The organism is Phytoactinopolyspora mesophila, from assembly GCF_010122465.1.
Classification (GTDB): Bacteria; Actinomycetota; Actinomycetes; order Jiangellales; family Jiangellaceae; genus Phytoactinopolyspora; species Phytoactinopolyspora mesophila.
Genome location: NZ_WLZY01000008.1, coordinates 57672 through 173014 on the forward strand (window position 1 = coordinate 57672; position 115343 = coordinate 173014).

The following is a 115343-nucleotide window of genomic DNA, read 5'->3' on the forward strand; positions in this document are numbered from 1 at the left end:
GCTCACATCGCTGCTTCTCGCGTTCCCCGCATCCAACCTCTTCGACGGCAGCCCAGCGCCGTATCTGTTCGCGCTCGGGTGTTTGCTCGCCGTCGTGCCGGGTGGCATCTTCCTTTTCCTCACGCTCACCTACCGGCCCGTCGCGTTCGACCCGCGGACCGGAACCGCCCGGCTGGGCCGCAAGACCGTGCCGCTAGCTACCGTCACCAAGGCGTGGCGTCAGATCAGCAACGCCGGGCACAACACCTCCTACGTCAGCTACCGCTTCGAGTCGACCGACGGCGCGTGGGGGCGCGTCCTCATCGCAGGAAGCCCGCTGCGGGGTCTCGACGCCGAAGGCCTCGCCCGCCTCGAACGGTTCATCGACGCGATCCCGCTCGAAGAACCTCACGACGACGGTCTCAGCCCCGCACAGCGGCAGATCGCCGACTCAGCCGCCCAGTACGGCTCGAAGACACCTGTCGGCCGGGCCGCGATGCTCGCCGAACTCCGCGGTTCGCCGCCATCGGCTCCGACTGCTGCCAGGTTGTCCGTTTCACAGCTCAGACGTCTTGAACGGCAATGGGATCACGACGACGCCGCCGCCGAGCAATTCTTCGCCAGTCGCCCGGCATCACCACGCGGTACCCGGCGGATAGCCGGTCGGCTTGCGGCCGCAGCGGTGTCCCTGGCAGCTCTCGTGATCGCGGTGGCCGCGGTGGGTGAACAGGTCGCCGGCGGAGACCTGCCAGACAACGTGAACCGGGCGGCCGGAATCGGTGTCGGTGCCGCCTTCGCACTCGGCCTGGCATCCGGACTCGTATACTGCATCGCCGCCGACGCCGCGGGGCGCCGCCGCCAGCAGGAGGCGCTCAGCTGGCTGGAGACGCGCGACTCGTTCCAACGCACCCGCGGCCTGCCGCCCCGCCTGCTGGCCGCCTTCACCGGCACACCGCCAGGCGAGCGGACCGTGTCATTTGCCGTCGCCGTCTGTGCTGTCCTCGGCACGGGGTGCCTCATCGCCGGCCCCGTGGTGTGGTCCACCGAACCCGACTGGCCGTTCGCGGTCGGCCTCGCGCTTCTGTGCGCCGGAATCGTTTTCAGCTCGCTGGCGGCGGCACTCATCGTGAGAGCGAACCGGAGCCGGCGTCACCAGCAGTTGCTCGGCGCGCGGCTCGGCGGGCAACGGCTCCTCGCGCACCACGGCGAGCTGGACTCGGCGGGTTGAGCTTGTCACAGCCGCGCTTCGAGAACCACGAACGACGCCGTCTCGGCCGCCCGGCGGAAGGTGGTGAAGCCGGCGCCCTCAACCACCTGCCGCAATGCCGTCACCGGCCTGGGTGGCCGAGTACGTCATCGCTTCCCTGCGTCGGCGTCTGCGACTTCGAACGTCAGCCGGTCGCTCACGCCTGCCTGGGCCGCCGCCCCACGCGCCGCCTCATCCGAGGGCACGTGATGGTCGACGCCGACGAACGTCGAGGCGGGATAAGCCCGCGCCAGCAGGATCAGGGGCGCGCCGTGCCCGCAGCCGATATCGGCCAAGCGTGCATCCCTCTCCAGCTTCGCTGCCAGGCGGGACGGTGAGTACCCGCGGCGAGCACGCGTCTCGATGCTGAATAGAAGGCAGTCCAGTGTCCACCGGAGATCCCTGCTCCGATCAGCTACCGGAGACCGCCGGAAGAGCGCAGCCCAGCGAGCGTCACGTCGACGAGCCGGCTGACCGCCGCCGCGGACGGCAGAGCACCGGCAGCGGAAAGAGCATGCAGACAATAATTCGCGAGCTCGTCCGCCCCGATGTCGTCGCGGACGTCCCCGGTTGCCGCGGCCTCGGCCAGCAGATCCCGGATCATGCCGCTCAGCTCTCGACGCGCTCCGGTGACCTGGCCGTGCTCGTCTCGATGCAGGAACGCCGCCAACTCCGGATTGTGGTGCCGGATGCCGTGTTCGGCGATTCCGCGCGAGATGTGCGCGTAAGCCTCGAGCACAGCTCTCACCCGCTGACCGGCGTCGTTCACCCCGTCTCTGACAGCGGCGAGATGTTCGAGGTGGTTGGTGATCTGCCGCTCGTGCCAGGCGAGCACGATCGTTTCGACATCTGGGAAGTACTTGTACAGCGTGGCGCGTCCGATGCCAGCCCCCTCGGCGATCTGCGACATCGTCACCGACAGCAGGCCTTGTTCGGCCACTAATGCGGCAGTGGTGTCCAAGACGGCGTCCCGGACCTCGCGGCGGTGCGCCTCGATGGTCTCCGTCCACAGCTTTGGCACCGCACTAGCATACATCGCGACGTGACCGATACATTATGTATCTACAGAGACATTGTGTCTCGATAAACAGATGGCCGAGAACCGACTCAGACCGAGGAGCGCAGATGAGCGACCTTCCACCGCGTCCTGACCACGAAGACGAACCCGGCGTGCGCCTCGCCCCACAGGCGGGCACGCCACGCTGGGCATGGATCGTCGGGATCGTCTTCGTCGTCGCAGCGCTGGCGGTAGCTGCCGTCATGGTGTTCGGCGGCGAAGAACACGGACCCCAGCAACACACGCCGGAGGAGAACCAGGAGCAGGACGTGGATCCCGAACACGACGGCGATCACGATCAGATGGACCACTGATGCTCATGCCACCGCGCGTGCGCAGGTTCGTGCTCGCCGCGCACATCACGACCACCGTGGGCTGGCTCGGTGCGGTGGCCGCCTTCATCGCCCTCAGCGTCATCGGCCTCACCAGCCAGGACACCCAAACGGTGCGCGCGGTCTATCTTGTGATGGAACCGGCCGCCTGGTACGTCCTGGTTCCGCTCGCCTTCGCCGCGCTGTTGAGCGGACTCGTCCAGTCGCTCGGCACCAGGTGGGGACTCTTCCGGCACTATTGGGTGTTGTTCAAGCTCCTGATCGTGGTCGTAGCGACCTCATACCTGTTGATGTACACCCAGACGTTCGGCGCTATGGCCGGCCTCGCCGCGAACCCGGAGGCCGAGCTTGGTGTGGTTCGCAACACCTCACCGTTCCTACATGCCGTCCTCGCCCTACTGATACTGCTCACCGCCGTGGCACTCTCGGTCTACAAGCCGCGCGGGCTGACCCCGTACGGCCGGCGCAAGCAGGCCGAGGCGCAAACAGCGACTCGCAGAAGACGACAACCCTCAGGATGACGAACCCGTCGGTCTCGGCCAGTTCGGTATGCGCGGCACGTACCCGGAACCCGTCACCCCTGGGCCGGCGCATCGTCTGGGCTCCCTGCCAGGTCGCGCCGGCAGCCCTCGACCTCAAGCTCCGTCGGCGCCTCCGACCCGGCGCCCAGGCGGTGCGCCGCGGCTGGGTCTAACCCGGACCACTACTTGACAATTACTGTCAAGTAGTTGCTAGAGTCACTGCTCGTGCCGACCGAAATCCCGCCACGGCCGCGTGACGCCACTGGCGCGCACGTCGAGCTCGTGGAAGATCTAATCCAGCAGGTGACCACCCGGCTGCTCGATCCGCTGGCGATCCTGCTCGACGACGACGCCATCACCGGCATCTGTGAGCGCACGCGCATCGATGCCGAGGTGTGGGCCGCTCAGCTCCTCGGCGGCGACGAGCACCGCGCCACCGAGACTGCAACTCGCCTGATCGCTGCCCTGTTCGCGGACGACCAGGTCTTCGACCCACAGCCGCGCTGGTGGGCAACGCCGTTCGGCCGCGCCGTCCTGCACAGCATCGGCCACCCGGCTCGCGAGCATGTGACGTTCGCGGCCGCTGGCGCGATGCTCGGCATCAGCCGGCAAGGAGTCCATGACCTGCTCACTCGCGACAAACTCCAGCGTCACCCGGATGGGGGGGTCACCACAGCGTCGATTCGCGCCCGCTCGATCCAACGGAACCCGCCACACGCGAAACCCGCCCCCGCATCGAGGAGCAGCACATGCCCGAGTCCATGACCGACCGGATCGTCCAGACCGGGAAGATCGGCATCGCCGCACGGGAGTACGGCGGCAGCGGTCACCCAGTGCTGTTGCTGCATGGCGCGGGCGGCAACCTGGCCGCGTGGGACGTCGTCGGCCCTATGCTCAGCGCTCGGCATCGGGCGGTGGCGGTAGATCTGCGCGGCCACGGCCAGTCAGGCGACGGGCCGTGGAACTGGGAGACAGTCCTCTCGGACCTGGAAGCCGTCAGCAACGAACTAGACCTTCGTCGCGCCGTCGTCGTCGGCCATTCGCTCGGGGGTGTGCTGGGAGCGCGCTGGGCGCGCCGGAACCCGGACTGTCCTGCTGTCGTCAGTCTCGATGGTCACCGGTCGCCGGTCCCGGCCCCGCAGAATTACGACGCCGACGCGGCCGGACTCACCCCCGGCGAGCTCAGCCGCCAGGTCGCGCAGCTGTCTGCCATGTTCGACGGCCAAGCCGCGGCGGCCTCGGCACCGCTGAGCGACGACCACGTCGAAGCCATGCTCACCGCGCAACGCTCGATCGCCGTGCAGCATGGGGCAGATCCGGAACTCGCGGCCGCCGCCGCCCGCCGGGGGCTGGTCCTCCGCGACGGCGCGACCTTCGTCCGGCCGGGTCCCGAGACGGCCAACGCGCTACGCGACAGTGTCCAGACCGACAGCCTGCCGGTGTTCGCGGAGCTCACGATGCCGGTCTTGCTGGTGCTCGCCACCAACAGCGTGCCGCAGGTACCAGCCGAGCTGGAACCGCTGATGACCGCCTTCCGCGCGGGCTTGCGCCGCGACGTCGATGTCCTGATTGCGGCGAACCCGTCCATCTCGATCCACGAGATGGACGCGAGCCACGCCATGCTGTCCGAGAAGCCCGCCGATGTCGCCGAGAGCATCACATCCTTCGTTGCCCGGGTCCTAGGAACTCGTTGAGGCCGCCAGTGGGAGCGCCCTAGATGTCCAGCTCGTCAGCGCGGTCGAGCAGCGCGCGGCGTTCGGGCTCGGAGTGGGCAAGCGCGGCGGCCTGCCTGAACAAGGTGGCTGCCCGGCCGGATTCGCCGGCATGGGCGGTGAGATCGGCCTCCGCGGCCACCGCGAGCGGGTGCTCGTCCAGCGCGCCCCCGGCGCGGGCGGCTTGCAGGAGCGCCAGCCCGGCCGCAGGACCGTGCGCGTAACCATGCGCGACTGCACGGTTCAGCTCGATCACCGGTGACGGCTGGATCCGGGCGAGGTCGTCGTACGATCGGGCGATCGTCGCCCAATCGGTGGTATCGGACGACGGCGCCACGGCATGGCAGGCAGCGATCCGGGCCTGCAGCGTGTACGGACCGCCCTCCCGCTGTATCCCGGCGAGGATGTTGAGGCCTTCGGCGATGGCATCGTGGTCCCAGCGGCTGCGGTCCTGCTTGTCGAGCGTCGTCAGATTGCCGCCGGGGTCGCGCCGGGCGTCGCGCCGTGAGTGCTGGAAGAGAAACAGGGCCAGTAATCCGGAGACCTCGGATTGACCCGGCATCAGCCGCTCGAGCAACCTGGCCAGGCGGATTGCCTCGTCGGCGAACGCGGGCTCGCCGTCGGCGTCGTAGCCACGAGTGAACAGCAGGTACAGCACGGCCAGCACGCCGGGCAGGCGCTCGTCGAGCTCTGTGCCCTGGGGGACCCGATACGGGATCCCTGCCTGTGCGATCTTCGCCTTTGCCCTGGTCAGGCGGCGAGTCATGGTCGACTCAGTGACCAGCAGCGCGTGCGCGATGTCAGCGGTCGCCACACCACAGATCGTGCGCAGCGTCAGCGCCACCCGCGCTTCGAGCGTGAGCGCGGGGTGGCAGCAGGTGAAGATGAGCCTCAGGCGGTCGTCCACGACCTCTCCCCTGCCTGGATCGGGACTCGAAGCCACAAAGGTGACCGCGGCCAGCTCCTCCAGCTTGCGACGTTCCACGGACGCGCGCCGCAGCACGTCGACGGCGCGGTTACGGGCCACCGTCATCAACCAGCCACCGGGGTTACCCGGGACACCGTCCGCCGGCCATTTCTCGAGGGCGACGGTAAGTGCATCCTGGGCGCAGTCTTCGGCCAGCGTCCAGTCGCCGGTGACACGAATCAGCGCGGCGACGATCCTTGGGTAGTAATCCGTGCACGCGGCCGCGACAGCCGCAGCCGTCGCGGCCGGGTGCGAATCGGACACTCGATCAACCGTCCAGATCGCCGAACGGGCGCAATTCCAGCCGCCCCTCCCGCGCCATCGGGTGCGCGCGAGCGATCTCGATCGCCTCATCCAGGTCAGCACACTCGAGAACGTCGTAGCCGACGATCACCTCTTTGGTCTCCGTGAACGGCCCGTCGGAGACCAGCAGCTCCCCGTTTCGCACGCGGACTGTCGTGGCCGCCGACGTCGGCGCCAGCGCATCGCCGTCCAGTCGCCGCCCTCGCGCATCGTTGTCCGCGACCCACGCCTCGATGTCCGGCGGATTGGTCTTGTCGGTGTCCGGCTCGGTATCCGTGCACACGAACATCATGTACTTCATCTCTCGCGCTCCCCTGCCTGGTGATGCCACCAGTGTGGCGGCATCGTGTTGTGATGTCACCAAGGTGACGAACGGGGAGCGCGAATCCGGACAACCACGTGCAACCACATCTTCCCGCCCGCTCGGCGGATCAGATCAAGCCCGCCGAGGACCGAACGTCGTATCGAGTTGAGCGTTGAGCGCTCTGACCGCCGCTTCGGCCGGCAGGCCAGTGCTCAGCAGGTGGACCGCCAGCCCCTCGGCCATGGCGAACAACGCGGTGGCGGTGTGCTCCGGGTCGATGCCGGGCGCTGCCGAACCAGCGGACTGGGCCGAGCGAATCTGCTCGGTGATGAACTCGCGTACATCGGCGTTGTTCTCGCCGAGGACTTCTGCGGCAGTGCGCTTGGTCGCGGCGTAGGACGTGAAGGCCAGGGCCACGCGCCCATCGGCTCGCCCGGCCTCGTCGACAGGCAACAGGGTTGTCAACACGGCTCCGACCAACTCACGGGCGGACGGGTCGTCGCCGAGCTTCCTGACCGCTTCGGTCATCCGCTCCTCGAACCGCGCGCTGGCTGACTTCATCGCGAAGTCCATCATCGCTTCCTTCGTCGGGAAGTAGTGCTGAACCATCCCCGACGTCACGCCGGCTTCGGCCGCGACGTGCCGCAGGCTCACCGCTTCCAAGCCTTGGTCCGCCGCCACCCTCATCAGCGCCGCAGCGATCCGCTCGCGCCGCTCCTGATGATCAACCTTTTTCGGCACGTCTCCATGCTTTCACATTGCGACTGCATTGACAACGCCTCGCGCGCCGAATACATTGCAACTGCAATGTAAAGAGAAAGGGCATCACATGACTCAGGAGCAAGCAGCACCGGCCATCGAGGTCACCGATCTGGTCAAGCGATTCGGCGAGACAACGGCCGTCGACGGCATCGATCTGGGCGTCGCCCGCGGCGCTGTCCTGGGGCTGCTCGGCCCCAACGGCGCGGGCAAGACCACAGTGGTGAGAGTCCTCGCCACCCTGTTGCGCCACGATGCCGGCGTGGCCCGTGTCTGCGGGTACGACGTTGCGCGCGACGCCCACCGCGTCCGGCAGCTGATCGGGGTGACAGGTCAGTACGCATCGATCGACGAAGGGCTGACGGGCTTTCAGAACCTCACCATGGTCGGCCGGCTCCTCGGGCTGTCGAGGGCACAGGCGAAGAGCCGAGCGGCTGAGTTGATCGAGAACGCGGGCCTGGATGAGGCCGCCGCAAAGCCCGCGAAGACCTATTCCGGTGGCATGCGCCGCCGACTCGACCTCGCCGCCAGCCTGGTCAACCGGCCCGCTGTCGTCTTCCTCGACGAGCCGACCACCGGACTCGACCCCGCCAGACGAGGCGACACCTGGGACATGGTGCGTGAGCTGGCCACCCACGGCTCAACCGTTCTACTCACCACGCAGTATCTGGAAGAAGCGGACCATCTCGCCGACGAGATCGTGGTCCTCGACTCCGGGAAGGTCGCCGCACGGGGCACCCCCGACACGCTCAAACGACGCCTTGGCCGCCAAACACTCGACGTACGCGTCTCCGACCCTGTCCAGCTCGACGAAGCGGCCACCCGCATCGCACAGATCGTCCGAGCCGATCCGATCGTCGACGTCCAGACCAGTCACCTCAGCGCTGCCGTCACTGACAGCCCCGCGATGCCCGCGATCGTGCGGAGCCTCGACGAGGCAGGCATCGAGATCAGCGAACTGGCACTGCGCCTGCCCAGCCTGGACGACGTCTTCCTGACCCTGACCGGCCACCGCGCCACCACCGACGACGCGACCCCGACCGTGGGCGTGAGCCAAGGAGACGCATCATGACCAGCAGCACACTCATGCCCACCCACCCAGGCGCGACACCACAGAAGCACGCCACCCCGTCACAGGCGCTGACCCAGTGCACAACGCTGTCGTGGCGAGGAATCGTCAAGATCCCCCGTCATCCGATGGGTCTGGCCGACGTGATCATCGGGCCGGCCATCTTTCTCGTCCTGTTCGGCTACGTCTTCGGCGGCGCGATCGCCGGGGACACCGACGGTTACCTCCAGTACGTCTTCCCCGGCATCCTCGGGATGATGACCCTGTTCGCCACCATGGGCGTCGGTGTCGCGCTGAGCAGCGACCTGTCGACAGGCATCTTCGACCGTTTCCGCAGCCTGCCCATCGTCCGCATCGCACCCCTGATCGGAGCGATCGGCAGCGACATCGTCCGCCAGATCATCTCACTCACCGCGCTCGTGGGCTTCGGCCTCCTCCTCGGAGTCCGGTTCAACGCCAGCATCTGGTCAGTCCTCGCCGGCTGCGCTCTCGCGCTGGCTTTCGCCCTCGCCTTGTCCTGGGTATGGGTCCTGCTCGCACTCGCCGTCAAAGACACCCAAGCAGTTCAGGGGCTCGGAGCGATCATCATCCTTCCCCTGGCCTTCGCCAGCAACATCTTCGTTCAGCCCGAGACCATGCCCGACTGGATGCAGACCATCGCGACCTGGAACCCCGTCGGCCATCTCGTCGACGCCGTCCGAGGCCTCATGATGGGCGGACCAGTGGCCCAGCCGGTGATGTACACCGTGATCTGGATGGCCGCCTTCGTCGTGATCTTCACCCCGCTGTCCCTGATCGCCTACAAGCGCCGCGCCTAGAGGCGCATGACGACGTTGCCGACCTTGCGACCGGAGTCGATCCGCGCGTGCGCCTCGGCAACCTCGGAGAGGTCGTAGGCGTGGTCGATGACCACCTTCAGTTCTCCGGCGGCGGCGAGGCTCAGGAGAAACTCGATGTCTTCCACCCGTTCTGTGGCGGTTCCGGCGACAACGTTGCCGCGGGCTCGGACCATCTCCGGCAGGTCGGCCACGACCAGCGCCAGCAGGCCGGACTCGCTGAGCAGCCGCCGTCCTGATCGGATCGACAGGTTCCCGACGGTGTCGAGGACGGCATCGAACCGGTCGTTGCATTGCGCCAGGTCTTCCGTCTCGTAGTCGATGACCCTGGCCACCCCCAGCTCCGCCACCAGTTCGGTGTTGGGCCCGCTCGTGACGCCAGTGACAACCGCGCCGAGGTGCCTCGCCAGTTGCACGGCATTGGTGCCGATGGCGCCGGAGGCCCCGTTGATGAGAACGGCGCTGCCGGATGCCACTTTCAGCTTGTCCCGGAGGAAGAAGAGTGCGGTGGTTCCACCGAACAGCAGGCCGGCGGCTTCCTCGTGGCTCACCTCGTCCGGCTTCCGCACCAGCTTCTTGGCCGGAATCGCCACGTGTTCGGCGTAAGCGCCCATCTTGAGCCCGGTCATGCCGCATACGGCATCGCCGGGCTGGAAGCCAGTGACACCCGGACCGACCGCCTGCACCACACCCGAGAAAGAGCTGCCGAGGACGCGCCTTCGCGGCCGGAAGACGCCGAACATCAGCCGTGCGAACGGCGCGAAGCCACGGGGAAACCGAGCACCGCGGATGCGCGCGTCAGCCGACGTGGCCGCGACCGCACACACCCGCACCAGCACCTGACCGGCGCCCGGCTTCGGCAGTGGGGCATCGACGATACGGAGGACGTCCGGCGGGCCGTACCTGTCGATCACGGCGACCTTCACGACGCCTCCTTACACTCGTAAGTCTTGCCGGTACGATAGCCTTACTGCCGTAAGGATGCAAGCGCCCGTAAGGATCGCCATGACAGAGCGCCCGTCGCTGTCCCGAGAGCTGATCGTCGAAGCGGCGGTCCGCGTTGCCGACCGCGGCGGAATGGCTCAGGTCAGCATGCGCAACGTCGGCAAGGAACTCGGTGTCGAGGCGATGTCGCTCTACCACCACCTCGCCGGGAAAGATGACCTCCTCGACGGCTTGGCGGACTGGATATTCACTCAGATCGAGTTGCCCGATCCCACCCACCCATGGCGCTCAGCCATGAGCGCGCGAGCAGCCTCCGCCCGAAGCGCATTGTCCAAGCATTCTTGGGCGCTGGGTCTGATCGAGTCGCGTCGCTCGCCTGGACCGGCGTTGCTCAGGCACCACGACACCGTGCTCGGCTGCCTGCGGCACAACGGCTTTTCCTTGCGGCTGGCCGCCCATGCCTTTTCTGCCATCGACGCCTACGTGTACGGATTCGTGCTGACCGAGGTGAATCTGCCGTTCGAGGGGACTGACGGGCTCGATGAGCTGGTCGGTGAAATCCACGGGTCGATTCCGGCGGGGGCGTACCCGCATCTGACCGAACTCATGACCGACCACGTGCTGGGCCGCGAATACTCCTACGCCGACGAGTTCGAATTCGGGCTCACGCTCATCCTGGACGGCCTCGAAGAACAACTGGGATGATGCGGCGGGCGCGAGGTCCCGCCCCGGCTGCGTCGCCGGCACGAACGTGAACGTTTTTGTCTGAATATCCGACTGGCCCCCGCGGACTTGCGACGATTGCCGGCAATTTCCACCGCACTTCGAGCTATTGACCATTTCGACTCGCAACCCCGTTCGCACACCCGCAACGACAGGAGTGAGATCAATGGCAGATCTATCTCGTCGTACTTTCGTTCAGGGCATGGTTGGCGCAGGCGTCGTCGGCACCGCTGGCCCTACCGCCCCGGGACTCGCTGTTCCGTCGTCGGCCCAAGAGGGTGAAGTCCCAGAGGTCCGGTTGCGGTGGCTCGAGGAGGGGCCACCTTCGGTCGGCACCGGCAGCACCTGGGGCGTGCCGTGGCCGAAGGGCGCCATGGACGCGGACAAGCAGTTCGCGCTGCGGTCCTCCGACGGCGACGCGGTACCGGCCCAGTCCTGGCCGCTGGCGTATTGGCCGGACGGGTCGGTGAAGTGGACGGCTCACGCACTTGCAGCCGACGCCCCCACCTCGGACGGATACGTGCTGAGTGTGGGTGAGCCGGCCGAACCGGAAAGCGCGGTCACGGTACAAGAGAACCGTGGCCGGGTCGTCGTGGACACCGGCGTGATCAGCTGCAGGATCAACAAGAGCGGTTCCTTCGTGATCCACTCGATCAGTCGGGGGGATCAGGAGATCGCCCGGCACGTCGAGTTGGTCAACCTGCGCCAGCAGAAGATCGACGACGGCGACGAGGCCAAGACCCAGCGGCGCAAACTCGTCAGCAGGGTGAACGACGTCACCGTCGAGCAGTCCGGTCCGGTGCGAGCGGTGGTCCGCGTCGAGGGCGTTCACGCCGGCCAGGGACGTAACTGGCTGCCGTTCACGTTCCGGCTGTACTTCTACGCCGGTGCCGAGCACGTGCGGATGATGCACACGTTCGTCTTCGACAGCGACGGCAACGACGAGTTCATCGCCGGTCTCGGGGTGCGGTTCAAGGTGCCGATGACGGACGAGTTGTACAACCGGCACGTCCGGTTCGTCGGCGAAGGCCACGGCATGCTCACCGAGGCGGTGCAGGGCATCACCGGGCTGCGGCGCGACCCGGGAGAGGAAGTCCGCGCCGCACAGGTTGCCGGCAAGCGCTTACCCGATCCGGCCACTTGGGACCAGCGGGTCACCTCGCGGCTGCACTGGATTCCGGCCTGGGGCGACTACCGGCTGAGCCAGCTGTCATCAGAAGGATTCACGGTGGCGAAACGCACGGAGGGTGGGCACGGCTGGGTCGACGTCGACCAGGGCCGCCGCGCGTCGGGTCTCGGCTACGTCGGCGGTGTCAGCGGTGGCGTGGGATTCGGGCTGCGGGACTTCTGGCAGCGCCACCCCACCCAGTTGGACGTGCGCGACGCGCAGACCGATACTGCCGAGGTCACGGTGTGGATGTGGTCGCCCGACGCCCCGCCGATGGACACCCGCTTCTACCACGACGGCCTCGGCCAGGAAACCTATGAGCAACAACTCGACGCCCTGGAGATCACCTACGAGGACTACGAACCGGGTTTCGGCACGCCCTACGGGATCGCACGGACCAGCGAGCTGATGCTCTGGGCGTTGGATGCCACTCCGGAGGCCGAGCGTCTGGGCGCGATGGCCGACGTCGTTCGCACCCCGCCGCAGATCGTCAACGAGGTCCAGCAACTGATCGACGCGAAGGTGTTCGGTGGGCTGTTCACGCCGGTGGACCGATCCACCCCGACGAAGGCCACGATCGAGGACAGCCTCGACTTTCTGTTCGACTTCTACGTCACCCAGCGAGAGCAGCGCCACTGGTACGGCTTCTGGAACTACGGCGACATCATGCACAGCTTCGACGGCGACCGCGGAGTATGGCGGTACGACGTCGGCGGGTACGCGTGGGACAACTCGGAGCTGTCACCCGATCTCTGGCTGTGGTACTCATATCTGCGCTCCGGGCGTGCCGATATCTTCCGGTTCGCCGAGGCGATGACCAGGCATACCGGCGAGGTCGACGTCTACCACCTCGGCGAGTGGGCCAGGCTGGGCACCCGGCACAACGTGCAGCACTGGGGCGACAGCGCCAAGCAGCTGCGGATCAGCACAGCTGTCTACCGGCGGATCTTCTACTACCTCACCGCCGACGAGCGCACCGGCGACCTGATGCACGAATTGGTCGACGCCGAAGAGACGTTCCTCGCTCTCGACCCGATCCGCAAGATCCGTGAGGAAGAGTACGAGCCCGACCCGAATGCGCTCGCTATCGGCCTGGGAACCGACTGGTCGGCCCTGGCGGCCAACTGGTTCACCGAGTGGGAACGACGTGGGCCGCGCGCCGACGAGGCCGAACGCAAGCTTCTCGGTACGATGCGCAGCATTGCAGCGATGCCGAATGGACTCGTCAACGGTGGCGCCCGCTACAACATGGACACCGGCGAGTTCTTGCCGGCCGAAGCAGGCGTCAGCGTGAGCTCCCTGGGGGCCATGTTCGGCCTGGTAGAGATGTGCGCAGAGCTCATCGACGCCATCGACATGCCCGAGTTCGAGGGTGCCTGGCTCCCGTACTGCCGGTTCTACAACGCCAGCCGCGAAGAACAGGAAGCCGAATTCGGCCAGCGCTTCGGCGGCACCAACCTCCGGCAAGGCCACAGCCGCCTGGACGCTTACGCCTACCACCGGCTAGGCGACACCAAGTACGCCGAGCGGGCGTGGGACTACTTTCTCCAACCGCGCACCAACTGGGAATATCAGCACGACCGCGACTGGTCTGCCGAGCGCGACGAAACCACGCTCAATCCCACCGACTCGGCACCGTGGGTGTCCACGAACACCACTGCACTCTACGGTCTGGCCGCCATCCAGAACCTTGCCCTGGCCGGCGACCGCTTGCCCGACTGACCGGCGTACCCCCACGAGGCCCCCACCACGTCCTCACCAGCGACCCGACAGGACACATCTGGCTCGAGCCTGCAAGCCATGTTTCGATAGAGACATGACCAGCCACGAAGCTCTTCAGTATGTCGTCTCCGCCAGCCGTGACATCGCGGCTGGCGGAGCACGCATCTTCGACCTCATCGCGGATCCTGCACAGCAGCCCCGATGGGACGGCAACGACAACCTGGCCGACGCACCTGGCGGACAGCGGGTTCGTGCCGTCGGTGATGTGTTCACCATGACCCTCACGAGCGGCAGCGTGCGGGAGAATCACGTGGTGGAGTTCAAGGAGGGCCGCGTCATCGCGTGGAAACCATCCGAGCTCGGCCAGCCGCAGCCAGGGCACCTCTGGAGGTGGGAGCTGGAGCCTATCGACTCGTCGCGAACACGCGTGACCCACACCTACGACTGGAGCGGATTGACCGACGAGGGGCGGTTCGCTCGCGCCCGGGCCACCACTCCGGAAATGCTTCAGGAGTCAGTGGACCGGCTGGCCGCGCTGGCCGAACGGGACTGACCTGGGCTCCACCACGCGCCCTGTCCCTCTTCCGGAGAGTCATCCGCCGAACCCCGCCCGTTCCGGGCGCGGCGGTGTTCCACGTCACCGCGGGGTGAGGACACAGAACTCGTGGCCCCCGGGATCGCTCAGGACCTCCCATGACGTGTCCCCCTGGCCGATGTCGGTGCGCTGGGCACCCAAACCGCTGAGGCGGGCCACCTCGCTGTCGAGATCGTCACCCGGATACGGCGCTAGATCGACGTGAATCCTGTCCTTGGCCTGCTTGCCTCCCGGCGCACTGACCAGTTCCAAGACGGTCGCCGCGCGATCGGGATGCCGAAGCCGCGCGTAGCCCGCGCCGCGATGGTCGATCCGCCATCCACTCGCGGCCTGCCAGAACGATGCGTCGGCAACGGGGTCGGTGCTGTCCAGGACCACGGCGGCGATCCGCTCCGCCCCGGCGTAGTCCACACGCGGCTCGAGCACACACAGTTCATTACCCTCCGGGTCGGCCAGCACCGTCCACGGCACGTCTCCCTGACCGATGTCTATGTGGCGGGCGCCGAGATCGAGCAACCGCTCCACCGTCGTCGCCTGCTCCTCCGCCGACGACGACACCAGGTCGAGGTGCACCCGGTTCTTGACGGCCTTGGGCTCGTGAACCGGAACGAACACCAGTGGCACCGTCCCCGCGTCACCCCAGTGCCCAGCCTGATCCTCGATCTCGACCACGACCTCGTCCGGATCGGAGTACGTGACCGGCCACTGCAGCGCCGCAGCCCAGAACGCGGCCAGGGAATCGGGGTCTTGCGCGTCGACGACGACGGAGACGAGACGAGTGCTCACGGGCGCAAGCGTACAGATCTCGCAGGAGGGCGGCCGAGCCGAGACGACGGACAAGCTCCGCTTCCCCAGCCACCGTGAGAACGCTCTATCCCTGCGGGCCACGGGGCACGATCAGCGATAGGCGAAATCCAGGAAAACTGCCGTCACCCAGAACCATCCCGGGATGATGACCGCTCTCTGGAAGAGCCCCACCTTCGGGGAGTCGTTCTCCCAGGCTGTGCCGAAAGTGCCGAACCCGATCATCAGACCGATGGCCATGAAGGCTGAGATGCTCTTCCAGGTCACACCTGGCATGACGAACGCGCCGATAGCTGCCGCTGCGGGCAGCGCGAGGAATACCACCATGCCTGCGTAGTCGTGCAGTTTGTGCCGGCTGGTGTGAGCTGCCGGATCGCCATCCGGAGTGCCTGGAGGGTAACCACGCATCGGGTCCATCGGGAAGACGCCGGAAGCCACGAGGCCGAGGCCGAAGACGGCCAGCATGGGCCCCAGGAGGTAGCTCTGTCCGGCAAAGGTCACCCCCAAAGCGCCGATCGTGATCGCGGCGCCACATACCAGGAAGTTCGACGTCTGAATCCATCCCCGGGGCCCCAAAGCCAATGCGCTCACCGGATGCCGGACAGGTGAATAGCCGGGCCGCGTCCATCCGTCAGCCAGAAACACGAGAACAAAGAGCGTCGAGCCGATTGCGCCCAACCAGTAGATCAACGTGTTCCTCCTACGCGGCCGCCGCTGCGGATCCCAGCGTCCATATCGCCAACCACGGGATAGCACCGGTCATGACGTTCGTCGTTCTTGAACATCACTATTCCATCCCTGCCGGGCCGGCGAGGTGACATGTTCGGTTACCTGACACGTCCGCCGAATGTGTTAAGTTTTTCGCGAATATTTGACGTATCGCATCCTCTGCCCAAGAGAGCGCCGGATGCCCTGGAACCCCGAAGTCATGACCGGCGAAATGGACTACGAACGGCGCCCAAGCCGCGTGCACCCAACCAGCTCCAATGCCCGAGTGGGCACCGGTGGCACACAACGAAAACGCGACCGCTTTCGCGATCGCGTTGCCGAACCCGCCAGGGGTTTGAACTTCCTATCTGGTGGAGCTGAGGGGATTCGAACCCCTGGCCTCCTCCATGCCATGGAGGCGCGCTACCAACTGCGCCACAGCCCCTTGCAACAGCTCGGATAGCTTAACCGACAGCGGGCTTCAGCACATAATCGGCCCACCATCCGCGCTCTGACCAGCTGCTTTACCCTTCCTCGATGTACACCGGCGTGGGGAGGGTGCCGGCGTTGTGCTCCACCAGGATCCAGCCGTCGTCGCCCTCACGCAGCATGGACCACGAGCAGTTCGACAACCCACCGATGTTGGTGAACAGGTTCAACGGCATCCCGATCAGCGCGGCGATGCCCAGCCGCGCGGCACCACCATGCGAGGTCAGCACCGCGAGCCCGTCGTCGGGTAAGCGCTTCGCCGCGTCGGTGACCGCCACGACCATCCGGTCGGCGACCTCCTGGCGGGTCTCGCCGCCGCCCACCCGCAGGAGCGGATCTCCGGCCCGCCACGCCTTGTACTCGTCCGGCCAGCGCTCGGCGATCTGGGCCGCCGTGCACCCCTGCCATTCTCCGGCGTAGGTCTCCCGGAGCCGGACGTCGAACTCGATCTCCGTGCCCACCACGGCGGCCAGGATGGCTGTGGTGTCCCGCGTACGTTTCAGGTCCGAAGAGATGAGCAGCTGCGGCTCCAGCGAGGCAAGCCGCGCGGCCGCCTCACGGGCCTGTTGCCGCCCGACGTCATCGAGGTCCACATCGGTCTGGCCCTGGAAGCGCCCAGCGGCGTTCCATTCGGTCCGGCCGTGGCGCCACAGGACGATCCGCCGGCTCACTCCCCGGCTCCACTGCCCTGCCGTCCGATCCGGACACTCTCCGGCAACGCGATGGTGGGGCAGTCTTTCCAGAGCCGCTCCAGCGCGTAGTACACCCGCTCTTCGGCGTGCTGGACGTGCACGACGATGTCGACGTAGTCGATCAGGACCCAGCGTCCCTCGCTCTCGCCCTCTCGCCGCACGGGTTTGGCCTGGGACTCGCGCAACCGTTCCTCGATCGCGTCCACGATGGCCCGTACCTGGCGGTCGTTCGGGGCGGAACAGACGACGAAAATATCAGTGATGACCAGTTGTTCTGAGACATCGAAGGCAATGATGTCGTCGGCCAGCTTGTCGGCCGCCGCCTCGGCGGCCGCGATAGCGAGGTGTCGAGCACGATCGGTAGCGGGCAAATCGGAACCTTTCAGGGTGGTCCTTTAGTAAGGATGCTAGTCCTCGACGTACAGGTGGCGCTTGTTGATGTACTGGACGATACCGTCCGGCACCAGATACCAGATGGGTTCACCTGCGGCGACGCGCTGACGACATTCGCTCGACGAGATGGCCAGAGCCGGTATTTCAACCAACGTCACCTTACCTTCGGGAAGCCCGACGTCGGTGAGCGCGTGCCCTGGCCTGGTACAACCCACGAAGTGCGCCAGCTCGAACAGCTCTTCGGCGTTACGCCAGGACAAGATCTGCTCGAGCGCGTCGGCGCCGGTGATGAAGTAGAGCTCACAGTCCGGTCCATGAATACGCCAGAGGTCACGCAGGGTGTCCACGGTGTACGTGAGGCCACCACGATCGATGTCCACCCGGCTCACGGAGAACCTCGGATTGGACGCCGTGGCGATCACCGTCATCAGATACCGTTCTTCACCGGCGGTGACCTGCCGGTCCTCCTTCTGCCACGGCTGGCCGGTGGGAACGAAGACGACCTCGTCCAGACCGAACCGGTGCTGCACCTCGCTGGCCGCGACCAAGTGCCCGTGGTGAATCGGATCGAAGGTGCCACCCATGATGCCGATACGCCTGGGGGTTCTCACGAACGCTCACCACCGCGACCGTCGCGCGTGCGGCGCGTGCGTGACGAATCTGCGCACACCGAACGGCGACAGCGGAAAGGGCTCACAGCTTGAGCTCAGGCGTGGGGACGGCCCTTGCCGAAGACCAGGGTGACCGCCAGCAAGGCCAGGAGGATGACGAACGCACCGATCCCCCACCCCTCAGCCGGGAATCCGTCTCCGTTCGCGTGGGCCTCATCCGCCAGCAGTACGACCTTCTCCATGGCCGACACTTTATCTCACCTGCTCCGGCTCGAAATCACGGCGGCGCTCATGAGCGCACGTGGCCGTCGCCGGTGACGACGTACGTAGTGGTGGTCAGCTCGCGTAAGCCCATCGGGCCGCGGGCGTGCAGCTTCTGCGTCGAGATGCCGATCTCGGCGCCGAACCCGAACTGCTCGCCATCGGTGAAGCGGGTCGAGGCGTTGACCATCACGGCGGCAGAGTCAGTGGTGGCGGTGAATCTCTGCGCCGCCGAGAGGTCCTCGGTGACGATCGCCTCCGTGTGGCCGCTCCCCCAGCGGCGGATATGCGCGACGGCGTCATCGAGCGACGCCACGACGCGCGCGGCAAGGTCGAGCGAGAGGTACTCGGCGGACCAGTCTTCGTCGGTCGCCGCGACCACGGCGTCGTCGTATCCGCGTACCCGCTCGTCACCGTGGACGGTGACGCCCGCGTCGCGCAGGGCGGCCAGCGCGCCGGGCAGGAACGTGTCGGCGATGTCGGCGTGCACCAGCAATGTCTCCGCGGCGTTGCAGACGCTCGGCCGGTGTGTCTTCGCGTTGAGGAGGATCTCGAGCGCTTTGCTCAGGTCCGCCGTGGCGTCGACGTAGACATGGCAGTTCCCGACGCCGGTCTCGATGACAGGCACGGTGGATTCTTCGACCACGCTGCGGATCAACCCCGCCCCACCGCGTGGGATCAGGACGTCGACCAGCCCTCGGGCGCGCATCAGGTGCTTGGCCGGCTCATGTCCCTCGCCCGGCACCAGCTGGACGGCGTCCGCCGGCACGTCGGTACCCGCCGTGGCGGCGCGCAGCACCTCCACGATGGCCGAGTTCGAGGCCACCGCGCTGGACGAGCCCCGCAACAGCACCGCGTTCCCGCTCTTCAGCGCCAGGCCCGCGGCGTCGGCTGTGACGTTGGGCCGGGCCTCGTAGATGATGCCGACGACGCCCATCGGAACCCGGCGCTGGCTCACTTGCAGCCCGTTGGGCAACGTGTATCCGCGCTCGATCTCACCCACCGGGTCCGGCAGCTCAGCCACCTGACGCAGCCCGTCGGCCATCGCCGCCACCCGGGTGTCGTCCAGCCGCAGCCGGTCGATGATGGCCTCGCTGGTGCCGTTCTCCCTGGCCCGGGAGACGTCACCGGCGTTGGCGGCGGTGATCTCCGGCGTGCGGGCCACCAGGGCGTCGGCCATCGCCTTGAGGGCGGAGTCCTTCTGGGCACGGGTCAAGACGGCAAGGTCGGCGGCGGCGGCACGAGCGCGCCGGGCCGCGTCGAGGACAGATGCCGCGGTCTCGTCGGTCATGCATCAGAGTCTACGAGGTCGCCGCGCTCCTCTACGCCGCCATACCTGTCCCCACTCCCGGTGATCGTGAGTGGGGGTTGCGTCGTCGTCGCACGAACGCGGCTGCGAAGCTGAGGCGCCAGAGGAGGGCATAGGTGAGCGACGGCCGGCACGACACGACAGGCACCGGGTGGCGACGCGATGCGCCCCGACGGGCCGAACCTGCCCGGGACGACAAGCCCTCCCAGCAGCAGCCAGGGCTGCGACAATCCTGGCTCGCTCTGACCGCGCTGTCCTTCGGGTTCTTCATGCTCCTGCTGGACACCACCATCGTGAACATCGCGATCCCGGCGATTCTCGACAAGCTCCAGACCAGCCTCGAGAACATCATCTGGGTCAACAGCGTCTACCTCCTGACGTTCGCTGTCCCGCTGCTGGTCACGGGCCGTCTGGGCGACAGGTACGGTCCCAAGCGGGTCTTCGTCGCCGGGCTGGTGATCTTCACGGTGTCGTCCCTCGCGTGTGGGATGGCCACCGCTGTCGAGCCCTTGATCATCGGGCGAGCGATCCAGGGGCTCGGCGCGGCGGCGATGATGCCGCAGACCATGGCGTTCGTCTATCACCTCTTTCCGCCCGGGCGCCGGGGCGCGGCCATGGGTGTCTGGGGCGCGACGGCGGGGGTGGCAACCGTCAGCGGACCACTGCTGGGTGGCGTGCTGGTCGACAGCCTCGGCTGGCAGTGGATCTTCTACGTCAACGTGCCGATCGGGGTCGCCGGTCTAGCCATGGTGCTGCGTTTCGTGCCCGACTGGCAGCCCGGCCACAGCCGGCGGTTCGACCTGCCCGGCATCGGACTGTTCACGCTGGGCCTGGCCGCGCTGATCTTCGGCCTCCAGGAAGGCGAGCGCTACGACTGGAGCACCGTCGCCGGTCCGGTGACGGTCTGGTGGCTGATCGGCGGCGGGCTGGCGCTGCTCGCGCTCTTTGTGATCTGGCAGCGCCGCAGTCGCCGCGAACCGCTGCTGGACCTGCAACTGTTCACCTTCCGGAGTTTCTCGCAGTCGATCCTGGCGAACGCCACGCTCGGCTTCGCGCTGATCGGCACCGTCTTGCCACTCATGCTCTACTTGCAGACCGTCCGTGGCTATTCGCCGCTGATGGCCGGGGTGATCTCCGCACCCATGCCGCTGGCTTCTGGCGTGACCTCCGCATTCGTGGGCCGGATAGCCGAACGATTCGACGGACGCAAGCTGGGCGGTGCCGGTTTCCTCGGCTACGCGTGCGGACTGGCGATGCTCGCGTGGACGATCCGCACCGACGTCGAGCCTCTGCTGCTCGCCCCGGCGCTGGTCCTGGCCGGGGTCGGAATGGGCGCGATCTTCGCTCCGCTCGCGACGCTCGGCACGCTGAGTCTGCCGCCGCATCTCGTGGGCGGTGGGTCGGGACTGTTCAACACCCTCCGGCAAGTGGGCGCGGTGATCGGCAGCGCGTCCATCGGCGTTCTCCTGCAAGCCCGTCTGAGCATCGAGCTGACCAGGCAAGCGGAGGTCCAGGCGAGCACCCTGCCTCCGGAGTTTCAGCAGCAATTCGTCGACCGGATCACCGCCGGCGCCCGCCATGTCGGAGAGGTCCCCGTAGACGCCGACGATGCGTTCGACCTCCCGGCCGATACGTCACCAGAGCTGGCAGAGCAGTTCCGCGAGGCGGCCGAAGCAGTGTTTGTGCACGGTTTCACCTCGGCGGCCAGGGCGTCGATCCTGTTGCCGGCCATCGTGTTGCTGCTGGGGGCGCTCGCCTGCCTGTTGATGCCGAATCCCCGCGGCCCGTCCTTGCGTCCTGCGAAGCGAGCGTCCTGAGACTCACCTTGCAGGACGCAACAGCTCAGCCGATCTCCTGCAACCGCGGCAACAACGACGCCGCCTGTTCGGCCTGCGCCTCGGCGCTGCCGCCGTTGGTGATCAGGATGACGTCGTCGACGCCGACGAGGGCGTACTTCTCCACCCGCGGCAATACGTCGTCGGGCTGATCCGACAGCCGGAGCTGCACGGTGCGGCGGATGTCCGCCGGGTCCCGCCCGACGTCGTCGCAATGCCGGTCCAGCACCTCGGACAGCTCGGCCACCTCCGCCGGTGTGCCGCCCGGGGTGTTCCAGGCATCGGCATACTGAGCGACGATCCGCAGCGTGCGTTTGCGTCCGCGGCCACCGATCCAGACCGGCGGATACGGCTGCTGGACCGGCTTGGGCTCGGCGATCGCTTCGGCAAGCTGATAGTGCTGGCCCTCGAACGTGGTCCGCGGCTGGGTCCACAGCGACCGGATCAGCTCGCACGCCTCCTCGAGGCGATCCAGGCGCTCGCCGACGGTGCCGAACTCCAGACCGAGCATCGTGTGCTCGTTCTCCGCCCACGCACCGCCGATGCCGAATTCGAGGCGGCCACCCGAGAGATGATCGACCGTCACCGCCATCTTGGCCAGCACACCCGGATGACGGTAGGTGTTGCCGCTGACCATGCAGCCGATCCGGGTGCGGGTCGTGGCCTGGGCCATCGCTCCCAGCAGCGCCCAGGCGTCGAAGATGTCCAGGGTGGGGTCGTCGCCGAGGGAGGCGAAGTGGTCCATGTTCCAGCAGTGGTCGAACCCGGCCTCGTCGGCGATCCGCCAGACCGCCCGGTACTCGTCGATGCTCGCGTTCTGGCTGAGTTTGAGTCCATATCGCATAGCTCAGTGTCGCAAAGGCGCCCGTGCCGCGCGCGATCAGCTCAGCAAAGCCGACGCGGGTCGAACGGCTCGATGCGCTCCACCGCCACCCGCAGAGCCACGGCGACCTTGTCCACGTCGATATCGCTGTTGGCGACCGCGACGGCAATGCTGAGCATGGCTTCGGTGTCGACATTGCCGACGTCTGTGCCGTTCATTCGAAGGAGGTTGAGAGCGAGGACCGTGGCGGTGCGCTTGTTCGCCTCCATGAAGGGGTGGTTGCGGATCACCGAATGCACCAGGGCGGCGGCCTTACTCCACAGGTCGGGATACGCGTCCTGCCCGAATGCCGAGGCTTGTGGCCGGCCTAGCGCGGAAGCAAGCAGGCCGACGTCCCGCACGGCAAGACCCGTGAATCTCCGATTGATCGCCAACGCTTCGCCGAGCGTGGGAAATCGTGTACCGGTCACAGCTCTGCCATGCGGTCGAACATGTCGCGATAGCGGTCGATGATCCAGTCAGCGCTCTGCATGAACGCTTCGTTGACGTCTGCTTGAGACTGCTCGGGCATGATCTTCGCTATGCGCCGGCCGCGCTTGGTCAGGTGGATCACCCGGCCACTTTCCGCCGCTTCAGCGAGCTCGCCCAGGATTTTTCTCGCCTCGGTCACCGAGATCTCGTCGGGAACCTCGTGCAGCGGCTCAGCAGTCATATCTGAAGTGTACAGAACGTCGCTATTTTATACAGTTCTAATGAGTGGCTTCAGCGCCCGTGCGATGTCGGGAACGTCGTCATAGTCACCGCGCGCCACCGCCATCGTGACGTCGAACGCCTCGTCGTTAGTAGCGATCACCTCAGCGCCGTTGAGCTCGCACAGCACCGCCGCGGCGAGCCATGCCAGTCGCTTGTTGCCGTCCACGAGCGGATGGAATCGAGCGACCGAGTGGAACGTCGCGGCCGCTTTGTCGATCAGGCCGGGGTACATCTCAGTACCGAACATCGACGACGACGGCCGCTCCGCGGCCGAGGCAAGCAGGCTCCTGTCGCGGATCAACGGCGGCGCACCGGTGGCCAGCTCGGCGACCCGGACCAGCTGATCGGCGGTGAAGTATCGGAAGGTGGTCACGCCGTGCCCAGTCTGTTCAGAGCGTCGGTGTACCGCTCGGCGAGGCGGGCGCCGATCTGCTCCACCTCCGCGTCCGTGGCGTGGGTCTCGCGGTGCAGCCAGGCCAGCAGGTCCGGCGGTGCCAGTTCCGCGGTCCGCTCGCGGTAGCGCGCCATCTCGTCGTCGGACAGCATGTCGCGGCCGGAGCCGGACCGGCCGTTCCGGAAGAACGCCGCCTTGCTCTTCATGACCCCGGCGGGGTCCGGGGCCACCCGGTCCGCGTTGGCGCGCATCTGTTCGAACGACGCCGCCCGCACCAGCTCCGGCCAGAGCTCCTCGGGGACGGTGATGTCCAAGGTGGCGGCGAGACGGCGCATCTCGGCGTCGAGGTCGGCCGAGAGATCGTCATAATGCACGAGTACGACGTTGGGCTCATGCCTGCGTGCCCAGGCGTCGGACAGATGCAGCATGACACCCGGCAGTGAATCCAGCTGCTGACGCGGGTCGTCGTCGCTGCCGACCCACTCGAGGACCCACTCCCGGAGCGCGGGCCGCTCACGCCGCGCGGGCGCGGGTTCGTCCGGGCTGATCAGCTCCCGCATCCGCTCGCGGTCGAGGTTCTCGCTGTGGTGATACAGCGAGACGGCCATGTCCAGCGGATGTCTCGCCACCACGATGTAGGTCGCGCGTCCGTCGAGCGGAAGCCCGTCCAGTGGAGTATGGGTCTTGATGAACCGCCGGTGGTCCTGGGCGGCAAGCCGCTCGTAGACCTCGTCGCGAGGAACGACGAGCCAGTCCAGCCATGGCGACAACGCCGGCAACGGCGCCGGCAGCTCTGGTGTCTGCAACACCAGCAACGCGCAGATCATCTGCATCCACGTGGTACCGCTCTTGGACCGGGTGCTGATGACGATGTCACCGTCGCGGAACGAGAAACCCAGCCACCGGGCGCTGTCGTCGTCGTAGGACCGATACCGGATGGGAGCGTCAGGCATCGGGCGATTCTAGTGCCCCGCACGAGTCACGGGCGCAGCCCCGGTGCGGCCGTGAGGAAGACGTCAAGGACGCCGTCACCCATCTTGACGACACCCTCCGGGCGGGTCTTGCCCGGCACCGTCTCGACCTCTCCAGCGGCCTCGATCAGCTCCGCCGCGTCGGCGAACCGTTGGTTTGCCGCGTCCTCATCGCCATCGACCCTGGCTTGCAACCCGTCCAGCGTGGCGAGCAGCGCTGCACTCCAGAGCGCCAGCGATTCCATCCACGGGCCGATGTCCTCGTGGAAGATCGGGTCCGCCACGCCGGCGGCGATCAGCTCCGGGGCGCCAGCCAGCAGTTCGGCGTAGGGGCGAAGCTCGTCGAGCGCCGCCTGGTGTTCGCCGGCGGCCCAGGATGCGTCGAACCGCTCGAGTCGCCGGTCCAGCTCCGGCGCCACCGGCAGCCACGCGTCGCCCCAGAACGTCGGCGCCAAGTGCTGCAGGTCGAAGAAGGCCAGCAGCGCCTGCGTCGTCCGGGTGTCGTCCCCTGACAGGTAGTCCGCGGCCGCCTCCCAGGTGCGGTACGGCTCGTAGCCGACGTCGTTCCAGCTGAAGTCCGCGCCGCCGAACAGGGCAACCTTGCTGGCCGAGGCTTGGTTCATCGGATTCAGCAAGATCCCGGACACCTGTGTGTGCAGGCCCGCCTCGCGCTTGGAGTACGGCCCCATCAGCAGCCGGCCCGTCGTCCACCAGTAGTCGTTGACGGGGTAGTTGTCCCAGATGAAGACCGGCCGCCCCCAGACCTCCGCGGCCTCCGCCGCCTCATCGACACTGATACTCGGCGGCACCACGTCGGTGCCGGTCCACATCACCTCGACGCTCTCGTCCAGCTGTTCGCGGATGATCCGCTTGTAGGGCGTCTCGGCGACGTTGTCGTACTCGGTCGGGACGAACTGCATCGGATGGGTGCCCTCGCGCCCGTCGATGAAATCACGCTTGACCACGTTGAGCAGGTCCACCTGGGCCTGTCCGGCCGCGCCGGGCGACGGCTCGCCGTAGGCGTCCTCGTCACCCGGGCAGTTCCACTCGTCGTAGGTGATGTCGTCTAGTGCGATGGAGAAGCTCCGCGCCCCTAGGTCGTACATGGCCTGCAGCTTGTCGAGCAACGCGTCCAGGTCGCCCGGATCGCTGTAACAGATCGACACACCCGGCGACATCGCGAAGGTGAACCGGACGTGATGGTCGATCGCCTGCTGGACCAGCTCACCCAGCTGAGCCTCGAGGTCTGCCGGGTACGGCTCGCGCCACTGGTCCCGGTGGTAGGGGTCGTCCTTCGGCGCATAGACGTATGTGTTCGCCTTGACGTCGCCGTAGAAGGCCAGCTGATCCAGGCGTTCCTCGTGGCTCCATGGCTGGCCGTAGAAGCCTTCGATGGATCCGCGCAGTTGCATCAGCGGGAAATCGGTGATGGAGACGGCGGCAAGTGCCCGGCCGGCCACCAGCTGGCGTAGCGTTTGAGCCGCATAGTAGATGCCGTCCGGGTCCGCGCCGCCGATCGCGACGACACCGCCGTCCCGCGCGGCTTTCGATGCCAGGGCGTATCCCTCGGCCGGCAGGTCGGCCGGCACCTCGCCGCCGGCGGCGCGCAACGCGTCGTCCACGGCGGGATGGCCGACGGTGCCCGCGATGACGGTCAGCTGTCCTGGCCGCCGCCGGACGTCGTCGATGTCGACGACGTCGACGCGGCCGGCACCGGCCTCCTCCAGAACGGACCCGACCAGTTCCCGTGCCGGGTCGCTGACCTCGGCGGTGACACCGAGCTGGATCCGGCCCCGGACGGTGAGAGCCGGGCCGTTGCCCACCATGTGCTGCGGCGTGGGAACGACGCGCGGCAGTTCCCCTTCGGCCAGGCCACCGGAGGCGGGTGCGGGCGCCGGGGGATCCGCGGATGTGCTCATGGATGTACCTGTGGGCAAGACATCGGAGGACGAGGCCACGCCGCCTCCGCCGATGACCACGGACATACTCGCTACAACGACACTTGTCACCCAGGCGCGAAAGCTGATCATGACGCAGAGTCTATTGATCGGATCTATCTCCGGGAAGTCCCCTCACCTGACCGCCAGCACGAAGCCGATCAAGTACACAACGACGACCTGCGGAAACCCAACCGCGGGAACCCGCGAAGAGATTCTTGACGCTACCGGTGGTGCAGGACGACCAGATCGTCGCGGTGCACAACCTCACGCTCGTACTCCGCACCGAGCTCGCGGGCCAGCTCACGGGTGGAGCGGCCCAGCAGCGCCGGCAGCTCGGCGGCGTCGTAGTTGACGAGCCCTCGGGCAACCACGCGCTCACCTTCGTCCACCATGTCCACCGGGTCGCCCGCCGTGAACGTGCCGTCCACGCTGATAATGCCAGCTGGGAGCAGTGACTTGCGCCGCTCCACCACCGCCCGTACCGCGCCGGGATCGAGATGCAGCCGCCCCGCGGCGTCGGCGACGTGTTCCAGCCACAACAATCGCGTGGACCTCCGCCGGGCCCGGGAATGGAACCAGGTGCCGACATCCTCGCCGCGCAGCGCCTCGGCCGCCTCGCCGGCCGAGGTCAAAACCACCTCGATACCTGAGCCGGTGGCGATCGCCGCCGCCTCGACCTTGGTCTGCATCCCGCCACTGCCCAGCCCTGAGCGCCCGGTACCGCCGATCTTGAACGCGTCGAGTTCGGCCGGATCATTGACCTCCGGAACGCGTGTGGTCTCGGGGCGGCGCGGGTCGCCGTCGTACAGCCCGTCGACATCGGAGAGGAGCACCAGCGCATCAGCGTGCACCAATTGCGCCACCAAAGCGGCCAGGCGGTCGTTGTCGCCGAACCGGATCTCCTGCGTGGCTACGGTGTCGTTCTCGTTCACCACCGGGACCACATCCAGGCTCAGCAACTTGTGCAGCGTCCGGTACGCGTTGCGGTAATGCGAGCGGCGGGTGACGTCGTCGACGGTGAGCAGCACCTGCCCGACCTTCAGGCCGTGCGAGGCGAACGCCGTGCTGTAGTGCGCCACGAGCAGGCCCTGCCCGACGCTGGCCGCGGCCTGCTGACGAGCCAGATCGCGAGGGCGTGTCGGCATGTTCAGCGGGGCGAGCCCGGCTGCGATCGCCCCCGATGAGACCAGGACCACCTCCCGGCCGGCAGCTCGTACCCGGGCCAGCGCGTCGACCAGCGCTACCAGACGAGATCCGTCCAGCCCGCCGCTCGGCGTTGTCAGCGACGACGAGCCGACCTTGACGACGACCCGGCCGGCCTTGGCGATCACCTCGCGCATCGCTACCGCTCCAGCCGGCGATCGGTGCCGCGCGGTCCGAGCCGCTCAGCACCGGCGTGCACCGAGGGCTCCCAATCGAAGACTACGGCGTCCTCGCCGCCGATGACGACCTCGTCGCCGGCCTCGGCGCCGGCCTTGACCAATTCCTCCTCAACGCCCAGGCGGGCCAGCCGGTCGGCCAGATAGCCGACGGCTTCGTCGTTGGTGAAATCGGTCTGCCGGACCCAACGCTCCGGCTTCGCGCCACGCACCCGGTAGAACTCGCCGTCGTGGCTGTGCTCTTTGGTGATGGTGAAACCGTCGTCGTCCACCGGGGTGGGCCGCAACACGATCCTGGTGGGCTCAACCTCCGGGGCGGCCGCACGCGCGGCGCTGACGACGCGGGCCATCTCGAAGGTGAGCTGACGTAGACCGTCCCGCGCGACCGCCGAGACACTGAACGCCGGCCAGCCGCGGGCTTCCACGTCGGCCCGGACGAACTCAGCGAGCTCACGAGCCTCCGGAACGTCGATCTTGTTGAGGATCACCAGCCGCGGCCGGTCGGAGAGCCCGCCATAGCGCTCCAGCTCCGCCTCGATCACGTCGATGTCAGTCATCGGATCACGACCTGGCTCGAGGGTGGCGCAATCCACCACATGGGCCAGCGCGGCGCACCGCTCGACGTGCCGCAGGAACGTGTGCCCAAGGCCACGGCCTTCGCTGGCGCCTTCGATCAGACCGGGCACATCGGCGACGGTGAAGCGCACCTCGCCGGCCTCGACCACGCCGAGATTGGGCACCAGCGTGGTGAACGGATAGTCCGCGATCTTGGGGCGAGCCGAGGAAATGGCCGCGATCAGACTGGACTTTCCCGCGCTGGGGAAGCCGACCAGACCGATGTCGGCGATGCTCTTCAGTTCGAGGACGACGTCGAGCGCTTCGCCGGGCTCCCCCAGCAGCGCGAACCCAGGTGCCTTGCGACGAGTGCTGGCCAGCGCGGCGTTGCCGAGGCCGCCGCGTCCGCCGCGAGCCGCGACGAGCTTGGTTCCGGCACCGACCAGGTCGGCCAGTACCTCGCCGTCACGGGTGGCCACAACTGTGCCGTCAGGCACTTTGAGCAGGATGTCGGCCCCGTCGGCTCCGTTGCGATGGCTGCCTTCACCTGGGGTTCCATTGCCCGCGCGCCGGTGTGGAGAGCGGTGATAGTCGAGCAGCGTGGTGGTGTTGGGATCGACGACCAGAATGACGTCTCCTCCGCGGCCACCGTTGCCGCCGTCGGGTCCACCGAGCGGCTTGAACTTCTCCCGGTGCACGGACGCACAGCCGTGACCACCGTTACCGGCGGTCAGGTGCAGTACTACGCGATCGACGAACGACGGTATCGCCACGTTCCATCCCTCCTTCCACTTCTCCCCGGCCGACCCGTTCGATGATCAGCTGAGTCTTCGGCCCACGTCTTGCAACCAGTACCGGGACCGCATTGTTTCCGTTGACCCGCGTTTCACGCCGTTCCGGCTTCCGCGCGACGGACGGCCGGTGGGTGAAACGACGAAAAAGCGGGCCGGTCGTTGTGACCGGCCCGCTTTCGCCACTATGTGAGGACTCTCGCGTCGAAGCGGGGGGTCACTCCCCCGCCGGGACGATGTTGACAACTTTGCGGCCACGCTTGCGGCCGAATTCGACGGAGCCCGCGGACGTGGCGAACAAAGTGTCGTCCTTGCCGCGTCCGACGTTCTCACCTGGGTGGAAGTGGGTACCACGCTGCCGGACGATGATCTCGCCGGCATTGACCACCTGGCCGCCGAACCGCTTCACGCCGAGCCGCTGTGCATTGGAGTCGCGCCCGTTCTTGCTGGACGAGGCGCCTTTCTTGTGAGCCATCGTGTCCTACTTCGTCTCGATGCCGGTCACTTTGACCTGCGTGTACTTCTGCCGGTGCCCTTGGCGCCGACGGTACCCGGTCTTGTTCTTGTAGCGAAGGATGTGGATCTTCGGACCCTTGACCTCGTCGACCACCTCAGCAGTCACCGAGACCTTCGCGAGCTTCGTGGCGTCGCTGGTCACGGTCTCGCCGTCAACCACGAGAACGGCGGGCAGGGTGACGGTCGAGCCGACCTCGCTGTGGAGCCGGTCGACGTCGATGACGTCACCGACGGAAACCTTCTTCTGGTTGCCGCCGCTACGGACGATCGCGTACACCGCGGACTCACTCTCTACTATCGGGCCTGATGGGCTCGCTCGGCTTGGGCACGCGCACACCGCTTCGAAAAGCGGGCACGCGGGTTCGGGCGCGAGTAGCGCCGACGTCTAAGAATAGGGACTGGAGGCCCTTGGGGTCAACCTGACACCTCCCCGGCGACGCTCGGGCACGTCGATCCCACCACCCCGGCCCGGGCTCCTACCACTCACCACACCGTCGGCACCACCCAGTCGGCGCGAGGTCACGTCGCTGGACAACCCCGCGGCCGGTGGGCTATACATCGGATGACTAGGAAACATCCGATGTATATGTTCGATGGCATGGACGTGGAGGACCTGTAGTGGCTGATGCCGAGCGCAGAATCACCGCCCTGGAGACCTGGGATATCCGGTTCCCCACCTCGCGTGAACTGGACGGTTCCGACGCGATGAATCCGGATCCGGACTACTCGGCAGCCTACGTCGCCCTCAAGACCGATCTCCCCGGAACGGCCGAGGGACACGGATTCGCCTTCACGATCGGCCGTGGCAACGACGTCCAACGAGCCGCGATCGAAGCGCTGCGGCCGTTCGTCGTTGGACTCCCCCTCGAGGACACCCTTGCCGACCTCGGAGGATTCTGGCGGGAGCTGGTCTATGACTCCCAGCTGAGGTGGCTAGGCCCGGAGAAGGGCGTCATGCATATGGCGATCTCCGCGGTGGTGAACGCGATGTGGGATCTCAAGGCGAAGCTGGAGGGCAAGCCCTTGTGGAAGCTGCTCGCTGACCTCACCCCCGAGCAGATCGTCGACTTGGTGGACTTCCGATATTTGACCGACGCGCTCACCCCGGCAGAGGCATTGGAGATCCTCCGCCGGGCCGAGCCGGGCAAGGCCGAGCGCGAATCGCTGCTGGTGGCTGACGGTTATCCCGCTTACACCACGTCACCGGGCTGGCTCGGCTATGACGACGCGAAACTGGTCCGGCTGTGCAAGGAAGCAATGGCCGACGGCTTCCAGCAGATCAAACTGAAGGTCGGTTCGGATCTCGACGAAGACCTGCGACGGCTGCGGCTGGCCCGGGAGACGTGCGGGCCGGACATCCGGATAGCCGTGGACGCCAACCAGCGCTGGGATGTCGATGAAGCGATCACCTGGATCAACGCACTCGCTCCGTATGACCCCTGGTGGATAGAGGAGCCCACGAGTCCGGACGACGTGCTCGGCCATGCCGCGATCGCCCGTGGAGTCGAACCGATCCGGGTCGCCACCGGTGAGCACGTTCAGAACCGGGTTGTCTTCAAGCAGCTCCTGCAAGCCGAGGCGATCTCGTTCCTGCAGATCGACGCCGCGAGGGTCGCCGGGGTCAACGAGAACATCGCGATACTCCTGCTGGCCGCGAAGTTCGGTGTGCCCGTGTGCCCGCACGCCGGCGGCGTCGGCCTTTGTGAGCTGGTCCAGCACCTTTCCATGTTCGATTTTCTCGCCGTGAGCGGATCGCTGGAGCGGCGCAGCATCGAGTACATCGACCACCTGCACGAGCACTTCGTCGATCCGGTGGTGGTCCGGGACGGCCGCTACGTCGCCCCGTCGTCCCCCGGCTTCGGCGCCACGATCAAGCCCGCCTCTCTCGAGAAATACGCTTACCCCGACGGTCCGGTGTGGTCGTCCGCCCCATAAGGGCGCGAGGAAGGAGCAACAATGCAGCAGGTGGCCTTGCACACCCGGCTCAAACCTGGCAAGGAAACCGAGTACGACGAATCACATGCCGTGATCCCCGACGAGCTCGACGCCGCGCTGCGCGAGGCCGGTGTCCACACGTGGCGCATCTGGCGCAGCGGACGGGATCTGTTCCACCTCGTCGAGGTCGACGACTACCAGGCGATGCGGAACGCGCTGCGTGACCACCCGGCGAACATCCAGTGGCAGGCGAGGATGGCCGAGCTGCTGGAGGTCCAGGACAGCTATGCCGGCGACGACCACGGCCTGAGCCTCGTGTGGGAGCTTCCATGATCACCCGCCGGCGAGCGGGGCGGACCGCGGCTGAACTCACGACCCTGTCGCTCGGCGGCGCCCCAATCGGCAATCTCTACCGCGCGGTCGACGACGATGACGCGGCAGCGGCCATCGACGAGGCATGGCGCAGCGGCATTCGCTATTTCGACACCGCGCCCCACTACGGCCTCGGCCTCTCCGAACGCCGCGTCGGCGCGGCCCTTCGGCAGCGGCCGCGAGACCAGTACGTGGTATCCACCAAGGTCGGCCGGCTACTAGAACCCGTCCCGGCAGGCTCCGGCGCGCGCGACGATGAGGGTTTCGACGTCGCGGCGACACACCGGCGGATCTGGGACTTCAGCCGCGACGGCGTCCTCCGGTCCGTCGAGCACAGTCTCGAGCGACTCGGGCTCGACCGGATCGACGTGCTGTTCCTGCACGACCCCGACGACCACTGGCAACAGGCGATCGACGAGGCATGTCCGGCGCTGACCCAGCTTCGGGACGAAGGAGTGGTGACGGCCATCGGCGCCGGCATGAACCAGTCCGAGATGCTGTCCCGCTTCGTGCGCCACGCTGACATGGACCTGATCATGCTGGCCGGGCGGTACACGTTGCTCGAGCAAGGCGCGCTGGATGAGTTCCTGCCACTGTGTGAACAGCGCGGCGTCAGCGTGGTCGCGGCGGCGGTTTTCAACTCCGGGCTACTGGCCAAGCCACACCCCGAGCCGGGAGCGATGTACAACTACGGCGAGGCTCCGGCCACGCTGCTCCGCCGTGCGCAACACATCGGCCGGATCTGCGAACGGCACGGCACCACACTGCCGGCGGCAGCTATGCGGTTCCCGCTGGCGCATCCGGCGGTGGCCACGGTGAACGTGGGCTCCCGCGACGCCGAACAGGTGCGGCGCAACGTTCAGCTGTTCCAGGCGCCGATTCCCTCGCAGCTGTGGTCCGAACTCCAAGACGAGGGTCTGCTGCGGGCCGACGCCCCGGTACCGGGTGCCGAAGACGAACGGACCCCACCCACTCCCGGCCCGGCTGAGAGCTGATCACATGAGCGGAATCACCGACACCCATCACCACCTGTGGGACCCGGCCCGCCGGAACTACCCCTGGATGACCGGCCCGGCCGCTTCACTTCGGCGCCCCTACGGCCTCGACGAGCTGCGCTCCGTGACGTCGCCCGCGGGTGTCGCGCGCACCATTGTGGTCCAAGCCGCCCATGACGAGGACGAGACCGAAGAGCTCCTCGCCACGGCCGCCAGTTCCGAGGGCTTGATCGCGGGTGTGGTCGGATGGGTGGATCTGACGGCGCCCGATCTCGCGGAGCGGCTAGCGCGGCTGCGCTCGCTGCCCGGCGGTGAATTGCTGGCCGGAATTCGCCATCAGGTACACGACGAGACCGACCCCGAGTGGCTGACCAGGCCCGACGTGCTGCGTGGACTGTCGATGCTGGCCACCGCTGGTTTGGTGTACGACCTGCTGATCCGCCCACGGGAGCTGCCGGCCGCCCGGCGGGCGGTGCAAGAGGTGGACACGCTGGCGTTCGTCGTCGATCACGGCGCGAAACCCGCGATCGCCGAGGGTGTGCTGGAACCGTGGTCGGCGGAGATCGGCGAGCTGGCCCGGCTGCCGAACGTGTCATGCAAGGTGTCCGGTCTGGTCACGGAGGCTGACTGGGCGAACTGGACTCTCACCGATCTGCGCCCGTACACCGACCGGCTGGTGGACGTGTTCGGAGCCGACCGGCTCATGTTCGGCTCGGACTGGCCGGTCTGCACACTCGCCGCGTCATACTCGGACGTCCTCCAGGCCACCCGCGAGTGCCTGGCCGAGCTCACCCCGGGCGAATCGGACGCCGTGTTCACCGGCAACGCCGCCCGGATCTACGGTCTCTGACCCGTGATCGTGAGCGGATCCGCGCTATTCACCCCCGTGATCGTGAGCGGTTCACCGTCGCTATAGCAGCGTCATTGCGCTCACGATCACCGCGCGGCGGGGCAGAATTCTGCTCACGATCACGGGGAAGGCGCCGGGGGATAAGGTGCCGCCGGTGCACTAGAGCGCGTGCCGGAGCCAGTGTTCGACGCCGGACACGTGCACCGTCATCCACGACCTGGCCAGCTCCGGCTGCCGGTTGGCCAGCGCGTCGTAGACGGCGCGATGCTCCTCCCAGGTGCGTTGCCAGGCGTCGCCCTCGGTCAGCCCCCGCCATACCCGGGCCCGCTGGGTCGGCGCGGACAGGCTGTCGACCAGCGAGCTCAGGACCAGGTTGCCGGAGGCCTCGGCCACCACCCGGTGGAACTCCAGATCATTGGCGATGAGGTGGTCCACCGGTGGGTTGGCACCGATCTCGTCGAGCAATTTCTGCAGCTTCCGTAGTTCGTCGTCGCTGATCCGGACGGCCGCCATCGCCGCCGCGGCAGGCTCCATGATCCGCCGCACCTCGAAGAACTGCAGCACGGAGTCGTCGCCGTGCAGATCGATGACGAAGTTCATGGCCTCCAGCAGAAGAGACGACTCCAGGCTGGTCACATAGGTGCCGTCGCCCTGCCGGACGTCGAGGATGTTGATCAGCGACAGCGCTCGCACGGCTTCGCGCAGGGAGTTCCTGGCCAGGCCCAGGCGGGCCGCTAGATCGGCTTCCCGAGGCAACCGGTCGCCCGGGCGGAGTTCGCCACTGACGATCATCTCTTTGATCTTGAGAATCGCCTCGTCCGTGACGGCCATCGCGCCTGCCTTCCCCAGAGATCGGACGTATTCTCGGCCTCAGTATGCCACCAGGGTCGTCCGATGACTCTTCCGGAACAAACCTCCGGCCGTGTCGGCCGACGTCGGGCACCTCAGGTGCCGGCCAGGCACTCCACCACCGGTGCGAAACGTTCGATGATCGCATCCGGCACGATGTAATAAGAGAACCCGAACTGCTCCCGCCGGGCACGCATCACCTCCGCGATGCGCTCCACAGGTCCGAGGAACGCCGCCGGCATGTCGAGCACCTGGTCGGCCGGCAACCGCGCCCAGTCCCGGCCGCTCGTGTATCGCGCGACCGCCGCGCGCACATCGTCGTCGATCACCGGTGAGATCACCATCGACAACTCGACGTCACCCATCCGGGGCCCAGCTCCTTCCCGGATCCATTCGATCTTCTGCTTCATCGCCTCCGGCGTACGTTCGGAGAGAGCGTCGGAGATGGCGCCCTCGGGCAGCGCCTTGGGTAACACCCCGACGATGTCGGCTTCCCTTCCGGCCAGCCGCAACATGCGCTTGCTACCCGCACCGACCTGGATAGGTGGATGCGGACGCTGCGACGCGGCCGGGAAGGTGCTCAGCGACCTGATCGAGTAATGCTCGCCATCGAAGGTCACCTTCTCACCGGCCAGGAGACCTTTGAGGATCACGAGCGACTCCTCGAGCCGGTCCACCCTCAAACGGGCCAAGTCGAACGGCATTCCCGCGCTTTCGTACTCGTCGCGCAGCCAGCCTGCCCCCAGGCCCATCTCGAAGCGACCGCCCGAGAGCACGTCGAGAGTCGCGGCCTCTTTGGCGAGCATCACCGGGTGGCGATAGTCGTTGGCCAGTACGACAGTGCCGACGCGCAGAGTGGTGGTGGACCCGGCTACGGCCGCCAGCGCGACCAGGGGGGCCAGCTGATCGCCGAACGGCTCCCGCACGAAGTGATCACGCAGCAGGAACGTACTGTAGCCGAGCCGTTCGGCCTGCCGAGCCGTATGCGCAAGTGATTCAGGCGAGCGAACCTGCTCGCCGAGAACACCGAAGCGGAAGGGGAATGTCGTGGTCATGACGCGACGCTAACGCTGCACGGCATGGCAAAACCGGCGGATTCCGGACGCGGCGTCCTCGCCCGCTCATGATCATGAACACTGCTGGACCTCTGTGGTCAAGTCTTCATGACCATGGGATTGAATGGGGGCATGAAGCATGCCGGCATCCTGGCGCACAGCGCCGAAGGCGCAGCCCTGTGTTTCCGTACGTTCTGCCAGCATGGCTTCGACGAACTCGGTGAACACCAGCATCCCGACGTGACGCTCGATTGCATCGCCATGGCGCGGAGCATGCCGGCCTGGGACTCCGGCGACCACCAGAGCATTCGAACCACCCTCGCGACCTCGGTCAGCCGCCTGGCAGCGGCCGGAGCCGACTTCTTCGCCTGTCCGGACAACACCGCTCATCTGGCCCTCGAAGCATCGGGCCCGGAGCTCGCGCTACCCGGCCTGCATATCTCTCGTGTGGTGGCCGAGCAAGCCGCCCAGCAGGGTTTTACCCGCGTCGGGGTGCTCGGCACGTCGTACACGATGGAGGGACCCATCTACCCCCGGGAACTCGCCGCGTGCGGCATCGAAGCCGAGATCCCCAACCCGGACGAGCGTCGGATGATCAATACGATTATCTTCGACCAGCTGGTCAACGGTGTCTTCACCGACGCCTCGCGGCAGGACTACCTGCGCGTGATCGACCGCCTCCGCGGCGTCGGCTGTGACGCCGTCGCCCTGGTGTGTACCGAGATCCCATTGCTCGTCACCCCAGAGGTGTCCCCGTTGCCCACCCTGGATTCGACCCGGTTGCTCGCACGGGCGGCGTTCGAGGTCGCCGCCGGACGCCGCCCGCTGCCATCGTGGCGTGGCGGTCGAGCCTAGGGACCACAGCGGCATTGGCATAACAGCCGCATCAAGACCTCATAACGGTCCTTACGTCCGACCTATCGCCGACTTCGGCCAACATCGCACAAACCCACCCTTGACGTCGGCGTCTGCCTTGGCGCGGCGAGAATCGCCGACCACCTGCCCCACCTGCGGGCAGACCAGCCAGAGAAGTTGATCGAGGGCAGGGCATTGACATCGGAGTTAACACAGTTACCATCGAATTCATCCGATCTCTCGCCGTAGCTGTATCACCTACTCTTCGGCGCTGTCTCACCTCCGCACCACCTGACATCTGGAGGACCGTGAACCACCGGCTACTCGAACTCGAGGGAATCAGCAAGAGCTTCCCGGGCGTGCAAGCCCTCTCCGATGTCCGTCTAGAACTGGCCGCCGGTGAGGTCCACGCGCTCGTCGGCGAGAACGGCGCCGGCAAGTCCAGCCTGATGAAGGTGCTGACCGGCATCTACCAGAAGGACGCGGGCACGATCCGTCTCGACGGGCAGCCAGTGAACATCGACAATCCCCTCGCCGCTCAGGCCCTCGGCATCAGCATCATCCACCAGGAGCTTTCGCTGATGCCGGACCTCAGTATCGCGGAGAACATCTTCATCACCCGGGAAAAGCGTCGAGGTCTCGGCTTCTTCGTCGACGACCGCGACCTCAACCGGCGCGCCCGTGAGCTGTTCGATCACCTCGGCATCTCTCTCGATCCCCGGACCAAGGCCGGCAACCTCCTGGTCGCCCAACAGCAGGTGGTCGAGATCGCCAAGGCGTTGTCGTTCGACGCCCGCGTGCTGGTCATGGACGAGCCGACGGCAGCACTCACCGAGTCCGAAACCGAGATCTTGTTCCGGTTGATCCGCGACCTGCGCAGCCGCGGAACCGGCATCATCTACATTTCCCACCGGCTGGAAGAGCTCAAGATCATCTCCGACCGGATCACCGTCATGCGCGACGGCGAGTACGTCGACACCGTGCTGACAGAGACCGTGGAACTGCCACAGATCATCTCGATGATGGTCGGACGGCAGATCAAGGGTGAGTCGCGCCCGGTTGACATTCCGGCGCCCGGCCCGACGGTATTGGAAGTCGCTGGTCTTTCGACGAAGCCCTTGCTCCGGGACGTCAGTTTCGAGCTGCGCCAGGGCGAGATCCTCGGCTTCGCCGGGCTGATGGGCGCCGGGCGCACCGAAGTGGCCCGGGCCGTCTGCGGTGCGGACAAGATCGACAGCGGCGACATCTTCTTACACGGCCAGCCAGTCAAGATCAAGAGCCCGGCCGACGCCGCACGGCTGCGAATCGGCTACCTGTCCGAGGACCGCAAGCGATTCGGCCTGATGCTCGACCAAGACGTCAACTTCAACATTTCGATCTCGTCGCTAGGGAATCACGCCAACCCTCTCGGTTTCATCCGTGACGACCAAGCACGTCAGACGTCTCGGTCGTACGTCGAGTCGATGCGGATCAAAACCCCGTCGATCCAGCAACGCACCAAGAACCTCTCCGGAGGCAACCAGCAGAAGGTGGTCATCGCCAAATGGCTGGCCAAGGACTGCGACGTGCTGATCTTCGACGAACCCACCCGTGGCATCGACGTCGGCGCCAAGGAAGAGATCTACGAACTGCTCAACGCGCTGGCCGCACAGGGCAAGTCCATCATCATGATCTCCTCCGAGCTGCCGGAAGTGCTGCGTTTGTCACACCGGATCGTCGTGATGTGTGAAGGGCGCGTTACCGGGATTCTCGACAACGCCGACGCCGACCAGGAAGTCCTCATGGACTACGCCACCCGCTCCGGAGCGCATGGAGGAATCGCTGCATGAACGAGGTCAAGACCGCCGACCAGCCGACGGATGACTCCGCCGTGCCGGCGAGCACCCCCGCCGGCCGCACGGCTCGCGGCATCGTGCGCCAGCAACTGCAGCAGATCCTGGCCTTCGCCAGCCTGATCGTGCTGGTCGCCTTCTTCGCGCTGGCCAACGACAACTTCCTCACCTGGTCCAACGTCACCGGCATTCTGGTGTCGACGGCCGTCATCGGGATCCTCGCGCTCGGGACCACCTACGTCATCATCACCGGCGGCATCGAACTGTCGCTGGGCACCGGGATGACGCTGGCGGCGGTCATGACCGGCGTCTTCCTGGTCAACCTCGGCTGGCCGCTGTACCTGGGCGTGCTGGGCGGCGTGCTGACCGGTGCGCTGATCGGGCTGGTCAACGGCTTCAACATCGCGTTCCTGAAGATCCCTCCGTTCATCGCGACGTTGGCGATGATGATGATCGCCCAGGGACTGGCGTTGGTCATCTCGGGCACGGCACCCATCTACTTCACCGACGTCTCCGGGTTCACCGGCATCTCCCAGGGCTCGGCCATACCCGGCGTCGACATCCCCAACGCGGTCCTGATCCTGTTCTCCGCGACGATCGTGGCCGCCCTGATACTCGGCAAGTCGATTCTCGGCCGTTTCACCTTCGCCATCGGCAGCAACGAGGAAGCCGCCGTGCTCTCCGGCATCAACGTCCGGAAATGGAAGATCATCATCTACACGCTCTCCGGTGCCTTCATGGGAATCGCCGGAGTGGTTCTCGCGGCCCGGCTGAACTCCGCGCAGCCTGCGATCGGCGTCGGTTACGAACTGCAGGCTATCGCCGCCGTCGTCATCGGTGGCACATCGTTGCAAGGCGGCAAGGGCAGCATCGTCGGCACGCTGATCGGAGCACTGATCGTCGGCACCGTCACCAACGGGCTGCGCATCATGTCCATTCCCCAGGAATGGCAGACCGTCATCATCGGCCTGGTCATCCTCCTCGCTGTCTATACCGACATCCTTCGCCGCGGCAAACAGGGATAGCCCTCGCCTCTACTAGTCGCCCCCATCCCCATCAGCTCTTCACACCGATTCGGAGATCATCATGAGAAGACGCATCACCGGCGTAGCCGGGCTCGTCGCCGCCGCTTTCGTCCTCGCCGCGTGCGGCTCGGACGACACTGGCACCACTGACGGCGCCGATGGCGAGGCCCCACCCGGCGACAGCGACCGGACCTACGTCGCCTTGGTGTCCAAGGGTTTCCAGCACCAGTTCTGGCAGTCCGTCCGCGACGGTGCCCAGCAGGCCGCCGACGAGTTCGACGTCGACATCACCTTCGAGGGCCCGGACTCCGAGTCGGAGGTCGCGCAGCAGATCGACATGCTCCAGACCGCAATCGACCGTAGCCCCGACGCGCTCGGGTTCGCCGCCCTGGACAGCCAGGCGGCCGCACCGCTGATGGATCAGGCGGCATCCAGCGACATCCCGGTGATCGCCTTCGACTCCGGAGTGGACAGCGAGGTACCGCTGGCCACCGCCGCCACCGACAACCGGGCGGCGGCCGCGCTGGCGGCCGAGAACATGGTCGAGCTCATCGGCGGGTCCGGGCAGATCGCGATGGTGGTACACGACCAGACGAGCGTCACCGGAACCGAACGCCGCGACGGCTTCGTCGAGTACATCGAGCAGAACGCACCCGACGTCGAGATCGTCGACATCCAGTACGGCGGCGGCGACCACCTCGAATCCACCAACGTGGCCACCGCCATCATCCAGGGCAACCCGGACCTGGACGGCATCTACGGCTCCAACGAAGGTTCGGCCATCGGGGTCGTCAATGCCGTGAAGGAGCTCGGCATCGCCGGTGACCTGGTCATCGTCGGCTTCGACTCCGGTCAGGCGCAGATGGATGCCATCCGCGACGGGGTGATGGCCGGTGCCATCACGCAGAACCCCGTCGGCATCGGATACGAGACGGTGAAGGCCGCCGTCGAGGCGCTGGAAGGCGACGAGCTGCCGGAAACCATCGACACCGGCTTCTTCTGGTACGACGAGTCGAACATCGACGACGACGAGATCCAGGCCGTCCTCTACGAGTGACCCCACCCCGGTGATCGTCAGTACGCTGTGGTCGCGATCTGATGATCGTCAGTGGGTTGTGGTTGCTGCTTAGCAGCCACAACCCACTGACGATCACCGACGTTGGGGTGGGTTTGACAACGTCAGGGGGATGAGCTCGCGGCGCTGTTCGTCCCAGGTCCCCTGAGCCAGGCGCCGCGCGCGGGGCGGTGACGGGGGTGTGAAACCGGCCGCCACCCGCAGGCCAGCGAGGACCTCCTCCGGACGGACCGTCGGCGTTTGGTGTTCGATGACGCAGCGAATGGCCGGCTCGGATGTGTCGTGGCTCTCGTCGGCTTCGGCGAAGAGTACTGCTCCGCGGGCGTCTATCTTGCGGTTGCCCTTCTTGGTGAGACGTTCGACTTCGACGGACTCAGCGCCCAGGAAGGTGGCCAGCGCCGATCGGATCTCGTCGGGTGCCGCACCGGGACAGGCGATTTCCCATAGTGATGCCCGCAGGCGGTCAGCGAGCGAGCCGGGCTCCGCGGGATCGACTTCGCCGACCTCGATGATGTCGAGGCCGGGCGGCAGTGCCTCGTCGAGGGATAGGCGGATCTGATCCGGATCGCGCCGATCCGTGAGAGAGATCTCGAGATACTCCGCCTCGCTTGCGGCGCCGGTGGGTGCGGCGCCGGCAAACGAGATCTTCGGATGTGGCGTGAACCCGTAGGAGAAGGCCATAGGCACCTGGGCGCGGCGCAGGGCACGTTCGAACGCACGCTGGAAGTCACGATGGCTGGTGAACCGGAGACGGCCGCGTTTGGCGAACCGAACACGCATCTTCTGCACCGCGGGTTGCTGGTCGCGCTCCGGCGCCGCCCGATGGGACTGTGGACTCACCTGGCTAGCCTATCCAGGCTGGCCGGCGTGCTCGCTCTGCCGGCTCCGCCCTCCCGAGTTGATCATGGGCGAATACACCTTTGGCGAGGCCGTAAATCAGGTATCTACCCATGATCAACAACGGGAGTGGTAGATCGTTTCCGCTAATGGACCATGACCGGCGCGGCCTCTTCGGCCGATCCGTCGCCATCGGACACACGCGCCGTGCGCTGGTCGGCATTGACGAACGTATAAGCGATGACCGCCGACGCCACCAGGATCGCCACTGCCCACCAGATGGCCGACGTATAACCGTGCACCATGGCCTGAAGCTGGACCTGCTCCACAGACACCGCGCTGCCGACGTTCGTCGCCAGGTAGGTGGTGGTCGCGCTGGCGGCGATCGTGTTCAGCAACGCAATCCCGATGGCCCCACCGACCTGCTGCGAGGTGTTGATCATCGCCGAGGCGATACCGGAGTCGCGCGGCTCGACGCCGTACGTCGCCAGGCTCATGGCCGGCATGAACGTCGTTCCCAAGCCCAGCCCGAGCAGGATCTGTGCCGGCAGGATCAGCCCGACGTACGAACTGCCGGGTTCGAGTTGGGTGAGCATCAGCATGCCCACGGCCGCGATCGCCAGTCCCGGACCCATCAAGTAACGGGCCGGAATCCGGGTCATCAGCCTGGCGCCGACCTGTGTCGACCCGGTGATCATGCCAGCCACCATTGGCAGGAACGCCAGGCCAGTGCGCACCGGGCTGTAGCCTTCGACGATCTGCAGGTAATACGTCAGGAACAGGAACAGGCCGAACATCGAGACGATCGCCAGCCCCAGCGACAAGTAGACACCGCCCCGGTTGCGATCCAGCACCACACGCAACGGAAGCAGCGGGGCCTTGACCCTCCGCTCGACCATGACGAACACCCCGAGCAGCAAGACGGTCGCCACGAACATGCCTATGGTGACCGCGTCGGTCCAGCCGTCGGTCTCAGCTCGGGTGAAGCCGTAGACAAGCGCCACCAGTCCGAGTGTGCCGAGCAACGCACCGGGAATATCGAGCGCAGAGGGATTCCGACTGTCTTTGGGCTCCTTGATCTGCGCGAATCCGCCCAGGAACGCCACAGCGGCGATCGGGATGTTGACGTAGAACACCCAACGCCAGTCCAGGTATTCGGTGAGGAAGCCGCCCAGAATCAGGCCAACCGCGGCTCCTCCACCAGCGATGGCGCCGAAGATACCGAAGGCCTTCGCCCGCTCCCTGCCGTCGGTGAACGTCACCGCAAGCAACGACAACGCGGCGGGCGCCAGCAAAGCACCGAAGACTCCCTGCAGGGCCCGGGAGGCGAACATCATCGCCTCGTTGACGGCCGCGCCGCCGATCGCCGACGCGAGAGCGAAACCGACCAGGCCGGTAAGGAATGTGTTCTTGCGGCCCCAGAGGTCGGCGATCCGGCCCCCCAGGAGCAGCAACCCGCCGAATGCCAGCGCATACGCGGTGATGACCCACTGCCGGTTGGCGTCTGAGATACCGAGGTCGGCCTGGGCCGAGGGCAACGCGATGTTCACGATCGTGGCATCGAGCACCACCATCAACTGGGCGATCGAGATGAAGGCCAGGGCTTTCCAGCGCCTTGAGTCACGCTGTTGCGTGGCCTCCTGGATTGTTTCGGACATGCGAGGTTCACCAATCGACTCGTAGTGAGCAGGAAGAGGCGTGAGAAGGGAAGGAGTGCGGCAGCGCGCAATTCAGTGGCGCGGCGTGAGAAAACTATGAGCGAGGCTGGTTCTCTTTCAGGTGCTACGACGCTCCAGGTCTTCCAGGGTGACTGATTCCCCGGGCAGCGTTGACCGGGCTGGACTGCGTAGGCCGTCGATGAACAGCTGCAGGTGCCTGCGGGCGAACCGCTCGAAGTGTGTGCACTCCGAACCCGGCATCGGCCGGCTCAGCTGGGTGATCGCGACCATGAGATCGCCGATGGTGACATCGGGGCGCAATTGGCCGGCGTCGCGGGCGCGGCTCATCAGGGCCTCGATGGCTTGCAAGAGACGTTCCCGGGCCGCCACCACTGGTGGAGCGTTCCTGTCGAAGTCTTCGCTGGTCAGCGAGCAAACAGAGCCCACGTGCTCGTCAGCTGCGGTGTGGATGAAACCGCTGAGCACGTCGAACGGGTCGGCCGGGTCGGCCAGCGCCGCCTCCGCTGCGTCCGTGATCCGCTCCATCGAGTACAGCACCACTTGACGGAACAGTTCGCGGCGGTCTGCGAAGTGCCGGTAGACGGTGGCGTTCCCGACGCCCGCGCGCTGAGCGATGGTGTCCAGCGGGGCATCCGGGCCGGCCTCGAGGAGCACGTGCCGTGCAGCGGCCATGATCCGTTCCCGGTTACGGGATGCGTCGGCGCGCAGCCGGTGCTGAAGAGCTCCCACTGTGGCGTTCATGCCGCCTCCTCTCGTCGACGCGAGCACCGTAACCGGGGACTGACTCCCCGTATTAGCTCGAACATCGGGTTAAACGGGGAATGAATCCCCGGAAATTCCGCCAACGAATGTGACCTGGGTCATATTTGCTGCCAAGTGTCGGCCGGGCTTCACCAGACGGGTGGCCGCCGGTCCCGCCACGGCCGAGCCGTCTCGAGCTGTGCCGCCAGCGATAACAACGTCTCCTCATCGCCGAGCCGCCCGCCCAGCATGACGCCGATCGGTAGCGTCACGCCGTCGACCACGCTCCAATGCAGCGGCAGGCTCACCGCAGGCCAACCGGTCAGGTTCCACACACTGGTCCAGGGCGTGTAGGCCACTTGAGCGGCGAAATCGGCGACGGGATCGTCGTCGTCGCGCAACGACCCGACCATCGCGGGTGGCCGCGCCAGCGTCGGCGTCACGATCACGTCGTATGCGGCCCAGGTGGCTGCCGCTTCGCGCGTCGCCTGCTGAACATGACCCACCGCCTGGGCGTACTCCACGCCCAGAACCGAGCGTCCCTGCTCACGCAGCCATCGGGTCAACGGCACCAGCAGCTCTTCCGAGCCCGGCGGGACCGGAGCCATCAGGGCCATCACCGACCACAGTGCCTCGAACGACGCCCATCGCTCCGGCGGGAATGGCACGGGAGCCCGCTCCACATGATGGCCGAGCTCGTGCAGGAGCGTGGCGGTCGCCTCGGCAGCTTCGATACACGCCGGATCTACAGTGACGTTCGCGTCGATGACCGGCGTGGTCAGGATCCCCACGCGAAGCCGGCCCGGCTCCCGCTCGCACGCGTCGAGAAAGGTGGTGCGCGGGCCAGGGAGGACGAACAGGTCGCCGGGCCAGTGGTGGGCAAGGATGTCCAGCATCACCGCCGTGTCGCGCACATCCCGGGTGAGCGCGCCGTTCACCGCCAGGCCCGGACCGTCCACCTGGTACGGGCCTGGGCTCACCCGGCCCCGGGACGGTTTCAGCCCGACCAGCCCGCACGCGCTGGCCGGAATACGAATCGAGCCGCCGCCGTCGCTGCCGTGCGCGACGGGGACGATTCCGGCGGCCACCGCCGCCGCGGCTCCCCCGCTGGATCCACCGGCCGATCGCCGCGTATCCCACGGTGTGCGGGCCGGCGCCATGATGTCCGGCTCGGTATAGGCCGGCAGGCCGAACTCAGGCGTGTTCGTCTTGCCGATCATCAGTGTTCCCGCGTCGCGAAGGAGCATGACCACGCCGTCGTCCACGGGCGCCACCTCTTCACCCATTGCCGCGCTGCCCCACCGGATCGGAACGCCGGCCACTGGATTGAGGTCTTTGACGGGACATGGCACGCCGAGCAACGGCGTGTCCACACGCTGGTCCGCCAATGCTTGCTCGGCGGCGACGGCCTGCTGGCGTGCGAACTCGGGGGTGAGTGTGACGAACGCCCCCACCTGCGGACCGAGCCGTTCAGCCCGCTCCAGCGTGACATCCAGAACCTCTGTAGGCGACGTTTGACCAGCGCGGATGGCAGCGGCCAGCTCAAGCGCGGTCAGTTCGTGAATCTCGGGCACGTCCCGACCCTATGCGCTGGCTCCGACACGCTGATTGGAGATCAGCCGAAACGCAGGCTACAGTTGCGTTCGTGGCTGAGGTCCGTTGGTATACGCGCTTTACGCAGGCTCCGGGTGGAGCCGCGGACAGCGCACCCTGACCAACCGCCCCACCCGGAGCCAGCACAGGCAGAGACCTCGGTCTCTGCCTTTCGTCGTTAGAGACGGGCCGGCCCGGGTTTGACTTCGCGGGCCTCCTGTCCCCCGATCAGGATTGGAAACTCCCGCGACATGTCTGAAACCCATCCGCTCCCGCAGCCGTCGCCCACCGGTGATCTCCGCATCACGGGGCTGCAGCCGCTGCTACCGCCCCGTGAACTCCTCGCCGAACTCCCACTCGGCGACCACCATGCCGACCTGGTGCGACGGACCCGGGCCGAGGTCCGCGAGATCATCTCCGGCCAGGACGACCGCCTGCTGGTCGTGGTCGGCCCGTGCTCGGTGCACGACCCCGAGGCAGCCCTCGACTACGCCCGCCGGCTGGCACCCGTGGCCCAGCATCTCGACGACGATCTCCGCATCGTCATGCGGGTGTACTTCGAGAAGCCCCGCACCACTGTGGGCTGGAAGGGGTTGATCAACGATCCCGGGCTGGACGGCACCTTCGACGTTCAGCGCGGCCTGCGACTCGCCCGCACTCTGCTGTTCGACGTGCTCGATGCCGGGCTTCCGGTCGGATGCGAGTTCCTCGAGCCGATCAGCCCGCAATACATCGCCGACACCGTCTCGTGGGGAGCTATCGGGGCCCGCACTCCGGAGAGCCAGGTGCATCGCCAGCTCGCCTCCGGGCTCTCGATGCCGGTCGGATTCAAGAACGCCACCAGCGGCGACGTCCAAGCCGCGATCGACGGCTGCATCACCGCGGCCAGCAGCCACGTCTTCTTCGGCATCGACGACGCCGGGACGGCCGCCGCGGTCTCCACCGCCGGCAACCCGGATTGCCACGTGATCCTGCGTGGCGGGCAAGGCGGCCCCAACTACGGTCCCACCGACGTCCGCGACGCGCTGGCCCTGCTCCACAAGGCGGAACTGCCGGAACGGCTGGTCCTCGACGCGAGCCACGGCAACAGCGGCAAGGACCACCTGCGCCAGGCCGTCGTCACCGCGGAGATCGCCGAGCAGATCGCCACCGGCCAGACCGGCATCGCGGGGATCATGCTCGAGAGCTTCCTCGTGGCCGGTCGCCAGGATCTCGGCTCTGAGCCGTTGACCTACGGCCAGAGCATCACCGACTCGTGTATGGACTGGACCACCACGCAAGGGCTGCTCACAGATCTGGCCGCAGCGGTCCGGACGCGGCGCGCAACCTCAGCCTGACCCGGTATGCCCTGATCGGCCACGGGCCGAGGACTACCATGGTGCTGTCTCGAACTACCGCCCGAGGCCGCCCAACTTTCGCCGGAGGCTGCCACATGTCGATCGACCCCGAGCAGCCGATCCCGTTGTACTTCCAGCTCAAAACGCTGTTGCTGCAGGCGATGATCCGGGGCGACTACGGTCCCGGAGATCGCCTGCCCACCGAGCACGAGCTGTGTGAGCGCTACGGGCTGAGCCGTACGCCGGTCGGCCGGGCGCTGTCCGAACTCGCCGAAGAAGGCGTCATACTGCGGCACCGCCGGCGTGGCACGTTCGTCAATCCGCACTGGGCACCGCGGCGCGGCACCGAGCTGCGCATCGTGGTGCCGGCCGAGGGGCCCTGGGAGGGCCTCATCCACAAAACGGCCCCGGACGATCTGGCCATCAGCGTCGTCGCGGTGCCGCGCTCGGATCTCTACCACACGTTGACGCACGCGGTCGCTGAAGGACAGGCGCCTGACCTCGCCGTGCTGGACTCGGTGTGGATGCCGGAGTTCGCCGCGTCCGGGTTCCTGCATCCACTCGAAGACCTCGACGAGACCTGGATCCGTGCGGAGTTCGAGACCGACTTCCTGCCCCCGCTGATCACCGCCAACCGTTACCAGGGCGGCACATACGCGGTCTCGCTCAGCGCTGACGTGGCCGGGCTGTGGTACCGGCGCAACGAACTGCAGCGGCTGGACCTCGAGCCGCCGGAAACCTGGGCGGATCTGAGCGCCGTGGGACACGCGCTGCTCGGGGACGGCATTACCCATCCGCTGGCGCTGCCAGGAGGCTCCAAGGGAGCGGAGACCACCACGTACTGCCTGCTCGCCTTCCTCGCTTCCAATGGTGTCGAGGTCCTCGGCCCCGGCGCGGTCACGCTGGGCCAGCCCCGTACCGTTCAGGCACTCACGTTCCTCCGCCAGCTCGTAGAGGAGGAGTTGCTCCCGGCCGAGGCCGTCGGCTACGAGTGGAATCGTCCGATCCGGCTGTTGGCACGCGGCCAGGCCGGCATCAGCTTCGGCGGCAGCTACGAGGCCCGGGCGCTGGCCGAGAAGATGGACGTCGAACTGGGTGAGCTCGCCGATCACGTCGGATTCATCCCGATCCCACGCGGCCCCGAGGGTGGCGCACCGGCCAGCCTCGCAGGCACTATGGTGTGCGGCATCTTCCGGCAAGCGGCTCATCCGCTACTCGCCTGGCGGCTGCTCCGCCACCTGACGGCCCCAGAGCCACTGGCCGCTATCGGCACGGCCACCGGCCGGATCCCACCCAGGCGCTCGGCGATCGAACTCATCGACGACGACCCATTGCTGGACACCGCCGTGGGTGTACTCGAGAAGGCCGTCATCCGCCCCCGCACACCTGTCTACCCACGGGTGACGGCACAGCTGCAGAGCATGCTGGAAGCCAGCCTGCTCGGCCAGCTGTCCCCTGCTCAAGCTGCGAGCCGCGCGGCGGAACTCATCTCGGCGATCACCGGGCTGCCCCTGTCCGACACCCTGGTCGACGCGTCGCATTCGGGGTAATCCGCCCCGCCCGGTGGTGCTCAGTGGGTCGTGAGGACGACCTTCCCCCTGACGTGCCCGCGCTCCACCTCTCGGTGTGCGGCTACGGCATCCGTCAACGGGAAAGCAGCGTGAATGTGGACCCGCAGCCGTCCCTGTTCGTAGAGATCGACCAGCTTGCCCAGCCGTTCGGCGGATCTCTGCGTGCCCAGGACGCGGACTTCCATCTGCTCAGCGAGCTCTTGCCCGGCTATGGTCCCGGCGCGGCCCGGATCGGTGACGAGATCCGCCGACGCGCGCATCGCCTCCTCGGTCCCCACAGCATCGAGCGCGGCGTCGACACCCGCCGGGGCGGCCTCGCGCACCCGGGCGACGAGTCCTGGGCCGTACTCCACGGGAACGGCTCCCAGCTCACGCAGGTAGCCGTGGTTACGAGGACTGGCCGTCCCGATCACGCTCGCACCCCACGCCCGAGCGATCTGAACCGCCGCGGTACCCACCCCTCCGGCGGCCGCATGAATGAGCACGGTCTCGCCCGCACTCACATGCAGGGCCTCGAGCGACGTATGGGCCGTCTGGCCGGAGGCGCCGAGCGCACCTGCCTCTTCCCAGGACATTGCCGACGGCTTACGCACCAGGGCCGCAACGCGGGCAACCGCGTGGTCCGCGTGGGCGGCTCCAACTGCCCAGCCGATGACCTCGTCGCCCACCGCGAACTCCGTGACGTCGTCACCGAGTTCTTCGACCACACCGGCGAACTCCGAGCCGCCACCCTGCGGGAACCTTGCCGGAGCCCAGTCGGCGGTGTCCCCTCGGCGGAGCTTCACATCGAACGGCTGAACACCGGCCGCCCGCACCCGGACCCGCACCTGGCCTGGCCCCGGCCGCGCAAGCTCGACGTCGACGATGTCGAGCACCGCTGCTTCACCGTACCTGTCGAACGTCACCGCACGGCTTCGCACCCGTTCGCTCATTGCCGACGCCACCTCCGGCTGCCCCGCCCACCAGCACGCTCGCGACGACGGCGGACGGAGGCGGGCATGTCATCATGATTGGTATGGATCATTCCGAGGCCGACCTCGGACTGTTCGGTCCGGACAGTATCAGCTGGCGGGTCCACCGCGAGCCGGTCCTCTGGGTGGCCGGCGTACGCGCCCTCTACCTTCAAGCGTTGCATCCACGGGCGGTGCAGGGCGTCGTTCAGAACACCGATTACCGGCAGGGCAACTGGGCACGGTTCATGCGCACGGCGGAATACGTCGCCACCGTCGTCTTCGGAACCACACATGACGCTCAACGGGCAGGCGCCCGGGTCCGCAAGCTGCATGACCGGCTGCGCGCTACCGACCCCGCCACCGGCGAGGAGTACCGCATCGACGAACCTGAACTGCTGCGCTGGGTTCACGTATGCGAGGTCGACTCGTTCGTCACCACCGCCCGACGGGCCGGGGTCCGGCTCAGCGATGACGACGTCGACCGCTACTACGGCGAACAGGTGCGGGCGGGCGAGCTGATCGGGCTCGACCCCGCGACGATCCCGGACTCGGCGGAGGCCGTCGCCGAGTACTTCCAGAACATCCGGCCCGAACTCGCGCTGACCCCCGCCGCCCGCGACGTCGCCCGGTTCCTGGCGCTGCCACCGATGCCGCGGAGGTACGGATGGACCGTCGGCCGGCCTGCCTGGCTGATGGTGGCCGGGTCGGCGTTCACGCTACTACCCCGCTGGGCCCGTCGGCTCTACCGGATGCCGGGTGTTCCGGTCACTGATGTCGCCGCGACGGTGAACGTACGCTGGCTTCGGACCCTCGCCCGTCTGCTGCCGGTCGCGGAAGGCCCTATTTACCGCGACGCGATGCGACGAGTCGAGCAGGCAGCGGCTGCGCCGGACGGCCGGCCGAGCCGGTCTCAGTGACGCCACGAGACCGCGTGGCGTCACCGATTCTTGGGGGTATCCTCTTGCTCGGGCTCGTCGATCCACACCAGGTCGGTCGTGCCGCTGTGCCCGTGGACCTGGATGACTTGCTCTGGTGAGTCGTAGACCGTAACCGACGATATGTCGCTGCAGCACCATGCCAATGTGGTGCGCCCCGTTGGATACACCGTGCCGTATGCGACGAGGCCGACCCCGGACACACCGGTGGCATCCTCGTGACGCTGCAATGCGAACCGCCGGGGCAAGCGGTGTGAGGTCATTCGACCCACTCCGACGCGAGTGAGTCGGCGGTCCAGGCTGGGTCATCCATGTGGGTGCCTCCAGGACCGATCTGGACGATGCGGTTCCCATCACGCTCGATTGGCCGCACCAGCCAGCTGTGGTTTTGTGCGTTCCAGGTCAACACGTACTCCGTGTCCCGGCGCAACATGGCCGTCCTTCCCCGTCGTGGCCGGTCTCAGCGGCCACGCACCGATTCCACTGGTCCCATGCATATCCGGTATCACCCGCCGTCGGCTCTCGCCTGGGTGCGATGCCCGGGCGACCCGGCGCAATGGGATTCCGCCGACTCGATCATCTACCTGAACCGTCGCTTCCGCAACGCGTACGAGATGTACGTCACGCGTTTGACCAGGCTAGATGCCGAGAACGGGGTTGCTCAGCCCAAAACTTTGTCCGTTCGGCCTCAGGGCGATCAACCGAACGGACGACAATCCGCACATCGCGCGCCAGTCGGATGATCTTGGACGAAATGGATCACTGCAGAGATGCTGCCGGCAGCTCAGGACTGACCCGCTTGCGTCCTGCAGGGCGAGCGCCCAAGGCCTCGTCTTGCAGGACGCTAGCGCAGAGTCCGGGGCACCGCAGCCACGCTGCCGACCTTGCTGCGACAGCATTGCTGCTTGGTAACAGTTTCGACAATGCGCCCGGATGGTCCCTTGACCGAGAATAATTTTCTCGCTAGTTTCCGGTGAATATTGGTCTACACCATTTTTTCGTGCCCCTTACCGGCCACACAGCTATCCCGGGAGCAGCACCATGAAGGTTACGCGAATCACTGCCACCCTGGCGGCGTTCGCCCTTGCCCTCACCGCATGCGGCGGCGACGACGGCGACGACGCGCCGGGCGCTGACGACAACGGCAACGGCGCCGCCGAAGAAGGCGACGAACCGGAGGTTCAGCGCGGCGGGGCTTACACCACCATCATCACCGGCTTGCACGCCACGGCACCGCCCAACCCCTACAACCCCGACGGGAACTCGTTCGCCGGCTACAACTCGGTGCGGCTGGCGTGGGTCAAGAACCACCCGACCAGCCCCACCGAGTTCTACCCGGGCCTGGCCTCGGAGTGGGAGGTGACCGACGACAACCTCGAGCTCACCGTCACTCTGCACCCGGACGCCACCTGGTCCGACGGCACCCCGGTGACCGCCGACGACGTGGTCGTCTCCTCGAACATCGCCTACACCAGGGGTTCCGGTGCCTTCATTCTCGACCCGGGGGCGGCTGGCGCCGCATCTGACATCGAGGTGATCGACGACAAGACGGTCCAGTTCACTCAAGACCCGGAAAATCCGACCCGGGAGTTCGTCAACGGCATCATGAACATGATCATCGTGCCGGCGCACATCTACGGTGATTTGCTGCCGGACGACTTCGACGAACTACTCCAAGCCGCCCGCGGTGAGGACGACGCCGCCGACGACGCCCGCGAGGCGATCAGTGAGGCCGGCGAGGACGTCGTCTCGTTCGCACCCGAGGAAGACATCTCGGCCGGGCCGTACGTGCTGGAACGGATCAACCCCAGCGAGGCGCTGCTCGTCCGCAACGAACACTTCCACAACGATCACCTCGTCGCTCCTGACCAGGTCATCGCCCGCAACTACGACGGCAACGAGCAGGTCTGGGACTACCTCCAGGCCGGCGAGCTCGACTCGTCGCATTTCGTCGCGGTCCCCGAGGACGTCGTCCAGCAGATCGAGGCGCGCCCGGGCAACGAGGCCAGCAGGACGTACTCGCCGGTCGTGGCCGGCTTGGCGTTCAACCAGACGTACGAGCCGTTCGACGACATCAACGTGCGCCGCGCCCTCGCCTACATCATCGACCGCGAGCAGATGGTCGCCGTCAGCACACCCGACGGCGGGACCGCGGCCACCACGACCTCCGGCATTCACCAGGAAGTGGTCGGTGAGTGGATCGGCGACACCGTCGGTGATCTCGACCCGTACGCCGTCGACCTCGACCGAGCGGCCGAGGAGCTCGAAGCTGCCGGCCTGTCCGAGGAGAACGGCCGGTGGGTGCTCCCCGACGGAGACCCGTTCTCGGTGCCGATCCAGGTGCCCGGTGGCTTCTCCGACTGGATCGCCGCCGGTGAGAACATCGCCACCCAGCTGAACGAATTCGGCATCGACTCCGAGATCCGGACCTCGCCGGACTTCACCGTCTACCAGGAGGAGATGACCAACGGCGAGTACCCGGTCGGGTTCTGGCTGATCGGTCTCGGCCCGTCCCCGTACAACATCTACCAGCGGCTCTACGGCTCGTCGAACGGCTGGGAGGTGCTGGCCGGGCGGCTCAGCTACAACGAGCCGGGTGAAAGCGGCAACTGGAAGGGTGGCCCGGAGACCTACGATGTCGAGGGCCACGGCGAGGTGAACCCTGGTGAGCTGGCGCACGAGCTGCGCACCGCGGACGAGGAGCGCACCCACGAGATCATGACGATCCTGGCGCAGACCACCAACGAGCACCTGCCGGTGATCCAGATGTGGGACTACGTCAACACCCAGTTCTCCAACACCGACCGGTTCATCACCGACCCGCCGGACGACGCCCGCCGCGTCACCGGGGTGACCAGCCTGGCCGGTATCTGGATCCAGCAGGGCTGGGTCACCGCGGTCAACTGATCATTCGACGAAGACGGATACCAGTCACTGTGAAGGGAATGACACGACGGCTCGCGGGCCAATTGGTCCGCGGGCTCGTCATGGTCTGGGTGGTGCTGACGTTCACCTTCGTGATCATCAGCATCATGCCCGGCGACCCCGTCGGCGCCGCATACGAGAACCTCATCCAACAGGGGTACTCTCCCGACCAAGCCGCGGCAGAGACCGCGATGATGCACCGGTTCCAGCCGACCGGCAACATCGCCGAGCAATACCTCGAGTACATGGGCTCGCTGGCGAGGTTCGACCTCGGGCAGTCGATGTACACGCGGGTGGATGTCGGCGACATGCTGCTCGATGCCGCCAAATGGACGGTCATCCCGGTGCTGCTCGGGACCATCCTCAGCTTCGGCCTGGGTGTGTTCATCGGCGTCTACGCCGCCATCAAGCGCTCCAGCAAGCTCGGCGACGCGCTGACGATGTCCGGCTCGCTGCTGCGCGGGATTCCGGACTTCGTGGTCGGACTGATCCTGGCGGCGATCTTCGCCACTCTCTGGCCCGTCCTGCCCCGTTCAGGGGCGGTGGACATCCTCTACGAGCCAGGGTTCAACCTGGACTACATCCTCTCGCTGGGATACCACGCCATCCTCCCCGTGGCCACGTACACGATCTCGGCCTACGGCGGGTTCATCCTCGCGATGAAATCCAGCGTGGTGACTGTACTCGGCGACGATTTCATCCTCGCGGCAGAACTGCGAGGCATGAAACGGTCGATCATCTTCCGCTATATCGCGCGTAACGCGATCCTGCCGCTGTTCACCGTCTTCGCATTGTCGGTCGCCGCGGTGTTCAGCGGGGCCATCTTCATCGAGCGGATCTTCAACTACCCGGGCCTCGGGATGTTGCTGATCAACAGCATCGGCCGGCGGGACATCACCGTCATGGCCGGCGCGTTGCTGCTCATCACCATCGCGGTGATCATCGCCAACATCATCGCCGACATGTTCTACAGCGTGATCGATCCACGTATTCGGAGAGCGGGTGAGCGGGTATGACCTCCCCCGGCATGGTGGACGTCACCACCAAGGGCCCGTCGATGCGCCGCAACTTCTGGCGTGGTGTGTGGCGGGTGATGCTGCGCAAGCCCAGCCGGCTCTTCGGAGTCGCGCTGCTGGGGTTGTTCATCTTCATGGCCACTCTCGGGCCGGTGCTGTACGGGCGACCGCTGCCGCGCGACCCGGACAACTTCTTCGCACCACCGAGTCTCCAGCACCCGTTCGGCACCGACTTCCAGGGCTTCGACGTGCTGGCGCTGGTGGTGATCGGCTCCCGGTATGTGCTCCTGACCGCGCTGATCACGGCGATCGTGACCATCGTGCTCGGCGCCTCGATCGGGTTGTTCGCCGGTTACCGGCGCGGCCGCCTGGACGCGGTGCTGATGCGGATCACCGACATCAACCTCACCATCCCCGGCATTCCGATCCTGCTGGTGCTCTCGACTGTGTGGCAGTTCGCCTCCCCGTGGGAGATGGGGCTTGTCCTGGGCCTGCTCGGCTGGGGCGCCCTGGCCCGGGCGGTACGCTCGCAGACCCTGTCGCTGCGCGAGCGCGGCTTCATCGAGGCGGCGCGTGGCCTCGGGCTGTCCACCCCGCACATCGTCGTACGCGAGCTACTCCCGCCGATCGCGCCCTACATCGCGATGAACCTGCTGATGAGCATGATCCTCGCGGTCTGGGCTCAGGTCGGGTTGTTCTTCCTCGGCGTCATGCCGGTGATCGGGGAGAACTGGGGTGTGATGCTGAACCGGGCGGTCTTCGACTTCGGTGCGATGACCACGGCCTCGAGGTTGCCGTACATGCTGGCGCCCCTACTCGCGTTGCTCCTGCTCACGGTCGCCATCGTGCTGGTCGTGGACGCGATGGACGAGATCTTCAATCCGCGGCTACGGGAGGAATGACCGGTGCCACTCGCCACCCGTCCAACTACTCACGACGCGCCCGGCGCGGCCGGTGCCACCGCTGTGCGTATCCGCGGCCTGACCGTCGTCTACAAGACACCCGCCGGTGAACTGCCGGCGGTGCGCGACATCGATATGGACCTCGCGCCGGGAACCATCACCGGCCTCGTCGGTGAATCCGGATCCGGGAAATCCACCCTCGCGCTTTCCCTGCTCAATGCCGTCCAGCCCCCCGGGCGGATCAGCGCCGGCCAGATAGAGATCGACGGGATCGGCGACGTCGTCAAGCTGCGCGGGGACAAACTCCGGCAGGTGCGCGGCGGCCAGATCGGCTACGTCTTCCAAGCCGCCCAGAACTCGCTCAACCCGCTCAAGACGATCGGCAAGCAACTCCTCGACCTCGGCCGCTCACACGATGTGGACAACCTGCGCGCATTGGTCGCCGAGGCCAAGGAGCTGCTCGGCCGGATGGGGCTCGACGGTGCCCGGGTCCTCGACTCGTACCAGCACGAGCTCTCCGGTGGTATGCGCCAGCGCGTCGGCATCATGTTCGCGCTGGTCTTGAACGCTCATCTCGTGGTCCTCGACGAGCCCACAACTGCCCTTGACGTCATCACTCAGGCGAACATCCTCGAGATCGTCCGCGACATCCATGCCGAACGTAACCTCACCACCTTGGTCATCACCCACGACATCGGCGTGGTCGCCGAGGTAGCCGACCGGCTCGCTGTCATGTACGGCGGCCAGCTGGTCGAGCAGGGCCCGGTCCGCGACGTCCTCGGCGAACCACAGCACCCCTACACCCGTGGCCTCATCCAGGCGATTCCACGGCTCACCGGAGACATCTCCGAGGCTCACGCGCTGCCGGGCCGACCACCGAACCTCTCGACGATCCCCACCGAGGGCTGTGTCTTCCGGGAGCGGTGCCCGCTGCGCATGGACATCTGTGAGACCGTCGAGCCGCCGCTGGTGAGCGGTTCCGGCCGGCTCGTCGCCTGCCACGCTGTTGCGGACACCCCCGCCAAAGGCACGAAGGCGACAACAGGCGTCTCGGGGGGATTGACGTCGTCCAGGGTTCGGTCGGGCATCGGCGAGGAACGAGCCGCGGGCGGGGACGACGTCAATCCCCCGGAGACGCCAACGGAAGAGGAGCAGTCGTGATCAGCGGCCAGGGCATTGTCAAGACGTTCCGGCAGCGCGGAGACGTCCTCGGCAAGCGCGAGGTGAAAGCGCTGCGCGGCGTCGACTTCACCATCCCCCGCGGTGGGGCGATTTCGTTCATCGGCGAGTCCGGTTGCGGAAAGACCACGCTCGGGCGGATCATCGCCGGCCTGGAGACACACGACGACGGCGACATCGTCATCAATGACGTCGCGATGTCGTCGCTGCGCCCGAAGGCGCAGCAACCGTACTTCCGCAAGGTGCAGCTCATCCACCAGGACCCCTATTCAGCGCTCAACCCGACCCGGACCATCCATCAGGCGCTGCACGATCCGCTCAAACTGCGAGCCAAACAGATCGGCGAGTCGAGCTCCTGGATCTACCGGCGGGCCGAAGAGCTCCTGACCCTGGTGGACCTGGATCCGAGCTACGTCCTGCCGCGCTACCCACATCAGCTGTCCGGCGGGATGCGGCAGCGCGTCGTGATCGCCCGGGCTCTGACCGTGGACCCCGAGGTGCTGGTGGCCGACGAGGCGGTGTCCATGATCGACGTCTCGTTGCGGCTCGGGATTCTCGACCTCCTCCGCGACCTCCGGGAACGGCTGGGGGTCAGCCTCCTGTACATCACCCACGACGTCGCCACGGCGCGCTACATCGGCGCCGACGGTGAGATGTACGTGATCTACCGTGGCCAGATCATCGAACGCGGTCCCACCGACACCGTCATCTCCGGGCCGGTTCATCCGTACACCCAGTCGCTTCTGTCGGCGATTCCGGTCCTGTACGGCATGGAGCAGCCCGGACCGGAACAGGTCAAACCGGTCGCCGCCGTGGATACCGACGCCGACGCCGCACTGGGTGCCGACACCGGTTGCCTGTTCGCGAGCCGCTGCCCGTTCCAGACCGAACGGTGTGTCAGCGAGTGGCCGGAACTCGGGTCGGCCGTACCTGAATACCAAGATCCGGATGGCCGGCTCCACGCGTGCTTCCACCCTCTGCCGCGGCAGGTCGCGGCCACCTCTGTGCAAAAGGGATGACCCATGGAAACGTAGGGCAAATGAACAACGTCTCGAGCATGACGCTGGAAGAGAAGATCGCCCAACTATTCGTTCTCCGCGTGCACGGAGCTACGGCGGACACCGCCGAGCCGGAGTCAGTCGAACGCAACCGGGCGGCCTACGGCGTCAGCAATGCCGCCGAGCTCATAGCCACGTACCAGCCCGGCGGCATCATCTACTTTCGAGACAGCGGCAACGTCCACAATCCGGTCCAGATCGCGAAACTGTCGAACGACATCCAGCAGGCGGCGCTCGACCGGCCCAGCAATCAGATTCCGCTGCTGATCGCCACCGACCAGGAAGGCGGCAGGGTGGCCCGAATGTCGCCCCCTGCCACCTGGTTCCCCTCCGCACATACGGTCGCTTCGGCGGGGGCTGATTCCGCCCGTCGCGTCGCGGCCATCATGGGCCGCGAACTGCGCGCCATGGGAATCCGGCAAAACTACGCTCCGGTAGCCGACGTCAACGTCAACCCCGAGAACCCCGTGATCGGGGAGCGCTCCTTCGCATCCGATCCGGACACGGCTGCCGTCCTTGTGCGTAGCCAGGTCCACGGCTTCCAGGACAGCGGCGTGATTCCCACCGTCAAGCATTTCCCCGGCCACGGCGACACATCGGTCGACACCCACACCGGTCAAGCCGTGATCACCCACAGCCGTGAACGGTGGGAGCAGCTCGATCTGCCGCCTTTCAAGGCCGCCCTGGAGGCCGGGGTCGACGTCGTGATGACGGGACATCTGATCTTCCCCGAACTCGACCCCGCCCGCTCCATCGCCACGACGTCGTATCCGATCGTGACCGGGCTTCTCCGGCACGAACTGGGCTTCGACGGCGTCGTCGTCACTGACGGTCTGGGGATGTCCGCCGCCCGGATGGCACACGACATCACCGAGGCGCCACTGCGAGCGCTGCAGGCCGGCGTCGACCAGTTGCTCACTCCGGCCGACGACTCCTTCCCGGTGGCCATCAAGACGATCCGGCGTGCCGTCGAGGACGGCGAACTCAGCGCCGAGCGCATCGATGAGTCCGTCGAACGCATCATGCGACTGAAGCGCAAGGCCGGACTGTTCGACGACCCGATGGTCAGCACGGACCGGGCAGCGCATGTCATCGGCTCCCGCGAACACCAGGAAGCGGCCCGGCGGCTGATCGGCACAGTCACCTGACCAGGCGCTCGCCGCTTCCCTTGATCCGAACCTTAGTTGAGGTCCTAGTGTTGGGGACAACGGACTGGACACAGCAACGAAAGGCCCCGATCATGACTCAGAAGAGCCTGTTTGGCGTCGCACTCGCGCACACCCAGCGGCGGTTCGCCGAAACCATCGAGACCGCTCAGCTTGCCGACGAACTGGGGGCCGACCTGGTGACGTTGGCCGATCACCCGTACGTTCCGAACGAACTCGAAACGTGGACCATGCTCGCCACGCTGGCAGCGCACACCGAGCGGGTCACGTTGGCGTCCAACGTGGTCAGCCTCCAGTTGCGGGCCCCGGCTATGCTCGCCAAGGCTGCGGCCACACTGCAGTTCACCAGCGGAGGACGTTTCGTACTGGGATTGGGCTCCGGTGACTCCGGCGGCAGCGCGACGTTCGGCGGGCCGAGCTGGACGCCCGGGGAATCCGTCCGTGCGCTCGAAGAGGGAGTCGGCCTGATCCGGCGACTCTGGCAGCCCGGCGCCGGCGTCGACCACACCGGCGAATTCTTCACCCTTTCCGGCACGCAGGTCAGCCCGAAGCCGGACCCCCAGGTGCCGATCTGGATCGGCTCGTTCGGCCCGAAAATGCTGGCCGTCACCGGCCGCCACGCCGACGCCTGGCTGCCCACCAACGCCTATCTCAACCTCGACGACGTGCCCGGGATGCAACGCCGGATCGACGACGCAGCGGTGGCCGCCGGCCGCGACCCCGCGCAGATCCGCCGCGTGTTCAACATCTTCGGACAGATCACCAAGGATGGGGAGCCCGAGAACGGGCGACGACTGACCGGCCCGGTCGACTACTTTGTCGAGACCCTGCGCGACTACCGTGACCGTCTCGGCTTCGATTCGTTCGTCTTCTGGCCGAGCGCGGACCGGCCGGAGCAGACCCGCCTATTCCTCGAGGAGGTCCGCCCCGAACTCCGGCCGTAAGGTCACCATCTCTACTCGACGGTGACCGTGACCTCCATGTCCGGCCGGTGACCTGGCACGGCACAGTAGAAGGTGTACTCGCCCGGCTCGAGAGTGACCGTACCGACATCCGACTCGCCTCCGGCCGCGGCGACGACCACGATGTCGTCGAGCTCTTCGATGGCGATGTCGTGGAGCATCTCACCGACGTTCTCGAACTCGATCTCGATGGTCCCTGCCGGCAGAGTCTCGGGGATACCTTCGAAGTACAGGTCACCGGCCTCGACGGTGATGGTCTCGACGATCTCGCCCTCGTCGGGTTCATCGGGATCGTCACCAGGATCCGGATCAGCGTCCTCGTCCGGGTCGGCGTCGTCCGGCTCGTCGACCTGTTCGGCGGGACCGTCGGTCACGGGGTCATCGTCGTCGCCGCCGCATCCGGCCAGGCCGATGGCGGCGACGGCAGTCAAAGCAATCAAGGATCGGCGCATAACAGAACACCCTATGACGACGGCCCCCTGTCGGGTGATCGTGAGCGGATTTTTGCTGCTGTGAGGGTGATCGTCAGCGCATTGTCGTGGTGGACGGCAGCAAAAATCCGCTCACGATCACCCGACCAGGAGGGACAGTTATTCGTCGGGGGGGAGGTCACGCTCGCTCGCCAGGTCGGCGCGCAATGCCGCCGTGGCGCTCAGCACGCGTTCGTGTTCGGCCGTGAAGGGCTGGTATTCGGCCGGAACGTCTCCACGCCCATACAGCGGGCGTACCTCGGCGGCGAGGTCATGTAAGGCCGCGCGGTCGAACCCCTCATGGGCCAGGCGGCTTGCTTCGTTGGCCGCGAACCTGAGGTCCTCGACCCGGCCGCGCCATCCCGGGTTGGTCATCCGGGACTCGACCTCCGCCATCGCACGTGCCAGTGTGCGCAACGCGTCTTCGAGTTCGTCGAGCTGAGCTCGTCGCGCATCGGTATCCAGCGGAATCACCGGCGGCGTGTCCACACCCTCGTCGCGGCTGAACAGTTCCTTGACTCGGTCGATCAATCCCATTGGCTACGGACCTCCTCCTCCGTACCCTAGCCGCCTTCCACACCGACGACGACGCGGCTTCACCGGGCGCCCCGGCCGGCATCGCTCACTGAATTCCCGGTCCTGACATATCGTCCGAACGGCTGACCCTTATCCTGAACGAATAGAGGAGAGACATTTCCCGAATCAACCGCGTCAGGAGCGCCCCATGACAGTGCGCATCGACCACGCGACTACATCCGGGACGTTCAGTCTCGACGGGAGAACACTAGAAGTTGACAACAATGTCTGGGTCATCGGTGACAACACCGAGTGTGTGGTGATCGACGCGGCGCATGACGCCAACGCGATTCTCGGCGTGGTCGGTTCACGCACCGTGACCGCGATCCTGCTCACCCATGGCCATGACGACCACTTGAGTGCCGTTGGCTCCCTCTGGGACGAAACAGGCGCCACCATCCACCTGCACCCCGGCGACCGCACGCTATGGGACCGTGTCTACCCGGACGTCGGTCCGGATGCCGATCTCATCGACGGCCAGGAGATCGTCGTCGCCGGCATCAGGGTCCGCACCATTCACACGCCCGGGCATTCCCGCGGGTCAGTCTGCTTTTATGCTCCGGAGCTCACCGCCGTGTTCTCCGGCGACACACTTCTGCATGATGGTCCAGGCGCCACCGGAGGGTCGTTCAGTGACTTCGGCGCCATCATCGGGTCAATCGAGAGGCGACTTCTGACCTTGCCCCCCGAGACGGCCGTGCACGCCGGGCATGGGGAGACCACCACCATAGGCGCCGCCGCAAGTAACCTGCGGGCCGCGGCCAGCGGCTACCGGCCGATCCAGCCGGCCCGGTAGGCGACGGCAGCGGCCTCGCCGCGGGTCGAAACTCCCAGCTTGGCAAGGATGTTCGAGACGTGCACGCTGGCCGTCTTGGCGCTGATGAACAACGCCTCACCGATTTCGCGGTTGCTGCGCCCGGCCGCGATCAGGTCTAGGACCTCGCGCTCACGCGCCGTCAACCCGGCCGGCCCTCCGGCTGCTTCCCCCGCGGCACTTTCCGGCGTCATTGTGAGCCGCTCACTGCGGGTCAGGTCATCGATCTGCTGTACGACGTGGCCGGCCCCGAGCTGACGAGCCCCGTCGAGGGCATGGCTCAGCGCTTCGACAGCGCCGTGTCGCTCTCCGGAACCAAGCAGGGCCCATCCGAGGCGGTACTGCGCATACGGCACGAGGTAGACCGGGCCTTCGGCCGCGCTGAGCGCTTCGATCGCATGCCTCCACGCGGCTACGTCGGGTCCAGCCAACTCGGCCTCGGTGAGGACCTGCCACACATTGCCTGGCCAGGATGCCGATATCTGCGCAGTTCCCGTGCGTATCCACTGCATGTCCGCAGCCGTCGACTCCGCTGTCACCGCGCCGGTTCGGATCAGAGCAGCCAGTGCACGTGCGGCGGTAAAGAACAGCGGAAGCTCGTGTCCCGGAACCGGCACATGGTTGGCATCTCGAAGCTCGGTGACCACCATGTCCCAAGCCTTGGCGAACTGATGCCGAGCCAGTGCGAGCTCAGCGGTGACCCGGAGGTGGTCCATCTGCAGCTGCGGAAACAGCACCCGCCGCGAAGCACGGTCGTTTGCCTCGGCCAGGACACGCTCGCCGGTGTCGTAGTCGCCACGCCACAGCGCATGCCACGCGTTGAACAGGAGTAGCTGAATGTAGTGCTGTCCGGGCGGGTGGTGGGCAAGGCCCTGGTGGACGAGCTGCTCGGCGCTCTCCCACTCACCGAGTTCGAACAGTGGCTCGACGGCATTGCCCACCAGCATGGACCCGAAGGTGCGCTTGCGGCCGATGGCTTCGGCGCGCTCCTGGCCCTTCTTGGCCGTCTGTACAGCCTCGCGGAAACGGCCCGCGTGGCCCAGAACGTGCGACAAGTTGATGTAGTAACGCAGGAGCGTCATCGGCTCGTCGTCGATCAGTTCGCGGGCCCGCTCGAACTCCGCCAGCGCTTCCTCCGTGCGTCCCTGATCGGCCCAGGCCGTTCCGCGGGTGATGCGGGCGGCGGCGATCAGCTGCCGCACACCGGCCGCGTTCGCTGCCTCTTCGGCTTCGTCGGCGGCCCGCAGCGCCTCATCCAGACGCCATTCCAGCATCAAGATACCGGCCAGCCATCCCAGGACCTCCGCACGTTCCGCCGATGGCGGCTCCGCCGGAATGAGTTCACACGCGCGGACCAGCGTCGCCACGGGGTCGGCGCGGCCGCTTCTGCCTTTCATCTTCCCGAGCTGACTGAGTAAGACACCAACCCGCCTCGGCTCGGCTGCCTCGTCCACGTGGTCCAGCGCAGCCTCCAGCAACGCGATAGCTCGTTCGCGTTCGCCGGCCGCGTATGCCTCTTCCGCGGCTCTGGCCAGCAGGTCTCCGCGCCCGCCTCCCGAGACCTCGGCGGGATCGGCTACCCGGTCCCACAACTCCAGCGCACGTTCGAGCATCACCTGCGCGGTGGCATGTGCATAACTGCCGACAAGCTCCGCCGCCGCGTTCAAGCACCAGCGGAAGGCCCGCTCGACATCGTGCGCGAAATACCAGTGATGGGCGATGGCGGTAGCCGCCTGACCGTCCGAAGCCAAATGCGGCTGTTTCTCCAGCGTCCGCGCGTAGGCGGCGTGAACACGGGCGTTCTCGCCCGGCAGCATGTCGCCGTGCAGGGCCTCGTGCAGCAATGCGTGCCGGAACCGGTAACCGTCTCCGTCGACGACGATCACCCCCATGGACACGGCTTCGCGCAGCGCCGAATCCAGCACCGCGACGTCGTAACCCGCCACGGGCTCGAGTACCGCGTGGTCGACCCGATGCCCACCGAGCGCCATCACCCGCAGGAGCCGCTGTGTCTGCTCGGACAAGGGCGCGATCCGGACCATGAGCAGCTCACGTAACGACTCGGGCAGCGCCACAGGCCCGGCATCATCGGCTGCGTGAGCCAGCTCCTCGACGTAGAAGGGCACTCCTTCGGTGCGCTCGAAGACCCGCTCCGCCTGGTCAGGCGCGATCTCGCGGTCGAGCACCGCTGACAGCTGGGCCGCTACCTCGTCACGGCCCAACCGGGCGAGATCCACCCGGCCGACCCGGCGGATGCGCTCCAGATCGGCCAGCAAGGCCCGGACCGGGTGCCCGCGGCCGAGCTCGTCGTCACGACAGGTCAGCAGCAACATCACCGGAGCGGCGATCAGGCTGCGGATCATGAACCGGAGAAGATCCCGGGTGGGGCCGTCGGCCCACTGCAGGTCCTCGATCACGACGACGAGCGCGTCCTCGGCCGCCACCCGCTCGAGCAACGACGTGACGACCTCGTAGAGCCGGCCTCTTCCCGCTGTGCCGTCTCCCGCATTGTGGCCGAGCTCCGGCAATAGCGCACGCAGCGCCTGCCCGCCCGGCCCCGCGAGTTCGACCAGGCGTTCCGGGCCGAACTCGGGCATCAGCGCACGCAGGATCCCCACGATGGGCGCGAACGCCAGCTCTTCTCCGTCCATGTCGACGGACTGGCCCCGAAGTACCCGCGCGCCGGCGGCCCCCACTTCGAGGGCGAACTCCTCAACCAGGCGCGTTTTGCCGATCCCTGCTTCACCAGCGATCAGCACCGCCGCCGGCTCACCCGCCTGGACACTCTTGAACACCTCACGCAGGTCTTCCAGCTCACGCTCGCGCCCGATCAATGCCGGACTTCCCATGTTCAGGACCACACCCCCATCGTGCCACCCGGCGCCGACAGATAAGCCCACGCGAGCAGCGTGGCTCAGACTCCGATGCCCGGCCTCGAGCACAGGGCGCCCGCGACACCCTCTGAAGCGACGCCCCGCCGAGGCAGGGCAGGCTTCGCGGCTGCATAGCGCCCGCCCCGCCTCCGGATCCGCCACCGGCGCTTGACCAGACGGTGTTCCTCCGCGTCCTTGCGCAGGCTCCTGGACCGGTCTTCGTAGATCGCCCGTGCGGCGTCCTCGTTGTAGATATACATCTGCTGTTCTCCCGCCGACTCTTCTGCTGTTGATATCGAGAGTCGCGGTAAGAACCCCCGGGGCGCATGGGGAGTGCGCCCCATCTTTGGTGTGGGCGCCTACCTTAGACACCCCCAACACCACCTGAGGCCCCGTCTAAGGTCCTTACTACCGAGGGCTACGCCCATCGGTGATCGTGAGCGGTTTCTGGTTGTTCCCGCACCACGAAACCCCAGGTGAGCGTCATCTCCAACAACCAGAAACCGCTCACGATCACCGATTAAGGGGAACGCCGTGTCCACCGACTGGTGGACCCGAGGTTCAGCCTGCCGATGCTGCCGGCAGAACCCCCACCGGCGGCACGCTGGAGGCATGGTTACGACGAATCCGGCCGTGACGGTGCGCGGGCTCAGCAAGGGTTACAGCGGCACCCGTGCCGTCGACGGCATCGATCTGGACATCGAGCAGGGCGAGGTCTTCGCGCTGCTGGGGCCGAACGGTGCGGGCAAGACGACCACCGTCGAGATCCTCGAGGGATACCGAAAGCGCGACGCCGGCGAGGTCACGGTCCTCGGGCAGGATCCCGGGCGCCCGGGCCAGGACTGGCGTTCCCGGATCGGCATCGTGTTGCAGAACACCGGTGGCCACGACGACCTCACGGTGCACGAGGTCGTCCACCACTTCTCCGGCTACTACCCGAATGCCCGGGAGCCCGAGGACGTCATCGCCGCGGTCGGCCTGGACGACAAACACAAGACCCGGGTGCGGCATCTCTCCGGTGGACAGCGACGGCGCCTCGACGTGGCGCTCGGTATCCTCGGCCGGCCCGAACTGCTCTTCCTCGACGAGCCGACCACCGGTTTCGACCCGGAAGCCCGGCGCGAGTTCTGGGGGCTGGTCTCCTCCCTCGCCGACGACGGCACCACAATCCTGTTGACCACCCACTATCTCGACGAGGCCGAGCACCTCGCCGGCCGGGTCGGGATCATCGCCGGCGGACGGATCGTCGCGCTGGACACCCCGGCCGAACTCGGGGGACGGGCAGATGAGCAAGCGACCGTTCGCTGGATGACACCCGACGGCCCGCGTGAAGAAGCCTCAGCTGAACCGACCCAGCTGATCACCGAGCTCAGCAGCCGCTTCGGCGGCGAAGTCCCCGGGCTGACGGTGTCGCGCCCGACGCTGGAAGACGTCTATCTCCGGCTGATCGGCGAATCCGCCGACGCGTCCCGGCCCTCCGAGAACCTGGAGCACGCATGACCACCCAGACATCCACAAGATCCACGGAACGATCCGCGGCCGCCGCGCGGCCGTCCGCGGTCCGGATCGGGCTGTCGCGCACCGTGCTGGAGCTGAAGGTCTTCTTCCGCGAGAGCGCGGCCGTGTTCTTCACGTTCCTGCTGCCCATCGTGCTACTCGGTGTGTTCGCTCTGGTCTTCGGTGGCGACGACCAGCTCTTCGACGAAGAAACCGCCGGGGTCGACTTCGCCACCTACTTCACTCCGGGCATGGCCGCCGCCGGAATCTTCCTGGTGAGCTTCCAGACCCTGGCCGTCGGCATCGCGGCCGAGCGCGACGATCGCACACTCAAACGGCTTCGTGGTACGCCGATGCCGCCGATGGCCTACTTCCTCGGCAAGATCGGCATGGTCCTCGTCACCGCAGCGCTGCAAATGGTGCTACTCCTAGCCGTCGCCGTCATTGCCTTCGGCGCGGAACTGCCGACGGACGCGTCGAAATGGCTGACCTTTGCCTGGGTGTTCCTGCTCGGCACCGCTTCGGGCACGGTCCTGGGTATCGCCTACTCGTCGGTGCCGAAATCCGCCAAGAGCGCCGAGGCGCTCGTCGTCGGTCCGACCCTGCTTCTGCTGTTCATCTCCGGCGTGTTCTTCGTCTTCAGCGATCTCCCGGAGTGGCTGCAGACGATCGCGTCGGTCTTCCCGGTGAAGTGGATGGCTCAGGGTATGCGATCGGCTTTGTTGCCCGACGAGTTCGAAGCTGTGGAAGTATCGGGGTCGTGGGAGCACGGCACGATCATCCTGATCCTGAGCGCGTGGATCGTCTTCGGACTGATCTTCGCAGCGCGGACGTTCCGGTGGAAGCGCCGGGACGACGGGTGAGCGACGACGGCAGCCGCCGCTCCTTCTTCGCGGCGGCTGCCGACATCGCCACTCGAAGCGACAACACCCGGCCGGCCGGCAACGGGCCTGCACCGGGCAGCAGTATGGCCAAACTGGACGACTGGTGGGACCGGATCATCCCCATCTGGCACGTTCTGTATCTCGGCCTGCTGGTGCTCGGCGCTGTGTCGACCCTGTTCGTCGGTGGTGGTGTCGAAACGCGGCTCATCACTGTCGGGCTGTTGGCGGTGATGGGCGCGACCTACGCCGCCTTCGCCCGCAGACTGTTCGAACGCCCGGGTGGACTGCCCGCATTCACGTATCTCACGATCACCTGGCTGTGCTTGTATGCCATCTACATCGTGACCTCGGGCGATACCAGCGTGTTCTTCGTGCTGTTCGCACTGTTCCCCCAGATCTGGGCCTTCTTGAGTCCCCGTGCCGCAACCGTCACCTCTGTCGTGGTGATCCTCGGCCTCGCTCTGACGCAAGTGCATGTCGCCGGCTGGGGCTGGGAGTCGGCCGTGCGCCACGCGCCAGAGGCGATCATGCAGACCGGACTGGTCATGCTGGTGGGAATCCTCATGGTGGGGGTGGCCAACCAGGCCGAGCGGCGCGCCGAGCTGATCGACGAGCTCGAATCGACCCGTTCCGAGCTCGCCGAGACCGAGCGGGTCCGCGGAGTCCTCGCCGAACGTGAGCGGCTCGCCCATGAGATCCACGACACGCTTGCCCAGGGATTCATCAGCATTCTGACCCTCTCGCAGGCGATCGAAGCGTCGCTCGAGCGTGACGCGGGCCAGGTCCGCGATCGCCTGGCGCTGCTGGAACGGACTGCCCGCGAGAACCTGGCCGAGACCCGCGCTCTGGTCGACGCACTGGCTCCGGTCGATCTGCAGGGCAGGTCGCTGGCCCAGGCGCTGACGACGGTGGCCAGGCGGTTCAGCACCGAAACCGGCGTGCGGGCCGACGCCGACGTAGCGCCCGGCATGGTCACGCTGCCGGTCTTCGCCGAGATCGTGTTGCTCCGCACCGCCCAGGAAGCGCTGTCGAACATCCGCAAACATGCCGGCGCGTCTCAGGTACGGATCAGTTTGTCGGTTGTCGACGACGGCCTCGGGATGGCCACGATGACGGTCGCCGACGATGGCGTCGGGTTCGACACCACCCAGGATTCCGGCGGCTTCGGGCTCCGGGGCATGCGAACCCGTGCCCAACAGGCAGGTGGCGGCTTCGAGGTCTCCAGCACACCTGGCGGAGGCACAACGGTCCGCGTGCACGTCCCGATGAACCCCGGCGGCCCCACCCCCCGGTGATCGTCAGTGGGTTATGGCTGTTTTCCGGTGATCGTCAGTGGGTTGTGGTCGTGGTCTAGCAACCACAACCCACTGACGATCACCGGACAAGGGGCGGTGGTGACGCGCTCGGACGGCGGGCGCAGCCGGTAGCGTGGACTTTCGTGACGACGCTAAGGCTGCTCCTGGTCGACGACCATCCGGTGGTGCGCACCGGCCTGGCCGGGATGCTCAGCGCCGAGGAAGACTTCGACCTGGTCGGCGAGGCCGGCGACGGCGAGGAAGCGGTCGCGCTGGTGAGAAAGCTCAAGCCAGATGTCGTCCTGATGGATCTGCGGTTGCCTCGCCTCGACGGCGCGGACGCCACCGCACGCATTCTCGCCGATTTCCCCAGCATCCGGGTGCTGGTTCTCACGACATACGACACCGACTCCGACATCGTCCGCGCGGTCGAGGCCGGCGCCACCGGCTACCTGCTCAAAGACACTCCCCGAGCCCAGCTCGCCGAGGCCATCCGAGCCACCGCCAAGGGAGAGACGGTACTCGCGCCGCCGGTGGCCGCACGCCTGGTCAACCGGATGCGCACACCGGTGGAACCAACGCTCACCCCACGTGAGTCGGAGGTGCTTGCCGCCGTGTCGCGAGGGCTTTCCAACGCGGAGGTGGGGCGCTCCCTGCACATCGGCGAGGCGACCGTGAAGACCCATCTGATCCGGATCTTCGGCAAGCTCGGTGTCGATGACCGAACCGCCGCCGTCACCAAGGCCTACAGCCTCGGCATCCTGCCTCCTCCCACTGGGTGAGCCGATCCGGCGGATGACGCCGCTGCGCAACTCGGCGCACTAGACTAGACATCACTGCCCAGGGGGGAGACATGAACGCTGAAGGCTGGCGCACCATGCGCGCATCGGACGCTGACCGCGATCGGGCCGCGGATCTGGTCAAAGCCGCGCTGGCCGAAGGCCGGATCACCTGGGAAGAACACAGCAGCCGCCTGCAGCATGTGCTGAACTCTCGCACGTACGGCGAACTCGATCACGCGGTACGGGATCTCCCCAGTGGGGTGCTGCCGCATCATCAGGCACCGTTGCCGGCCGCTCCCGGGCATCCGATGCCGCCGGCGTATGCGCCCACACGGTCCACTAACGGCTACGCCCTCGCCTCCGTCATCTGCGGCGGCGCCGGTTTCATGACCGGCATCAGCGCCATCGCCGCCATCATCACCGGCCACATAGCGCTCTCCCAGATCAAGCGCACCGGGGAAGAGGGCCGGGGCATGGCCGTGGCTGGGCTGGTCATGGGTTATGTGGTGACCGTAGGTGGCGCGCTCATGCTGATCCTGATGCTCGGCCTGTTCTTCGCGGTCGGTACCAGCGGCACATGGTGAGGGGTAGCCCGAACAGGTCATGGATGGATGCGTGACCTGGCGGCAGCATAGGCTTCGCGCACCGCCCCGGACGACCCCTTGGGTTCATGTACGGCGTCGACGGTCACCTCCCAGGCGGGCGGCTGATCGCCCCCGTTCAGCGCCCAGGCGGCCTGCCGCGCCGCGCCCAGAGCGACGTACTCCCCGGGTGCGGGAACGACGACAGGCACGCCGAACACCTCCGGTGCGACCGCCCGCACCGCCGCCGACTGCGCGGCGCCTCCCACCAGGAGGATGCGCTCCACCGGCACACCATGCGCGCGAAGCGCGTCGACCCCGGCGCCGAGCCCACACAACATTCCCTCTACCGCGGCCCGGGCGAGGTTCTGCGGTGTCATCGCGTCCCGGGTCATGCCGGTCAGGGTCCCGGTCGCGTCGGGCAGGTCCGGGGTGCGTTCACCATCGAGATACGGCAGCAGCACCAGGCCGCCGGCGCCGGGCTCGGCCTGAAGCGCCAGTCGGTCGAGACCGGCCAGATCGGTGCCGAGCATGGCGGCCGCGGCGGAGAGCACCCGCGCGGCATTGAGAGTAGCCACCAGGGGCAGATGACGGCCCGTGGCGTCGGCGAAGCCGGCCACGATCCCGGACACGTCGACGACCGGTCGCTCCGACGTCGCGAACACCGTCCCGCTGGTGCCGAGCGACACCACGATGTCGCCCGGAGCTAGGCCCAGGCCAAGCGCCGCCCCCATGTTGTCGCCGGTACCGGCCGCTATCGCCGCGCCGGTTCGGGTCGTGCCGACAATCTCCGCCGGGGCGGCGACCCGCGGCACACCGAGCTCACGGCCGAACGCCATCCGGAGGAGATCGGGCCGGTACTCCCCCGTAGCTGCCGACCAGTAACCCGTGCCCGACGCGTCGCCGCGGTCGGTGGTGGGCGGCTGTTCCGCGCCGCCCAGCCGCCAGGTGAGCCAGTCGTGCGGCAGAAGCACCTGTTCGACACGTTCCGCCGACGACGGCTCGCTTCTCGCCAGCCAGCGCAGCTTGGTGACGGTGAAGCTGGCCACGAGGACCAGCCCCACAGCGTCTGCCCAGGCCTGCGGTCCCCCGAGTTCGCCGGTCAGTTCTCGCGCGGCGGCCGCTGACCGGGTGTCGTTCCACAACAGCGCTGGGCGGACCACCTCACCAGCGCCATCGAGGGTGACCATGCCGTGTTGCTGGCCACCGACGGCCACGGCGTCGGCACGGTCCAGCAGACCTTCACCAGCCTGTGCCAGGGCGTCCCACCAGGCACGTGGGTCGGCCTCGGTGCCGTCCGGGTGGTCGGCACGCCCAGCGCCGACGATCGCTCCCGAGTCCACATCGACCAGCACCACCTTGCACGCCTGGGTGGACGAGTCGATTCCCGCTACCAATGCCATGTCCGCTCCTCCTCGATACGGTCCCGCCTACCAACTCACCGGCGTCAGCGAGCGCCCGTCACATGGTCAATCGCCAGCTGGTTCAGCCGGACGACGTTATAGCCCTGGGCTCCGGCCGCGTCGGCGTCGTAGTCCTCGAACGCGGCCTTGTCGGCCAGCAGGTCCGCGTAGCTCTCACCAGGCGCCAGCGTCGGCTCGGCCAGCTCCGGCACGCGGGCCGCCGCCAGCGCCTCCTTCACCTCCGGATCCGCGCGGAACGCCGCGGCGCGCTCCTTGAGGATCAGGTAGGTGCGCATGTTCGCGGCCGCCGATACCCAGACGCCGTCGGCGTTCTCGGTGCGCAGCGGCTTGTAGTCGAAGTGCCGCGGACCGTCGTAGCCGGAGCTGACGGCAGCCGAGCCGCCACCGATCGGTCCGTGTTCCAGGAGATCGACCAGGAAGAACGCGTTCAGCAGATCACCGTGCCCGAAGACCAGGTCCTGGTCGTACTTGACACCGCGCTGTCCGTTCAGATCGATGTGGAACAGCTTCTGGTGCCACATCGCTTGAGCGATGCCGTGGACGAAGTTCAGCCCGGCCATCTGCTCATGACCCACCTCCGGGTTGAGGCCCACCATGTCGGCGTGCTCCAGGCTGGAGATGAAAGCGAGTGCGTGACCAACGGTGGGCAGCAGGATATCGCCACGCGGCTCATTCGGCTTCGGCTCCAGCGCGAACCGCAGCCCGTAGCCCTGGTCGACGACGTACTGGGCCAGGGTGTCGACCGCTTCGCGGAACCGCTCGAGCGCCGCGACAACATCCTTGGCGGCGTCGGATTCCGACCCTTCCCGCCCGCCCCACATCACGAAGGTCGACGCGCCCAGTTCGGCGGCGAGGTCGAGGTTGCGCATGACCTTGCGCAGGGCGAACCGGCGCACCGAGCGGTCGTTGCTGGTGAAGCCGCCGTCCTTGAAGACGGGGTGGCTGAACAGGTTGGTCGTCACCATCGGTACGACAAGACCGGTATCAGCCAGTGCCGCCTTGAACCGGTCGATGTGCCCGGCTCGCTCGGCATCCGGCGACCCGAACGGGAAGAGGTCGTCGTCGTGGAAGGTCACGCCGTAGGCGCCGAGATCGGAGAGCCGGTGGACCGCCTCGACCGCATCCAGCGCGGGCCGGGTGGCGGGCCCGAACGGGTCCTGGGCTGTCCAGCCCACCGTCCAGAGGCCGAAGGAGAAGCGGTCAGCGCGGGTTGGTTCGACAGACACGGTAGTCGTCCTTTCTTTGGGGTGTTGCGTCGTGACTTTCAGGCTTGAAGGTTCAGTGGTGCCGCTGGCCGCTCGGGTCGGCGCCGGCCGGTTCCCGGTGCGGTAGCGTCGGCCCGGGTGGGTTCCTCGATCAAAGGGTTCAGGGCGCTTTCGGCGGCGCCGATCAGTGACGCATCGCTGCCGAGAGCCGCGGGAACCACCCCGGCGCGCGGTGCCGACGTCATCATGGCGCGCGACTCGAGCGCCTGGTTGAGCGCGGGCTGTAAGACGTCGAACGCGCGGCCGTACATGCCGCCGAGCACCACTAGCTCGGGGTTGAAGACGTTGATCAATCCGGCAAGGCCGACACCGAGCCAGGTGCCGACTTGCTCTACGGCCCGCACGGCGCGCGGCTCACCTTCTTGCGCGGCGGTCATCACCTGCGCGACGGGGTCTGCGCCCGGCTCGTCCTCCACCCCTGCCAGCTGCAATAACACCCGCTTTCCGGCTTCGGTCTCCCAGCATCCGCGGCCGCCGCAGCCGCACCTGGCTCCCTGGGGGTTGACGGGTAGGTGTCCGATCTCACCGGCGTACCCAGTAGCACCGGTCAGGAGGCGGCCCCCGACGACGATTCCGCCACCGATGCCGACCTCACCCGACAGATAGACGGCATCGTCGACGCCGTGCGCCGCGCCGCGGGCGTTCTCGGCAAGGATGCCGAGATCTGCCTCGTTGCCGACGGTCACGGGAACCCCATCGGGCACCAGATGACCGACCGTCTCGGATCTGATGAGCTCACCGAGCGGCACGTCACGCCACCCCAGGTTGGGGGCGATGTGGACGAGTCCGTCAGCGCGCCGGACAACACCGACGACCGCCACGCCGACGCCGACGATCGGTGGGGACTCCGGCAACACGTCGGCCGCCAGCTGGTGAATGCCCCCGAGAACCGCCTCGGGCTCACTGTGAACCGGTGAGCGAGCCGCCCTGCGACGTTGATGAATGTGACCGCCGAGCCCGACGGTCGCCACGGCGATCGAGTCCACCGCGATCTCGACCGCCATAACCGCCAGCCGATCCGGGCAAACGCTCACTGTCTGCGACGGGCGCCCGCGGGTGCCGCGCAGATCCGGCCCGCCCTCGGTGACCAGCCCGAGGGTGACCAAGTGCTCGACCAGGACCTTGATGGTGCTGCGGTTCAGCTCCGTACGTGCTGCGAGTTCCGACCTCGACTGCGCACCGCGCACGTGTAGTTGACGTAGCACGACGCTGAGGTTGTGCCGGCGCACAGCCTCGTGCGTGGAGCCGTGCTCGATGCGCACCAGAGATCACCCGCGACAATTTGGATATGCCCGCAACAAATTACGTCGAATCTAGTCCGCCGCCTCAACGAACGTCAAGGGATGCGTCGCCGCGAAGGTGCCGTGGCAGAGTGAAGACATGGAACATTTCGACGTGGCGACGGCCCGGGCGGAGATCGCCCGGCTCCGTCCGCTGATCGACGAGCTGATCACCCGCCGAGCCGACGCGGCGGAACTCGCCGCCGCCCAGGAGCGCGGCGCGCCCACGGCGCTCGGCGGTGTGCCGGAGTTCAAGGCCGCGCAGGCCCGGCTCGACGAGATCGTCACCGAGATACAAGACGCGGGCGTCGAACTGAAGGGGCTAGCACCGCTACTGCTGGACTTTCCCTCGGAGTTCGACGGTGTGCCCGTGCTGCTGTGCTGGCTCGAGGGTGATCCGGACATCAACTGGTACCACCGGCGAGATCTCGGGTTCGCCGGCCGACGAAGGCTGGACTGACGCGGGACCGAAGGTCCGCAACCACCCATGGGCTGGGTCAGGACCAAAGCGGCACACGCACGAAATCCCGGAACCGGTCTGTGGTGACCGATCCCGGGATCCGGGCTCCACCGGGAACTGACCCCGGCGGAAGTGAACCGGGCTCAGACGAGCCAGCGGTTCTTCTTCACGAAGGGCAGCTTCTCCCACCAGCCGCCCAATCCGACGACCCTGCCGGCACCGGCCAGAGCCAGCGCCACGAGGAGCAGAATCTCGATCAGGTAGGTGTCCATGAACGGGTTGTTCGTCAACGGCAGCGCCGCCATGTACATCATGGCCAGCAGTGCCGCGCCGGTCACCGCGGCGACCCGCATCCCGATGCCGAGGATCAGCGCCATGCCGATGCCGAGCAGACCGAGCATGAACAGCCAGTCGGCCCATCCCTGACCTGCCATGTTCGTGAAGAATCCTTCGAACGGACCGTCGACGTTGCTCAGGAAGCCTGTTGTCGGGCTGCCGCCCTCGATCCAGGCGTTCTCAGCCGGTGTCGCATATCCGAGTCCGAAAGTCTTGTCGAGGAACGCCCAGAGGAACGTCCATCCGAGCGCGAACCGGAGCGCCGCCATGACATAGCCGAGTGGGCTGGGGCGACCGCCCGGACGCAGCACGTCGCGCTGAACCGGCACCGCGGCCTCGGTCCCCGTGCGTTCCGCAGCTACTGCTTTAGTTGGACGAAACATCGCCCTACCTCACCTTCTGTGTTTCTCGGCCGGCGTTTCCGGCTCACTTCAAATAAACCCCAGGTGAGAGGGTTCCCGATGCGGTCTTAGGTCGCCGGCCGGTGGGACGATGGTCCTCTTGCCGGCGGGCCGGTCGGCTGCGCCACGACACCTGGCTCCCTCGCCACATCACAGGTGCCTCAGACCGCTGGGACGTGCGTCAGAATGCGGCGGCCCCGGACGATCTCCGGAACGATCCGCAGATAGTGCGCCCTGCTCCCCAGGGCCCAGGGGGTGATCCGCAGGTCTGCCAGCCTGCGCTTCTCGTTCTCGCCGCCGACAGCTTCGGCGCGGCCGATCAGCACCACCGACCACCCGGTCATACCTTGCTCATCGAACTCATCGCATTCAAAGGCGACGACGGCCGACTTTGCCGCCAGGGCAAGCTTGGAACCGATACCGATCCGGATCACCACAGAATCACCGTCGAGGGCGAAGTTCACCGGCTGGATAGCCGGCAGCGCCCCTTCAGTGAAGACGATCCGTCCCACCGGCACCGTCTTCATCAAGGCAAGGCATTCGTCCCGGCCGAGCACCTCGAGACCGGTCGAGCCGAGGTCAATGGATGTGTTCATAGGCCTAGCGTGCGCTTCGACGCCGCTCCGGGAGCAGGGGCAAAGGTCCTCGTCATCCCGGAATCCAGGGCTCAACACTGCATGATCGACCTACCCGAAGGTCCCTAGGTGGAAGGACTCTTGACCGTGACCGCGGCCAGCAAAGCTGCGATAGGAAAGAAGCAGGACCCGCCGCGGGTCCGGCAAGCTCAGGAAAGGATCCATGATGGGACAGATCGTCGTAGGCATCGACGGCTCGCGCGACAGCGAAGCCGCCCTCTTCTGGGCCGCCAAAGAAGCCCGGCTGCGCGGTGACCGGCTGGTCATCCTCTACGCCGTGCACACACCGGTCACGGCGGTGCCATTCGGGGGCGCATCCGTGCTGCCACCGACGGCCGAGCTGAAGACCTACGGTGAGAATCTCCTCGAGGTGGCCACTTCCTTGGTCACCACCGAGGACGCACCGCTGGAAGTCGCCACCGAACTGGTCGTCCAGCCACCGGTGCCGGCTCTGCTCGCGGCATCGCGCACGGCCGATCTCGTCGTCGTCGGAAGCCGTGGACTAGGCGCCGTCGGTGCCGCCTTCCTCGGTTCGGTGAGCACCCGGGTGGCCAGCCGGGCCGCATGCCCCACCATCGTCATCCGCCCCGATGCGGCCGAGTACCGCACCACAGGTCCGATCGTGGTGGGGATCGATGGTCCGCAGAGCGACGCCGCCTTCCGGTTCGCCGTGGAAGAGGCCCAGCGCCGCGGGACCACTGTCGATGCCGTGCACACATACTGGCTACCGGTGGTCGCGATGCCGATCGAGGGCACCAACATCACCGGCACGTCGGAAACCTACGCTCGGCGTACGGCTGAAGAGCACATGGACGAGTTCATGGCCCGGAATCAGCATGTAGTGCCGGCTCAGGTCAAAGTGACCACCCAGGTGCTCCTGAACGATTCGGCTGACGCACTGTCTCAGCTGAGTGAAACCGCCGCGTTGGTGGTTGTCGGGTCCCGCGGACGCGGCGCCTTCCGGGGCATGCTGCTCGGGTCGGTCAGTCAGCGCCTTCTGCACCGGGCGAACGGTCCGGTGGCTGTGGTCCACAACGGAGACGCCGCCGACGAGCCCACCGACGCCGAGCGCGCCCAGCCGTGAAGGGACCGAGTCCCGCCAGGTCCGATACGGGTCCGGATGGCCCGTCGTCCAGCAGCTCGTCCATTGACGAGGCGGCAGCCGGTCCCGCACACGTGAACCGAGGCTCCGGCAACCATCATGTGTTGCCGGAGCACGAGGTCTTCCTCCTGTTCGAGACCGATCGGGAGCACGGGCTCGACGCGGACGAGGCACGACGGCGCCTGCATCAGATAGGCCCCAACGTGCTTCCCAGGCTCAGCCGGCGCGGCCCATTGGTCCGGCTATTGCTTCAGTTCCACCATCCGTTGATCTATGTGCTGCTGGCCGCGGCGGCCGCCACGACAGCGATCGGTGAGCTCGTCGACGCCAGTGTGATCCTGGCGGTGGTCGTCCTCAACGCGGGCATCGGCTACCTCCAGGAATCACGCGCGGAGCGAGCGCTAGATGCCCTGGTCGCCATGGTGCAGACCGAAGCGACTGTGGTGCGCAATGGCAGCAAGGTGCGCATCCCCTCCGAAGAGGTGGTTCCGGGCGACGTGGTGGTGCTCGAAACGGGCGACAAAGTTCCGGCTGATCTGCGGCTGTTCGCGGTGCAGGAACTGCAGATCGACGAGTCGGCACTCACCGGCGAGTCCGTCCCCGTCGCCAAACAGTCGCTGAAGCTGCCGGCCGATACGGTGCTGGGAGACCGCGCCAACATGGCATACTCGACCAGCCTGGTCAGCCGTGGACACGGCCGCGGCGTCGTCGTGGCAACCGGCGCCGACACCGAGATCGGCACGATCCACCGGCTGGTGGGCGAGGCCAAAACCCTCCAGACACCACTGACCCGCAAGATCGGCCGGTTCAGCCGGATTCTGACAGTCGCCATCCTCGTCCTGGCTGCCCTGACGTTCCTGCTCGGCCTGGCCCGCGGCGAGGACGCCGGCTACATGCTCACGGCGGCGGTCGCGCTGGCCGTCGGCGCCATCCCCGAAGGGCTGCCGGCCGTGGTAACGATCACCCTGGCGATCGGGGTCGCCCGGATGGCGAAGCGGCAGGCGATCATCCGAAAGTTGCCGGCGGTCGAGACGCTCGGCAGCACTACGGTGATCGGAACGGATAAGACCGGCACACTGACCAGCAACGAAATGACGGTCACCACCGTCGTGGCCGGCGACGAGACATTCACGATCACCGGCACCGGCTACGCGCCCGAGGGCACCATCCGGCTCGAATCCGCTCACACCAGCGCCGCGCACGCCGATGGTCTTTCACCCGACCGGTTTCCGGCGCTTCGCGAGTGCCTGCTGGCCGGGGTGCTGTGCAACGATTCCCACCTGAGTGAACACGACGGCCGCTGGGGTATCACCGGAGACCCGACGGAAGCGGCGATGATCACGGCGGCCGCGAAGGCCGGGCTGCGCCAGGCGGAGGTCAACGACGAGTACCCGCGGCTGGAGTCACTGCCGTTCGATTCCGACCGCGGCTACATGGTGACCTTGCACCGCAAGCCCGGCGGCGGCACTGTCGCCTATCTCAAAGGGGCAGTCGAGCGGGTGCTGGCCATGGCCAACCAGGAGCTCGACGCCGACGGACAGCCGGCTCCGGTCGATCACGGCGCCGTGCATGCTCACACGGACCGCATGGCCTCGGTCGCCTTACGAGTGCTCGCGGTCGCCCGCGTAGACCTGGCGCCGCCGCCGTCAGTCGACCACACGGGCGTCACAACGCTGACCGAGCTATCCGACGAACTACTCGCCGGAGCAAAAGTCACCGTGCTGGGTTTGCAAGCCATGTACGACCCGCCACGGCAGGACGCCATCGACGCGGTCGGCACCTGCTTGCACGCCGGTATCGAAGTCAAGATGATCACCGGCGACCACGCGGTCACGGCCAGGGCAATCGCCGAGCAGTTCGGCCTCAGCGGGCCAGCGGGGCAAGCCCTGGAGATCATGACCGGACGTGAGCTCAGTGCATGCCCGGTCGACGAACTGCCCGAGGCGATCGAACGCACGACGGTGTTCGCGCGCGTCAGCCCGGAACAAAAACTCCGGCTGGTCGAGAGCATGCAGGCGCGTGGGCACGTGGTCGCGATGACTGGTGATGGGGTCAATGACGCCCCGGCGTTGCGGCGCGCGGACATCGGCGTGGCGATGGGTGTCGGCGGAACCGAGGTAGCGAAGGAAGCTGCCGACATGGTGCTCACCAACGACGACTTCGCCTCCATCGAGGCAGCCGTAGAAGAGGGCCGCGGCGTCTTCGACAATCTGCGCAAATTCATCACGTTCACCCTGCCCACCAGCATGGGCCAGGGGCTCGTCGTCCTGGCCGCGATCCTGTTCGCCACCCAGCTGCCGATTCTGCCGGTCCAGATCCTCTGGGTGAACATGATCACCGCGGTGGCGCTCGGTTTGGTGCTGGCGTTCGAACCGCTCGAGAAAGACATCATGGATCGTGCGCCGATACCGCCTTCACGACCGCTGCTCACCGCTGCGCTCATGGGCAGGATCGGGCTGGTGTCGATCGTGATGCTGATCGGCGCGTTCTGGCTGTTCCATCTGGAACTGGACCGTGGGGCGTCGATCGAGGAAGCCCGGACCGTCGCGGTGAACGTCTTCATGCTGGTTCAGGCCGCCTATCTGCTCAGCTGCCGGTCGCTGGAGCGATCGTTCGTCCACGCCGGGGTGTTCAGCAATCCCTGGGTCGGCGTCGGAATCTCCGCCATGCTGTTGCTGCAGATCGCCTTCACCTACGCGCCCTGGATGAACAGTCTCTTCCACAGCGCGCCGGTCGACGCCGGCAGCTGGCTGCGTGCCCTTGGCGTCGCTGTCGCCGCCTATGGTGTGGTCGGCGCCGAGAAGGCTATTCGCCGCCGGTTGTCATCCCGACCGGGCTACCCCGCGGTCAAAGGCTCCCACGCAGGGCACTAGTCCCCGGAAAAAGGACCTTCGGCCTGGTCGGTACCCTGTCCAAGGCACTACCGTCGTCTATGTGAGCGAACAGATCCCGCAGCCCGAACCAGATCGAGTCATCAAAGTCTTCCTCTTGGACGACCACGAGGTGGTCCGCCGCGGGGTCGCCTCGTTGCTCGAGATCGAGCCGGACATCACCGTGATCGGCGAGGCCGGGACCGCGGACCAGGCCATGGCGCGAATCCCCGCGCTCAAGCCGGACGTGGCGATCCTGGATGTCCGGTTGCCCGACGGTGACGGCGTCACGGTGTGCCGCGAGATACGCTCTCGCCTGCCAGGGCTGGCCTGCCTGATGCTGACCTCCTTCGCCGACGACGACGCCCTGTTCGATGCCGTCATGGCCGGGGCCTCAGGGTATGTGCTCAAGCAGATCCACGGCACCGACCTGGTGGGCGCGGTACGGTCACTGGCCGCGGGGCAGTCATTGCTGGACCCGGAGAGCACGTCCCGAATGCTCCAGCGGTTGCGCGACAAGGCCAGCCGGAAGGACCCGCTGGCGGCGCTGTCCGAGCAGGAGCGCAAGATTCTCGACCTGATCGGCGAGGGCCTGACCAATCGTCAGATCGGCGAGCGGATGTTCCTGGCCGAGAAGACGGTCAAGAACTACGTCTCCAACCTGCTGGCCAAACTCGACATGAATCGACGCACGCAGGCCGCGGCGTTCTCCGCACAGCTCAAAGCCGAGTCGGCACGGAACAATCGAGATTCCTGACACCGATCCGCGATACCAACCACCACAGCCACGCTGCCAGACCTGGTGCGGTGGTCGTGAAGATCGTCGTTCCAGACACAGCCAACCCGGTGGCCGGCGCACCAATCACGGAGCACGCCGACCATCCAGACGGCATGACAAGAACGCACAACACAACCCGGGGCACCTACTGACAACCACGGAAGAACCCCCCCGTAACCCTCCCGAACACCTACACATGTGCCACAAGAGCACCTAAAAGTCGTAGAAATAGGGCGTTAGGCCCTGGTCTCCGCTTGCTCGTTCGCACACAATGGATAAGTGCCCTGAGGTCGTACACCTTCTTAGGACACGTCGATGCTCGGCAGTCCGATTTGCGACGCGGCGAGCGCGGGGGGCCTGAACAACAACGCTCCCCGCCTATCGTCCACTTCGTCGGGGGGCGTGGGGATGACAGAGCGTCTGGCCAACAGGCTGAGCCTGTTCGGTTGCTGGCAGTTGCTACATGGCCGCCATATCGTCGAGGTTCCTGCCCGGAGCCGCCGGCTGATGGCCTTTCTCGCCCTGCGCGGCCGCCGGTCACGCGCCTTCGTCGCAGGTGCGCTCTGGCCCGACGTGGACGAACACCGCGCGCAGGCGAGCCTGCGGGCCGCGCTGTCGTTCCTACACCGGCATGCGCCCGAACTCGTTCTTACGACACCAAGCGAACTGTGGCTGGCCGAGCACGTCTCCGTCGACGTCCACACGTTCCGTCTCAACGCAAACCGGGTGCTGACCAGCCAGACTCTGCCCGATCTCTCGCATCCGTCCAGGTGGTCCATCATCGTCGGCGGCGACCTCCTACCCGGATGGTACGACGACTGGGTCCGCCTCGAACGGGACCGGATCCATCACACCAGGCTCCACGTACTCGAGACACTGGCTTGTCGCCTCGCCGAAGCGGAGTCGTTCGCCCAAGCCCTCGAGTGCGCCCTGACAGCTGTCGAGATCGACCCGCTCCGCGAGAGCGCACGCAGGTCGCTCATCCAGGTTCACCTCGCTGAAGGGAACACCGTAGAGGCCGTCCGCGAGTACCGGCGGTTCAGTTCGATTCTCGACGCGGAACTCGGCATCAAGCCGACCTCACAATTGACGAGCATGCTCGGCACCACGTTGAGTCAGCTGGTGTGACCTCAGGGCTCGTCCAGGACTGACGGCAGCTGCCGCCACACGTTCGCGTCCTCGCCGCCGAGCCTCCAGAAGAACACACCGCCGAGGTTGTACTCGCTCACCAGCTCGAGTTTGGCCCCCACGCTCACCGCGTCCTCGAACCATATCTCGTGCTGGTTGCCATGCGCGCTGTGAAAGGTCAGCCACGGCGACCCATCATCGCTACGCTGGACCGGCGCGTCGTACTCCTCGGAGCGGGCCATCGCGTCGGTGTAGTCGATGGTGATGCCCTGCCCGTTTACCCAGTCATAGCCGAGCAGCACAATGCCAAGGATCACCTTGTCCGGCGGTATCTGGGTCACGGTCCATTCCAGTACGTCGTCGACCCAGTCACGCGGTGCGACCGGACCTGGCGGCGAGCTCTCCCAGGAATAGTCGTAGGTCATCACCCGCACCTGGTCGGCGATTCGCCCGATGGCCTGGTAATCCTGAGCCTCGTTGCGCGCGGCGTACCCCTCGTCCGACGTTTTCGCATGCAACGCGACGGTGAGCACCTTGTCCTCCGCTTGCAGCCGGTTCGCCAGGTCGGTCAGGAAGTCGGTGAAGGCCTCCCGGTCGGCGGCTTCGAGGTGCTCGTAGTCCACATCGATCCCGTCGTATCGCTCGGCCACAGCCAGGCTCACGAGTTCGTCCACATGGGTGCCGCGGCGTGCGGGATCATGGAGCACGGCCTGTACCGCTGCCGCGTCCCACTCCCCGTTTCGCAGGTTGGTGACGGTGGGAATGACGCGTACACCACGGCGGCTGGCCTCCCGCACGGCCTCGGTGTCCACGGTCACATGAGTGTCGTCGGCGAGCACAACCTCGCCCGTGGGTTCAATCGAATACCAGACGGGACTCACCTCGTCCAGCAGGTCAGACTGCTCCCACAGGACGTCGAACGCACGTTCCTGATCCCAGTACGGCACATACCCGATGACCAATGGGTGACCCGGATCAGCAACGGGGGATTCCTCCGGGCTGGACGGGCTCGGGCTCCGCGCGATGCCCACCAGGAGCGCCAGCACGGCCACCACAGTCACGGCGGCTCCCGCCATCAGGACCGCCAGTGCTTTAGAGCGCATCCGCCGATGTCGCGCCATCCGGAAGATCACGGCTGCGGACCAGCCCCGTCGGGTGACGACGGCGGCCCGGCATCAGGCGGCACACCACCGATCACACGACGCGATTGAACATCCGCATCACCGGCAGACGCCACCGGCCGACGTGCCGGGCTCTTCCATTGTCCGCTCGACCGCGTCGACCAGGCTTGCGGCAGCGTCCTCAACACGGCCGACGCGTCGACCGCCTTCAGGACCAGAAAACCCAGGCCGTACAGCAGAAGACTGGGCCGCCGCACCGCGATCGCAGTCACACACGTCAGCAAGTAGTCCGGCAGGAACAGGAACAACAGCAGCGTCGTCCACCCGATGGACGCATCGAACCCTGCGTGTGCTTCAAGCAGCCACGCCCAGGTGACGCCGGCGTTGACGGCGAACGTCGTCAACGCCCATGCCGTCATCACACCGGTCAGCAGGACCAGGGCGATACTCGCGACCAGGACCTCGGCCAGGAAGAGCAGCAGCGCAGCCGAGAACCAGCTACGCCAGTAACCATGCCGGCGCACTGTCTGCCAGAATCCCAAGAACCATCGACTGACTTGCCGGTAGTAGTCCCGGAAGTTGTCCGGGTCCTGCGTCGTCGCGTTGACTCCCGGCCGGAACGCGATCTTCCCCAGACCCTTGCGGTGGATCTCGAAGGTCATATTGAAGTCCTCGATCACGAGGCCCGGCGGGTTCAGGTCCATCCCACGCAGCACCCGCGTCCGATACATGCTGGCGAACCCCGGGACGATCGACGTCACGTTGGTCCAGCGCCAGGTTTGCCCGTACTTGAGCCACTGCATCACGGCATACACACGGGTGCGGTGAGAGACCAGGAAGCGGCCCATGGCCGAGAGTTCTTGGGGCCGCCAGCTGGCCTTCGCATACCCCGCCAGCGCGACCACCCCGGGCTCGTCCAACATGACCAGTCCGCGCTTCAGGTAGTTCTGATCCAGCACTGTGTCCGCGTCGACGATCAGGAGCACCTCGAATCGGCCGGGGAGATCGAAGCGTTCCACCACGGCCTCGATCCCGCCGGCCTTTCCTCTGCCCGGGTTGAGTTCCAACACCTGAACCCCCGCCGCGCGCGCGATCTCGGCCGTCGCGTCGGCGCACCCGTCGGCTACGACGTGGATGTTGCCCGCCGGGACGAGCCGCAACGCGGACTCGATGGATGCCGCGATCACCGGTTCCTCGTTGTGGGCGGGGATCAGCACCGCCACATCGGCAGGTTTCAGTCGACCCTCGTCCTTCTCCGCGGGGTCAGTTCCGGCTTCCGCACCGCCCTCGTGATCGCCCCTCACCGGCCACGTGATCCATCGCTCGGTGCCATACCGCACCAACCCCACCACCGACCACAGGGCTAGATTCACCCCTACGACCAGGAACAGGAAGGGGACTTCCATCAGGTGCCCCTCAGCCGCCGCGCGTCGGCTCAGAGGCCGCGCAGAATGGGGCGCCTGACAGCGAGCGGGGTCGGGCGCCTGGATGGCAAGGCGGAGGAAGGAGTCGCACTGGGTTTGTGCGACGACTGACGATCAACGCCTTCCATTCTCGGACAGCTGGCATGCTCGGGCCTGCTCGCCAGGCGACTCCCATCTTAGGCATGCGAGCCCACCGCGGACAGCACATCGATCTCCTCATGCCGGCGCCGGCCGGCAAGGATCTCAGCCGTTTCGGTCCCACAGGAGAACAGCATGTCGATCGCCGCGAGGTTCGCGATGAACTCGTCGCCGATCTGTTCGTAGACCGGATGTTCGAACATCTGCGCTTCGACTCGCAGGCCGGCACGGTGCATGACCGTCCAGTCGACATAGCGCCGTTCAGTGCCATAGGTGCTCGTCAGATGCGTGGTTCCGCCCACCGCCTGAACAAGCTGGACGAGCCGCTGCGTCGTGTCCCCGCTGTGCGGTAACGTGCTGGCCCGCACGATCCGCACCGGCGTCTCCAGGTATTCACACAGTGCCTTGATGATGTCGAGGTTCAGGTCCGCGAGCTTCTCCTGGTCCCGCCCATAGACCTCCTCGAGAATGGGATAGATTTCGTCGAAGTACGGCATTGAGCCGTACGACAATCGCAGGCGTCGCAGGTGTTGCCGGCGAAACGGCTGCGCGTTCTCGATCCGGACGTCTTGAATGAGCTGTTGGACTCCACGGACATGTCGTACTGGCACCGACAGCCACATCGGACCCGTCGGTGTCTTGATCTTCTGCCGGGCGTGGTATTCACTCTTCGTGTACTGCACGGTGTCGAACGCCACGTACACGTCGCTGGCCAGGATCTTGTCCAGCAGCCGCAGCCAGGGCTGGAAGTTCGGCTGATGCACCGAGACAACCACGTCTTTCATCGCAGTTCACCTCCTCATCGCAACAGCACCGCTAGACCAGTGCCCGGAGCACGGCGAACCCCTCGGCCGCTTCGACACTGACCTCGCGACCACGCAACATCGTGGCCATCTCCAAGCCTTCCGGGCTGCCGTGGTAGATCGGCGGCCGGACCTGAGACGCGTGTAGGCGCATGGCTTGGATCTTGACGTCGAGGAACCGGGAGATGTCGACGAACCAGTTCGGACGGAACCGCTCATGATCGAACGACCAGAACAACGACGTGTTGTCATATGCCAACACGAACGGGACCAGGTGCCGCTCACCCGGGACACCAGGCCGTGTGGCGGTGACACACGCGCGGTACAGGGCCTCGTGATCCTGGTTGTAACTCGGCGCCGGGATCAGGATCATCGTCGGCTCGATCCGGTCGATCGACAGCCGCCCCTTCGACTCCACGAGGCCAACCAGCTGCTTACGTGGGACGACATCAAGAGCGAGATGAGCTTCCGGGTCCGCGAGCAGCACGTCCCAGTCGTCCACTTTCAGCAGCCTCATCACGGCTTCGAACTCGCCCATCCGGGTGCCGCGAGAAACCAGCTTGACCTTGTTACCGGCGTCATCCGCACCGAAATGCCGCAGGTCGGCCGCTGTGGCCAGCACCACGTACACTTCACCGCCGAGTGACTTGATCCGGGCGATAGTTCCGGCGCAGCCGTACGTCTCGTCGTCGGCATGTGGGGTGATGACCAGGACGCGCTGCCGAGCCAGGAAATCGTCACCAAACATCGCTGTCTCCAGCGAAACCGGCCACGACCGGAACCGGCCTATCGCCGTTGACCCGCAGTGCGGCGGTCAGCTGATCCTGGATGACGCTCCTGATGATGTCGTCGAGGTTGCGTTGAGGATCGAAGCCAACGGTGTTTCGCGCGCGACTGATGTCCGGCACCCTGCGCATGGTGTCCTCGAATCCAGCGCCGTAGGCATCTTCGTACCGGATGCGGCGGATGGCGCTCGGTGATCCGGACAACGCGATGACCCGTTCCGCGAGATGCTGGATGGTGACTTCCTCGGGCCGGCCGATGTTGAACGCCTGCCCATAGGTAGCGGGGTCGGCCACCAGCGCGACAAGACCTTCGACCGCATCGCTGACATGACAGAAACTGCGCGTCTGCTGGCCATCGCCGTACACGGTCAGCGGCTCGCCGTTGATCGCCTGGCTGACGAACCTGGGAATCACCATGCCGTAGCGGCCGGTCTGCCGCGGGCCCGCCACATTGAACAGCCGTGCGATCACGGTGGGGACACCAAGCTCGGCCCAGTACAGGAACGCCATCGTCTCGTCGAGCGCCTTTGCCTCCGCGTAGGACCATCGCCGGACTTGTGGTGATCCGACCACCCTGTCCTGTGTCTCGCTCAAGGTGGCGGCCGGGTTTTTCCCGTAGATCTCGCTCGTCGAAGCGATCAGAGTCCTGGTGCGATGCCGGTACGCACATTCGAGGACGATCTCGGTGCCGTGCACGTTGGTCCGGATACCTTCTAGCGCCCGGGCCAGAATGAGTTCCACCCCTACGGCTGCCGCGAGATGGAACACCACGTCCGATCGCGAGACGAGGGCGTCCATCAGGCGCTCATCGAGAATCGACCCCCGGACAAAGGCGAAACCGGGCCGGTCTTCCAGGTGCTCGATGTTGGCACGACTGCCCGTCGACAAGTCGTCCAGGGCAGTGACCTGGTGGCCGTCAGCCAGAAGGCGTTCAGCCAGATGTCCACCCACGAATCCGGCACCGCCGGTAATCAACGCCCGTATTCCACCTGGCCTGCTTGTCTGGCCTTCCGGCCACCAGCTGACGTCTGCTCTCGGACTCGTTTCCATCGCGCTCCCCCTCCGTTCGGATTCCACGGCAGTGCCGCAAGACCCAGTAAGCCAGGCAGGACGCGACTGGGACGTGACCGAAACGTGACGGGCCCGCACCACAAGTGCAGGCGACTAGGGAAGGGAACCGCAGAAGGATGCCGCGCCGGCAGTCAGAGAGCCGGTGCTTGCCAGTGCAGTTTGGTTCCGCCGCTCGGGCCGGGCCCGATGTCGAACGAGCCTCCGAGCCGCTGCGCTCGCTCGGCCAGATTGGCCAGGCCGCTGCGTCGGCCGTCCGCGGACACCCCGACGCCGTTGTCTGTGACGCTCAGCCGGATCTCTCCGTCCGATACGGCGACATCAACGTCCACGCGCGTCGCGTGCGCATGCCGGACGACGTTTGACAATGCCTCCTGGAGCACGGCTATCACGTCGTGGCCGACGTCTTCGGTGACAGATGTGTCCAGCAGACCTTCCATCCGAACGGACGGTGCGAAGCCGAGCTGCTCGGTTGCCGAGGCGACGATCCCGACCACCCGGTCACGCAGCGTGGTCTCAGTGCCACTCTGGGCAGACTGAAGCGCGAAGATCGTTGAGCGGATCTGGCGGATCGTCGCGTCGAGATCATCGACCGTGCGCTGGATCCGTTCCGCGACCTCGGGCCGTTCCACGAGCCGGATGGCCGCCGTGAGGGTCATCGCGCTGGCGAACAGGCGCTGGACCACCACATCGTGAAGATCGCGAGCGATCCTTTCCCGGTCATCGACAAGCCCATGCCGCTCGGCCTCACGACGCGCATCGGCCAGTTCCAGCGCGACGGCCGCCTGATCGGCGAACGAACTCAGCATCCCGACCGTCGAAGCGGGGAACGGCGCTTCGCCGCGCCGTTTGACCAAGACCAGCACGCCGCGCACCCGCTGCCGCGCGCCGAGCGGAACCAGCAGTGCGGGGCCGTTGGGCAGGCGGTCGAGCAACGGAGTGGACTCCACACCCTTGCGCAGTTCCTCGACGGTCCGAGCCTCACCGCTGGACAAGACCGTTCCGATCAGCGTGCCTTCAGCCGAGAACTCCAGGGTCGCGAGATGTTCAGAACCGGCGCCGTTCGCGGCAAGCACCGTCATGATGTCCATCTTTCCGCCGGGTACGGCGACGGCCGCGGTGTGGGCATCGGCCATCTCGCGTGCGTTGCTCGCAACCAGCTGGACAGCAGCCGACGGGTCCGCGCCCGACAACAACGCCTGCGTCACTTCCGCCGACGCGTCCAGCCAGATCTCACGCCGCTTTGTCTCGTCATACAGCCGGGCGTTCTCGATCGCGATGCCAGCGGCGGTGGCCAGAGCCGACACGATGACCTCGTCTTGCTCGTCGAAGTCGCGGCCACCGTGTTTCTCGGTCAAATAGAGGTTACCGAACACGGAATCGCGGACCCGGATGGGTACACCGAGGAAGTTGCGCATCGGCGGGTGCCCTTCGGGGAAACCGTAAGACTCCGGATGATCGGAGATACGGTCGAGCCGCAGCGGTCTTGGCTCTTTGATCAACAGCCCCAGCAAGCCGCGCCCGTGCGGCCATTCGGCGATCTCGGCGATCTCTTCCTCAGTGATACCTACCGGAATGAACTGCGCGAGCTGGCCGTCTTCTCCGATGACGCCCAACGCGCCATACCGGCAGTCGACCAGGTCGGTGGCGGCCTCGACGATTCGCTGCAGAACGGTCTCGAGCTCTAAGTCGCGACCGATCGACACGACGGCCTCGAGCAATGAATGAACTCCGTCTCTGGCCGACACCACGGCCTGCAGGCGCGTCTGCACCTCGGCCAAGAGCTCATCCAGCGGCAGCTTCGGCAGAAAGTGCCCGGCCTGATCCTCCATACAGCTTCGCCCCTTTTCTGCCCTTCGTAAGTCTCTCACCATCGACGATTGTTGTCGACAAGGCACGAAGAGGCGTGGGCAGGTCAAAGCTGGCCGAACAGGGCAGGCTGGTGCAGCCCTGTCACCGTGCGTCGGACGCTCAGCGGTGCACGACCGTCACCGGCGCCCCAGCGCGTCGGATGACCGTGCGAGCCACCGAGCCGAGCAACGCCCCAGTGACCAGACCGTGGCCGCGCCCACCGATGACGAGCCGGTTCACTTCCGGCCCAAAGCTGGCCAGAGCCTCGACGGCGGAACGCTCGTCAACGCTCGTGTCGACCTGAACACCGGGATACATCTCCCGCGATGGGGCCAACGCGTCCATCAGCGCGCGCCGCGCGTCCTCCACCAGGTAGTCCCGGCCATTTCCGGCGGGCCATCCCTGCGGGTAGCCCGCGGGAAGATCCAAGGCCAGTACCGCAAGGACCCCGGTTCCCAGTTCGGCAGCCGTGCTGAACGCATAGGCGACAGCGGGCTGGCACCGGTCGGAGCCGTCGATGCCGACCACTACCGCGCCGTCGGCGGCTGCCGGCGACGACCACGTGGCAGGGACCACCGTGACCGGAGTGTCCGTGCTGGTCGCACAGGCGACTGCCGTCGACGTCGAGAGCAAGCTCGCCACCCGGCCGGTGTGCTCACGTCCGAGCACGAGCATGCCGGCGTCGTCGGCGATCCGGAGCAGAACCCGCGGTGGCGAGCCCTGGGCGGTGTGGGTGGTCATGGCCAGGCCGTCATACTGCTGTGCAGCAAGCCGAGCACGAGCTGCTTCGAAGGCCAACTCGGCTCGTTCATGCCCCACCGGTGTCACCGGGTAATCGATGACGTTGGCCGGGTAGGCGTGGACGAGCTGAAGCGCTCGGCCGAGGCGCATCGCCTCGGTCGCGGCCCATTCCACCGCGACCAGGCACGAGTCGGTTCCGTCGACTCCCACCGCGATCGGCGCGGCCACCGGCGTCCGGAGAATGCCGGACTGCGTCTGCAGGTTCTCAGGGCTGATTGTCATGACTTCAGAACACCACCTTCGAGGTATACCGGCCTAGAGCCCGTCGCCCCGGCTGGACAGGACCAATGGCCCGTCTCCGGCCGGACAAGCTTGTTGAAAGTCGTCGAGCACGTCGCGGACGCCGAACGTCCTGGACAACAAACCGCTTGTCGCTCTTGCCGTCCGTTCCCCGGTAGACGGCGCGAAGCAGCCCGTCAGGAGGTGGAACGGCATCGGCTCCGGCCGCGTCGTAGTACGTGAGGCCGTACCGGGGTACAGCTGACAACAGCAGAGGAACAGGAGAGCGACATGTCGAACAGCATCCGGCACGAGACGATGTGCACCAGTTACGGCCGCACGGTTGAGGTCGGCAGGCTTCGGCTCCCTGGTGTGACTCGTCCCGTGGAACGGATCGTCCTGGACGTGCCGCGAAAGAACCCCGAATACGACAACCTCTGGCTCTCGCTCAGCCCAGATGAAGCTCGAGACCTGGCGAGCCGTCTGGTCCGGCAGGCTGCGGAGGCCGAGACGTCCGACTGAAGGCGCCCAGCGCCTTGCTGCGGCTCAGCGGCTCGTCTCAGGCTGCTTGAGCTGCGCGTCGCGCCCAGGGAAGTAGAGCGCAAGCTTGCCGCTGTCCGCCCATCGGACGATGTAGGGCGGAGTGCCGCTCCTACCCTGTACCTCCACGACCTCGCACTCGCGCTCATCCTGACCGCGCGGCTCGGAGTCGATCACAATCCGGTCACCGATATTCGCGTGCACGGCGTCCACCTTCCTCTGTGTCTTCTGTCCTTCCACGGTCCCTCCTGCGGGCACAAGACAACCAGGGTCGAAGGCCCCGGCGCGCGGGACTTCCGGCACTACGACCGTGACCTGCGAAGCAGAAGAGTGGTAGTAGCCGTCCGCGACCGCGGACTGGAACCGGTTCCTGCGACACACCGAGAGCGTTCGACACGAACAGTTCGAGACGCCGGGTGTCCGCCACGTACGGAGGAAGGGCGATGACACGCCAACACCACGACCAAGAGGCTGACGCGAGGGCATCCGCAGCCAGCGGCACTACAGCAATGCCACGGCCGATCGCGGTTGGCGTCAACGAAACGCCAGGGAGCCAGCTGGCTCTCCGATGGGCTGTCGAAGCAGCTCGCCTGCACCAGCGGCCACTCAAGGTGATCCTGGTCGCCGATCCCGCCCCGGCATCTCACTACTACCCGTACACCCCACCGGGCTCGTCGGAGACGTTCGTCCTCCAAGGCCCGTCACCGGCGCATCGAACCTCAGAGGCCTTCGAGCGCGCCGTGGCCTACGCTGAGGACCGTTTGCCGGCCGACGCCGTCACTGGTGTTCACACGCCCGGGCGCACAACGGCCGTGCTGATCGATGCCAGTCGCAACGCTGGGATGCTGGTTGTGGGCTCCCGCGGGCGTTCGGCGGTCAGCGCGGCGATGCTCGGTTCGGTCAGCGCGACCGTCGCGGCCCGCGCGTCGTGTCCGGTGACCGTTGTTCGCAGCAGTGATCTCGTCCTGGACGGTCACCGCCGGGTCGTGGTCGGCGTCGACGGATCGCAGGACTCCGAAGATGCGCTCGAGATCGCATTCCGCGAGGCTTCGGTTCGCAAGCTGCCGGTCACCGTGGTGCATTGCTGGGCAGACCTGAAAGACGAGCCGCCGGGCAGCGAAGCCATATTCGGCCGCCGCCTACCGGCCGTGGTCCGCAAACTCGCTGAATACCGTGAACAGTGGCCCGACGTCAACGCTACGACTCTCCTGCTGCGGGGCGATCCCGCGATCAGGCTGCTCGAAGAGAGTCTGGGGGCGGAACTGCTGGTTGTCGGTTCTCGGGGACGTGGGCGCATCTCTGGGCCGCTCCTCGGCTCGGTCAGCCAGGATCTGCTTCGACAGGCCCACTGCCCCGTCGTCGTGGCGCATCGGCAGGAACACTGATTCGGCCACGAGCGGATTCCGCGTCCTGGTCGTCCTCACCCGTCGGCCAGGACGTGGAAATTCTCTTCCTCCGAAGCATTGTGCAGCCGGAGGATCGCGTGCAGCTCATATATCGCCCGCCGCAAATCTCGTAGTTCCGCACCGAGATCGCTGCCCGAGGCTACCGGGACGCCTGGACGCATTGCGTCGTCCTCCCGCGCCGGTCCGGCATGCAGACGACGGCTGATCTCGTCGGAGAGCTCGCTGATCCGGCCGGCGAGCTCCGTGATCTCGGTGTGTTGCCGGCTCATCGTCGCTGTCGGATCGCTGCCGCCCAGCGCCCTCGCGACCTCCGGGTACAGCAGCTTCTCGTCGGCTCGCTCATGCGGCAGCAACTCCTCGGTGAGAAAGGCCGACAGCTGCCGGAGCCGTACGCCGAGTTCATCGCCATCCATCCGGTGCAGCTGGTCGGCCAGCTGGGGCAGTGCAGCGATGCCGGGTTCGAGTCGCCGGTGCTCTTCATCAAGACGCCGCACCAGCTCGGCCGCGTCGCCGTCCAGTCGCGGTCCCCGGCGACGGTCCGGCCCGAGGGCCCGGAGCGCGTTGAGGATGGCGACGACGTCGATCACCTCCTGCACCAGGGCACCCACAAGCGGAACCAGCAGGCCAGCCGCCGCGCCGGTCATCGCGACAACGGACAGTCCCATGCCCAGCAGCGCACTCTGCCGGGCGATGAGACGGGTCCGACGAGCGATCGCCACCGATTCGGCCAGGCGTTCCAGCCGGTCGACGGTGATCACGACATCAGCCGCCTCCGACGACGCGGACGCGCCACGGGCGCCAAGGGCGACGCCCACATCCGCCGCCGCGAGCGCCGGGGCATCATTGATTCCGTCACCGACCATGAGCGTCGTCGCCTCAGCGGTCTCTCTCCGCACCACCTCGACCTTTCCAGCCGGGCTTTGCTCGGCGTAGAAGGCGTCGGCGCCGATCTGTGCGGCGACCTGTGCGGCGACGCCGGCGCGGTCGCCGGTGATCATGACTGTGCGGTCGACACCAGCCCGCCGCAGCAACCGCATGGTCCGCGCCGCGTCACGACGAACCCGGTCCCGGAGCAGGATCACACCGGCAAGCTCGCCGTCGACCCCGACGAACACCGTGCTCATACCACCCACGGCTGCCCGCCGGCGAGTAGCGACGGCCCAGGCCGGCGGGTCGGCGGTGACGAGCGACGCCTTGCCGACCGTGACGTCGTGCTCCCCTACTCGCCCGCGCGCCCCGGTTCCAGGCTCCTCGACCACGCCCGAGGGCAGGTCGAGCGAGAACCCGCCAGCGCGTCCGGCCTCGACGATCGCGGCCGCCAGGACATGGGGAGACGCTTGATCGAGCGACGCGGCGAGCCGCAAGACCTCGGCTTCGGCGAACTCTCCCGGCGCGAGCACCTCGGCCACGGTGGGCCGTCCGGCCGTCACAGTGCCGGTCTTGTCGAACAAGAGCACCCGGGCCCGGCCGAGCTGGTCCAGGGCTGCGCCCCCCTTGACCACGACACCACGGCGAGCGCACCGGGACATGCCCGACACAAAAGCGATCGGCACCGCCAGGATCAGCGGACACGGCGTCGCGACGACGAGCACTGCCACGGCGCGGACGGAATCACCGGAGAGCGCCCAGGCAAGCCCGGCCAGCAGCAACGTAAAGGGCAGCAGGAATGCCGCGTATCTGTCGGCCATCCGGACGAAAGGCGCGTTCTCAGCGGCCGCCGACCTGGCCAGCCGGACCAGGCCGGCGTAGGTGCCTTCGCTCGCAGGTGCGGTACAGCGCATGTGCACCGCGGTGCCAGTGCTGATCGTCCCGCTGCGCACCGGGCTGCCCGGCCCGAGTTCCACCGGAAGCGGCTCGCCAGTGATCATCGACTCATCGATCAACGCCGTCCCGTCGTCGATGATCCCGTCCACCGGAACGACTTCGCCGGGCCGGACCAACAGACTGTCTCCCGGCTCGACCTCATCTACGGCGATGGTCTCGATGCCGGTGCCGGTCCGTCGGTGCGCGAAGGACGGCGCTAACGACATCAGCGCCGACAGATCTCGTTCAGCTCGTCGTTCGGCGCGCTCTTCGAGCGCACGCCCACCGCTGAACATCAGCGCGACGACGGCGCCGGCCAGGTATTCGCCCACGGCAAGGGTCCCGATCAGCGCCAGGACCGCGATGGAGTCCGCACCGAACTTGCGGTCGCGTAAGGCGACCGCGACCCACCACGCCGCCGGCAGCAGAACGACGACGACCGTAGCTATCCAGACCGCGTCCGCCACGTCCGGCAGGCCCGCCAGGGCCGCTGCGCCACCACCGCCCAAGCCGGCGGCGGCCATGGTGACCAGCAGTGCGGTTATCGATGGCCGGTGTACTCGGCCGGGCGACGAATCCGGCTTCGCGGCCAGCTCATGTGTCATCGTTCCGATTCCCGCATGGTGATCACCCTTACTTCGAAGTTTTCGTGACCCCGAAAATCGAGGTTGCCACGCCTGCGGGGCAGCGCATCACCGCGGCGCCACCCCGGTCCGCGTCTCAAGAAAACCAGGCTGGGCCCACCGGGCGGTACGGCCGAAGGTCCCGGACCGCGCTGCCCTGCGCCTCTACCTTCGATCAGGCGGATCAGGTGTGATCGAGACAGAGCGGAGGGAAGCCCCATGCACACAACTGATCCCCGCACCCAGTCCACCAGCACCGGCCAGATCGTGGTCATCGGCGTAGGCAACGATCTCCGTCGTGACGACGGCCTCGGGCCTACCGTGATCCGCAGGCTCGGCCGATGCACGCTCCCCCACGTCACTTTGGCCGTCTGCGACGGCGAGCCCAGCCGGCTGCTCGAATTATGGTCCGGAGCGGATCTCGCGATCGTCGTCGACGCGGTCCAGAACGACCCAGCGCGGCCAGGTCACCTGCACGAGATCATCGTGGATCGTCCAGTCGCCGCCAACCAGGCGCGGACCAGCTCGCACGGCCTGGGAGTCGGTGAAGCGGTCGAACTAGCGCTCACGCTCGACAGAATGCCGCGCAGACTGGTGATCCTGGCGGTCGAAGGCGCTGATTTCAGCGTCGGGCAGGGGCTCACCCCGGCCGTGGTGGCCACCCTTGATCGCCTCACCCATCTCATCAATCAGGAAATCAGCTATTGCCAGCGCTGACGGCGCTGTCTCCCAGCGCTTTCCTGTTGCCGGAGGCCCATCCATGGCAGAGGCGAACGTACCGTTGTCCGCCGTGCGACTCCCTCAGTGCTAAGCCCCACGACTCTCCGCGAGCCAGAAGCCTGAAACGATCTTCGGCACGATCCGGATGACTCGATCCATGGGACGGCTCACCCACGGCCGCAGTATCTCCTCATAACGAGCCACCGTCGCTTCGTCCTCGATCGCTTCGGCCATGCCAGTGATCACGACGCTCCAGCCGAGTCGCTTGTCCGGGTCGATATCGTCGGCTTCATACGCGACGACCCCGACCTCTGAAGAACCGGTCACAGCGGAGAGCGCCGACCCCAGATGCGTCCGGATGATCACGGACTCGTCGTCGATCACATGGTTGACCGGCCGGATGGCGGGGAGTGCTTGATCGGTGAAGACCACCCGGCCAAAAGCGACACCAGCCACCATCGCCAGGGCGTCATGCCGGTCCATCGCGATCATCTGGCGGTCACCGCTCATGAATGTTCCTATCTTGATGTACCGACCGTCGACGAAGCCGTCTTATTGTCATTGGTTGTTGTCAATCCGATCTGTCACGACCCACTCGCAACACAAGCTTCGTCGTCGGGCCGGTCCTGCGCCAGAGTCGAAGGTCCCATTCGGATCGATGACCTATTTCGCGTCGGCCGGACGAGGCAACCAGCACAGCCGATGGTCCGGAGTGAACAACCTGCGCACAAGGCCGAGCGTCACGACAACGGTCGTCGTCGCGACGGCACCGAGAATCAGAAACATCACCACGGCCTGGACCAGCACCGCCTGGGTCGGCGGTACCCCGGCGAGGATCAGTCCGGTCATTGCCCCCGGCAAGAACACCAGACCCGTGGCTTTGGTGATCTCGATCTGCGGGGTGAGGGCCGAGCGTAGGGCCGAGCGCGCATAGGGCGTGGCAGCCTCGCGTGCGGGCTGGCCGAGTGCCAGGCGCGCCTCCACTTCGTCGCGCTTATCCCGCAACTCGTCCACCACTCGGCGGGCGACGAGCACCGTAGCCGTCATCGAATTGCCAACCATCATGCCGGCGATCGGCACCAGGGTGCGGCCTTCGAGCGGCAACACCCCGAAGCCGAACAGGACCCCAAGTGTGATCACCGCGGCAGCGGCAAATGCCGCAATGGCCAGCCACATGATTCCCGGTACCTCAGGCGCGCGACGACGCGCGACATCCCCAGCATAGGCGACCATCGCGGCCACCCAGAGCCATGACCAGAGCAGGTTCCGGCCCGGCTCGATCACCAGCGCGAGCGCCGCCCCCACAAGCAGGAGTTGGACGAGCGCTCGCGTCGCCGCCCAGACAACCTGCCGTTCCAGGCCCAGCCGTTGCCACAACGATATCGCGGCGGCCACACCGACCAATGCCAACGAGGTCGCCAGCCCGGCGACACTCACCTCTCCCTCCATGCCTACATCTCCTCGCTGTGTCGCTTGCGCCCGATGGCTTCGCTGGCGGCGCACCGGCCGGCATGAATTCGGATGACGACGTCGGCCACCCGCTCCAGTTGGGCACGGTCGTGGCTGACCCACAGCACCATGAGCCCGTCTCGGGTGAGCTCCAGCACCGTGTGTTCGAAGGAGCGTGCCACGTCTTCATCGAGCGCCGACGTCGATTCATCGAGCATCAGCACCTCGGGCTCGGCGACAAGAGTGCGCGCGACACACACCCGCTGGGCTTCGCCCCCGGACAGCGCGGTGGCGTCACGTTCCAGCCAGGAATTGTCCAACGCCGCACGCTCCAACGCCTGTTCCAGCTGCTGTCGAGTAGCCTCCGGCGCGGCCGTGAGCAAGTTGTCACGCACCGTGCCCGGGAAGGGCGTGGGACGCTGGAACACCATGCCGACACGGCGTCTCAACCGCAACGGATCCAGTGCGCCGACGTCGTCGCCTCGAAACCACACCCGGCCCGACGTCGGAACCTCCAGCCGGTTACACAGCCTCAGCACCGTGCTCTTGCCTGAGCCAGACGGCCCGAACAAACCGGTGATGCCACGGGCCGGCGCTCGGGCAGAGAAACCGTCCAGCGCGCGAACGCCGCGGCGCTCCACCACGACCTCGTCGAAAACGAATCCATCCAGCTCATCTGTCATAGAGGAATGCTCGCGCATTGAAGCCGTCTACGGCCGCGTGTACTCCTCGACGGAGCCATGCCGCCCGGCCGACGTTGATCAGTCGGTGTGAGTGTGTTCGCTTGCCTGACGGCGCACGGACGTCGCCGTGTAGGCGAAAGCCGCCGCCGCGGTCAGCGCGAGGAGGATGAAACCCCAGGTGTATGAGCCGGTGGCGGTGAAGACCACACCCATCACCAGGGGCGGGAAGAAACCGCCCAGGCCACCGGCGGCGCCGACGAACCCGGTCACGGCACCCACGTTCTCCGCGCGAACCATCCTCGCGACCAGTGTGAACACCGCACCGGCGCCAGCTCCCAGCGCAGCAGCCATGCCGAGGAAAGCTACGGTACCGAACGGAATCAGGTCGAGCTCGAAGGCGGCCAGCACAGCGAGGCAGGACACTGCCCCGAAAGCCCACGTCAGCACTGTCACCGGGCTGAGGCGGTCGGACAAGAACCCACCGACCGGCCGCATGATCACCGCGAGCATGACGAAACCGGCGGTCCGGAACGACGCATCGGACTGCGAGAGCTCGAAGGCGTTGCGCAGGTACGTGGGTAGGTACACGCTGAACGCGACGAAGCCGCCGAACGAGACGGCGTACAACAATGCCAGCGGCGCCGTGGCCGGGATCTTCAATGTCGCGGCCGTGCGCGCGAGCAGACCGCCTGACGAGGTCGCGCGGCCGGGCCGGTCGCGCAGCATCAGCCACGCCACGACCGCGTAGACCGCCAGCACGATCGCCATCAGGTCGAAGGGGAATGACTCACCGACATTCTCGGTCAGTGGCACCGTGGTGAACGCGGCAATGGCGGTTCCGCCCATGCCGGCGCCGAAGATCCCGAGGGCCGTCCCCCGGTTCCGCGGCGGATACCACGCGTTGACGAACGGCACACCGATGGCGAACGTGGTTCCGCCGAGCCCGAGGAAGAAGCCACCCACCAGCAGCTCGCCATAGGACTCGGCGACATGTCCGAGGTAGAGCACGGGCAGGATGGTCAGCAGGCTGACCGCCGGGAACATCACGCGTGCGCCCAGCCGGTCGGTGAGCGCCCCCACGGGGATCCGGCCGAGCGAGCCGACGATCACCGGCACGGCGACGACGACGGCCTGCTGGGTGGCGGACAGATCCAGCCGGTCTCGCAGCGACGGGCCGAGCGGCCCCAACAGGGCCCATGCCCAGAACGTCAGCGTGAATCCGGTCGTGGCCAGTGCCAGCATCACGACGTTGCCAGATGGTTCGGCCGTCTTCGAGTGGGCCGAAGCTGCCGGGTCCGTGCTCACGGCGACTCCCTCCGGAATGTGCGAACAGAGTAGGCACACTCGGCGTCCGGGCATGGGCGTTTGCGCGTTCTCGACCGTACGCTGCGACCCAAAGATCCATTAGGGTCTTTCGACCCTGTTGTGACCCGTGGGGCGCTCGGGCATGGTGGGAGTCAACGAGTTTTCCGCGCCTACACGGGGTGGATTCAATGACACAAGGTGCCAACGACGACACCACCGGACTCGATGGCGCGGTCAGCGACTTGCTGCTGCGGACCGGCCGGTATTTCACCCGTAGTGAGGTCGGTGATCACCTCCGCACCGTGCACAAGCGCGGCGGCCGGGGGGGCGACGTCTTCTACCGCGACCGCTGGAGCCATGACAAGGTGGTGCGCTCCACTCACGGGGTGAACTGCACCGGCTCGTGTTCGTGGAAGGTCTACGTCAAGGACGGGATCATCACCTGGGAGAGTCAGGAGACCGACTACCCGAGCGTCGGCCCGGACCGGCCGGAGTACGAACCCCGCGGTTGTCCTCGCGGCGCCGCCTTCTCCTGGTACACGTACTCACCCACCCGGGTGCGCTATCCGTATGCCCGGGGCGTACTGGTGGAGATGTTCCGCGAGGCGAAAGCCCGGCTGGGCGATCCCGTGGACGCGTGGTCGGACATCCAGGCCGATCCGGAACGTCGCCGCCGCTACCAGAAGGCGCGCGGCAAAGGCGGGCTGATCCGGATCAGATGGGAAGAAGCGGTCGAGATGATCGCCGCCGCCCACGTGCACGCGATCAAGACCTACGGCCCGGACCGCGTCGCCGGGTTCTCCCCCATTCCCGCGATGTCGATGGTGTCCCATGCTGCCGGCGCCCGGTTCATCGAGCTCATCGGTGGCGCGATGACGTCGTTCTACGACTGGTACGCCGATTTGCCGGTGGCCTCGCCCCAGGTGTTCGGCGACCAGACCGACGTTCCCGAGTCCGGCGACTGGTGGGACGCCTCGTATCTGGTGATGTGGGGCTCCAACGTGCCGGTGACCCGCACCCCCGACGCGCACTGGATGGCCGAGGCGCGCTACCGGGGCACCAAAGTCATCGCTGTCTCCCCGGACTACGCCGACAACACCAAGTTCGCTGATGAATGGCTGCCGGCCCAGCCGGGCACCGACGGCGCGCTCGGCATGGCGATGGGCCACGTCATCTTGCGTGAGTTCTTCGTCGAGCGCCAGGTCCCAGCATTCAGCGACTACGTCCGTCAGTACACCGACCTGCCGTTCCTGGTCACGCTGACCGAACGCGACGGCGCCTACGTGCCGGGCAAATTCGTCACAGCCGCGGATCTGGCCGCCGACGACGCGCGGGAACCCGGCGAGGGTGATGAGTGGAAGACCGTCGTCCTCGACGAGCACACCGGCACACCCGTGGTGCCGAACGGGTCGATCGGGTTCCGGCACACCGAATCCGGGATCGGGCGCTGGAACCTGGACCTCGACGACGTCCAGCCCCGGCTCACGCTGCACGCCGAACCGGACAGCACCGGTGTCGAGCTGCTGCTCCCCCGGTTCGACGAGCCCACCGGTCCCACGGTGCTGCGCCGCGGCGTCCCTGCCCGCAGGCTGGGCGAGCGGCTGGTCACCACCGTGTTCGATCTGATGCTCGCCCAGTACGGCGTCGCCCGGGATGGCCTTCCTGGCGAGTGGCCCACCGGGTACAACGATCCGACGCATCCGTACACGCCGGCCTGGCAAGAAGAGATCACGTCGGTCAAGGCCGAGACCGCGGCCCGGATCGCCCGTGAGTTCGCCCAGAACGCCGAAGAGTCCGGCGGGCGCTCCATGGTGATCATGGGCGCCGGGATCTGCCAGTGGTTCCACGGTGACACCACCTACCGGTCCATCCTCGCGTTGCTGATGCTGACCGGATGTATGGGTCGCAACGGCGGCGGCTGGGCTCATTACGTCGGGCAGGAGAAATGCCGTCCGTTCACCGGCTGGGCCACGCTCGCCATGGGTCTGGACTGGTCCCGCCCACCGCGGCAGATGATCGGCACCGCCTACTGGTACACCCACACCGATCAGTGGCGCTACGACGGATACCAGGCCAACGCGCTGGCGTCGCCGCTGGCCACCGGCCACTTCGATCAGATGCACACCGCCGACGTCGTCGCTCAGTCCGCCCGGATGGGCTGGATGCCGTCCTACCCGCAGTTCGACCGCAGCCCGCTCGATCTGGTCGACGAGGCCGAGGCGGCCGGCGTCGACCCCAAGGAACACGTCGTCCAGCAGCTGCGCAGCGGCCAGTTGGGATACGCCTGCGAGGATCCGGACGCTCCGGAGAACTGGCCGCGGGTGCTCACGGTTTGGCGGGCCAACCTGCTGGGCTCGTCGTCGAAGGGCAACGAGTACTTCCTCCGGCACCTGCTGGGCACGGACGCGAACCTGCGTGCCTCGCAGACCCCGGAGGATCGCCGCCCGCGCGACGTGACCTGGCGGGCCGAGGCGCCCGAGGGCAAGCTCGACCTGCTGCTGTCGATGGATTTCCGGATGACCAGCACCACGCTGCTCTCCGACGTCGTGCTCCCCGCGGCCACCTGGTACGAGAAACATGACTTGTCCACCACGGACATGCACCCGTACATTCACGCGTTCACCCCGGCCATCGATCCACCCTGGGAGACCCGCAGCGATTTCGACACGTTCTCTGGGATCGCCCGGGCGTTCAGCGCGCTGGCCGCCAAACACCTCGGCGTGCGCAAGGACCTGGTGGCCACCGCGCTCCAGCACGACACCCCCGGCGAGGTCGCCCAGCCCGGCGGCCTGGTGCGGGACTGGCGCCGCGACGACGTCGACCCGGTTCCCGGCCGGTCCATGTGGGGCCTGGCCGTCGTCGAACGTGACTACGCCGCGATCGCGGAAAAGATGGCGACACTCGGCCCGCTGGTGGACAGTCTGGGCACCACGACCAAGGCGGTGACCATCAAACCGGATCGCGAGGTCTCCGAGCTCGCGGCCCTGGGTGGTGTCATGAACGCACCCGGTTCTCCGGCCGACGGACGCCCCGCACTCGACACCGACATCAAGATGGCCTCGGCCATCCTCGCGTTGTCCGGCACCACCAACGGCAGGCTAGCCACCGAAGGTTTCCGCGTTCTGGAGAAGCGGGTGGGCCGTCCGTTGCACCACCTGGCCGAAGGCGCCGAAGAGAAGCGGATCACCTTCCCGGACACCCAGGCCCGGCCGGTTCCGGTCATCACCAGCCCCGAGTGGTCCGGCAGCGAGACCGGCGGGCGCCGGTACGCGCCGTTCACCGTCAACGTCGAAGAGCTCAAACCGTGGCACACCCTCACCGGGCGGATGCACTTCTTCCTCGACCACGACTGGATGAGCGATCTTGGCGAGACACTCCCGGTGTTCCGGCCACCCCTGGACATGACCGCGCTCTTCGACGAGCCGGCTCTGGGCGACGGCAGCGGCACCGGAGTCACCGATCTCACCGTCAGATACCTGACCCCGCATTCGAAGTGGTCGATCCACTCCGAATACCAGGACAACCTGCTCATGCTCAGTCTTTCCCGCGGCGGCCCGACGATGTGGATGAGCCCGGCCGACGCCGCCCGGATCGACGTGAGCGACAACGACTGGGTCGAGGCGGTCAACCGCAACGGCGTGGTGGTGTGCCGGGCCATCGTGTCGCACCGGATGCCGGCCGGGACAGTGTACGTTCACCACGCCCAGGAACGCACCATCGACGTCCCTCTCACCGAGACCACCGGCAAACGCGGCGGCATCCACAACTCGCTGACCCGGCTGCTGGTCAAACCCACCCATCTGATCGGCGGCTACGCGCAACTCTCCTTCGCCTTCAACTACCTCGGGCCCACCGGAAACCAGCGCGACGAGATCACCGTCGTGCGCCGGCGCTCCCAGGAGGTGACCTACTGATGACCGTCGACGATCCGAACCGCACGACCGGTACCGCAGGCTCGGGCGGCCGTCCCGTCGGACGGTGTATGGCGCAGGTAGCGATGGTGATGAACCTCGACAAATGCATCGGCTGCCACACCTGCTCGGTCACCTGCAAGCAGGCGTGGACCAACCGGCCGGGCACCGAGTATGTGTGGTTCAACAATGTCGAAACCCGGCCCGGGCAGGGTTACCCCCGCACCTATCAGGACCAGGAACGCTGGCTCGGCGGCTGGGAACGCACCAAGCGCGGGCGGCTACGGCTCAAGGGCGGCGGCCGGCTGCGCAAGCTGTTCTCCATCTTCTCCAATCCGAAGATGCCGTCGATCCAGGACTACTACGAGCCTTGGACCTACGACTACGAGACGCTGATCAACGCCCCGCTCAGCGACCAGATGCCGGTCGCCCAGCCGCGTAGCCTGATCAGCGGCGATCCGATGAAGATCGAATGGTCCGCCAACTGGGACGACAACCTGGCCGGCGGCCCGGACCTGATCGCCGACGATCCGATCCTGAAGAAGATCTCCGACGAGGTGAAGCTCGAGTTCGAGCAGACCTTCATGTTCTACCTGCCGCGCATCTGCGAGCACTGCATCAACCCGTCCTGCGTCGCGTCCTGCCCGTCGGGAGCGATGTACAAACGCAGCGAGGACGGCATAGTGCTCGTCGACCAGGACCGGTGCCGGGGCTGGCGGATGTGTGTCTCGGGCTGCCCCTACAAGAAGGTCTACTTCAACCACCGCACCGGCAAGGCCGAGAAATGCACCCTGTGTTACCCGCGGATCGAGGTGGGCCTGCCCACGGTCTGCTCGGAGACCTGCGTCGGACGGCTGCGTTACCTCGGGCTGGTCCTGTACGACGCCGACGGGGTACTCGAAGCGGCCTCGGTCGAGGACCCGAAAGACCTGTATGAGGCGCAACTCGACATCATGCTCGATCCGCACGATCCCGCGGTGGTCGAGGCCGCCCGCCGGGACGGCATCGCCGAAGACTGGATCTCCGCCGCCCAGCGCTCTCCGGTGTACAAGCTCGCCAAGGACTACCGGGTAGCGCTGCCTCTGCACCCGGAGTACCGGACCATGCCCATGGTCTGGTACATCCCACCGCTGTCTCCGGTGGTGGACCGGATCCGCGACACCGGACACGACGCCGAAGACGCGGGGAACCTCTTCGGCGCCATCGAGGCGCTCCGTATCCCGATCGAGTACCTCGCCGAACTGTTCACCGCCGGCGACCCCGCACCCGTCGACGCCGTGCTGCGCAAACTGGCCGCGATGCGCTCCTACATGCGCGATGTCAATCTCGGCAGGGACACCCGCCCAGAGATCCCGGCCGGCGTCGGCATGACCGAGGAATCTCTGCACGCGATGTACCGGCTGCTGGCGATCGCCAAGTACGAAGACCGTTACGTGATCCCCGCCGCCCACCAGGAGACCGGCCGCCAGCTCGAGGAAATGAGCTGTTCACTGGACTACGACGGCGGGCCGGGCATGTACGTCACCGGGTCCGGACCGTTCGGCGAGGCGTCCGGGCAGCCCACGCCCGTATCGGTCGAGACTTTTCACGCGTTGCGGGTCCGGCAGACCACGGACACACCGGCCGGGCCGGAGAACAAAGACCAACGGCTCAACCTGCTCAACTGGGACGGCCAGGGCCGCCCAGAGGGCTTGTTCCCGGAAAACGAGGAGCCCCGCGATGGCTGAGCGATCCGCACGTCAGCACTCCGCTGCGGCACGGCAGATCGCGTCGTTGCTGCTCGCCTACCCTGACGAAAGTCTGTCGGCCCGGCTCGACCTCCTGCACAAGGCCGTCGCGGCTCTTCCGGCCCGGCTGAAGGGGCCGCTCACCACCACCCTCGACTACGTCCGCGCCACACCGCTGGGTGACCAGCAACAGAGCTACGTCACCACATTCGACCTGCGGAAGAAGTGTTGCCTCTACCTGAGCTGGTGGGTGCACGGCGACACCCGCAATCGCGGCCACGCACTCGTCGAGTTCAAGGCGGCCTTTCGCGAGGCCGGGGTGCTACCGCCCAGCAACGAACTGCCGGACCACCTGGCCGTTGTCCTCGAATTCACGGCCACCATCGATCCCGCCGGTGGAGAGCGGTTGCTGACCGAGCACCGGCCGGGCCTTGAGCTGCTCCGGCAAGCACTTCACAAAGCCGAGTCCCCCTACGCCGGCGTCCTCGACACGGTGTGCGCCACGCTTCCAGGCCCTGCCGACGACGCGTTCGCAGCCGCCCGAAGGATCGCCGCGACCGGACCGCCGACCGAGATGGTCGGCCTGGAACCATATCGGATGGTCGAGCGATGAACACGCTGATGTGGACGATACTTCCCTACGTCACCCTGGCTGTGCTGATCGGCGGCACGATCTGGCGGTACCGATACGACAAATTCGGCTGGACCACCCGCTCATCGCAACTGTACGAAAGCCGCCTGTTGCGGATCGGCAGCCCACTGTTCCACTTCGGCATCCTGGTGGTGATCATCGGGCACGTCATCGGCCTGGTGATACCGCAACGGTGGACCGACGCCATGGGCATCAGCCACGATACGTACCACATCCAGGCCTTGGTTCTCGGCGCCATCGCGGGCTTCAGCACCCTGGCCGGAATCGCCATCTTGATCTATCGGCGCCGCACGATCGGGCCGGTTTTCATGGCAACCACAAAGAACGACAAAGCCATGTACGTCGTCTTGGTCGCCGCCATCGTCACCGGCCTGGCGACGACCCTGATCGGCGCGGGCATCGTCGTCGAGGAACACAACTATCGCGAGACCGTCTCCGTGTGGTTCCGGTCGCTGTTCACCCTCAGTCCCGACGTCGACGCGATGGCCGCGGCTCCCCCGTCGTTCCAGATCCACACGCTGGTCGGGTTGCTGCTCATTGTCAGCTTTCCGTTCACCCGGCTCGTCCACGCCTTCAGCGCACCCATCGGATACCTGTTCCGGCCCTACATCGTCTACCGCAGCCGGGACACCGGACGGCCGCGTGCCCGCACGGGCTCGTCGCGCCGCTGAACGGTGGGCTCCATCGCTGCGGCGGCGGCCCGGGGACAGTCCCCGCGATCACCGGGCCGTGACCGTCACTGACAACGCGGGCAACTCGACCCACGTATTGCCGGGCGACAGCGCTAGCTCGGTCGCGCTGTCGGTCCGGAACTCGAATGGATCGTTGGCTCCGTCCTTCGTCCATGTACCCGTCACCGAGAAGCCTCCGGTAAAGGCAGTGAACGGGCCAGAGCCGCCGACGAGTTGCAGCACCGGCACCGCCGCACCGTGGCCATCGACCAGTTTGTCGACGACGGACTCGACCTGAATGACCACCACGTTGGTAGCGCTGATCTGCGTACCGCCTGCCATCACGTGCGGCCCCCACGGCTGTGTCCGCGAATAGCGCCCGCTGGCCGCGTCGTATGTCCACCCCACCACCCATGCGCTTCCGTACTGAACCTCGATCGAAGTCCCTGGGCCGGCGGCCTGTTCAGCTGACGTAGGCTCGGCTCCACCCGCGTAGGCGAAATACGGCGCGGGCGGTTCGGCGCGATCGGATGCATCGAGCAGTATGGCGGGCCGGGCGAACACGTGGTCCGGCCTCGGGCGGGCGGGATCGAGGACATACGCCCCGGTTCCGCTCATCCGCGAGGTACCGAGGTTGTCCCAGTCCGCCACGCTGTCGGTGTACTCGACAACCCATCCGGCGCCCATCGTGTTGGCGAAGACCGGGGACAGCGGACCGAGCAAGGCGGCATCCGCCGGGCGGACCGATCGCACAGGTCCCACGCTCTCGGGCAGATCGGAATGGAAGACCACCGCCAGCCGGGTGTACGCCTCGCCAATCGGCTGCGCGAAGACAATGTCCGCGTGGGCTACGCCGACCTGCGGGTGGGCCTGGCGAACGTCGGACACCTTGATCGCGACAGCGGGACGCTCGAGAACTGCGGGGTTGTCGACAGGCAGACCGGTGAGAGGGGCAACCGATCCCGGCACCGCTACCTGCGGATCACCCGGCGAATTAGGGTCATCGGTGCGCAGGGCCAGGCCGATGAGCAATGCGAACGCCGCGAGCGCCGCAGTGGCCGCCGTCGTCGCGGCTAGTGTCCGCTGGCTGCGCTTCATGTCGATGCCTGCTCTCCAACGAGCGGTCTACATCCTCATTGTGCCTCGCCACCGACCTAGATCCGAGAGGCGAAATACCCGATCGCCGGGCTGATTGCACCTCCCGTGTGCTGCACAAAGATGCCAATGGTCCCGACCCTGTGGGCCCCTGGACACTTCAGTTCGACACTCGAACGAGAGCAGACTGGTCTTATGGGACAGACGAGCGTACTCGTCTGTCAACAGCACCCGGACGATCCGGGACTCGATCCGGCCGGGAGGTAGCGATGCGAACAAGAACCACCGTCCTCGCGACGGCCGCAGCCGCACTGCTCATCGGAGGCGCCGCCCTTGCACAGGCTCACCCTGACGGCACACCGGGCCAGGGCCCGATGGACCGCATGCATGATTCGCAAGAGATGCGGGAGATGCACGGCGACATGCCGAACGGAGCACGAGAAGACTGCGACGACCTGCACCAGCAGATGGAGCAACAGATGGATCGCATGTTTGACCGGCACATGGAGGAAACGCACCACCGGAACTGGGACCGATGAATCACAGACCCATGACGGCGCGCGTCGCAGACTGCGTGCGGCGCGCGACGCCACTGGTTCGTTGAGTCTCACGGGAACGGATTTCCTCAGGCACGCGCCGGTACCGCCAGGCGACCGAAGACGACCGTGGCCCCGGCGGCGACCGCGATCAGCCAGGCGCCCGCCAGCAGAAGTCCGCCAACCTGGTCGAACGTGGTGGTGAACGCGCCGTCAAGTAGGACGCGGATCGCGCCGTGCGCGGGCATCCCGATAGCCCATCCCGGAGGGGCGGCATCGAACATCGGATTCTGCGCCAGGCCTCCGTCGATGAACGGGATCATGATCATCACGTAAAGACCTCCGAGCCGGCCGACAAGCGGCCCGATCAACACGCCGATCATCCCGTAGGTCAGCGCCACCAGCACGTTGCCGAGGACGAACGCTCCCCAGTCCCGCGGCGAGAATCCGAACGCCGTAACGGCGAGTGTGACCGCCGTCGTGAGCAGCGCGGCCAAGGTGACGATGCCGAGCCGGGCGGCGAGAACCTCGCGCGCCCGGTACCCGGCCAGAACCAGTCGCCGGTCGCCCTGGGCAGACCCCGTGACGACGAACAGCCCCGCAAGACCCGAGAGAAACGCCACCGTAATCGGCACCATGATTGCGCCATGAATCTCCGACATCGGCAACACCTGGGTGATGCGCAGTCCACCGTCCATCAACTCGATCGGCGTGGGATCATCGGGGGTGACGGCCATGCTGACAGTGATGAAATACACCGGCAGGCCGATCAGTAGCACCCACAGCACCACGTTGCGGCGGTACTCGCGGAAGCCGTAACGCAGCCCCGCACCCAGTCGCGCCGGCGCGCCGGGGCGGCGCTCAACACCTGTACGGGCCGGCCGGGTGGTCGCCACAAGCGCCGCCACCGCGACCGCGATTCCACCGACTGCCCAGGCAAGCGAGATGCCCAAGTCACCCAGCGCACCCGCGTGGCCGGATGCTACATCGGTCACCACTTGGCTCGGAAAGTGCAGTGGTAGCACTCGCAGGCCCAGTGCGTCGACGCCCATGGCCGGGCTGAGGAACACGTTAAAGATCCAGAAGAAGACGATCAGCAGCGAGCCGTTCATCTCCGATCGAACCATTGCACCGGTCGCCATGCCGACAGCGAGAAAGATGAACGCGAAGAGTACCGTCGCACCGATAGCGCGGGGGGCGTCGCCCAGACCGGTGCGTGCGGCCAGCGCCACCAGCGCACCCATGGCCGCGATTGCGGCCAGGATCAGGGCCGACGCAGAACGCGCCAGCACCACCCGCAACGTTCCCGCCCCGCTGGCGGCCAGCCGCCGGTCAGGTTCGCGAGACCCGGATACGTGGAAGAAACCCGCGATTCCAGCCAAGATCGCCGCCGCCCAACCAGCACTGGCCGCCTCGATCCCTCCGCCGTCGGCGCTGCCCCCCAGCGCGGCAGAGAAATCGGCAAGCGCACCGGCGGTCAGGCTGACGAAGACGAGAGGTACCACGACAAGCAGGACCAGGTTGAGCGGCCTGCGGGTGTACTCCTGCAATCCACGCAGAGCGAGCAGGGTAGTCATCGTGGCACCGCCTTACCGTCGCGCAAATCGTAAATCCGGTCGAAACGGTCCTCGTCGGTGATGAAATGGCTGACGATTAGCAGGGCACGGCCGGCGGCCCGCCGCAATGCGGACAGCTCCCAGAACCGCTGGTAGGTGTCCCAGTCAAAGCCGGCGTAGGGTTCATCGAGCAACAGCACCTGTCTATCCGGAAGAAGCGCCAGAGCGAGGTTGACCTTGGCGCGGGTCCCGCCGGACAACTCGTCGACGCGAGACTCCGCCCATTGCCCGAAGCCCAACGCGTCATAGATTTCGTTGCTAGCGCCGGTTATCTCGGCCGGTGTCATCCCGTACCCGCGTCCGAACAAGGCGAAGTGTTCGTCGCAGGTCAACCGGGTGTAGAGGATCGGCTCCTGGGGGCAGTAACCCACCTGACCGGCAAGCCGGATCGCTCCGCTGTCGCGCCGGAGACCGCCGACGATGATCTTCATGAGCGTGCTCTTCCCCGAGCCGTTCTCTCCCACCAGGCCAACCACCTCACCCGGGTAAAGCTCAAGGTCAGCGCCACGCAGTACGTGGCGAGAACGGCGTCGCGGCCACACGCCCCGGCGATAGGTCTTCGTCACGTCCCGGACCTCCAACAGAGCCCCGGCACGCTTGCCACCATCCCAGCGAGCCCCGGGCCGGATCTTTCCGGCGCTGGCAGTGCGGTGCTGCATCATGGCGACCTCCAGTTGAAGGCGTTGCCAGTTCGATACGCCGAGATTACCCCTACCCCCTAGGGGTAAATAGGATCGAACGTCACTGCCCGACCGGGCTAAGGTCCCCTGTCGGCCTCAGCCAAGATCCCAGACGGCCCTTGGGGACCAGACCGGCGATCACCGGTGCACTAGTGGTGCGAGGCAGGTCTTCCGCCTTGGGAGACGAAGGCATCCAGGCAGCCGGCAGAGCAGAACCAGTACGTGGTACCGCCATGCTCGGCGGATATCTCCGCCGACGCGGGATCGATCCGCATGCCGCAGACCGGGTCGGTCACCGCCTCCGGCTCCATGTGCGTCTCGACAGCAATCTGCAACTCCGGGGCGGCCGTGCCTGCCGCCGGAAGCGCGGGCGAGGTGAAACGGCGCAGCCGGTTGGCATTGCTGACCACCGACAAGGATGACAACGCCATCGCCGCGGCGGCGATGATGGGACTGAGCCGGATGCCCACAAACGGGTAAAGCACGCCTGCCGCTATGGGGATACCCAGCGTGTTGTACATAAAAGCGAGCACCAGGTTCTGCCGGATATTGCGCATGGTGGCCCGCGAGAGCCGAACGGCGGTCACCACGCCACCGAGCGATCCGGAGATCAGCGTCACGTCGGAAGCCTCGATCGCGACGTCGGTGCCGGTGCCGATCGCGAACCCGACATCGGCCTGAGCGAGCGCGGGAGCGTCGTTGATACCGTCGCCGACCATGCCGACCCGGCGCCCCTCGCCCTGCAGCCGCGCGATCTCGGCGGCCTTGTGCTCGGGCAGCACTTCCGCAAGCACGCGGGTGATACCTACGTCGCGCGCGATGGCCTCAGCTGTGCGCCGGTTGTCTCCCGTGATCATCACGACGTCAATATCCAGGTGCTGCAACGCCACGACCGCGTCCCGGGAATCCTCCCTGACCGTGTCCGCCACGGCCACGACACCGGCGGGCATGCCATCGATCGCCGCCACGATGGGCGTCCGGCCAGCGCTGGCGAGCCGGTCAGCCGTGCTCTCCAGCGCCGTTATATCCACGCCGAACTCGGCCAGCAATCGAAGACGGCCCACCAGCACGTCATGGCCGTCAACCCGGGCGCTGATCCCTTTTCCCGTCATCGAGTCGAAGTCAGCAGCATCGACGAGCACCAGCCCACGCTCCTGTGCCCCACGCACGATGGCTTCGCCCAGAGGGTGTTCAGACGACCGCTCAGCGGAGGCCACGAGCTTGAGCACATCGTCGCCGGACCACTCGGCATGGGGCACGACGTCGGTGAGGGCAGGGCGCCCGCTGGTGATAGTGCCGGTCTTGTCGAGTACCACCGTGTCGAGCTTGTGCGCAGTCTCCAGCGACTCCGCGTCGCGAATCAGAATGCCCGCTTGAGCCCCTTTGCCCGTACCTACCATGATCGACAATGGCGTCGCCAATCCCAGCGCGCACGGGCAGGCGATGATCAGCACGGCCACCGCTGCAACCAGGGCTAGCGTCATCGCCGGCTGCGGACCGAGGACGAACCACGCTGCAAAGGTGGCAATGGCGACGAACACCACCGCCGGCACGAAATAGCTGGACACCAGGTCTACCAGGCGCTGGATCGGCGCCCGGGACGCCTGCGCACGCTGCACCAGGCGGATGATCTGAGCCAGCATCGTCTCGGCCCCGACCTTGGTTGCTTCGAACGTGAACGCTCCGGTCTGGTTGACCGTCGCACCGACCACCTCATCGCCCGGTCTTTTCTCGACCGGAATGGACTCACCGGTCACCATGGATTCGTCCAGCGTGGAACGGCCGTCGATGATCACGCCGTCGACCGGAATCTTCTCGCCGGGCCGCACCACGACGACGTCGCCGGCGACGACGTCTCCGACCGGCACGTCCACCTCGGCGCCGTCTCGGATCAGCCTGGCCGTGGGCGCCTGCAACCCGATCAGCTTGCGGATCGCCTCACCCGTTCCTGCTTTGGCCCTCGTTTCCAGAAGCCGGCCCAGCAGGATCAGGGTGATGATGACCCCGACCGCCTCGTAATAGACGTCGCGTACATCTGCCGGGAGCCAGCCGGAGGCAACAGTGACCACCAGGCTGTAGCCATACGCCGCGGTGGTGCCCAATGTGATCAGCGTGTTCATCTCTGCCGTACGATGGCGCAGGCTCAGCCATCCAGCTCGATGGATCGGCCATCCCGTATAGAACATCACTGGCGTGATCAACGCGAACTGAGTCCAGCGGTCGAGGAGAATTCCGGGCACCCACATCGCTCCGAACACCTCGTGCGCCATCACCGCGAACGCGACGGGCGCCGTCAGTAGCGCACCGGCCAGCACCCTCCACGACAGATCCTTGATCTCCGCTCGCCGATCGGCCGCCTCAGCATCTTGGTCATTCACGTCGAGAATCGCCGCTTCCGGCTCACTGACACGCACACCCGCGGATTCAGAATCCGGCTGTTCCCCGGCCACGAGCGCCACCCCGTGTTCGGTGTCCTGGCCATCCGCCTCGACGATCAGCTTCCCGCGCACCATGTTCATGCCACACGAGAAGCCGAACTCGCCTGCCACGTCCGGCACGATTTCCACAGTGCTCGTCGCGAACGCCGGTACGGCAGCATTGACACCAAAATCGGGGAACAACACTCGCGAGGTGCACTCGCCACTCTCCCGCCGGTCGAACACCAATCGCAAGGGCACGCCCTGCCGAACGCGAATCACATCAGGCGAATACCCACCTCGGACCGTGACCCTGACCTCTTGAAACCCTGCGCGCGCCGCAGCCACGGACGACGTCCGCGGCCCGAAGAAGAACCAGGCTAGGACCGCGATCGCCACGGTCGCGCCCGCAACCACGACAACATCAATCATTGCCCGCGCCCCCAATCATTCAGGATGAACGCATCCGCCTTGCTCTTCACCATCTGCAGGCTCGCCACCATTGGGTAGAGGAATTGGTCCTGACCGGACCAGAGTCAAGTCAGCAGAACACCACGAGTTCGACTGAACGACGTCCGCTCGCGTCCATCTCATCCGCCGGAAGAAGGTTGTCGGTCACACCCGATAGAATCGAGTATATGTTCGATAACGGTGCTATTAGCGGGCGCGGAGCCCATCCGGTAACGGATGTGCTCGACGCCGCCGACGCCGTGTTCGAACAGGGCTGGAGGTTCCGGCCGACTCTCTGGGGGATGATGAGCTTGCCGACACGCTCGCGCGGGCTCATGGGCTGGCGACGAAACAGGCCGAATTCTTCTTGCGGCTGCTGGCCGAGGCAGATACCCGAGACCTGGGCCGTCGTCTTGGCGCCTCGTCCACCACGGCGTGGGTACGAGACGCGCTCAACGTGCGCCCCGGTACGGCGAAGTCGTCTGTGGATCTCGCCCATCGGCTCAGCCCACCGGTGCCGGCGGAAGACTTCGCAGCCAACCCCGCGGCAGGCGCCAACGCCACCCGGTCGATGCCGGCCACATATGCGGCGCTCATCGCGGGCGAGGTGTCGACCGATCACGCGACGGTGATCTCTAGGACGATGGCCCAGCTGCCGCCGGATGTCGCCGCCGAGGACGCCACCCGGGCGGAGGAAGACCTCGCCGCGTTCGCGAGAGAACATGATCCGGCCACTCTGCAACGCCTGGCCACCCATCTTCTGCACCTTCTGGCCGGGGAGAGCCTGGAAGAGCGTGAAGAACGCGCTCGGCGTAAGCGGCAGCTCCGGCTGGTCGATCTCGGTGACGGCACCGTCCGCATCAGCGGATTGCTGTCGAACGAAGACGCGGCGACGGTGCGCACCGCACTCGATCCGCTCGCCGCACCCCAGCCAGCTGCTGACGGAGAACGCGACCCTCGAACGGCCGAGCAACGTCATGCCGACGCGCTGGTCGAGCTCTGCCGCCGCTTTCTCGCCGGCGGCGACCTGCCCACTCGGCACGGCCATCCCACTCAGCTCCTCCTGCTGGCCAACCTCACCACTCTGCTGCGCCAGCAGGCTGCCGCGGAAGAAGGCGATGGCCACAGCTGCGTTCACACCGGCTGCGGCACCCCAGACAACTCCAGCACAGGCAACGCCCACACCGACGACACCGGAGACAACGCCACTACACACGGCGCCACCGCCGACGACGCCAACCTCAACGGCGCCGGCGACATCAACAACAACGCCTCCTCTGCTGGCGTCAAAGCCAACCTCGGCCGCGGAGATCGCGCGGGCCTACACATCGTCGATGTGAACAGCACGTGCGGTCACAAGCCGCGACGCTGGCTGCAGGACACCTGGGCACGCCGTTTCGGGGTCGCCCCAGCCGAACTCAGCTGGGGCGGACCGGTCTCCACAGAGGCTGCGCGCAGACTGGCGTGCGATGCCGCCGTCACCGCCGTCTTGGTCGATCAGCATGGCATCCCGCTACGTGTCGGGCGTGCCGAACGCGGCGTCACCCCAGGCATCTGGACCGCACTCGTCGCCCGCGACCGCGGATGTGTGTTCCCCGGGTGTACAAGACCTCCAGAATGGTGCCAGGCGCATCATCTCAAGCACTGGGTCGACGGCGGGCCCACCGATCTCGACAACCTGGTCTTGCTCTGCGGATACCACCACCGCGTCATCCACCATGGCGGGTGGGACGTCCGCCTCGGCGCCCACGGCCATCCCGAGTTCCTGCCTCCCCCGTGGGTCGACCCGCGACGGGCACCACGGAGAAACACCAAGCCTCGCCACCACCTACAGCCGCCACCCGACACATAGCCGCGGCGAGAGAGAAGCCCACGGATCAGCTGCCGCGCACCCCTGCCAGCAGGTCTGTGGACTCGAGGAGGCTCCGAAAGGAGGCAGCGAACCGCGCCGCCGGGGCGCCGTCCACTACGTTGTGATCGACGGTGATGGTCAGGTCCACCACCGTTCTGACCTCGATTTTCCCGTCCACGACCCGGGGCCGCTCACTCAACCCGCCAACCATCACGTTCAAGGTCAGCATGGTCGGCGCCCCAATTCCGTGACCACCTCCCCCGGCAAACATGCCGATCGGGCTCACCGCAACCGATCCGCTGCGCTCGTGCATGCGGACCGACCTGCGCATGACACGCATGAAGAGCGGCACGGCACCCGGGATACGCGCCACGATCATGGCGCGTTCGAACATCGCTCCGGCGCTGCTGGATGATCGACCGGCCTGCACGTCGCGGATCTCGGAACTGATGTCCGTCACCTCCCGCACATCCGCGTCACGAACCAGATGGGCCACCGGAACCGGTCCGTCCTCGAGCGCCTCCTCGATCAGCACCGCGACGTCGACGTGGTGAGGCAGCACCAGCCGCCCTCGCCAGTCCCGGTAGGCGTGTACCTCCGGGTGCATAGCCGCCGCGCGGGCCACACAGGCCACGACGTAAGCCGAGAATGACAGCCGCGGCCGCTGCTCACGCAGCATACGCCGCGCCGTGGTCACGTCGGCCTCCACCAGGCCGTGTATCGGCACCATGGTGCGGCCCACCCGCATCGCCGCGGTCAGGAGACGCCGACGTGCCGGGAATGGCCGGAACTCGACCTGTCGGCGTCTGGATGTCATGGCTGCCTCACCACCTGAACGCGCCACACGTGGGCACCGACAACCCTGGGGCTGAAAGTTCTCATGGCAGCAGATCCGCCACTCCAGCACCGTCGAGCACCACGGGCTGATACCCGGCCCGCTTCAGTATCGTCGCGGCAATGGTGGACCGCCGCCCGCTGGCGCAGACCGTCAGTACCTCGCGTTTCGGATCGAGCTCCTCCGGGATGCCTTCGGTGACGAGATCGGGCAGGAATCGCTCGACGGTATTGCCGAGTCTTTCCGCTGCCCACTCGCTGGGCATTCGCACGTCGAGCACTTGCGCTGCCGGGTCGGCAAGCCGTCGCCGGAACTCCGGCAGCTTGACCAGTTCGAATCGGGCAGCAGCATGGCCGGTTAGATCACGGAGCACGCCTCGCACGCTGTCGATGCCGATCTGTGCCAGCTGTGTGACGGCACCGCGAACGTCCTGCGCCGGCTCGGCGATCAAGATGATGGGAGCGTTGTACGGCAGCAGCCAGCCAGTCCAGCTGCCGAAGTCGTCCGCGTATTCGATGCCGGTGGAGCCGAGGACGAACCCGGTAGCGATTGCCTCTCGCGGCCGGATGTCCACCAGTTCCACGTCCTCCGGCTGCCGACCCAGATCAGACCACGTGATGTCGGGGACGACTACCGGCGGCATCGGCGGGATACCGAGGGTGTTCGCCGGACCCAGATGCTTGTAGAAAGCCGGAATGGGTAGCGGCGCGCCGAGCATCTCATCCGCGAAACGCTCAGCGTCACCGATCTCGAGCATCGGATTGGTAGCGACCTCGGCGCCCACGGTGGACGTACTCTCGCCGGCTTCAGCCGTCGTGCAGAACGAACCACCGCCATGGGTGGGATAAAGCTCGACATCGTGCGGGAGTGCGACGAGCCGCCGCAGCGATCCATACTGCAGTCTGCTCAGGGTCCTCGCGCGTTTCACTCCCAGCAGGTCCGCGCGCCCAGCCGAACCCACGAGCAGGCTTCCACCGGAGAACAACGCCACCGCTTCGCCATCCAGCAACACGAGATAGCTCGTGTGCTCAGGCGTGTGCCCAGGGGTGTGGATGGGGCGGACAGTCAAGCCGGCAGCCTTGATGTCCTCCATGTGAAACGCCGGCGTATGGGGGTACGCGGCGGCGGCAGCGGCCGGCAGCACCAGCTCCGCACCGGTGCGCAGGGCTGCCTGCTCCGCGCCCGAGGCGTAGTCGTTGTGCAGATGTGTCTCCAGGACAAGTCGAAGTTCGACGTCACGTTCGCCGACAACGTCGAGGAAGCGTTCGATGTCTCGCTGCGGATCGACGAGCACTCCGCTGCCTTCATGAACCAGCAGGAATGTCTGGTCTCCGAGTCCGGGGGTGCGGAATGGTACGACCTCCATCGCCTGTCCTCTCGATCGGCCGGCTGACACACGGCTGCGGGATACGCACCCGACGTCGCTCTCTGTACCCGAAAGCGGCCTGCACCATCAGCGATGGACACCCGTCGGCCGGTGTTGGTGGGAGCTGTTCCAGCAGGCGCTTCCATCGCATCGATGGTGTGATTCGTGGCCCCCGGAGCCACCTCG

The 115343-nt window shown here is 66.7% G+C and carries 108 protein-coding genes and 1 tRNA gene (1 of these 109 only partly in view); 49 read left to right on the forward strand and 60 right to left on the reverse strand.

Annotated features, from left to right (window positions below; genetic code table 11):
* Positions 1–1207: the 3' portion of a hypothetical protein gene (locus tag F7O44_RS21140; RefSeq protein WP_162452287.1), read on the forward strand. The gene continues 71 nt to the left of window position 1, outside the view; only the last 1207 of its 1278 coding nucleotides appear in the window; the start codon falls outside the window, past its left edge; it ends in the stop codon at positions 1205–1207.
* A gap of 125 nt (positions 1208–1332) precedes the next feature.
* On the opposite strand, the gene F7O44_RS29740 is transcribed toward F7O44_RS21140, so the two are convergent.
* Positions 1333–1521, reverse strand: coding sequence for a methyltransferase domain-containing protein (locus F7O44_RS29740; protein WP_222851567.1), 189 nt, complete (start codon positions 1519–1521; stop codon positions 1333–1335).
* 119 nt (positions 1522–1640) lie between these two features.
* Positions 1641–2246 carry a TetR family transcriptional regulator gene (locus F7O44_RS21150; RefSeq protein WP_162452289.1) on the reverse strand — a complete coding sequence of 202 codons (606 nt, stop codon included), beginning with the start codon at positions 2244–2246 and terminating at the stop codon, positions 1641–1643.
* 104 nt (positions 2247–2350) lie between these two features.
* Here F7O44_RS21150 and F7O44_RS21155 point away from each other — a divergent pair, with 104 nt between their 5' ends.
* From F7O44_RS21155 to F7O44_RS21170, 4 genes are all read left to right on the forward strand, one after another.
* On the forward strand, positions 2351–2596 hold the full coding sequence (locus F7O44_RS21155; protein WP_162452290.1) for a hypothetical protein: 246 nt from the start codon (positions 2351–2353) through the stop codon (positions 2594–2596).
* Positions 2596–3135, forward strand: a complete 540-nt coding sequence (locus tag F7O44_RS21160; RefSeq protein WP_222851568.1) for a hypothetical protein — start codon at positions 2596–2598, stop codon at positions 3133–3135. Before F7O44_RS21155 ends, F7O44_RS21160 begins: the two co-directional genes overlap by 1 nt.
* A gap of 225 nt (positions 3136–3360) precedes the next feature.
* Positions 3361–3900 (forward strand): hypothetical protein, encoded by a 540-nt coding sequence (locus F7O44_RS21165; RefSeq protein WP_222851569.1) that lies wholly within the window; start codon positions 3361–3363, stop codon positions 3898–3900.
* The gene (locus F7O44_RS21170) at positions 3885–4829 is read left to right on the forward strand and encodes an alpha/beta fold hydrolase (protein ID WP_162452291.1); all 945 of its coding nucleotides are present in this window, start codon (positions 3885–3887) and stop codon (positions 4827–4829) included. The genes F7O44_RS21165 and F7O44_RS21170 overlap by 16 nt, the downstream gene beginning before the upstream one ends.
* A gap of 19 nt (positions 4830–4848) precedes the next feature.
* Here the strand turns inward: F7O44_RS21170 and F7O44_RS21175 are convergent, their stop codons facing one another.
* The 3 genes from F7O44_RS21175 to F7O44_RS21185 form a co-directional block, all read right to left on the reverse strand.
* The gene (locus tag F7O44_RS21175) at positions 4849–6078 is read right to left on the reverse strand and encodes an RNA polymerase sigma factor (protein WP_222851570.1); all 1230 of its coding nucleotides are present in this window, start codon (positions 6076–6078) and stop codon (positions 4849–4851) included.
* A gap of 4 nt (positions 6079–6082) precedes the next feature.
* A complete protein-coding gene (locus F7O44_RS21180) occupies positions 6083–6418 on the reverse strand; it encodes a YciI family protein (protein WP_162452293.1) in 336 nt (111 codons plus the stop codon).
* 135 nt (positions 6419–6553) lie between these two features.
* Positions 6554–7162, reverse strand: a complete 609-nt coding sequence (locus tag F7O44_RS21185) for a TetR family transcriptional regulator C-terminal domain-containing protein (protein WP_162452294.1) — start codon at positions 7160–7162, stop codon at positions 6554–6556.
* Between the two features lie 88 nt (positions 7163–7250).
* On the opposite strand from F7O44_RS21185, the gene F7O44_RS21190 reads away from it, so the two are divergent.
* A complete protein-coding gene (locus F7O44_RS21190; protein WP_162452295.1) occupies positions 7251–8252 on the forward strand; it encodes an ATP-binding cassette domain-containing protein in 1002 nt (333 codons plus the stop codon).
* On the forward strand, positions 8249–9067 hold the full coding sequence (locus F7O44_RS21195; protein WP_222851571.1) for an ABC transporter permease: 819 nt from the start codon (positions 8249–8251) through the stop codon (positions 9065–9067). Before F7O44_RS21190 ends, F7O44_RS21195 begins: the two co-directional genes overlap by 4 nt.
* Here F7O44_RS21195 and F7O44_RS21200 read toward each other — a convergent pair.
* Positions 9064–10011, reverse strand: a complete 948-nt coding sequence (locus F7O44_RS21200; RefSeq protein ID WP_162452296.1) for a zinc-binding dehydrogenase — start codon at positions 10009–10011, stop codon at positions 9064–9066. The genes F7O44_RS21195 and F7O44_RS21200 overlap by 4 nt on opposite strands.
* Positions 10012–10090: 79 nt before the next feature.
* Between F7O44_RS21200 and F7O44_RS21205 the strand changes: the two genes are divergently transcribed.
* The 3 genes from F7O44_RS21205 (at position 10091) to F7O44_RS21215 (ending at position 14196) form a co-directional block, all read left to right on the forward strand.
* Positions 10091–10735: a TetR/AcrR family transcriptional regulator gene (locus F7O44_RS21205; protein WP_162452297.1), complete on the forward strand. Its 645-nt coding sequence runs from the start codon at positions 10091–10093 to the stop codon at positions 10733–10735.
* 184 nt (positions 10736–10919) lie between these two features.
* Positions 10920–13643, forward strand: coding sequence for an exo-rhamnogalacturonan lyase family protein (locus tag F7O44_RS21210; protein ID WP_162452298.1), 2724 nt, complete (start codon positions 10920–10922; stop codon positions 13641–13643).
* 94 nt (positions 13644–13737) lie between these two features.
* Positions 13738–14196 (forward strand): SRPBCC family protein, encoded by a 459-nt coding sequence (locus F7O44_RS21215; RefSeq protein ID WP_162452299.1) that lies wholly within the window; start codon positions 13738–13740, stop codon positions 14194–14196.
* An 84-nt stretch (positions 14197–14280) separates the two neighbouring features.
* Here the strand turns inward: F7O44_RS21215 and F7O44_RS21220 are convergent, their stop codons facing one another.
* From F7O44_RS21220 to F7O44_RS21250, 8 genes are all read right to left on the reverse strand, one after another.
* Positions 14281–15024 carry a VOC family protein gene (locus F7O44_RS21220; protein WP_162452300.1) on the reverse strand — a complete coding sequence of 248 codons (744 nt, stop codon included), beginning with the start codon at positions 15022–15024 and terminating at the stop codon, positions 14281–14283.
* Between the two features lie 111 nt (positions 15025–15135).
* Complete coding sequence (locus tag F7O44_RS21225; RefSeq protein WP_162452301.1) at positions 15136–15732, reverse strand: DUF998 domain-containing protein; 597 nt, start codon at positions 15730–15732, stop codon at positions 15136–15138.
* A gap of 387 nt (positions 15733–16119) precedes the next feature.
* Positions 16120–16195: transfer RNA gene (locus F7O44_RS21230), tRNA-Ala, on the reverse strand.
* 79 nt (positions 16196–16274) lie between these two features.
* The gene (locus F7O44_RS21235) at positions 16275–16910 is read right to left on the reverse strand and encodes a histidine phosphatase family protein (RefSeq protein ID WP_222851572.1); all 636 of its coding nucleotides are present in this window, start codon (positions 16908–16910) and stop codon (positions 16275–16277) included.
* Positions 16907–17302 carry a ribosome silencing factor gene (gene rsfS, locus F7O44_RS21240; protein ID WP_162452302.1) on the reverse strand — a complete coding sequence of 132 codons (396 nt, stop codon included), beginning with the start codon at positions 17300–17302 and terminating at the stop codon, positions 16907–16909. The genes F7O44_RS21235 and rsfS overlap by 4 nt, the downstream gene beginning before the upstream one ends.
* Before the next feature lie 36 nt (positions 17303–17338).
* Entirely contained in the window at positions 17339–17935 is a 597-nt protein-coding gene (nadD, locus tag F7O44_RS21245) for a nicotinate-nucleotide adenylyltransferase (protein ID WP_343073904.1), read from the reverse strand.
* Positions 17936–18030: 95 nt separating this feature from the next.
* A complete protein-coding gene (locus F7O44_RS29365) occupies positions 18031–18177 on the reverse strand; it encodes a hypothetical protein (protein ID WP_174255966.1) in 147 nt (48 codons plus the stop codon).
* A 47-nt stretch (positions 18178–18224) separates the two neighbouring features.
* Entirely contained in the window at positions 18225–19487 is a 1263-nt protein-coding gene (locus F7O44_RS21250; protein ID WP_162452303.1) for a glutamate-5-semialdehyde dehydrogenase, read from the reverse strand.
* Between the two features lie 134 nt (positions 19488–19621).
* Between F7O44_RS21250 and F7O44_RS21255 the strand changes: the two genes are divergently transcribed.
* Positions 19622–21322, forward strand: coding sequence for a DHA2 family efflux MFS transporter permease subunit (locus F7O44_RS21255; RefSeq protein WP_162452304.1), 1701 nt, complete (start codon positions 19622–19624; stop codon positions 21320–21322).
* A gap of 25 nt (positions 21323–21347) precedes the next feature.
* Here F7O44_RS21255 and F7O44_RS21260 read toward each other — a convergent pair whose 3' ends face one another.
* The 10 genes from F7O44_RS21260 to rplU form a co-directional block, all read right to left on the reverse strand.
* Complete coding sequence (locus F7O44_RS21260; RefSeq protein ID WP_162452305.1) at positions 21348–22184, reverse strand: LLM class F420-dependent oxidoreductase; 837 nt, start codon at positions 22182–22184, stop codon at positions 21348–21350.
* Between the two features lie 41 nt (positions 22185–22225).
* The gene (locus F7O44_RS21265) at positions 22226–22633 is read right to left on the reverse strand and encodes a type II toxin-antitoxin system death-on-curing family toxin (protein WP_222851573.1); all 408 of its coding nucleotides are present in this window, start codon (positions 22631–22633) and stop codon (positions 22226–22228) included.
* Positions 22630–22875 carry a type II toxin-antitoxin system Phd/YefM family antitoxin gene (locus F7O44_RS21270; protein WP_162452306.1) on the reverse strand — a complete coding sequence of 82 codons (246 nt, stop codon included), beginning with the start codon at positions 22873–22875 and terminating at the stop codon, positions 22630–22632. Before F7O44_RS21270 ends, F7O44_RS21265 begins: the two co-directional genes overlap by 4 nt.
* Before the next feature lie 27 nt (positions 22876–22902).
* The gene (locus F7O44_RS21275) at positions 22903–23289 is read right to left on the reverse strand and encodes a Fic family protein (protein ID WP_162452307.1); all 387 of its coding nucleotides are present in this window, start codon (positions 23287–23289) and stop codon (positions 22903–22905) included.
* A complete protein-coding gene (locus tag F7O44_RS21280; RefSeq protein ID WP_162452308.1) occupies positions 23286–24263 on the reverse strand; it encodes a sulfotransferase domain-containing protein in 978 nt (325 codons plus the stop codon). Before F7O44_RS21280 ends, F7O44_RS21275 begins: the two co-directional genes overlap by 4 nt.
* Positions 24264–24289: 26 nt before the next feature.
* Complete coding sequence (locus tag F7O44_RS21285; RefSeq protein WP_222851574.1) at positions 24290–26200, reverse strand: glycoside hydrolase family 84 protein; 1911 nt, start codon at positions 26198–26200, stop codon at positions 24290–24292.
* 242 nt (positions 26201–26442) lie between these two features.
* On the reverse strand, positions 26443–27561 hold the full coding sequence (proB, locus tag F7O44_RS21290; protein ID WP_162452309.1) for a glutamate 5-kinase: 1119 nt from the start codon (positions 27559–27561) through the stop codon (positions 26443–26445).
* A 2-nt stretch (positions 27562–27563) separates the two neighbouring features.
* On the reverse strand, positions 27564–28922 hold the full coding sequence (gene obgE, locus F7O44_RS21295; RefSeq protein ID WP_162452547.1) for a GTPase ObgE: 1359 nt from the start codon (positions 28920–28922) through the stop codon (positions 27564–27566).
* Between the two features lie 241 nt (positions 28923–29163).
* Positions 29164–29421 (reverse strand): 50S ribosomal protein L27, encoded by a 258-nt coding sequence (rpmA, locus tag F7O44_RS21300; protein WP_162452310.1) that lies wholly within the window; start codon positions 29419–29421, stop codon positions 29164–29166.
* A gap of 6 nt (positions 29422–29427) precedes the next feature.
* Positions 29428–29739 (reverse strand): 50S ribosomal protein L21, encoded by a 312-nt coding sequence (gene rplU, locus F7O44_RS21305; protein ID WP_162452311.1) that lies wholly within the window; start codon positions 29737–29739, stop codon positions 29428–29430.
* 341 nt (positions 29740–30080) lie between these two features.
* Between rplU and F7O44_RS21310 the strand changes: the two genes are divergently transcribed.
* Genes F7O44_RS21310 through F7O44_RS21325 form a run of 4 tightly spaced genes read left to right on the forward strand, consistent with a single transcriptional unit; the run spans position 30081 to position 33614 of the window.
* Entirely contained in the window at positions 30081–31397 is a 1317-nt protein-coding gene (locus F7O44_RS21310; protein ID WP_222851575.1) for an L-fuconate dehydratase, read from the forward strand.
* Positions 31398–31418: 21 nt separating this feature from the next.
* Entirely contained in the window at positions 31419–31730 is a 312-nt protein-coding gene (locus tag F7O44_RS21315) for an L-rhamnose mutarotase (RefSeq protein WP_162452312.1), read from the forward strand.
* The gene (locus tag F7O44_RS21320) at positions 31727–32764 is read left to right on the forward strand and encodes an aldo/keto reductase (protein ID WP_162452313.1); all 1038 of its coding nucleotides are present in this window, start codon (positions 31727–31729) and stop codon (positions 32762–32764) included. Before F7O44_RS21315 ends, F7O44_RS21320 begins: the two co-directional genes overlap by 4 nt.
* Positions 32765–32768: 4 nt before the next feature.
* Complete coding sequence (locus F7O44_RS21325) at positions 32769–33614, forward strand: amidohydrolase family protein (protein WP_162452314.1); 846 nt, start codon at positions 32769–32771, stop codon at positions 33612–33614.
* Positions 33615–33773: 159 nt separating this feature from the next.
* Here the strand turns inward: F7O44_RS21325 and F7O44_RS21330 are convergent, their stop codons facing one another.
* Positions 33774–34445: a FadR/GntR family transcriptional regulator gene (locus tag F7O44_RS21330; protein WP_162452315.1), complete on the reverse strand. Its 672-nt coding sequence runs from the start codon at positions 34443–34445 to the stop codon at positions 33774–33776.
* 113 nt (positions 34446–34558) lie between these two features.
* Positions 34559–35518 carry a TIGR03621 family F420-dependent LLM class oxidoreductase gene (locus tag F7O44_RS21335; RefSeq protein WP_162452316.1) on the reverse strand — a complete coding sequence of 320 codons (960 nt, stop codon included), beginning with the start codon at positions 35516–35518 and terminating at the stop codon, positions 34559–34561.
* A 132-nt stretch (positions 35519–35650) separates the two neighbouring features.
* Between F7O44_RS21335 and F7O44_RS21340 the strand changes: the two genes are divergently transcribed.
* From F7O44_RS21340 to F7O44_RS21355, 4 genes are all read left to right on the forward strand, one after another.
* On the forward strand, positions 35651–36373 hold the full coding sequence (locus tag F7O44_RS21340; RefSeq protein ID WP_162452317.1) for an aspartate/glutamate racemase family protein: 723 nt from the start codon (positions 35651–35653) through the stop codon (positions 36371–36373).
* A 308-nt stretch (positions 36374–36681) separates the two neighbouring features.
* A complete protein-coding gene (locus F7O44_RS21345; RefSeq protein WP_162452318.1) occupies positions 36682–38202 on the forward strand; it encodes an ATP-binding cassette domain-containing protein in 1521 nt (506 codons plus the stop codon).
* The gene (locus tag F7O44_RS21350; RefSeq protein ID WP_162452319.1) at positions 38199–39230 is read left to right on the forward strand and encodes an ABC transporter permease; all 1032 of its coding nucleotides are present in this window, start codon (positions 38199–38201) and stop codon (positions 39228–39230) included. The genes F7O44_RS21345 and F7O44_RS21350 overlap by 4 nt, the downstream gene beginning before the upstream one ends.
* A 61-nt stretch (positions 39231–39291) precedes the next feature.
* Complete coding sequence (locus tag F7O44_RS21355; protein ID WP_162452320.1) at positions 39292–40287, forward strand: ABC transporter substrate-binding protein; 996 nt, start codon at positions 39292–39294, stop codon at positions 40285–40287.
* A gap of 93 nt (positions 40288–40380) precedes the next feature.
* Here the strand turns inward: F7O44_RS21355 and F7O44_RS21360 are convergent, their stop codons facing one another.
* From F7O44_RS21360 to F7O44_RS21375, 4 genes are all read right to left on the reverse strand, one after another.
* Positions 40381–41094 (reverse strand): TIGR03936 family radical SAM-associated protein, encoded by a 714-nt coding sequence (locus F7O44_RS21360; protein WP_162452549.1) that lies wholly within the window; start codon positions 41092–41094, stop codon positions 40381–40383.
* Between the two features lie 194 nt (positions 41095–41288).
* Positions 41289–42800, reverse strand: a complete 1512-nt coding sequence (locus tag F7O44_RS21365; RefSeq protein WP_162452321.1) for an MFS transporter — start codon at positions 42798–42800, stop codon at positions 41289–41291.
* A 117-nt stretch (positions 42801–42917) separates the two neighbouring features.
* Complete coding sequence (locus F7O44_RS21370; protein ID WP_162452322.1) at positions 42918–43562, reverse strand: TetR/AcrR family transcriptional regulator; 645 nt, start codon at positions 43560–43562, stop codon at positions 42918–42920.
* Positions 43563–43711: 149 nt separating this feature from the next.
* On the reverse strand, positions 43712–45136 hold the full coding sequence (locus F7O44_RS21375; protein WP_162452323.1) for an amidase family protein: 1425 nt from the start codon (positions 45134–45136) through the stop codon (positions 43712–43714).
* 270 nt (positions 45137–45406) lie between these two features.
* Here F7O44_RS21375 and F7O44_RS21380 point away from each other — a divergent pair, with 270 nt between their 5' ends.
* Entirely contained in the window at positions 45407–46492 is a 1086-nt protein-coding gene (locus F7O44_RS21380; protein ID WP_162452324.1) for a 3-deoxy-7-phosphoheptulonate synthase, read from the forward strand.
* Positions 46493–46587: 95 nt separating this feature from the next.
* Positions 46588–48042, forward strand: a complete 1455-nt coding sequence (locus F7O44_RS21385; RefSeq protein ID WP_162452325.1) for an extracellular solute-binding protein — start codon at positions 46588–46590, stop codon at positions 48040–48042.
* Positions 48043–48062: 20 nt separating this feature from the next.
* Here F7O44_RS21385 and F7O44_RS21390 read toward each other — a convergent pair whose 3' ends face one another.
* A complete protein-coding gene (locus F7O44_RS21390; RefSeq protein ID WP_162452326.1) occupies positions 48063–48995 on the reverse strand; it encodes an NADP-dependent oxidoreductase in 933 nt (310 codons plus the stop codon).
* Positions 48996–49078: 83 nt separating this feature from the next.
* Between F7O44_RS21390 and F7O44_RS21395 the strand changes: the two genes are divergently transcribed.
* Entirely contained in the window at positions 49079–49933 is an 855-nt protein-coding gene (locus F7O44_RS21395; RefSeq protein ID WP_162452327.1) for an oxygenase MpaB family protein, read from the forward strand.
* Positions 49934–49953: 20 nt separating this feature from the next.
* Here the strand turns inward: F7O44_RS21395 and F7O44_RS21400 are convergent, their stop codons facing one another.
* Entirely contained in the window at positions 49954–50214 is a 261-nt protein-coding gene (locus F7O44_RS21400; protein WP_162452328.1) for a hypothetical protein, read from the reverse strand.
* 778 nt (positions 50215–50992) lie between these two features.
* Between F7O44_RS21400 and F7O44_RS21405 the strand changes: the two genes are divergently transcribed.
* From F7O44_RS21405 to F7O44_RS21435, 7 genes are all read left to right on the forward strand, one after another.
* The gene (locus tag F7O44_RS21405; RefSeq protein ID WP_162452329.1) at positions 50993–52858 is read left to right on the forward strand and encodes an ABC transporter substrate-binding protein; all 1866 of its coding nucleotides are present in this window, start codon (positions 50993–50995) and stop codon (positions 52856–52858) included.
* 38 nt (positions 52859–52896) lie between these two features.
* Positions 52897–53892, forward strand: a complete 996-nt coding sequence (locus F7O44_RS21410; protein ID WP_162452330.1) for an ABC transporter permease — start codon at positions 52897–52899, stop codon at positions 53890–53892.
* A complete protein-coding gene (locus F7O44_RS21415) occupies positions 53889–54794 on the forward strand; it encodes an ABC transporter permease (protein ID WP_162452331.1) in 906 nt (301 codons plus the stop codon). The genes F7O44_RS21410 and F7O44_RS21415 overlap by 4 nt, the downstream gene beginning before the upstream one ends.
* Positions 54795–54797: 3 nt before the next feature.
* Positions 54798–55955 carry an ABC transporter ATP-binding protein gene (locus F7O44_RS21420; protein WP_222851577.1) on the forward strand — a complete coding sequence of 386 codons (1158 nt, stop codon included), beginning with the start codon at positions 54798–54800 and terminating at the stop codon, positions 55953–55955.
* Positions 55952–56992 (forward strand): oligopeptide/dipeptide ABC transporter ATP-binding protein, encoded by a 1041-nt coding sequence (locus F7O44_RS21425; RefSeq protein ID WP_162452332.1) that lies wholly within the window; start codon positions 55952–55954, stop codon positions 56990–56992. Before F7O44_RS21420 ends, F7O44_RS21425 begins: the two co-directional genes overlap by 4 nt.
* Before the next feature lie 20 nt (positions 56993–57012).
* On the forward strand, positions 57013–58179 hold the full coding sequence (locus F7O44_RS21430; RefSeq protein ID WP_162452333.1) for a glycoside hydrolase family 3 protein: 1167 nt from the start codon (positions 57013–57015) through the stop codon (positions 58177–58179).
* A gap of 92 nt (positions 58180–58271) precedes the next feature.
* On the forward strand, positions 58272–59141 hold the full coding sequence (locus F7O44_RS21435; protein ID WP_162452334.1) for an LLM class flavin-dependent oxidoreductase: 870 nt from the start codon (positions 58272–58274) through the stop codon (positions 59139–59141).
* An 11-nt stretch (positions 59142–59152) separates the two neighbouring features.
* Here the strand turns inward: F7O44_RS21435 and F7O44_RS21440 are convergent, their stop codons facing one another.
* Together F7O44_RS21440 and F7O44_RS21445 are read right to left on the reverse strand one after the other, a co-directional pair.
* A complete protein-coding gene (locus tag F7O44_RS21440) occupies positions 59153–59611 on the reverse strand; it encodes a cupredoxin domain-containing protein (RefSeq protein ID WP_162452335.1) in 459 nt (152 codons plus the stop codon).
* A gap of 138 nt (positions 59612–59749) precedes the next feature.
* Positions 59750–60166, reverse strand: coding sequence for a hypothetical protein (locus F7O44_RS21445; RefSeq protein WP_162452336.1), 417 nt, complete (start codon positions 60164–60166; stop codon positions 59750–59752).
* A gap of 187 nt (positions 60167–60353) precedes the next feature.
* Here F7O44_RS21445 and F7O44_RS21450 point away from each other — a divergent pair, with 187 nt between their 5' ends.
* Complete coding sequence (locus F7O44_RS21450; protein ID WP_162452337.1) at positions 60354–61001, forward strand: MBL fold metallo-hydrolase; 648 nt, start codon at positions 60354–60356, stop codon at positions 60999–61001.
* Here the strand turns inward: F7O44_RS21450 and F7O44_RS31295 are convergent.
* Complete coding sequence (locus tag F7O44_RS31295; protein WP_162452338.1) at positions 60974–63868, reverse strand: ATP-binding protein; 2895 nt, start codon at positions 63866–63868, stop codon at positions 60974–60976. The genes F7O44_RS21450 and F7O44_RS31295 overlap by 28 nt on opposite strands.
* Before the next feature lie 65 nt (positions 63869–63933).
* Positions 63934–64152, reverse strand: a complete 219-nt coding sequence (locus F7O44_RS21460; protein WP_162452339.1) for a hypothetical protein — start codon at positions 64150–64152, stop codon at positions 63934–63936.
* Between the two features lie 352 nt (positions 64153–64504).
* On the opposite strand from F7O44_RS21460, the gene F7O44_RS21465 reads away from it, so the two are divergent.
* The 5 genes from F7O44_RS21465 (at position 64505) to F7O44_RS21485 (ending at position 68934) form a co-directional block, all read left to right on the forward strand.
* Complete coding sequence (locus tag F7O44_RS21465; protein ID WP_162452340.1) at positions 64505–65392, forward strand: ABC transporter ATP-binding protein; 888 nt, start codon at positions 64505–64507, stop codon at positions 65390–65392.
* The gene (locus F7O44_RS21470; protein ID WP_162452341.1) at positions 65389–66252 is read left to right on the forward strand and encodes an ABC transporter permease; all 864 of its coding nucleotides are present in this window, start codon (positions 65389–65391) and stop codon (positions 66250–66252) included. The genes F7O44_RS21465 and F7O44_RS21470 overlap by 4 nt, the downstream gene beginning before the upstream one ends.
* The gene (locus F7O44_RS32015) at positions 66186–67568 is read left to right on the forward strand and encodes a histidine kinase (RefSeq protein WP_162452342.1); all 1383 of its coding nucleotides are present in this window, start codon (positions 66186–66188) and stop codon (positions 67566–67568) included. Before F7O44_RS21470 ends, F7O44_RS32015 begins: the two co-directional genes overlap by 67 nt.
* Positions 67569–67711: 143 nt before the next feature.
* A complete protein-coding gene (locus tag F7O44_RS21480; protein ID WP_343073905.1) occupies positions 67712–68350 on the forward strand; it encodes a response regulator in 639 nt (212 codons plus the stop codon).
* Between the two features lie 71 nt (positions 68351–68421).
* Positions 68422–68934 (forward strand): DUF1707 and DUF4190 domain-containing protein, encoded by a 513-nt coding sequence (locus tag F7O44_RS21485; protein ID WP_162452343.1) that lies wholly within the window; start codon positions 68422–68424, stop codon positions 68932–68934.
* Positions 68935–68951: 17 nt separating this feature from the next.
* On the opposite strand, the gene xylB is transcribed toward F7O44_RS21485, so the two are convergent.
* Genes xylB through F7O44_RS21500 form a run of 3 tightly spaced genes read right to left on the reverse strand, consistent with a single transcriptional unit; the run spans position 68952 to position 72882 of the window.
* The gene (gene xylB, locus F7O44_RS21490) at positions 68952–70334 is read right to left on the reverse strand and encodes a xylulokinase (protein WP_162452344.1); all 1383 of its coding nucleotides are present in this window, start codon (positions 70332–70334) and stop codon (positions 68952–68954) included.
* Positions 70335–70378: 44 nt separating this feature from the next.
* The gene (gene xylA / locus F7O44_RS21495; protein ID WP_162452345.1) at positions 70379–71581 is read right to left on the reverse strand and encodes a xylose isomerase; all 1203 of its coding nucleotides are present in this window, start codon (positions 71579–71581) and stop codon (positions 70379–70381) included.
* A gap of 38 nt (positions 71582–71619) precedes the next feature.
* Positions 71620–72882, reverse strand: coding sequence for an ROK family protein (locus F7O44_RS21500; protein WP_162452346.1), 1263 nt, complete (start codon positions 72880–72882; stop codon positions 71620–71622).
* 118 nt (positions 72883–73000) lie between these two features.
* On the opposite strand from F7O44_RS21500, the gene F7O44_RS21505 reads away from it, so the two are divergent.
* Positions 73001–73360, forward strand: coding sequence for a DUF2203 domain-containing protein (locus tag F7O44_RS21505; protein WP_162452347.1), 360 nt, complete (start codon positions 73001–73003; stop codon positions 73358–73360).
* A gap of 143 nt (positions 73361–73503) precedes the next feature.
* Here F7O44_RS21505 and F7O44_RS21510 read toward each other — a convergent pair whose 3' ends face one another.
* Together F7O44_RS21510 and F7O44_RS21515 are read right to left on the reverse strand one after the other, a co-directional pair.
* Positions 73504–74079: a hypothetical protein gene (locus F7O44_RS21510; protein WP_222851578.1), complete on the reverse strand. Its 576-nt coding sequence runs from the start codon at positions 74077–74079 to the stop codon at positions 73504–73506.
* 179 nt (positions 74080–74258) lie between these two features.
* Positions 74259–74693 carry a pyridoxamine 5'-phosphate oxidase family protein gene (locus F7O44_RS21515; protein ID WP_162452348.1) on the reverse strand — a complete coding sequence of 145 codons (435 nt, stop codon included), beginning with the start codon at positions 74691–74693 and terminating at the stop codon, positions 74259–74261.
* 205 nt (positions 74694–74898) lie between these two features.
* Here F7O44_RS21515 and F7O44_RS29465 point away from each other — a divergent pair, with 205 nt between their 5' ends.
* The 4 genes from F7O44_RS29465 (at position 74899) to F7O44_RS21535 (ending at position 80610) form a co-directional block, all read left to right on the forward strand.
* Positions 74899–75816: a universal stress protein gene (locus F7O44_RS29465; RefSeq protein WP_187361528.1), complete on the forward strand. Its 918-nt coding sequence runs from the start codon at positions 74899–74901 to the stop codon at positions 75814–75816.
* 119 nt (positions 75817–75935) lie between these two features.
* Positions 75936–78707, forward strand: a complete 2772-nt coding sequence (locus F7O44_RS21525; RefSeq protein ID WP_343073907.1) for an HAD-IC family P-type ATPase — start codon at positions 75936–75938, stop codon at positions 78705–78707.
* Positions 78708–78768: 61 nt separating this feature from the next.
* Positions 78769–79461: a response regulator transcription factor gene (locus tag F7O44_RS21530; protein ID WP_425501411.1), complete on the forward strand. Its 693-nt coding sequence runs from the start codon at positions 78769–78771 to the stop codon at positions 79459–79461.
* 429 nt (positions 79462–79890) lie between these two features.
* Positions 79891–80610 carry an AfsR/SARP family transcriptional regulator gene (locus F7O44_RS21535; protein WP_162452350.1) on the forward strand — a complete coding sequence of 240 codons (720 nt, stop codon included), beginning with the start codon at positions 79891–79893 and terminating at the stop codon, positions 80608–80610.
* A 2-nt stretch (positions 80611–80612) separates the two neighbouring features.
* Here F7O44_RS21535 and F7O44_RS21540 read toward each other — a convergent pair whose 3' ends face one another.
* The 7 genes from F7O44_RS21540 to F7O44_RS21570 all read right to left on the reverse strand — a co-directional run bounded on the left by F7O44_RS21540 (position 80613) and on the right by F7O44_RS21570 (position 88823).
* Positions 80613–81713: a glycosyl hydrolase family 18 protein gene (locus F7O44_RS21540; protein WP_162452351.1), complete on the reverse strand. Its 1101-nt coding sequence runs from the start codon at positions 81711–81713 to the stop codon at positions 80613–80615.
* Positions 81714–81739: 26 nt separating this feature from the next.
* Entirely contained in the window at positions 81740–83137 is a 1398-nt protein-coding gene (locus tag F7O44_RS21545) for a glycosyltransferase family 2 protein (protein WP_162452352.1), read from the reverse strand.
* A gap of 194 nt (positions 83138–83331) precedes the next feature.
* Positions 83332–84078, reverse strand: a complete 747-nt coding sequence (locus F7O44_RS21550; RefSeq protein ID WP_162452353.1) for a WbqC family protein — start codon at positions 84076–84078, stop codon at positions 83332–83334.
* Between the two features lie 31 nt (positions 84079–84109).
* Entirely contained in the window at positions 84110–84844 is a 735-nt protein-coding gene (locus F7O44_RS21555) for a PIG-L deacetylase family protein (protein ID WP_162452354.1), read from the reverse strand.
* Positions 84834–85931, reverse strand: coding sequence for an NAD-dependent epimerase/dehydratase family protein (locus F7O44_RS21560; RefSeq protein ID WP_187361529.1), 1098 nt, complete (start codon positions 85929–85931; stop codon positions 84834–84836). The genes F7O44_RS21555 and F7O44_RS21560 overlap by 11 nt, the downstream gene beginning before the upstream one ends.
* 152 nt (positions 85932–86083) lie before the next feature.
* A complete protein-coding gene (locus F7O44_RS21565) occupies positions 86084–87781 on the reverse strand; it encodes a sensor histidine kinase (RefSeq protein ID WP_162452355.1) in 1698 nt (565 codons plus the stop codon).
* A gap of 139 nt (positions 87782–87920) precedes the next feature.
* Positions 87921–88823 carry a universal stress protein gene (locus tag F7O44_RS21570; RefSeq protein ID WP_162452356.1) on the reverse strand — a complete coding sequence of 301 codons (903 nt, stop codon included), beginning with the start codon at positions 88821–88823 and terminating at the stop codon, positions 87921–87923.
* Between the two features lie 288 nt (positions 88824–89111).
* Here F7O44_RS21570 and F7O44_RS21575 point away from each other — a divergent pair, with 288 nt between their 5' ends.
* Complete coding sequence (locus F7O44_RS21575) at positions 89112–89342, forward strand: hypothetical protein (protein ID WP_162452357.1); 231 nt, start codon at positions 89112–89114, stop codon at positions 89340–89342.
* 24 nt (positions 89343–89366) lie between these two features.
* Here the strand turns inward: F7O44_RS21575 and F7O44_RS32020 are convergent, their stop codons facing one another.
* Entirely contained in the window at positions 89367–89600 is a 234-nt protein-coding gene (locus tag F7O44_RS32020) for a DUF1918 domain-containing protein (RefSeq protein WP_187361530.1), read from the reverse strand.
* 203 nt (positions 89601–89803) lie between these two features.
* Between F7O44_RS32020 and F7O44_RS21585 the strand changes: the two genes are divergently transcribed.
* On the forward strand, positions 89804–90745 hold the full coding sequence (locus tag F7O44_RS21585; RefSeq protein WP_162452358.1) for a universal stress protein: 942 nt from the start codon (positions 89804–89806) through the stop codon (positions 90743–90745).
* A gap of 35 nt (positions 90746–90780) precedes the next feature.
* On the opposite strand, the gene F7O44_RS21590 is transcribed toward F7O44_RS21585, so the two are convergent.
* Positions 90781–93174, reverse strand: a complete 2394-nt coding sequence (locus F7O44_RS21590; RefSeq protein WP_162452359.1) for a heavy metal translocating P-type ATPase — start codon at positions 93172–93174, stop codon at positions 90781–90783.
* A 237-nt stretch (positions 93175–93411) separates the two neighbouring features.
* Between F7O44_RS21590 and F7O44_RS21595 the strand changes: the two genes are divergently transcribed.
* Positions 93412–93909 carry a hydrogenase maturation protease gene (locus F7O44_RS21595; RefSeq protein WP_162452360.1) on the forward strand — a complete coding sequence of 166 codons (498 nt, stop codon included), beginning with the start codon at positions 93412–93414 and terminating at the stop codon, positions 93907–93909.
* A 90-nt stretch (positions 93910–93999) separates the two neighbouring features.
* Here F7O44_RS21595 and F7O44_RS21600 read toward each other — a convergent pair whose 3' ends face one another.
* The 4 genes from F7O44_RS21600 to F7O44_RS21615 all read right to left on the reverse strand — a co-directional run bounded on the left by F7O44_RS21600 (position 94000) and on the right by F7O44_RS21615 (position 97286).
* The gene (locus F7O44_RS21600) at positions 94000–94422 is read right to left on the reverse strand and encodes a pyridoxamine 5'-phosphate oxidase family protein (protein WP_162452361.1); all 423 of its coding nucleotides are present in this window, start codon (positions 94420–94422) and stop codon (positions 94000–94002) included.
* Positions 94423–94575: 153 nt separating this feature from the next.
* Positions 94576–95361, reverse strand: coding sequence for an ABC transporter permease (locus tag F7O44_RS21605; RefSeq protein WP_162452362.1), 786 nt, complete (start codon positions 95359–95361; stop codon positions 94576–94578).
* A 2-nt stretch (positions 95362–95363) separates the two neighbouring features.
* Complete coding sequence (locus tag F7O44_RS21610; RefSeq protein ID WP_162452363.1) at positions 95364–96044, reverse strand: ABC transporter ATP-binding protein; 681 nt, start codon at positions 96042–96044, stop codon at positions 95364–95366.
* 78 nt (positions 96045–96122) lie between these two features.
* Entirely contained in the window at positions 96123–97286 is a 1164-nt protein-coding gene (locus tag F7O44_RS21615; protein ID WP_162452557.1) for an MFS transporter, read from the reverse strand.
* 251 nt (positions 97287–97537) lie between these two features.
* On the opposite strand from F7O44_RS21615, the gene F7O44_RS21620 reads away from it, so the two are divergent.
* The 4 genes from F7O44_RS21620 to narI all read left to right on the forward strand — a co-directional run bounded on the left by F7O44_RS21620 (position 97538) and on the right by narI (position 104310).
* A complete protein-coding gene (locus F7O44_RS21620) occupies positions 97538–101263 on the forward strand; it encodes a nitrate reductase subunit alpha (RefSeq protein ID WP_162452364.1) in 3726 nt (1241 codons plus the stop codon).
* A 68-nt stretch (positions 101264–101331) separates the two neighbouring features.
* Complete coding sequence (gene narH, locus F7O44_RS21625; protein WP_222851601.1) at positions 101332–102987, forward strand: nitrate reductase subunit beta; 1656 nt, start codon at positions 101332–101334, stop codon at positions 102985–102987.
* Positions 102980–103600, forward strand: coding sequence for a nitrate reductase molybdenum cofactor assembly chaperone (gene narJ, locus F7O44_RS21630; protein ID WP_162452365.1), 621 nt, complete (start codon positions 102980–102982; stop codon positions 103598–103600). Before narH ends, narJ begins: the two co-directional genes overlap by 8 nt.
* The gene (gene narI, locus F7O44_RS21635; protein WP_162452366.1) at positions 103597–104310 is read left to right on the forward strand and encodes a respiratory nitrate reductase subunit gamma; all 714 of its coding nucleotides are present in this window, start codon (positions 103597–103599) and stop codon (positions 104308–104310) included. The genes narJ and narI overlap by 4 nt, the downstream gene beginning before the upstream one ends.
* A gap of 48 nt (positions 104311–104358) precedes the next feature.
* On the opposite strand, the gene F7O44_RS21640 is transcribed toward narI, so the two are convergent.
* Positions 104359–105408, reverse strand: coding sequence for a DUF3048 domain-containing protein (locus F7O44_RS21640; RefSeq protein ID WP_162452367.1), 1050 nt, complete (start codon positions 105406–105408; stop codon positions 104359–104361).
* Positions 105409–105674: 266 nt separating this feature from the next.
* Here F7O44_RS21640 and F7O44_RS21645 point away from each other — a divergent pair, with 266 nt between their 5' ends.
* Complete coding sequence (locus F7O44_RS21645; protein ID WP_162452368.1) at positions 105675–105944, forward strand: hypothetical protein; 270 nt, start codon at positions 105675–105677, stop codon at positions 105942–105944.
* 86 nt (positions 105945–106030) lie between these two features.
* On the opposite strand, the gene F7O44_RS21650 is transcribed toward F7O44_RS21645, so the two are convergent.
* The 3 genes from F7O44_RS21650 to F7O44_RS21660 all read right to left on the reverse strand — a co-directional run bounded on the left by F7O44_RS21650 (position 106031) and on the right by F7O44_RS21660 (position 111086).
* Positions 106031–107518 (reverse strand): ABC transporter permease, encoded by a 1488-nt coding sequence (locus F7O44_RS21650; protein WP_162452369.1) that lies wholly within the window; start codon positions 107516–107518, stop codon positions 106031–106033.
* Positions 107515–108216 (reverse strand): ATP-binding cassette domain-containing protein, encoded by a 702-nt coding sequence (locus F7O44_RS21655; RefSeq protein WP_162452370.1) that lies wholly within the window; start codon positions 108214–108216, stop codon positions 107515–107517. Before F7O44_RS21655 ends, F7O44_RS21650 begins: the two co-directional genes overlap by 4 nt.
* Positions 108217–108386: 170 nt before the next feature.
* On the reverse strand, positions 108387–111086 hold the full coding sequence (locus F7O44_RS21660; RefSeq protein WP_162452371.1) for a heavy metal translocating P-type ATPase: 2700 nt from the start codon (positions 111084–111086) through the stop codon (positions 108387–108389).
* A 313-nt stretch (positions 111087–111399) separates the two neighbouring features.
* Between F7O44_RS21660 and F7O44_RS29745 the strand changes: the two genes are divergently transcribed.
* Positions 111400–112956 (forward strand): HNH endonuclease signature motif containing protein, encoded by a 1557-nt coding sequence (locus tag F7O44_RS29745; protein ID WP_281353643.1) that lies wholly within the window; start codon positions 111400–111402, stop codon positions 112954–112956.
* Positions 112957–112981: 25 nt separating this feature from the next.
* Here the strand turns inward: F7O44_RS29745 and F7O44_RS21670 are convergent, their stop codons facing one another.
* Together F7O44_RS21670 and F7O44_RS21675 are read right to left on the reverse strand one after the other, a co-directional pair.
* Complete coding sequence (locus F7O44_RS21670) at positions 112982–113773, reverse strand: 2-oxo acid dehydrogenase subunit E2 (RefSeq protein WP_162452372.1); 792 nt, start codon at positions 113771–113773, stop codon at positions 112982–112984.
* A gap of 61 nt (positions 113774–113834) precedes the next feature.
* The gene (locus F7O44_RS21675) at positions 113835–115157 is read right to left on the reverse strand and encodes an MBL fold metallo-hydrolase (protein ID WP_162452373.1); all 1323 of its coding nucleotides are present in this window, start codon (positions 115155–115157) and stop codon (positions 113835–113837) included.
* Positions 115158–115343 lie beyond the last annotated feature (186 nt).

Excerpts from the sequence above, each read along its gene's own strand:
- F7O44_RS21155 (WP_162452290.1), top strand. The coding sequence starts at position 2,351 with ATGAGCGACCTTCCACCGCGTCCTGACCACGAAGACGAACCCGGCGTG.
- F7O44_RS21160 (WP_222851568.1), top strand. The coding sequence starts at position 2,596 with ATGCTCATGCCACCGCGCGTGCGCAGGTTCGTGCTCGCCGCGCACATC.
- F7O44_RS21170 (WP_162452291.1), top strand. The coding sequence starts at position 3,885 with ATGCCCGAGTCCATGACCGACCGGATCGTCCAGACCGGGAAGATCGGC.
- F7O44_RS21180 (WP_162452293.1), bottom strand. The coding sequence starts at position 6,418 with ATGAAGTACATGATGTTCGTGTGCACGGATACCGAGCCGGACACCGAC.
- F7O44_RS21190 (WP_162452295.1), top strand. The coding sequence starts at position 7,251 with ATGACTCAGGAGCAAGCAGCACCGGCCATCGAGGTCACCGATCTGGTC.
- F7O44_RS21195 (WP_222851571.1), top strand. The coding sequence starts at position 8,249 with ATGACCAGCAGCACACTCATGCCCACCCACCCAGGCGCGACACCACAG.
- F7O44_RS21205 (WP_162452297.1), top strand. The coding sequence starts at position 10,091 with ATGACAGAGCGCCCGTCGCTGTCCCGAGAGCTGATCGTCGAAGCGGCG.
- F7O44_RS21210 (WP_162452298.1), top strand. The coding sequence starts at position 10,920 with ATGGCAGATCTATCTCGTCGTACTTTCGTTCAGGGCATGGTTGGCGCA.
- F7O44_RS21215 (WP_162452299.1), top strand. The coding sequence starts at position 13,738 with ATGACCAGCCACGAAGCTCTTCAGTATGTCGTCTCCGCCAGCCGTGAC.
- F7O44_RS29365 (WP_174255966.1), bottom strand. The coding sequence starts at position 18,177 with ATGGAGAAGGTCGTACTGCTGGCGGATGAGGCCCACGCGAACGGAGAC.
- F7O44_RS21250 (WP_162452303.1), bottom strand. The coding sequence starts at position 19,487 with ATGACCGACGAGACCGCGGCATCTGTCCTCGACGCGGCCCGGCGCGCT.
- F7O44_RS21260 (WP_162452305.1), bottom strand. The coding sequence starts at position 22,184 with ATGCGATATGGACTCAAACTCAGCCAGAACGCGAGCATCGACGAGTAC.
- F7O44_RS21270 (WP_162452306.1), bottom strand. The coding sequence starts at position 22,875 with ATGACTGCTGAGCCGCTGCACGAGGTTCCCGACGAGATCTCGGTGACC.
- F7O44_RS21280 (WP_162452308.1), bottom strand. The coding sequence starts at position 24,263 with ATGCCTGACGCTCCCATCCGGTATCGGTCCTACGACGACGACAGCGCC.
- F7O44_RS21285 (WP_222851574.1), bottom strand. The coding sequence starts at position 26,200 with ATGAGCACATCCGCGGATCCCCCGGCGCCCGCACCCGCCTCCGGTGGC.
- proB (WP_162452309.1), bottom strand. The coding sequence starts at position 27,561 with ATGCGCGAGGTGATCGCCAAGGCCGGCCGGGTCGTCGTCAAGGTCGGC.
- rpmA (WP_162452310.1), bottom strand. The coding sequence starts at position 29,421 with ATGGCTCACAAGAAAGGCGCCTCGTCCAGCAAGAACGGGCGCGACTCC.
- F7O44_RS21315 (WP_162452312.1), top strand. The coding sequence starts at position 31,419 with ATGCAGCAGGTGGCCTTGCACACCCGGCTCAAACCTGGCAAGGAAACC.
- F7O44_RS21320 (WP_162452313.1), top strand. The coding sequence starts at position 31,727 with ATGATCACCCGCCGGCGAGCGGGGCGGACCGCGGCTGAACTCACGACC.
- F7O44_RS21325 (WP_162452314.1), top strand. The coding sequence starts at position 32,769 with ATGAGCGGAATCACCGACACCCATCACCACCTGTGGGACCCGGCCCGC.
- F7O44_RS21330 (WP_162452315.1), bottom strand. The coding sequence starts at position 34,445 with ATGGCCGTCACGGACGAGGCGATTCTCAAGATCAAAGAGATGATCGTC.
- F7O44_RS21335 (WP_162452316.1), bottom strand. The coding sequence starts at position 35,518 with ATGACCACGACATTCCCCTTCCGCTTCGGTGTTCTCGGCGAGCAGGTT.
- F7O44_RS21340 (WP_162452317.1), top strand. The coding sequence starts at position 35,651 with ATGAAGCATGCCGGCATCCTGGCGCACAGCGCCGAAGGCGCAGCCCTG.
- F7O44_RS21350 (WP_162452319.1), top strand. The coding sequence starts at position 38,199 with ATGAACGAGGTCAAGACCGCCGACCAGCCGACGGATGACTCCGCCGTG.
- F7O44_RS21355 (WP_162452320.1), top strand. The coding sequence starts at position 39,292 with ATGAGAAGACGCATCACCGGCGTAGCCGGGCTCGTCGCCGCCGCTTTC.
- F7O44_RS21365 (WP_162452321.1), bottom strand. The coding sequence starts at position 42,800 with ATGTCCGAAACAATCCAGGAGGCCACGCAACAGCGTGACTCAAGGCGC.
- F7O44_RS21370 (WP_162452322.1), bottom strand. The coding sequence starts at position 43,562 with ATGAACGCCACAGTGGGAGCTCTTCAGCACCGGCTGCGCGCCGACGCA.
- F7O44_RS21380 (WP_162452324.1), top strand. The coding sequence starts at position 45,407 with ATGTCTGAAACCCATCCGCTCCCGCAGCCGTCGCCCACCGGTGATCTC.
- F7O44_RS21385 (WP_162452325.1), top strand. The coding sequence starts at position 46,588 with ATGTCGATCGACCCCGAGCAGCCGATCCCGTTGTACTTCCAGCTCAAA.
- F7O44_RS21390 (WP_162452326.1), bottom strand. The coding sequence starts at position 48,995 with ATGAGCGAACGGGTGCGAAGCCGTGCGGTGACGTTCGACAGGTACGGT.
- F7O44_RS21395 (WP_162452327.1), top strand. The coding sequence starts at position 49,079 with ATGGATCATTCCGAGGCCGACCTCGGACTGTTCGGTCCGGACAGTATC.
- F7O44_RS21400 (WP_162452328.1), bottom strand. The coding sequence starts at position 50,214 with ATGACCTCACACCGCTTGCCCCGGCGGTTCGCATTGCAGCGTCACGAG.
- F7O44_RS21405 (WP_162452329.1), top strand. The coding sequence starts at position 50,993 with ATGAAGGTTACGCGAATCACTGCCACCCTGGCGGCGTTCGCCCTTGCC.
- F7O44_RS21410 (WP_162452330.1), top strand. The coding sequence starts at position 52,897 with ATGACACGACGGCTCGCGGGCCAATTGGTCCGCGGGCTCGTCATGGTC.
- F7O44_RS21415 (WP_162452331.1), top strand. The coding sequence starts at position 53,889 with ATGACCTCCCCCGGCATGGTGGACGTCACCACCAAGGGCCCGTCGATG.
- F7O44_RS21430 (WP_162452333.1), top strand. The coding sequence starts at position 57,013 with ATGAACAACGTCTCGAGCATGACGCTGGAAGAGAAGATCGCCCAACTA.
- F7O44_RS21435 (WP_162452334.1), top strand. The coding sequence starts at position 58,272 with ATGACTCAGAAGAGCCTGTTTGGCGTCGCACTCGCGCACACCCAGCGG.
- F7O44_RS21440 (WP_162452335.1), bottom strand. The coding sequence starts at position 59,611 with ATGCGCCGATCCTTGATTGCTTTGACTGCCGTCGCCGCCATCGGCCTG.
- F7O44_RS21445 (WP_162452336.1), bottom strand. The coding sequence starts at position 60,166 with ATGGGATTGATCGACCGAGTCAAGGAACTGTTCAGCCGCGACGAGGGT.
- F7O44_RS21450 (WP_162452337.1), top strand. The coding sequence starts at position 60,354 with ATGACAGTGCGCATCGACCACGCGACTACATCCGGGACGTTCAGTCTC.
- F7O44_RS31295 (WP_162452338.1), bottom strand. The coding sequence starts at position 63,868 with ATGGGAAGTCCGGCATTGATCGGGCGCGAGCGTGAGCTGGAAGACCTG.
- F7O44_RS21460 (WP_162452339.1), bottom strand. The coding sequence starts at position 64,152 with ATGTATATCTACAACGAGGACGCCGCACGGGCGATCTACGAAGACCGG.
- F7O44_RS21465 (WP_162452340.1), top strand. The coding sequence starts at position 64,505 with ATGGTTACGACGAATCCGGCCGTGACGGTGCGCGGGCTCAGCAAGGGT.
- F7O44_RS21470 (WP_162452341.1), top strand. The coding sequence starts at position 65,389 with ATGACCACCCAGACATCCACAAGATCCACGGAACGATCCGCGGCCGCC.
- F7O44_RS21485 (WP_162452343.1), top strand. The coding sequence starts at position 68,422 with ATGAACGCTGAAGGCTGGCGCACCATGCGCGCATCGGACGCTGACCGC.
- xylB (WP_162452344.1), bottom strand. The coding sequence starts at position 70,334 with ATGGCATTGGTAGCGGGAATCGACTCGTCCACCCAGGCGTGCAAGGTG.
- F7O44_RS21505 (WP_162452347.1), top strand. The coding sequence starts at position 73,001 with ATGGAACATTTCGACGTGGCGACGGCCCGGGCGGAGATCGCCCGGCTC.
- F7O44_RS21510 (WP_222851578.1), bottom strand. The coding sequence starts at position 74,079 with ATGTTTCGTCCAACTAAAGCAGTAGCTGCGGAACGCACGGGGACCGAG.
- F7O44_RS21515 (WP_162452348.1), bottom strand. The coding sequence starts at position 74,693 with ATGAACACATCCATTGACCTCGGCTCGACCGGTCTCGAGGTGCTCGGC.
- F7O44_RS29465 (WP_187361528.1), top strand. The coding sequence starts at position 74,899 with ATGGGACAGATCGTCGTAGGCATCGACGGCTCGCGCGACAGCGAAGCC.
- F7O44_RS21535 (WP_162452350.1), top strand. The coding sequence starts at position 79,891 with ATGACAGAGCGTCTGGCCAACAGGCTGAGCCTGTTCGGTTGCTGGCAG.
- F7O44_RS21540 (WP_162452351.1), bottom strand. The coding sequence starts at position 81,713 with ATGCGCTCTAAAGCACTGGCGGTCCTGATGGCGGGAGCCGCCGTGACT.
- F7O44_RS21545 (WP_162452352.1), bottom strand. The coding sequence starts at position 83,137 with ATGGAAGTCCCCTTCCTGTTCCTGGTCGTAGGGGTGAATCTAGCCCTG.
- F7O44_RS21550 (WP_162452353.1), bottom strand. The coding sequence starts at position 84,078 with ATGAAAGACGTGGTTGTCTCGGTGCATCAGCCGAACTTCCAGCCCTGG.
- F7O44_RS21555 (WP_162452354.1), bottom strand. The coding sequence starts at position 84,844 with ATGTTTGGTGACGATTTCCTGGCTCGGCAGCGCGTCCTGGTCATCACC.
- F7O44_RS21560 (WP_187361529.1), bottom strand. The coding sequence starts at position 85,931 with ATGGAAACGAGTCCGAGAGCAGACGTCAGCTGGTGGCCGGAAGGCCAG.
- F7O44_RS21565 (WP_162452355.1), bottom strand. The coding sequence starts at position 87,781 with ATGGAGGATCAGGCCGGGCACTTTCTGCCGAAGCTGCCGCTGGATGAG.
- F7O44_RS21570 (WP_162452356.1), bottom strand. The coding sequence starts at position 88,823 with ATGACAATCAGCCCTGAGAACCTGCAGACGCAGTCCGGCATTCTCCGG.
- F7O44_RS21575 (WP_162452357.1), top strand. The coding sequence starts at position 89,112 with ATGTCGAACAGCATCCGGCACGAGACGATGTGCACCAGTTACGGCCGC.
- F7O44_RS21585 (WP_162452358.1), top strand. The coding sequence starts at position 89,804 with ATGACACGCCAACACCACGACCAAGAGGCTGACGCGAGGGCATCCGCA.
- F7O44_RS21590 (WP_162452359.1), bottom strand. The coding sequence starts at position 93,174 with ATGACACATGAGCTGGCCGCGAAGCCGGATTCGTCGCCCGGCCGAGTA.
- F7O44_RS21595 (WP_162452360.1), top strand. The coding sequence starts at position 93,412 with ATGCACACAACTGATCCCCGCACCCAGTCCACCAGCACCGGCCAGATC.
- F7O44_RS21600 (WP_162452361.1), bottom strand. The coding sequence starts at position 94,422 with ATGAGCGGTGACCGCCAGATGATCGCGATGGACCGGCATGACGCCCTG.
- F7O44_RS21605 (WP_162452362.1), bottom strand. The coding sequence starts at position 95,361 with ATGGAGGGAGAGGTGAGTGTCGCCGGGCTGGCGACCTCGTTGGCATTG.
- F7O44_RS21610 (WP_162452363.1), bottom strand. The coding sequence starts at position 96,044 with ATGACAGATGAGCTGGATGGATTCGTTTTCGACGAGGTCGTGGTGGAG.
- F7O44_RS21615 (WP_162452557.1), bottom strand. The coding sequence starts at position 97,286 with ATGCTGGCACTGGCCACGACCGGATTCACGCTGACGTTCTGGGCATGG.
- F7O44_RS21620 (WP_162452364.1), top strand. The coding sequence starts at position 97,538 with ATGACACAAGGTGCCAACGACGACACCACCGGACTCGATGGCGCGGTC.
- narH (WP_222851601.1), top strand. The coding sequence starts at position 101,332 with ATGGCGCAGGTAGCGATGGTGATGAACCTCGACAAATGCATCGGCTGC.
- narJ (WP_162452365.1), top strand. The coding sequence starts at position 102,980 with ATGGCTGAGCGATCCGCACGTCAGCACTCCGCTGCGGCACGGCAGATC.
- narI (WP_162452366.1), top strand. The coding sequence starts at position 103,597 with ATGAACACGCTGATGTGGACGATACTTCCCTACGTCACCCTGGCTGTG.
- F7O44_RS21640 (WP_162452367.1), bottom strand. The coding sequence starts at position 105,408 with ATGAAGCGCAGCCAGCGGACACTAGCCGCGACGACGGCGGCCACTGCG.
- F7O44_RS21645 (WP_162452368.1), top strand. The coding sequence starts at position 105,675 with ATGCGAACAAGAACCACCGTCCTCGCGACGGCCGCAGCCGCACTGCTC.
- F7O44_RS21650 (WP_162452369.1), bottom strand. The coding sequence starts at position 107,518 with ATGACTACCCTGCTCGCTCTGCGTGGATTGCAGGAGTACACCCGCAGG.
- F7O44_RS21655 (WP_162452370.1), bottom strand. The coding sequence starts at position 108,216 with ATGCAGCACCGCACTGCCAGCGCCGGAAAGATCCGGCCCGGGGCTCGC.
- F7O44_RS21660 (WP_162452371.1), bottom strand. The coding sequence starts at position 111,086 with ATGATTGATGTTGTCGTGGTTGCGGGCGCGACCGTGGCGATCGCGGTC.
- F7O44_RS21670 (WP_162452372.1), bottom strand. The coding sequence starts at position 113,773 with ATGACATCCAGACGCCGACAGGTCGAGTTCCGGCCATTCCCGGCACGT.
- F7O44_RS21675 (WP_162452373.1), bottom strand. The coding sequence starts at position 115,157 with ATGGAGGTCGTACCATTCCGCACCCCCGGACTCGGAGACCAGACATTC.